At 42.2% G+C, this 115,343-nt stretch carries 110 protein-coding genes and 1 pseudogene (2 of these 111 running past the window's edge); 60 read left to right on the plus strand and 51 right to left on the minus strand.

The annotated features are described in order from the left end of the window. The 7 genes from PR766_RS10750 to PR766_RS10780 all read left to right on the plus strand — a co-directional run. On the plus strand, positions 1–1,596 hold the 3' portion of the coding sequence (locus PR766_RS10750; RefSeq protein ID WP_154635986.1) for a fimbria/pilus outer membrane usher protein. The gene continues 900 nt to the left of window position 1, outside the view; the window shows 1,596 of its 2,496 coding nt (coding positions 901–2,496); its start codon lies beyond the left edge, outside the window; its stop codon occupies positions 1,594–1,596. An 11-nt stretch (positions 1,597–1,607) separates the two neighbouring features. Then, on the plus strand, positions 1,608–2,588 hold the full coding sequence (locus tag PR766_RS10755; protein ID WP_154635985.1) for a fimbrial protein: 981 nt from the start codon (positions 1,608–1,610) through the stop codon (positions 2,586–2,588). Positions 2,589–2,597: 9 nt separating this feature from the next. Then, positions 2,598–3,104: a fimbrial protein gene (locus tag PR766_RS10760; protein ID WP_036959637.1), complete on the plus strand. Its 507-nt coding sequence runs from the start codon at positions 2,598–2,600 to the stop codon at positions 3,102–3,104. 10 nt (positions 3,105–3,114) lie between these two features. Then, positions 3,115–3,609 (plus strand): fimbrial protein, encoded by a 495-nt coding sequence (locus PR766_RS10765; protein WP_006663084.1) that lies wholly within the window; start codon positions 3,115–3,117, stop codon positions 3,607–3,609. Positions 3,610–3,867: 258 nt separating this feature from the next. Continuing rightward, a complete protein-coding gene (locus PR766_RS10770) occupies positions 3,868–4,152 on the plus strand; it encodes a helix-turn-helix domain-containing protein (protein ID WP_036959634.1) in 285 nt (94 codons plus the stop codon). Positions 4,153–4,331: 179 nt separating this feature from the next. After that, entirely contained in the window at positions 4,332–4,559 is a 228-nt protein-coding gene (locus PR766_RS10775; protein WP_006659639.1) for a helix-turn-helix domain-containing protein, read from the plus strand. A gap of 77 nt (positions 4,560–4,636) precedes the next feature. Beyond that, the gene (locus PR766_RS10780) at positions 4,637–4,924 is read left to right on the plus strand and encodes a helix-turn-helix domain-containing protein (protein ID WP_006659640.1); all 288 of its coding nucleotides are present in this window, start codon (positions 4,637–4,639) and stop codon (positions 4,922–4,924) included. Between the two features lie 67 nt (positions 4,925–4,991). Here PR766_RS10780 and PR766_RS10785 read toward each other — a convergent pair whose 3' ends face one another. Then, on the minus strand, positions 4,992–5,882 hold the full coding sequence (locus PR766_RS10785; protein WP_154635984.1) for a LysR family transcriptional regulator: 891 nt from the start codon (positions 5,880–5,882) through the stop codon (positions 4,992–4,994). Positions 5,883–6,034: 152 nt separating this feature from the next. Between PR766_RS10785 and ampC the strand changes: the two genes are divergently transcribed. Then, positions 6,035–7,177, plus strand: a complete 1,143-nt coding sequence (gene ampC, locus PR766_RS10790) for a class C beta-lactamase (protein WP_230086757.1) — start codon at positions 6,035–6,037, stop codon at positions 7,175–7,177. Between the two features lie 188 nt (positions 7,178–7,365). Here the strand turns inward: ampC and hemN are convergent, their stop codons facing one another. The 14 genes from hemN to greB all read right to left on the minus strand — a co-directional run bounded on the left by hemN (position 7,366) and on the right by greB (position 21,763). After that, the gene (gene hemN, locus PR766_RS10795; RefSeq protein WP_036959627.1) at positions 7,366–8,739 is read right to left on the minus strand and encodes an oxygen-independent coproporphyrinogen III oxidase; all 1,374 of its coding nucleotides are present in this window, start codon (positions 8,737–8,739) and stop codon (positions 7,366–7,368) included. A 214-nt stretch (positions 8,740–8,953) separates the two neighbouring features. After that, positions 8,954–9,472 (minus strand): Der GTPase-activating protein YihI, encoded by a 519-nt coding sequence (yihI, locus tag PR766_RS10800; RefSeq protein WP_006663090.1) that lies wholly within the window; start codon positions 9,470–9,472, stop codon positions 8,954–8,956. A gap of 390 nt (positions 9,473–9,862) precedes the next feature. Beyond that, positions 9,863–11,197 (minus strand): NCS2 family permease, encoded by a 1,335-nt coding sequence (locus tag PR766_RS10805; RefSeq protein ID WP_036966450.1) that lies wholly within the window; start codon positions 11,195–11,197, stop codon positions 9,863–9,865. A 226-nt stretch (positions 11,198–11,423) separates the two neighbouring features. Continuing rightward, positions 11,424–12,176, minus strand: coding sequence for an amino acid ABC transporter permease (locus PR766_RS10810; RefSeq protein ID WP_006659646.1), 753 nt, complete (start codon positions 12,174–12,176; stop codon positions 11,424–11,426). A 1-nt stretch (position 12,177) separates the two neighbouring features. Continuing rightward, entirely contained in the window at positions 12,178–12,930 is a 753-nt protein-coding gene (locus PR766_RS10815; RefSeq protein WP_006663091.1) for an amino acid ABC transporter permease, read from the minus strand. 74 nt (positions 12,931–13,004) lie between these two features. After that, entirely contained in the window at positions 13,005–13,844 is an 840-nt protein-coding gene (locus tag PR766_RS10820) for an ABC transporter substrate-binding protein (RefSeq protein ID WP_006663092.1), read from the minus strand. A gap of 240 nt (positions 13,845–14,084) precedes the next feature. Then, entirely contained in the window at positions 14,085–14,816 is a 732-nt protein-coding gene (gene phoU, locus PR766_RS10825) for a phosphate signaling complex protein PhoU (protein WP_006663093.1), read from the minus strand. Positions 14,817–14,829: 13 nt separating this feature from the next. Then, positions 14,830–15,606, minus strand: coding sequence for a phosphate ABC transporter ATP-binding protein PstB (gene pstB / locus PR766_RS10830; RefSeq protein ID WP_006659650.1), 777 nt, complete (start codon positions 15,604–15,606; stop codon positions 14,830–14,832). Between the two features lie 38 nt (positions 15,607–15,644). Next, complete coding sequence (pstA, locus tag PR766_RS10835; RefSeq protein WP_006663094.1) at positions 15,645–16,526, minus strand: phosphate ABC transporter permease PstA; 882 nt, start codon at positions 16,524–16,526, stop codon at positions 15,645–15,647. Position 16,527: 1 nt separating this feature from the next. After that, entirely contained in the window at positions 16,528–17,484 is a 957-nt protein-coding gene (gene pstC / locus PR766_RS10840) for a phosphate ABC transporter permease PstC (RefSeq protein WP_006663095.1), read from the minus strand. Positions 17,485–17,596: 112 nt separating this feature from the next. Continuing rightward, positions 17,597–18,640, minus strand: coding sequence for a phosphate ABC transporter substrate-binding protein PstS (pstS, locus tag PR766_RS10845; RefSeq protein WP_006663096.1), 1,044 nt, complete (start codon positions 18,638–18,640; stop codon positions 17,597–17,599). Between the two features lie 475 nt (positions 18,641–19,115). Continuing rightward, complete coding sequence (envZ, locus tag PR766_RS10850) at positions 19,116–20,447, minus strand: two-component system sensor histidine kinase EnvZ (RefSeq protein WP_006663097.1); 1,332 nt, start codon at positions 20,445–20,447, stop codon at positions 19,116–19,118. Beyond that, positions 20,444–21,163, minus strand: a complete 720-nt coding sequence (gene ompR, locus PR766_RS10855) for an osmolarity response regulator transcription factor OmpR (protein ID WP_006659655.1) — start codon at positions 21,161–21,163, stop codon at positions 20,444–20,446. Before ompR ends, envZ begins: the two co-directional genes overlap by 4 nt. A gap of 114 nt (positions 21,164–21,277) precedes the next feature. Next, a complete protein-coding gene (gene greB / locus PR766_RS10860) occupies positions 21,278–21,763 on the minus strand; it encodes a transcription elongation factor GreB (protein ID WP_154635983.1) in 486 nt (161 codons plus the stop codon). A gap of 163 nt (positions 21,764–21,926) precedes the next feature. Here greB and PR766_RS10865 point away from each other — a divergent pair, with 163 nt between their 5' ends. The 6 genes from PR766_RS10865 (at position 21,927) to PR766_RS10890 (ending at position 30,229) form a co-directional block, all read left to right on the plus strand. Beyond that, positions 21,927–24,257 carry a Tex family protein gene (locus PR766_RS10865; RefSeq protein WP_006663099.1) on the plus strand — a complete coding sequence of 777 codons (2,331 nt, stop codon included), beginning with the start codon at positions 21,927–21,929 and terminating at the stop codon, positions 24,255–24,257. 427 nt (positions 24,258–24,684) lie between these two features. Further along, positions 24,685–24,915 (plus strand): ferrous iron transporter A, encoded by a 231-nt coding sequence (gene feoA / locus PR766_RS10870; protein WP_006663100.1) that lies wholly within the window; start codon positions 24,685–24,687, stop codon positions 24,913–24,915. 59 nt (positions 24,916–24,974) lie between these two features. Next, positions 24,975–27,293, plus strand: coding sequence for a Fe(2+) transporter permease subunit FeoB (gene feoB, locus PR766_RS10875; protein WP_154635982.1), 2,319 nt, complete (start codon positions 24,975–24,977; stop codon positions 27,291–27,293). 10 nt (positions 27,294–27,303) lie between these two features. Beyond that, positions 27,304–27,537: a FeoC-like transcriptional regulator gene (locus PR766_RS10880; protein WP_006659659.1), complete on the plus strand. Its 234-nt coding sequence runs from the start codon at positions 27,304–27,306 to the stop codon at positions 27,535–27,537. A 165-nt stretch (positions 27,538–27,702) separates the two neighbouring features. Continuing rightward, positions 27,703–28,911, plus strand: coding sequence for a hypothetical protein (locus tag PR766_RS10885; RefSeq protein WP_036959621.1), 1,209 nt, complete (start codon positions 27,703–27,705; stop codon positions 28,909–28,911). A 190-nt stretch (positions 28,912–29,101) separates the two neighbouring features. Further along, entirely contained in the window at positions 29,102–30,229 is a 1,128-nt protein-coding gene (locus PR766_RS10890; RefSeq protein ID WP_036966444.1) for a hypothetical protein, read from the plus strand. A 46-nt stretch (positions 30,230–30,275) separates the two neighbouring features. On the opposite strand, the gene bioH is transcribed toward PR766_RS10890, so the two are convergent. Beyond that, positions 30,276–31,052, minus strand: coding sequence for a pimeloyl-ACP methyl ester esterase BioH (gene bioH / locus PR766_RS10895; RefSeq protein WP_006663104.1), 777 nt, complete (start codon positions 31,050–31,052; stop codon positions 30,276–30,278). Positions 31,053–31,107: 55 nt separating this feature from the next. On the opposite strand from bioH, the gene PR766_RS10900 reads away from it, so the two are divergent. The 8 genes from PR766_RS10900 (at position 31,108) to PR766_RS10935 (ending at position 38,164) form a co-directional block, all read left to right on the plus strand. Beyond that, complete coding sequence (locus PR766_RS10900; protein ID WP_230086756.1) at positions 31,108–31,518, plus strand: hypothetical protein; 411 nt, start codon at positions 31,108–31,110, stop codon at positions 31,516–31,518. After that, positions 31,509–31,793, plus strand: a complete 285-nt coding sequence (locus tag PR766_RS10905) for a phosphoribosyltransferase family protein (protein WP_230086755.1) — start codon at positions 31,509–31,511, stop codon at positions 31,791–31,793. The genes PR766_RS10900 and PR766_RS10905 overlap by 10 nt, the downstream gene beginning before the upstream one ends. A gap of 63 nt (positions 31,794–31,856) precedes the next feature. After that, positions 31,857–32,435, plus strand: coding sequence for a Fe-S biogenesis protein NfuA (nfuA, locus tag PR766_RS10910; RefSeq protein WP_006659664.1), 579 nt, complete (start codon positions 31,857–31,859; stop codon positions 32,433–32,435). Positions 32,436–32,517: 82 nt separating this feature from the next. Next, entirely contained in the window at positions 32,518–32,841 is a 324-nt protein-coding gene (glpE, locus tag PR766_RS10915; RefSeq protein ID WP_006663106.1) for a thiosulfate sulfurtransferase GlpE, read from the plus strand. Positions 32,842–32,857: 16 nt separating this feature from the next. Beyond that, on the plus strand, positions 32,858–33,703 hold the full coding sequence (glpG, locus tag PR766_RS10920; protein WP_006659666.1) for a rhomboid family intramembrane serine protease GlpG: 846 nt from the start codon (positions 32,858–32,860) through the stop codon (positions 33,701–33,703). Positions 33,704–33,730: 27 nt separating this feature from the next. Then, the gene (locus PR766_RS10925; RefSeq protein WP_006659667.1) at positions 33,731–34,489 is read left to right on the plus strand and encodes a DeoR/GlpR family transcriptional regulator; all 759 of its coding nucleotides are present in this window, start codon (positions 33,731–33,733) and stop codon (positions 34,487–34,489) included. A 257-nt stretch (positions 34,490–34,746) separates the two neighbouring features. After that, positions 34,747–36,249: a glycerol-3-phosphate dehydrogenase gene (gene glpD, locus PR766_RS10930; protein ID WP_036959615.1), complete on the plus strand. Its 1,503-nt coding sequence runs from the start codon at positions 34,747–34,749 to the stop codon at positions 36,247–36,249. Positions 36,250–36,580: 331 nt separating this feature from the next. After that, a complete protein-coding gene (locus PR766_RS10935; RefSeq protein ID WP_154635981.1) occupies positions 36,581–38,164 on the plus strand; it encodes an ATP-binding cassette domain-containing protein in 1,584 nt (527 codons plus the stop codon). A 30-nt stretch (positions 38,165–38,194) separates the two neighbouring features. Here PR766_RS10935 and PR766_RS10940 read toward each other — a convergent pair whose 3' ends face one another. The 3 genes from PR766_RS10940 to PR766_RS10950 are packed head-to-tail and all read right to left on the minus strand — an operon-like array spanning position 38,195 to position 39,630. Further along, positions 38,195–38,722: a DUF2569 family protein gene (locus tag PR766_RS10940; protein WP_006663109.1), complete on the minus strand. Its 528-nt coding sequence runs from the start codon at positions 38,720–38,722 to the stop codon at positions 38,195–38,197. A gap of 13 nt (positions 38,723–38,735) precedes the next feature. Further along, positions 38,736–39,095 carry a DUF488 domain-containing protein gene (locus tag PR766_RS10945; protein WP_006663110.1) on the minus strand — a complete coding sequence of 120 codons (360 nt, stop codon included), beginning with the start codon at positions 39,093–39,095 and terminating at the stop codon, positions 38,736–38,738. A gap of 31 nt (positions 39,096–39,126) precedes the next feature. Further along, the gene (locus PR766_RS10950; protein ID WP_006659672.1) at positions 39,127–39,630 is read right to left on the minus strand and encodes a DUF2569 domain-containing protein; all 504 of its coding nucleotides are present in this window, start codon (positions 39,628–39,630) and stop codon (positions 39,127–39,129) included. A 201-nt stretch (positions 39,631–39,831) separates the two neighbouring features. Between PR766_RS10950 and PR766_RS10955 the strand changes: the two genes are divergently transcribed. Beyond that, positions 39,832–40,734 (plus strand): DNA-3-methyladenine glycosylase family protein, encoded by a 903-nt coding sequence (locus PR766_RS10955; protein WP_154635980.1) that lies wholly within the window; start codon positions 39,832–39,834, stop codon positions 40,732–40,734. Between the two features lie 71 nt (positions 40,735–40,805). Here PR766_RS10955 and poxB read toward each other — a convergent pair whose 3' ends face one another. Together poxB and PR766_RS10965 are read right to left on the minus strand one after the other, a co-directional pair. Next, positions 40,806–42,530, minus strand: coding sequence for a ubiquinone-dependent pyruvate dehydrogenase (gene poxB / locus PR766_RS10960; RefSeq protein ID WP_036959612.1), 1,725 nt, complete (start codon positions 42,528–42,530; stop codon positions 40,806–40,808). 300 nt (positions 42,531–42,830) lie between these two features. Beyond that, the gene (locus PR766_RS10965) at positions 42,831–43,799 is read right to left on the minus strand and encodes a 3-oxoacyl-ACP synthase III family protein (protein ID WP_154635979.1); all 969 of its coding nucleotides are present in this window, start codon (positions 43,797–43,799) and stop codon (positions 42,831–42,833) included. A 368-nt stretch (positions 43,800–44,167) separates the two neighbouring features. Here PR766_RS10965 and proP point away from each other — a divergent pair, with 368 nt between their 5' ends. Both proP and phrB read left to right on the plus strand, forming a co-directional pair. Then, positions 44,168–45,670, plus strand: coding sequence for a glycine betaine/L-proline transporter ProP (gene proP, locus PR766_RS10970; protein WP_006659676.1), 1,503 nt, complete (start codon positions 44,168–44,170; stop codon positions 45,668–45,670). A gap of 25 nt (positions 45,671–45,695) precedes the next feature. Beyond that, positions 45,696–47,129: a deoxyribodipyrimidine photo-lyase gene (gene phrB / locus PR766_RS10975; RefSeq protein ID WP_154630958.1), complete on the plus strand. Its 1,434-nt coding sequence runs from the start codon at positions 45,696–45,698 to the stop codon at positions 47,127–47,129. Between the two features lie 59 nt (positions 47,130–47,188). Here phrB and PR766_RS10980 read toward each other — a convergent pair whose 3' ends face one another. After that, complete coding sequence (locus tag PR766_RS10980; RefSeq protein WP_154635978.1) at positions 47,189–48,265, minus strand: T6SS immunity protein Tli4 family protein; 1,077 nt, start codon at positions 48,263–48,265, stop codon at positions 47,189–47,191. Then, a complete protein-coding gene (locus PR766_RS10985; protein ID WP_230086754.1) occupies positions 48,265–49,839 on the minus strand; it encodes a lipase family alpha/beta hydrolase in 1,575 nt (524 codons plus the stop codon). The genes PR766_RS10980 and PR766_RS10985 overlap by 1 nt, the downstream gene beginning before the upstream one ends. 363 nt (positions 49,840–50,202) lie before the next feature. Between PR766_RS10985 and PR766_RS10990 the strand changes: the two genes are divergently transcribed. Next, positions 50,203–50,514, plus strand: coding sequence for a monooxygenase (locus PR766_RS10990; RefSeq protein WP_154635977.1), 312 nt, complete (start codon positions 50,203–50,205; stop codon positions 50,512–50,514). Between the two features lie 45 nt (positions 50,515–50,559). Here the strand turns inward: PR766_RS10990 and PR766_RS10995 are convergent, their stop codons facing one another. From PR766_RS10995 to paaZ, 3 genes are all read right to left on the minus strand, one after another. Next, entirely contained in the window at positions 50,560–50,853 is a 294-nt protein-coding gene (locus PR766_RS10995) for a type II toxin-antitoxin system RelE/ParE family toxin (RefSeq protein ID WP_006659681.1), read from the minus strand. Next, positions 50,846–51,088: a type II toxin-antitoxin system ParD family antitoxin gene (locus PR766_RS11000; protein WP_006663118.1), complete on the minus strand. Its 243-nt coding sequence runs from the start codon at positions 51,086–51,088 to the stop codon at positions 50,846–50,848. The genes PR766_RS10995 and PR766_RS11000 overlap by 8 nt, the downstream gene beginning before the upstream one ends. Positions 51,089–51,217: 129 nt before the next feature. Then, positions 51,218–53,278 carry a phenylacetic acid degradation bifunctional protein PaaZ gene (gene paaZ, locus PR766_RS11005; RefSeq protein ID WP_036959602.1) on the minus strand — a complete coding sequence of 687 codons (2,061 nt, stop codon included), beginning with the start codon at positions 53,276–53,278 and terminating at the stop codon, positions 51,218–51,220. 325 nt (positions 53,279–53,603) lie between these two features. Here paaZ and paaA point away from each other — a divergent pair, with 325 nt between their 5' ends. The 13 genes from paaA to paaY all read left to right on the plus strand — a co-directional run bounded on the left by paaA (position 53,604) and on the right by paaY (position 65,164). Next, positions 53,604–54,542, plus strand: coding sequence for a 1,2-phenylacetyl-CoA epoxidase subunit PaaA (gene paaA / locus PR766_RS11010; RefSeq protein ID WP_006663120.1), 939 nt, complete (start codon positions 53,604–53,606; stop codon positions 54,540–54,542). Between the two features lie 19 nt (positions 54,543–54,561). Then, complete coding sequence (paaB, locus tag PR766_RS11015; RefSeq protein ID WP_006663121.1) at positions 54,562–54,849, plus strand: 1,2-phenylacetyl-CoA epoxidase subunit PaaB; 288 nt, start codon at positions 54,562–54,564, stop codon at positions 54,847–54,849. Between the two features lie 10 nt (positions 54,850–54,859). Next, positions 54,860–55,618: a 1,2-phenylacetyl-CoA epoxidase subunit PaaC gene (gene paaC / locus PR766_RS11020; RefSeq protein ID WP_006663122.1), complete on the plus strand. Its 759-nt coding sequence runs from the start codon at positions 54,860–54,862 to the stop codon at positions 55,616–55,618. A gap of 5 nt (positions 55,619–55,623) precedes the next feature. Beyond that, positions 55,624–56,124: a 1,2-phenylacetyl-CoA epoxidase subunit PaaD gene (gene paaD / locus PR766_RS11025; protein WP_006659687.1), complete on the plus strand. Its 501-nt coding sequence runs from the start codon at positions 55,624–55,626 to the stop codon at positions 56,122–56,124. Between the two features lie 10 nt (positions 56,125–56,134). After that, positions 56,135–57,190: a 1,2-phenylacetyl-CoA epoxidase subunit PaaE gene (gene paaE, locus PR766_RS11030; RefSeq protein WP_154635976.1), complete on the plus strand. Its 1,056-nt coding sequence runs from the start codon at positions 56,135–56,137 to the stop codon at positions 57,188–57,190. Positions 57,191–57,199: 9 nt separating this feature from the next. Next, positions 57,200–57,973: a 2,3-dehydroadipyl-CoA hydratase PaaF gene (paaF, locus tag PR766_RS11035; RefSeq protein ID WP_154635975.1), complete on the plus strand. Its 774-nt coding sequence runs from the start codon at positions 57,200–57,202 to the stop codon at positions 57,971–57,973. 2 nt (positions 57,974–57,975) lie between these two features. Beyond that, positions 57,976–58,785 (plus strand): 2-(1,2-epoxy-1,2-dihydrophenyl)acetyl-CoA isomerase PaaG, encoded by an 810-nt coding sequence (gene paaG / locus PR766_RS11040; protein ID WP_154601631.1) that lies wholly within the window; start codon positions 57,976–57,978, stop codon positions 58,783–58,785. A 2-nt stretch (positions 58,786–58,787) separates the two neighbouring features. After that, positions 58,788–60,356 carry a 3-hydroxyacyl-CoA dehydrogenase gene (locus tag PR766_RS11045; RefSeq protein ID WP_154635974.1) on the plus strand — a complete coding sequence of 523 codons (1,569 nt, stop codon included), beginning with the start codon at positions 58,788–58,790 and terminating at the stop codon, positions 60,354–60,356. Then, positions 60,353–60,793 (plus strand): hydroxyphenylacetyl-CoA thioesterase PaaI, encoded by a 441-nt coding sequence (gene paaI, locus PR766_RS11050; protein WP_154635973.1) that lies wholly within the window; start codon positions 60,353–60,355, stop codon positions 60,791–60,793. Before PR766_RS11045 ends, paaI begins: the two co-directional genes overlap by 4 nt. Next, positions 60,790–61,992, plus strand: coding sequence for a 3-oxoadipyl-CoA thiolase (pcaF, locus tag PR766_RS11055; protein ID WP_006659693.1), 1,203 nt, complete (start codon positions 60,790–60,792; stop codon positions 61,990–61,992). Before paaI ends, pcaF begins: the two co-directional genes overlap by 4 nt. Positions 61,993–62,103: 111 nt before the next feature. Beyond that, on the plus strand, positions 62,104–63,453 hold the full coding sequence (gene paaK, locus PR766_RS11060; protein ID WP_006659694.1) for a phenylacetate--CoA ligase PaaK: 1,350 nt from the start codon (positions 62,104–62,106) through the stop codon (positions 63,451–63,453). Positions 63,454–63,606: 153 nt separating this feature from the next. Continuing rightward, positions 63,607–64,548 carry a phenylacetic acid degradation operon negative regulatory protein PaaX gene (paaX, locus tag PR766_RS11065; RefSeq protein ID WP_006663130.1) on the plus strand — a complete coding sequence of 314 codons (942 nt, stop codon included), beginning with the start codon at positions 63,607–63,609 and terminating at the stop codon, positions 64,546–64,548. A gap of 22 nt (positions 64,549–64,570) precedes the next feature. After that, positions 64,571–65,164, plus strand: a complete 594-nt coding sequence (paaY, locus tag PR766_RS11070; RefSeq protein WP_006659697.1) for a phenylacetic acid degradation protein PaaY — start codon at positions 64,571–64,573, stop codon at positions 65,162–65,164. 53 nt (positions 65,165–65,217) lie between these two features. On the opposite strand, the gene PR766_RS11075 is transcribed toward paaY, so the two are convergent. Together PR766_RS11075 and emrA are read right to left on the minus strand one after the other, a co-directional pair. Continuing rightward, positions 65,218–66,747, minus strand: coding sequence for a DHA2 family efflux MFS transporter permease subunit (locus PR766_RS11075; protein WP_154635972.1), 1,530 nt, complete (start codon positions 66,745–66,747; stop codon positions 65,218–65,220). Positions 66,748–66,751: 4 nt separating this feature from the next. Beyond that, entirely contained in the window at positions 66,752–67,924 is a 1,173-nt protein-coding gene (gene emrA, locus PR766_RS11080; RefSeq protein WP_006659699.1) for a multidrug efflux MFS transporter periplasmic adaptor subunit EmrA, read from the minus strand. A gap of 477 nt (positions 67,925–68,401) precedes the next feature. On the opposite strand from emrA, the gene PR766_RS11085 reads away from it, so the two are divergent. Together PR766_RS11085 and PR766_RS11090 are read left to right on the plus strand one after the other, a co-directional pair. Further along, a complete protein-coding gene (locus tag PR766_RS11085) occupies positions 68,402–70,453 on the plus strand; it encodes a TonB-dependent receptor domain-containing protein (RefSeq protein WP_006659700.1) in 2,052 nt (683 codons plus the stop codon). Between the two features lie 15 nt (positions 70,454–70,468). Beyond that, positions 70,469–71,389: an alpha/beta hydrolase gene (locus tag PR766_RS11090; RefSeq protein WP_154635971.1), complete on the plus strand. Its 921-nt coding sequence runs from the start codon at positions 70,469–70,471 to the stop codon at positions 71,387–71,389. Positions 71,390–71,445: 56 nt separating this feature from the next. Here PR766_RS11090 and PR766_RS11095 read toward each other — a convergent pair whose 3' ends face one another. The 19 genes from PR766_RS11095 to PR766_RS11185 all read right to left on the minus strand — a co-directional run bounded on the left by PR766_RS11095 (position 71,446) and on the right by PR766_RS11185 (position 91,559). Continuing rightward, a complete protein-coding gene (locus PR766_RS11095; protein WP_006663133.1) occupies positions 71,446–71,697 on the minus strand; it encodes an acyl carrier protein in 252 nt (83 codons plus the stop codon). A gap of 9 nt (positions 71,698–71,706) precedes the next feature. Next, positions 71,707–73,512, minus strand: coding sequence for a hypothetical protein (locus PR766_RS11100; protein ID WP_154635970.1), 1,806 nt, complete (start codon positions 73,510–73,512; stop codon positions 71,707–71,709). Between the two features lie 53 nt (positions 73,513–73,565). Next, positions 73,566–74,675, minus strand: coding sequence for an IpaD/SipD/SspD family type III secretion system needle tip protein (locus PR766_RS11105; protein WP_154601626.1), 1,110 nt, complete (start codon positions 74,673–74,675; stop codon positions 73,566–73,568). 6 nt (positions 74,676–74,681) lie between these two features. Then, on the minus strand, positions 74,682–75,995 hold the full coding sequence (locus PR766_RS11110; protein ID WP_154635969.1) for a type III secretion target, IpaC/SipC family protein: 1,314 nt from the start codon (positions 75,993–75,995) through the stop codon (positions 74,682–74,684). 18 nt (positions 75,996–76,013) lie between these two features. After that, positions 76,014–78,146, minus strand: a complete 2,133-nt coding sequence (gene sctE / locus PR766_RS11115) for a type III secretion system translocon subunit SctE (protein WP_154635968.1) — start codon at positions 78,144–78,146, stop codon at positions 76,014–76,016. 10 nt (positions 78,147–78,156) lie between these two features. Continuing rightward, the gene (gene sicA / locus PR766_RS11120; protein ID WP_154635967.1) at positions 78,157–78,675 is read right to left on the minus strand and encodes a type III secretion system translocator chaperone SicA; all 519 of its coding nucleotides are present in this window, start codon (positions 78,673–78,675) and stop codon (positions 78,157–78,159) included. A 128-nt stretch (positions 78,676–78,803) separates the two neighbouring features. After that, a complete protein-coding gene (locus tag PR766_RS11125) occupies positions 78,804–79,889 on the minus strand; it encodes an EscU/YscU/HrcU family type III secretion system export apparatus switch protein (RefSeq protein ID WP_036977796.1) in 1,086 nt (361 codons plus the stop codon). Between the two features lie 17 nt (positions 79,890–79,906). After that, complete coding sequence (gene sctT / locus PR766_RS11130) at positions 79,907–80,701, minus strand: type III secretion system export apparatus subunit SctT (RefSeq protein WP_006659709.1); 795 nt, start codon at positions 80,699–80,701, stop codon at positions 79,907–79,909. Then, the gene (sctS, locus tag PR766_RS11135; RefSeq protein ID WP_006663136.1) at positions 80,698–80,970 is read right to left on the minus strand and encodes a type III secretion system export apparatus subunit SctS; all 273 of its coding nucleotides are present in this window, start codon (positions 80,968–80,970) and stop codon (positions 80,698–80,700) included. Before sctS ends, sctT begins: the two co-directional genes overlap by 4 nt. Positions 80,971–80,986: 16 nt before the next feature. Next, positions 80,987–81,652, minus strand: a complete 666-nt coding sequence (locus tag PR766_RS11140; protein ID WP_006659711.1) for an EscR/YscR/HrcR family type III secretion system export apparatus protein — start codon at positions 81,650–81,652, stop codon at positions 80,987–80,989. 2 nt (positions 81,653–81,654) lie between these two features. After that, complete coding sequence (locus PR766_RS11145) at positions 81,655–82,584, minus strand: FliM/FliN family flagellar motor switch protein (protein WP_006663137.1); 930 nt, start codon at positions 82,582–82,584, stop codon at positions 81,655–81,657. Next, entirely contained in the window at positions 82,584–83,771 is a 1,188-nt protein-coding gene (locus tag PR766_RS11150; protein WP_154635966.1) for a SpaN/EivJ family type III secretion system needle length determinant, read from the minus strand. Before PR766_RS11150 ends, PR766_RS11145 begins: the two co-directional genes overlap by 1 nt. Continuing rightward, the gene (locus PR766_RS11155) at positions 83,743–84,198 is read right to left on the minus strand and encodes a hypothetical protein (RefSeq protein ID WP_006659714.1); all 456 of its coding nucleotides are present in this window, start codon (positions 84,196–84,198) and stop codon (positions 83,743–83,745) included. Before PR766_RS11155 ends, PR766_RS11150 begins: the two co-directional genes overlap by 29 nt. Continuing rightward, entirely contained in the window at positions 84,198–85,490 is a 1,293-nt protein-coding gene (gene sctN / locus PR766_RS11160; protein ID WP_006663139.1) for a type III secretion system ATPase SctN, read from the minus strand. The genes PR766_RS11155 and sctN overlap by 1 nt, the downstream gene beginning before the upstream one ends. A gap of 2 nt (positions 85,491–85,492) precedes the next feature. Then, complete coding sequence (locus tag PR766_RS11165; RefSeq protein WP_006659716.1) at positions 85,493–85,897, minus strand: type III secretion system protein; 405 nt, start codon at positions 85,895–85,897, stop codon at positions 85,493–85,495. A gap of 11 nt (positions 85,898–85,908) precedes the next feature. After that, positions 85,909–87,975 carry an EscV/YscV/HrcV family type III secretion system export apparatus protein gene (locus PR766_RS11170; protein ID WP_006659717.1) on the minus strand — a complete coding sequence of 689 codons (2,067 nt, stop codon included), beginning with the start codon at positions 87,973–87,975 and terminating at the stop codon, positions 85,909–85,911. Between the two features lie 23 nt (positions 87,976–87,998). Then, positions 87,999–89,096 (minus strand): type III secretion system gatekeeper subunit SctW, encoded by a 1,098-nt coding sequence (gene sctW / locus PR766_RS11175; protein WP_006659718.1) that lies wholly within the window; start codon positions 89,094–89,096, stop codon positions 87,999–88,001. Further along, entirely contained in the window at positions 89,087–90,790 is a 1,704-nt protein-coding gene (gene sctC, locus PR766_RS11180; protein WP_154635965.1) for a type III secretion system outer membrane ring subunit SctC, read from the minus strand. The genes sctW and sctC overlap by 10 nt, the downstream gene beginning before the upstream one ends. Beyond that, positions 90,780–91,559: an AraC family transcriptional regulator gene (locus tag PR766_RS11185; protein ID WP_006663141.1), complete on the minus strand. Its 780-nt coding sequence runs from the start codon at positions 91,557–91,559 to the stop codon at positions 90,780–90,782. Before PR766_RS11185 ends, sctC begins: the two co-directional genes overlap by 11 nt. Before the next feature lie 287 nt (positions 91,560–91,846). On the opposite strand from PR766_RS11185, the pseudogene PR766_RS11190 reads away from it, so the two are divergent. From PR766_RS11190 to PR766_RS11250, 13 genes and pseudogenes are all read left to right on the plus strand, one after another. After that, positions 91,847–92,970 (plus strand): annotated as a pseudogene (locus tag PR766_RS11190) (PrgH/EprH family type III secretion apparatus protein). Between the two features lie 13 nt (positions 92,971–92,983). Next, positions 92,984–93,295, plus strand: a complete 312-nt coding sequence (locus PR766_RS11195) for an EscF/YscF/HrpA family type III secretion system needle major subunit (RefSeq protein ID WP_154635964.1) — start codon at positions 92,984–92,986, stop codon at positions 93,293–93,295. Between the two features lie 55 nt (positions 93,296–93,350). Further along, positions 93,351–93,644: a type III secretion system inner rod subunit SctI gene (gene sctI / locus PR766_RS11200; RefSeq protein ID WP_006663144.1), complete on the plus strand. Its 294-nt coding sequence runs from the start codon at positions 93,351–93,353 to the stop codon at positions 93,642–93,644. 3 nt (positions 93,645–93,647) lie between these two features. Further along, positions 93,648–94,394: a type III secretion system inner membrane ring lipoprotein SctJ gene (gene sctJ / locus PR766_RS11205; RefSeq protein ID WP_154635963.1), complete on the plus strand. Its 747-nt coding sequence runs from the start codon at positions 93,648–93,650 to the stop codon at positions 94,392–94,394. Next, positions 94,378–94,929 carry a hypothetical protein gene (locus tag PR766_RS11210; protein WP_006663146.1) on the plus strand — a complete coding sequence of 184 codons (552 nt, stop codon included), beginning with the start codon at positions 94,378–94,380 and terminating at the stop codon, positions 94,927–94,929. Before sctJ ends, PR766_RS11210 begins: the two co-directional genes overlap by 17 nt. Further along, positions 94,907–95,551, plus strand: a complete 645-nt coding sequence (locus PR766_RS11215) for a hypothetical protein (RefSeq protein ID WP_006663147.1) — start codon at positions 94,907–94,909, stop codon at positions 95,549–95,551. The genes PR766_RS11210 and PR766_RS11215 overlap by 23 nt, the downstream gene beginning before the upstream one ends. Next, positions 95,541–96,023 carry a hypothetical protein gene (locus tag PR766_RS11220; RefSeq protein ID WP_036966389.1) on the plus strand — a complete coding sequence of 161 codons (483 nt, stop codon included), beginning with the start codon at positions 95,541–95,543 and terminating at the stop codon, positions 96,021–96,023. Before PR766_RS11215 ends, PR766_RS11220 begins: the two co-directional genes overlap by 11 nt. A gap of 339 nt (positions 96,024–96,362) precedes the next feature. Next, positions 96,363–96,791, plus strand: coding sequence for a winged helix-turn-helix domain-containing protein (locus PR766_RS11225; RefSeq protein ID WP_006663149.1), 429 nt, complete (start codon positions 96,363–96,365; stop codon positions 96,789–96,791). Positions 96,792–96,817: 26 nt separating this feature from the next. Then, positions 96,818–97,243, plus strand: a complete 426-nt coding sequence (locus PR766_RS11230) for a YbaY family lipoprotein (RefSeq protein ID WP_006663150.1) — start codon at positions 96,818–96,820, stop codon at positions 97,241–97,243. Between the two features lie 251 nt (positions 97,244–97,494). After that, entirely contained in the window at positions 97,495–99,228 is a 1,734-nt protein-coding gene (locus PR766_RS11235; RefSeq protein ID WP_154635962.1) for an inverse autotransporter beta domain-containing protein, read from the plus strand. An 870-nt stretch (positions 99,229–100,098) separates the two neighbouring features. Continuing rightward, positions 100,099–100,383 (plus strand): helix-turn-helix domain-containing protein, encoded by a 285-nt coding sequence (locus PR766_RS11240; RefSeq protein ID WP_006659732.1) that lies wholly within the window; start codon positions 100,099–100,101, stop codon positions 100,381–100,383. 228 nt (positions 100,384–100,611) lie between these two features. Then, positions 100,612–102,438 (plus strand): FUSC family protein, encoded by a 1,827-nt coding sequence (locus PR766_RS11245; RefSeq protein WP_154629657.1) that lies wholly within the window; start codon positions 100,612–100,614, stop codon positions 102,436–102,438. 406 nt (positions 102,439–102,844) lie between these two features. Continuing rightward, entirely contained in the window at positions 102,845–104,086 is a 1,242-nt protein-coding gene (locus tag PR766_RS11250) for a Zn-dependent hydrolase (protein WP_154635961.1), read from the plus strand. 82 nt (positions 104,087–104,168) lie between these two features. On the opposite strand, the gene PR766_RS11255 is transcribed toward PR766_RS11250, so the two are convergent. Beyond that, positions 104,169–105,434 carry an amidohydrolase gene (locus PR766_RS11255; protein WP_006659736.1) on the minus strand — a complete coding sequence of 422 codons (1,266 nt, stop codon included), beginning with the start codon at positions 105,432–105,434 and terminating at the stop codon, positions 104,169–104,171. A 15-nt stretch (positions 105,435–105,449) separates the two neighbouring features. Further along, complete coding sequence (gene dcuC / locus PR766_RS11260; RefSeq protein ID WP_006663154.1) at positions 105,450–106,724, minus strand: C4-dicarboxylate transporter DcuC; 1,275 nt, start codon at positions 106,722–106,724, stop codon at positions 105,450–105,452. A 797-nt stretch (positions 106,725–107,521) separates the two neighbouring features. Here dcuC and codB point away from each other — a divergent pair. The 6 genes from codB to PR766_RS11290 all read left to right on the plus strand — a co-directional run bounded on the left by codB (position 107,522) and on the right by PR766_RS11290 (position 113,975). Continuing rightward, positions 107,522–108,769 carry a cytosine permease gene (gene codB / locus PR766_RS11265; RefSeq protein WP_230086752.1) on the plus strand — a complete coding sequence of 416 codons (1,248 nt, stop codon included), beginning with the start codon at positions 107,522–107,524 and terminating at the stop codon, positions 108,767–108,769. Continuing rightward, positions 108,762–110,060, plus strand: a complete 1,299-nt coding sequence (locus PR766_RS11270) for a cytosine deaminase (protein WP_036966374.1) — start codon at positions 108,762–108,764, stop codon at positions 110,058–110,060. The genes codB and PR766_RS11270 overlap by 8 nt, the downstream gene beginning before the upstream one ends. 177 nt (positions 110,061–110,237) lie before the next feature. Beyond that, positions 110,238–110,909, plus strand: a complete 672-nt coding sequence (locus PR766_RS11275; protein WP_006659740.1) for a heavy metal response regulator transcription factor — start codon at positions 110,238–110,240, stop codon at positions 110,907–110,909. Further along, positions 110,906–112,270, plus strand: coding sequence for a heavy metal sensor histidine kinase (locus PR766_RS11280; RefSeq protein WP_006663157.1), 1,365 nt, complete (start codon positions 110,906–110,908; stop codon positions 112,268–112,270). Before PR766_RS11275 ends, PR766_RS11280 begins: the two co-directional genes overlap by 4 nt. An 89-nt stretch (positions 112,271–112,359) precedes the next feature. Further along, positions 112,360–113,367 carry a protein-methionine-sulfoxide reductase catalytic subunit MsrP gene (gene msrP, locus PR766_RS11285; protein ID WP_006663158.1) on the plus strand — a complete coding sequence of 336 codons (1,008 nt, stop codon included), beginning with the start codon at positions 112,360–112,362 and terminating at the stop codon, positions 113,365–113,367. Next, entirely contained in the window at positions 113,367–113,975 is a 609-nt protein-coding gene (locus tag PR766_RS11290) for a sulfite oxidase heme-binding subunit YedZ (RefSeq protein WP_154635959.1), read from the plus strand. The genes msrP and PR766_RS11290 overlap by 1 nt, the downstream gene beginning before the upstream one ends. A 37-nt stretch (positions 113,976–114,012) precedes the next feature. Here the strand turns inward: PR766_RS11290 and dmsD are convergent, their stop codons facing one another. Both dmsD and PR766_RS11300 read right to left on the minus strand, forming a co-directional pair. After that, positions 114,013–114,627, minus strand: coding sequence for a Tat proofreading chaperone DmsD (gene dmsD, locus PR766_RS11295; protein WP_154635958.1), 615 nt, complete (start codon positions 114,625–114,627; stop codon positions 114,013–114,015). A gap of 103 nt (positions 114,628–114,730) precedes the next feature. Further along, positions 114,731–115,343, minus strand: the 3' portion of a protein-coding gene (locus PR766_RS11300; RefSeq protein ID WP_006659745.1) for a DmsC/YnfH family molybdoenzyme membrane anchor subunit. The gene runs 245 nt beyond the window's last position; the window shows 613 of its 858 coding nt (coding positions 246–858); its start codon lies off the right edge, out of view — the gene reads right to left on this strand; its stop codon occupies positions 114,731–114,733.

The following is a 115,343-nucleotide window of genomic DNA, read 5'->3' on the forward strand; positions in this document are numbered from 1 at the left end:
CCTTTTGAAATTAACGATCTCTACCCAACAGGGGGAAGTGGAGACTTACACGTTACGATCAAAGAAGCCAACGGCAGCGAGCAGTATCAAATTATTCCGTATGCTTCTTTACCGGTTTTACAGCGTGAAGGCTATGTCTCTTACAGTGTGACGGGCGGGCAATACCGCAGCTATGATAGCAGTGTGGATAAAAAATCCTTCGCTCAATTTACATTGATCTACGGTTTACCGTGGGGGCTGACTGCCTTTGGCGGGAGTCAAGTAAGTGATAAGTATCAAGCTTATTCCGTTGGCGCAGGACAAAACTTAGGGCGATTTGGTGCGTTATCGATTGACGTCACCCACGCGAATTCCACCTTAAATAATGGCACCAGCGAAAGCGGGCAATCTTACCGCTTTCGTTATAACAAAAACCTGAATGACATCGGCACCAACATCGCGCTTGCGGGCTACCGTTATTCAACTCAAGGCTTTTACAGCCTGGCAGAAGTGTTTGACGGTTATCGAAAAAATGGTTTTAGCCCACTGTACGAACGCCGCCGCAACCGCGGGGAAATCACACTAAGCCAGAGCTTAGGAGATCGTTGGGGGTCGTTATCTGTCGGGTTCGTGAGTGAAGATTACTGGAACAGCGATCGCAAAACTCAGTCTACGACTATTGGCTATAACAATAGTTGGAACAATATCAGTTACGGGCTGAACTACAGTTACAACAAAAATACCAACCCGAACCAGAACAGTGGTGGACGTAATAATAAAGAGGATGATCATCAATTTGCCTTTACGGTCAGTGTGCCGTTTAGCGTGTTCGAAGACACCTTCTATTACAACTTTAACAGTACCAGCAGCAGCGCCAATGGCTCATCGGGCAGTATGGGGATTTCAGCCACTCAGCTAAATAACCGTTTGAATTGGAGCGCGCAGCAAAATTTCCCAACCCGAGATTCTGGCGCGTCCGGTAACTTGAATGGTAGCTATCGTGGGCAATACGGGGAAATTTCAGGGGGAACGGGCTACAGCACCAATAATTACACTCTGTATTACGGTGCGAGTGGCAGTGTGGTGGCGCATTCCGGAGGGGTCGTATTAGGTCAACAATTGGGTGAAACCGCTGCCTTAGTGGAGATTCCCGACGCCGCTAACATTCCAATATTGAACCAAACTGGCGTACAAACTAACGGGCAAGGCTACGCATTAGTCCCCTATGTCACGGCTTATCGCAGTAATGGGATCCAGATTGATACCAGTAAATTACCAAGTGATACCGAAGTGGAGTTAACGACCCAGAATGTCGCGCCAAGCCGTGGAGCCATTGCCAAAGCCAGCTTTAATGCCAATGTAGGGTATCGCGCTATCATGACCTTACATTTTAAAGATGGTAAACCCGTGCCTTTCGGCGCACAGGCGGTTTTTCCGAACAATAATCAGCTCAATGCTATGGTCGGTAATGATGGGGAAATTTATCTGTCGGGAATGCCAGAGAGTGGTTCATTTACGATTCAATATAACGATAAACAGCAGTGCCAAGTGACGTATAACTTAGCAGGCTTACCGAATTATATTGGCTTATATAAAACCACTGCGGTTTGCCAATAAGGAAAAATAAAATGAAAAAATTCATTATTCAATTCACATGTACTATAGGATGCTTATTTTTATATTCTGGCTACGGTTATTCTGCAGCCTGTGCTAAAAACGCTAATTTGAATAACCGAACTGAATATATTCCTGCTAGAACATATACTATTCAATATGATGATAGTAGCACCAAAGTTTTAGATACCATCAAATTAACTTATGGAACTGCACCTTTGCCTGTAACTGCGAATCCGAGTGGTTGCTACAATATTGGGCTACAATTACTCAACAGCCCACCAATAACAAATACAACGATATCTACTTCAATTTCAGGCATCACTTTCACTGCTGAAACTGCGGCATTAAAAGTAAGTCAACCAATTAGTGTTTGGCAAAATAGTGGTACATCACTCAATATTAATAGCCCTTCATGGGAAATTAAAGTACAAAAAACAGGCTATGTCCGGACTGGTGGAACTGTGAATGCTAGAACTATAGGAACACTACAAGGGCTTGGTAATGAAAATGGTGTCAATACACGCTGGAATTGGAATTTAACTACAGCAATACTTCCAGCAAATACAATGAAAATTATTGTGCTAAGTTGTTCACTAAAAAATAATCAAAACACTTATAATATTAATATGGGTGATTGGTATGATACTCAATTTAAAAATATTAATGATACACAAGGAACGGTTGACATTCCTATTTCATTAAGTTGCTTATCAGGTACCAATATTAAGGTTACCGTCACATCTGATAATATCGATAATGCAGCAAATGGACGATTAGGCTTAGTTGGTGCTAATAGTGCCAAGGGTATTGCAGTACAATTATTGAATAATTCAGGAAGCCCCATTACATTAAATCAGCAGTTTACCCAACAAGATGGCGTAACACAAGCAGATTATATTTTCGGGTGGAAAGCTCGCTATATTAAAACGGCCGCAACGGTCACACCAGGGACTGCAAATGCCAATGCCACTGTTAATATTCTTTATGAATAGGAATAGTTTATGAGAAATTTAATTATATTTATAATTAACCTCTGTATCCCATTAATAGCGAATGCAGGTGATACTGTCTATTTAAAGTTTACGGGAAATATAAAAGCAGCTACGTGTAATTTAACTGCTGGAAATAGTGTAGATATTGATCTAAATACATGGCCTGCAGACAGTTTTTACTCTGCTCAAAGTGGTACAGATTGGAAACGATTTACGCTCGAGTTAAAAGATTGCTCCTCGTTTATTAATAGCGTGAGATTAACATTTACAGGGACTGCGGACAGCACGGATATTACAAGCCTATACAAAAATAATGGGACAGCGACCAATATTGCCATCCAATTACAGAGTGGTGACGGCGCGACACCATTGGGGAATAGCAAAGTATTAACCATTCCGACCAACGGGCAGCCTTTGGTGAGCATTCCCCTACGTACACGGGCATTTTCCTCGCTCGGTAATGGTACCTCTGGCACCTTATCCGCCAATATTACTGCCACCATTACCTATTTATAAGGGGCTGACCATGAAAAGAATTTTATTCAGTTTACTTAGCTTGTTCGCCCTGCCAGCAATGGCGGAAAGCGTCAATATTTATGTGCACGGTAACGTAGTTACCATGCCCTGCAAAGTAGAAAATACCAGTTATAACGTGGAGCTTGGTAAGATAAATCGTTGGAATTATCGCAGCCCCGCTCAAAGCCCGTGGGTAGATTTTTCTATCAAATTAATTGATTGCCCAGTATCAACCAAAAATGCCAAATTCAGTATTAATGGCACAGCCGATGCTACAGACAATAACTATTTTGTGAATACTGGTAGCTCGACTGGCGGTTTACTCCATTTAGCGCAAAAGAGTAATAAAGCCACTATCAAGAATGGCAGTGTGCTAAATATCGTTATCAACAGCACCACAAAATCTGCTGAAATTCCATTATCTGCAAGGATGATTAGCCTTCAACCGATGTTCATGCCAGGGGACTTTAAAAGTCATTTAGAGTTTTCACTAAGTTATCCATAAAAGGTGATTGTAAATATATCATTCTAATAGCCTCGTGATATTTATATTTTATATCGGTTTTAAGTAAGGAATATCTAATGGCTAATTATATTTCTTGTTGAAAATCAAAATATATTAAAACGCTAGCAATGGTAACATCGGGAATGGAAAATATGAATATCACTGTAAACATTCGTTATAAATAGATAGGAGATGGATTATTTATTACATATTTTATGAAATAGAAATTCTATTAGACAGTGAAAAAAGGAGTAAATGATGCCAGAATACTATCCTATTTCCCGAATTATTGGTAAGAAGATTACGTATTACAGAAAAATGAATGGAATGTCTCTTTGTGACATTTCTAAAATGATTCATGTCAGTGAACAACAGCAATCCCGCTATGAACGCGGTGTTAATCGTATTAATTTAGATAGGCTTCAGCAGTATGCTAGGATATTTAGTATTGACTTAATCGATTTTTTTGATCTCAATGAACATGATACCGATAATATAAAGCAGAATATTGAAAAACAATCTAATAAAGATAATACTAAATAGTAATTTAAGCATAATCACCATTTATTGAGAAAAATTTTCATTTATTGATCTAACACTATAGTTTCTTAGAGTAATTAATGTTAAGTTGATAATCATATTGAGCTCATTATACTTCATTAGATCATCGAACTAAGATTGATTTGTTTTGAATTATTGCTTTATTCACAGGGATACTCAATATGTCTAAAAATTATCTCATATCTAAAATGATTGGTAGTAAGATCATTTATTATCGAAAAATGAATGGAGTCACATTACAGAAGCTTGCTGATACAATCGGCGTGAGTAAACAACAGCAGTCACGTTATGAAAGAGGAGTTAATAGAATTAATTTAGATAGATTAGCTCAATATGCAAACTATTTTGATATTGATCTTAACCGTCTTTTAGACATCAATGATAAATAAGTATTTTAATATCTTCTATTTATTTAATAATCATCGCTAAATAGCTCTCATAATAAATATACCTAGGAGTTAAAGATATGGAGAAAATAGTATCAAAAGCTGTCGGTTTAAAAATAAGAGCCCTTAGAGAGAGCCGCGGCATTAGTGGAAAAAAACTCAGTGAGTTAATGGGAATCAGCCAACAACACTTATCACGCTACGAAAATGGCGATGTGAATATTCATGTGGATACGCTCTACCATTTTTCACTTATTTTCTCAGTCGATCCTGCCTATTTCTTTGCGGAGTTTAATGAAAGAACGGGCAACCGCGAGGAGCAAGACAGTAAAAAAAGTTATTACGCCGCTGAGTCAGTGGTTGTTTAATGACTACTTTTCACAGCTCATTTTATTTTGCAATCGGTGCTTCAGAATTTAAGCACCGATTTATCATCTATAACCCATTCCCGTTATTGGATTCTTCCAGTAACCATTGCTGAAAAATCGCCATTGCTGGTGTCATTGGTTTGGATTTTAATCGACTCAGCCAATAACCGCCTAGAGTCACGGAAATATCAAACGGCTGCACCAAATTCCCTGCACTTAGCTCCTGTTCAAACATACAACTTGGCGCAATCGCGATACCCTCCATAAGTAATGCCGCTTCCACCATTAAACGGGAAGAATCGAAAACAGGACCTTTCACTCGCCACGGCTCTACATTGGCAGCTAAAAACCATTTATCCCATTCATCTTTTCGGTAGGAGCGCATTAATGGAAAGTTTTGCAAATCAATGGGATTCTTAAGTTTACGGGCAATTTTTTCAGCGCAAAGTACCGTATGTGGTGCTGAAAATAATGGGGTATTTTCGACTAATGGCCATAACCCTTCACCAAAGCGAATAGCAAAATCGGCTCCTTCCCCTGCGAGATTCACCACATTATTGTGCGTCATAATACGCAAATCGATATAGGGATAGCGTTCAGAAAAACGCGATAATCGTGGTAGCAGCCAACCGATCGCAAAGGTACCCACCACAGAAACATTCAGAACTTCATGATAATGGCCATCTTCGAATTGCTGCAATAATGATTCGATTTGGTCGAAAGATCGGCTAACCACAGGCAATAATGCCAAACCTTCATCTGTTAGCGCCAGCCCTCTTGGTAAACGAATAAATAGCTCCAAACCCAATTGCTCTTCCAGCGCACGAACTTGCTGGCTTACTGCGGCTTGAGTCACATTTAGCTCCATGCCCGCCCGCGTAAAGCTTAAGTGACGTGCTGATGCCTCAAAAGCTCTGAGTGCATTGAGGGGTAAACGGTAACGAGCGTTCTCAGCCATAAGATTTTCTTTTGCCTCATCGAAATTTATATCGTTTTAATTCATGCGAGAAAAGCCGCATACTCCGACCCCAGAATCACTTCACGTTTGGAGTGGTAATATTTTGCTTGCCACTCATCATAACTAAAACTTTTATTTTAATGGATATCTGTATGAAAAATCTTTTTCGTCACGGACGGCTGCTTGTCGCCGTCAGTTTGGCATTAACGTCATTATCTAGCGCGGCATTAACACAGTCTGACGTGGACAGTATTATTAAGCCGTTAATGAAACAGCAGCAAATTCCAGGCATGTCAGTGGCAATTTCCGTTGATGGAAAACACTTTATTTACCATTATGGAATCCAATCCAAGCAGACCAAAGTCCCTGTCACCGATAATACGCTGTATGAAATTGGCTCTTTATCAAAAACATTCACTGCAACACTAGCTTCCTATGCCCAAGGGCAAGGTAAGCTCGATTTTTCTCAGCCCGTGAGCCACTATTTGCCAGAATTAAAAAATACGGTATTTGATAAAGTGACAGTGATGAATTTAGCCACACATACTTCTGGCTTATCTCTCTTTGTTCCCAACACCGTGACGAATAGTGCTGAGTTAATCCAGTATTATCAACAATGGTCTCCAGAAAAACCGATTGGTGAATATCGTTCTTATTCCAATCTCGGAGTGGGTTTATTGGGAATGGTTACCGCAAAACAGCTGGGAACGACATTTTCGCAAGCGACAGATAACATGATGTTACCTGCTTTGGGGATGAAACATACCTATTTGCAGGTTCCTCAAGAGAAGCAACAGAATTATGCTCAAGGCTATAATAAGCAACATCAACCTGTCCGCGTAACCCCTGAGATCTTAGATAATGAAGCCTACGGTTTGAAATCGACAGCTAAGGATTTGATTCGTTTTCTCGATATCAATATGCAAGTTGTCGACGTGAAGAAATCTTGGCAGGAAGCGGTTGAAGATACCCATACGGGTGTGTATATGACGGATTCTTTTGTGCAAGATTTAATGTGGGAAAGTTATCCATGGCCAGTCTCATTGGCTCAATTACAACAAGGCAACCGTGATGATATGGCGCTTAAACCACAAAAAGTTGAAGCTATTCAACCACCACTGCCACCAGAGTCTGCTGCGTTCTATAACAAAACAGGCTCCACCAATGGGTTTGCAGCTTATGCAGCCTTTATTCCCGACGAAAAAATTGGCATCGTGCTGCTCTCTAACCAATGGTACCCAATCCCTGAGCGCATCAACGCAGCCTACCAGCTAATCGAAAAAGTGAAACACTAGCCCAGCGGAATATGCAGAATCTGGAATCTGGAATGTTTTAAATAACTATCTAATAAACATCCAATGTTCTAAATAATTCACGTTGTGGCTAGGCGTCAAACGAGGTTATCTCGGGGAGCATACAAAAGTATGTGACCCGAGTGACCGAGAGCAGACAACAAAGCCACGGCGTGAAGTATGACGAACATTTAGATGACGCGAGAAAATTGGTGTAATCTCATTTGACTTCTAAGATAAACATCAAAACACATACACACATTACGAATCAGCAATCGCCCGCGCGGCGTGACTTTTATCCCCGTTTCACTGACTTCCACCAGCCCATCTTCTGCCATTGGTTTGAGTAGTTCTAGGTCTTCTTTGAAATAGGTTTTGAAGTCAATTGGGTAGAGCGCTTCAATTTGCGCAAAGTTCAATTGGAAGTTGCAGATCAATGTTTTGATCACATCGCGGCGCAGACAGTCGTCATCTGTTAGCACTAATCCACGCCATAGGGCATGTCCTTTTTCTTCCACTTGCGCGTAGTAGGTTTTTAAATCTTTCTGATTTTGGGCGTAGTTATCGCCGAGCATACTGATCGCAGATACCCCTAATCCTAATAAATCGCAATCCCCTTGGGTGGTATAACCTTGGAAATTACGATGTAAAATTCCTTCTCGCTGTGCCACGGCAAGTTCATCTTCTGGGCGAGCAAAGTGATCCATCCCGATAAATTGATAACCGTCGGATGTCAGCGTTGCGATAGTATCTTGCAGAATATCCAGTTTTTGCTCCGCTGTTGGCAGGTCTTCATCTTTGATTTTACGCTGCGCCGCAAATAAATTCGGCAAATGCGCGTAGTTGAAAACACTTAAACGATCAGGCGCAAGCTCCGCCACTTTTTTCAATGTAAACGCGAAGCTTTCAGGGGTCTGTTTTGGTAAACCGTAAATCAGGTCGATACTTGTTGAAGTGAAGCCAGTCTCTTTCGCACGTTTAATTAGCGCAAAAATAAACTCTTCATCTTGCTCGCGGTTAACCAGAACTTGCACTTCTTTATTAAAGTCTTGGACACCCATGCTTAGACGGTTAAAGCCTTCACTGCGCAGATGGTCAATCATGTCGAGTTCGATTTCACGGGGATCGACTTCAATGGACATCTCCGCATCCGGCGCAAAATGAAAATGTTTTTTCAGCAAGCCCACTAAATGACTGACTTGAGCTTTATCTAAGTAAGTTGGTGTACCGCCGCCCCAGTGCATTTGAGTCACTGTACGATTTTTAAGTAACGCAGCACGCTGGATAATTTCTTTTTCAATGACTTCTAAATACTCATCCGCTTTGTGTTTTTGGCGAGTGACTAGCTTATTACAGCCGCAGAAATAACACAGTTTGTGGCAAAACGGGATATGCACATACAGAGACAAAGGACGGTCAGGATAACGTTGGGTTGCCTCAATAAAAGCCTGTTCATTGTAGTCTTGGTTAAACTCTAAGGCTGTTGGATAAGAGGTATAACGCGGACCTGAATAGTTATATTTTTGGATGAGAGAGAGATCCCAAACAATATTTTGCTCTGACATTGATATTCCTTAATTGACCACACGCTCGAAAGCATCACTATTAATTATATCTCTTTAGATTATTTTTTAGCTATTTATGTAAAGAGTGTATACCGCAAAGATTATAGCGATGTTAGAAAAAACAGATCTGATGCAACATCAAAGAAAAGGAAGATAGGTGAGAAATTGGACAATATTCCTCCCGTAAAGACAGGAGGAATAAACAGAGAGGCGATTATTTACTTTTTAAGATGCGCATAATGTCATCAAATTTCTCTTCTTCCTCTTCATCACCTTCTTCATCAGCATATTCGATACCAAGCATATTCATCAATTCGTCGATGCGATCTAAGCAGGTGTCGACATACTGTTGTTCTTGTGCCGTGACGGTTTCGCCATCTTCCAAGCGTGCCAGAATACTGTCTAAGCGATCATCACTTTCCAGCATTTCCAGCTCTTTTTCTGGCGTCAGTTTTTCTTTCGCCACTGGCTTCTCTTTCACCACTGGACGTGCAGTTGGTTTGTTATCTTCCACGATTAATGGGATCGGTTTTTTGCTGCCGATACGTGGATCAACCTGAGCATTTTGCCCATTTTTTTGACCTGTTGATGATCCGTCTTGGTTACGGCTACCAGACTTATGCCCGCGATGTTTTTTCTCGCGTTTACGCTCACGGCCTTCTGCGTTGAGCTCTTCTTTCGTCTTACGGTATTTTTTCTTCAGTTTTGCGGTCGGTTTTTTCGGTGAATTCATGGTTTGCTACCTTGATAAAATCAGTTTCTGCTGCGGAATCTAGCAGGATCCCTTAAGCAGCGAAAGCACTACTTTGCAATTTAGGTGAATTTTATCTCACTTTGCATTCGCAACAGTACTTTAATGATTATACCTTAAATAATTTGAGTTGCATGCAAGCAACAAAAAGGGTGAACCAGCTGAGGGGGGATTAATCTTCTAAATCGCTGTGCCTCCAGAGAACAGAGAATCATCTTGAGTAATATTCTAAATAATTCAAGTTACCTAAGCGTTCCAATGCTCTAAATAGTTTGTGCTGTAAGTTGCTAACCCTAGTCACATACTTGTGTATGCTCCTAGGGATTAGCAACTGAAGCCAACGCCGCTACAGCGCAAAATATGACGAGCATATTAGGCGTCGACGAGAACCATTTTTAGTAAGAACATCGCAGCAACTAAAATCACACACAGACCTAGGTCACGCCAGCGCCCTGTACCGATTTTCATCGCACAGTACGCAATAAAACCTAGCGCAATACCTTCTGTAATCGAGAAGCTAAATGGCATCATGACCGCAGTAATAAACGCCGGAACGGATTCCGTTAAGTCATCCCATTTCACGCGCGTTAAGCTTGAAGTCATCAGAACGCCAACATAAATGAGCGCTCCTGCCGTTGCATAGGCTGGAACCATACCCGCCAGCGGAGAGATAAACATGGTCAACAGGAATAACACACCGACGACAATCGCGGTTAAACCTGTACGACCGCCCACCGATACCCCTGAAGAGCTTTCGATGTAGGCTGTTACGGACGAAGTCCCCATTGCAGAACCTGCCACCGAACTTAAGCTATCCACATACAGTGCTTGTTTCATGCGAGGGAAAGTCCCACGCTCGTTGGTAATACCGGCTTTGTCTGTTACCCCAATCATGGTGCCCGAGGAGTCAAACAGGTTTACCAACATAAAGGCAAAGATAACCCCAGAAAGTGCCAGATCCAGTGAGCCAGCAAAGTCCACTTGACCAACAACACTGGTAATACTTGGCGGCATTGAGAAAATGCCCGTATATTTCACATCGCCCAGCGCCAAACCAATCAGCGTCGTGACGGCAATAGAAACTAACACCGCAGCATGAATATTACGCGCCGCTAAAATGGCAATAATGAAAAAGCCTAATGCCCCTAACCACACATTATGGTGAGTTAGGTTACCAATCGAGACTAAGGTATCTGGGTTTGCAACGATAATACCGGAGTTTTTCAGCCCCATCATGGCGATAAATAGACCGATACCGCTGGTGATCCCCACACGTAAACTCAGGGGAATATTGGCGATGATCCAGTAACGAATACGGAATAACGTCAGAATGAATAAGCCAACCGCCCCCCAGAATACTGCCCCCATAGCCACTTGCCATGAATAGCCCATCGCGCCAACAACCACAAAGGCAAAAAAGGCGTTCAGCCCCATCGCAGGTGCAACTGCAATTGGTAAGTTAGCCAGTAATCCCATCAAAATACTGCCAATCGCTGCGATTAAACAAGTTGTCACGAATACCGCTTTGATATCCATGCCAGCAACGGACAAAATTTGTGGGTTAACGAAAACGATATACACCATCGTCAGGAAGGTAGTGAATCCTGCAACGACCTCTGTTCTTGCGGTGGTGCCGTGTTCTTGTAATTTAAACACACGCTGGAACAGACCCTGCTGTTGCGAAGAGCCAGATGATTGATTAGTCATTAAAATGCGCCTTGTCGAAATGTCATGCCCTAGAGTGCCAATGGCGGCATGGTGGACACGAAAAAAAGTTTTTTTCGACTCATGGTACAACTAAACATCACAAAAGAAAACGATTGCGTTATTTAAAATAAATAGGGTTTCTTAACTGACTGATACTATAAATGAATATCGAGAAAACGATGGCGGCTATCACGCCGCCATTACAACATTGCGCTACGAGGGTGAATTAGGAAAGCGCGATCAATTTTTGGCGTCGCCAAAACAACCAACCGCGCTTTGCGGCTCTACTGCGCGGCGCACGTTTATCACTGAGTTTTTTCGCCACTTGGTTGGCAAGAATTTCCACTGACAGGCACATCACAAAGTAGATAAATGCCACAAACAGGAAGACTTCCAGCGGGTATATCATTTCACGGTTATTCACCTGTGTGGCTAAGAATGACAGCTCTGCCACCCCTACAATATACGCCAGAGAGGTATCTTTAATTAACGCAACCCATTGGTTAATAAAAGAAGGCACCATCATACGTAAGGCTTGAGGTAACACCACATTCCACAGTACTTGCCATCGGTTAAACCCGAGAGAAAGCCCTGCGTTCCATTGCCCTTGACCGATAGCTAAAATTCCCGCTTTCACGCCGTGCGCTAAATAGGCGGAGGTGATCAGCGCTAATGCGCACACCACCGCCGTCACGCCCGGAATTTCGGTTCCGAAAACGATCGGCAATAAGAAGTAGGTCCAAAAAATCAACATAATGACGGGAATGGCACGGAAAAAGCCTAAAACGGCGGCAAATAAATTCATCCAGAAACCACGTAGCATCGCCAGCGCAATACCGCCCAATGTGCCGAGGACAATAGACGCGGCACCAGCTAATACGCTCATAATTAGCGTTAGGGCGGCCCCTTCTAGGGGACCATCAGGGTAAGCCCCAAATAGCAAATATTGCCAGTTATCTGTAATGACTGAAAAATCCATCTTATACCCCCTGAGCCAACTGACGCTGTTGTCGCCACTGACCCCAGCCTTCCATAAACGCAATAATCACAATATAGAGCACAGTCGCTAAACCAAATGCTGCAAATGTTTGAAGTGACTGACTATCCACTTGGCGTGATACGTAAGAAAGCTCCGCGACCCCAATCGCCATTGTCAGCGAAGAGTTTTTTACAACGTTCATGTATTGCCCAAGTAATGGCGGTAACGCAATTTTCACCGCTTGCGGTAAAATGACTAAGCGCATGGACTGCCATGACGTTAAACCCAATGCAAGCGCCGCCTGTTTTTGCCCTTGGCGCACGCCTCGGATCCCAGAACGTACTTCTTCCGCAATAAACGGTACCGTGTATAAGGTTAAGCCCACAAAGCCCGCTAAAAACTCAAAAGATGGCCAGCCCAATGTCAGTCCAAAAATGTCGACTTCATGGGGGGTATTAAGCCATTCCATTGCAGCTGCAGGTAAAATTTCTCCTGATGCGAAATACCAAAAAAATAGCTGCACCAGTAGCGGCGTATTACGAAAAATCGAGATATAGACACTCACGAACCAGCGTAAAGGCGCTATTTGGCTATCTCTTGCTGAAGCGACAATGAAACCTAATAGCGTAGCTGCGATGATCGTACAAATTGATATCCAGACCGTCAGCAAAAAGCCATAGCCAAACCACTCAAGATATTGTGGGGCTAAGAGATGCGTAGACCAGAAGTCACCGCTGAAAAATTTGTCGAACATGTTCTGCCTCGCTATAACTGACAACCCCTGCAACATGGCAGGGGCGTTTACTCTCACTAAACGACATAACTAACTTAAGATTTAGGCTGCTCGCTCAGTGGGGCAAATTTGAATTCACCACGTGGTTGTGCCGCTTTGGTGTCTGGACCAAACCAACGGTTATAGATCTCGTTAGCTTTGCCTTCTTTTTCCAGTTTCAGTAATGTGGCATTCACATTTTCGATTAAACGAGTTTCCCCTTTACTCGCCCCTAACGCTTGATACTCTTTCGTTAAGCTAAACGGTGAAATTTCGAAATCAGCTTTTACTTTTTCTGGCAGATTACCTAATAAACCAACCAGTTTTGCATCATCTTGCGTGATTGCTTGTACGTTACCATTACGCAATGCAGCAAAGGCTTGCGGGGTATCATCGTAAGAAATCACTTTAGTATTCGGGAAGCGTTCACGCAGAGTCACTTCCTGCACAGTACCTTTGTCTGCTCCAATGCGCAGTGGGGCAATATCTTCAGGCGTTTTCAGCACGCCTTTACGAGCGATAAATTTTTGCCCTGTTGCAAAGTCAGGAATGGAGAAATCCACCTGTTTTGCGCGTTCGTCTGTAATTGTGAAGTTGGCACCAATCAGGTCAACTTTGCCGGATGTTAGCAGTGGAATGCGGTTAGCCGGGTTGGTTGGACGCAGTTCCAATTTCACCCCAAGATCATCCGCAATCGCTTGAGCAATATCGATATCATAGCCCGCGAGTTTTTTGGTTTGAGGGTCAATAAAACCGAATGGGGGGTTGCTGTCAAAAACTGAAATGCGGATCACTCCCGCTTGTTTAATATCATCTAATTTATCAGCGCTAGCGACATTCGCTGTCAGCGCCAGACCTGCAACTAAAAGTGCGGAAGTAAGAAAACGAGCTTTCATTGAATACCCCTAACGGTAAATTTGTGTAAATCGACCATCACAAGCTATCAACTATTTCTTAGCACTTGAAATAATATTAAATAATATATTTATATCAATTTGGAATATGCTAAGACATAAAAAAAGGGGTAAAAATCCATCGGAGCGACCCCTAAAATGTTGCAGATTAAGACTCTTATCGAGCAAGAAGAAAATGAAGAAGATGAACACTGAGGTGCGAACACCTCAGTGGTTTAACAATTACTCTTTGTTGCTGTCTTTCGAGCTAGTCAGCATTTTTTCAAGGCTATCCCCACCCACATGGCGGAAATCTTGCCCTTTCACATAATAGAAAATGAACTCACAGATGTTCTGGCAACGGTCACCGATACGTTCAATCGAACGAGCACAGAATAGAGCCGTTAAGACACTTGGAATGGTACGCGGGTCTTCCATCATATAAGTCATTAACTGACGGACAATCCCTTCGTACTCTTGGTCTACTTTTTCATCTTCACGATAGATACGGATAGCTTCTTCCAAGTCCATGCGAGCAAAAGCGTCCAACACATCATGCAGCATTTGTACTGTATGGCGACCTAATGATTCTAGGCTCACTAACAGTGGTTGATGCTGTTGAGAGAATTTTTCCAGTGCGGTTTGGCAGATTTTATCCGCAACGTCACCGATTCTTTCCAGTTCAGCAATCGTTTTTGAGATTGCCATAATCAAACGTAAGTCACTTGCCGTCGGCTGGCGCTTGGCAATGATCTTGACGCACTCTTCATCGATTGCCACTTCCATCATGTTAACCTTATGGTCGTTGGCAATCACTTCTCGCGCTAGGGCTTCATCCTGATTATGCATTGCAGTGATGGCCTTGGTGAGCTGTTCTTCCACCAGCCCTCCCATTGTCATCAATTCAGTATGGATATGTTCCAGTTCAGCATTGAACTGCCCTGATATATGTTTGTTGTGGTTCAGCGTATCCATCGTCGGCTCCATATCAACCGTAGCGGCCAGTAATATAATCTTCAGTTTGTTTCATTTCAGGGGTGGTGAACATCTTGTCAGTGTTATTAAATTCCACCAACTCACCTAAGTACATAAATGCAGTGTAATCAGAACAACGTGCAGCTTGTTGCATGTTATGGGTGACGATCACCACGGTATATTCTGATTTCAATTCGCTAATCAGTTCTTCAATGCGCCCCGTTGAAATTGGGTCCAACGCAGAACATGGCTCATCAAGTAACAGAACCTCTGGGCGAATAGCAATACCACGTGCAATACACAGACGCTGTTGCTGACCACCAGAGAGGCTATAGCCGCTTTGATGGAGTTTATCTTTAGTTTCATTCCATAACGCCGCTTTCGTCAATGCCCACTGCACACGCTCATCCATTTCTACGCGAGACAGTTTTTCGAACAGACGCACACCAAACGCGATATTGTCATAGATAGACATTGGGAATGGTGTTGGCTTTTGGAACACCATTCCGACTTTGGCACGTAATAACGCGATATCTTGTTTATCAGTCAGAATATTTTGACCATCCAGTAAAATTTCGCCTTCTGCGCGTTGCTCACCATATAACTCGTACATTTTGTTGAAAGTACGTAGCAGTGTGGATTTACCGCAACCAGATGGACCGATAAACGCAGTGACTTTGTTCTTTTCAATATCTAAAGAGATATTTTTCAGCGCATGAAACTTTCCATAGTAGAAGTTAAGGTCACGAACTTTAATTTTACTGTTTGTAATGTCGTTTGCATTAATCATGGTTACTTCTCTCTATCAATTCTTTTATTCGTCTGGGATTAGTGTTTTTTCTGTGCAAACACAACACGGGCAATGATATTAAGTAACAGGACACATAAGGTGATCAGAAGAACCCCTGCCCATGCTAATTCCTGCCATTCAGAGAACGGACTCATTGCAAATTTGAAGATAGTCACTGGTAAGTTAGCTATTGGCTCATTCATGTCAGTGCTCCAGAATTGATTGGACAATGAAGTGAACAGCAGTGGTGCGGTTTCCCCCGCAATACGTGCAATAGCCAGCAAAATACCGGTAATAATCCCAGATACAGATGCTTTTAATGTAATGGATAAAATCATTTTCCATTTTGGCGTGCCCAGTGCGTATGCTGCTTCGCGCAGGCTATCTGGCACTAATTTCAACATATTCTCGGTCGTGCGGATAACAATTGGAATTTGCAGTAATGCTAATGCAATGACCCCTGCCCAACCCGAGAAATGCTGCATTTGAGCAACCACGATGGTGTAAACGAACAGCCCGACCACAATAGAAGGAGCTGATAACAGAATGTCGTTAATAAAACGGGTCACCGAGGCTAACCATGATTTACGACCATATTCCGCTAAGTAGATACCCGCTAAAATCCCTAATGGTGTACCGATGACTGTCGCCCATAGGATTAATAATCCACTTCCCACAATGGCGTTAGCCAAACCACCACCTTCCGTATTGGGTGGCGGTGTCATTTCAGTAAACAGATTGAGGGACATGCCATCAATCCCTTTGGTGACTGTGGAGAATAAGATCCACACTAACCAGAACAAACCAAATGCCATGGTTAGCATGGAGACAAATAATGCCATTCTGTTGACTTGACGGCGCCATGCTTGGCGGCGTGCTCGTTCTTTTTGATTAACTACAACAGGTTGAGATATCGACATATTAACGTCCCTCATTCTTAGCAAGACGCATAACCATCAGTTTGGAAATTGCCAGAACGATGAAGGTAATCACAAACAGAATTAAACCAAGTTCCATCAATGCTGCCGTATGTAAACCGCTTTCTGCTTCTGCAAATTCGTTCGCCAGCGCAGAGGTAATACTGTTACCCGGCATAAACAGTGACAAGCTATCAAGTTGGTACGTGTTACCGATGACAAACGTCACCGCCATGGTCTCACCCAGTGCACGACCGAGCCCTAGCATCACCCCACCAATCACCCCATTTCGGGTATAAGGCAAAACGATGTTCCAAATCACCTCCCATGTCGTACAGCCGATTCCGTAGGCTGACTCTTTCATCATCACGGGAGTTTGTTCGAACACATCGCGCATCACGGAAGCGATGTAAGGAATAATCATAATGGCGAGGATAATCCCTGCCGCAAGAATACCAATACCAAAGGCTGGGCCTGAAAACAGTTCGCCGACAATTGGAATGCTCGACATCACGTTGCCCACAGGCTCTTGGAAGTATTCTGCAAATAATGGTGCGAAGACAAATAGCCCCCACATACCATAAACAATACTTGGGATTGCAGCGAGAAGCTCAATCGCAATACCTAACGGGCGTTTTAACCAATTAGGTGCTAACTCTGTTAAAAATAAGGCAATACCGAAGCTAACAGGTACTGCGATAATCAGAGCGATTAATGATGTCACAATGGTGCCGTAAATTGGCACTAATGCACCAAATTGTTCCGCTGGCGCATCCCACTCTTTGTTCCACAAAAACGAAAACCCGAATTTCTGCATACTTGGCCAAGATGCGAAAATCAGGGAAATAATAATACCACCCAACATGAGGAGAGTGATTAGCGCAGCTATTTTGACTAATGCACTAAAAATCACGTCGCCCGACTTACTAGGGGCTTTAAATGCCGTTATTTTTTCGGCCATGCGCTTTGTTCTCATTCCATGCCTACTTTACAGTAGGGCTTACGTTACTACGGTGAATAAGCAGGCGCTATTCCTCAGCACCCGCTTACCATTTTCCAACCCGAGGAAACACTTAGAACAGTGCTTTACCTTGGCTATCTTTCACTTCAGTTTTCCATGCTGCACGTACTGCGGTCACAACTTCTTGAGGTAACACAGCATAGTCCAATGCTTCCGCTTGCTGACCGCCTTTCTCGTAAGCCCAGTTGAAGAAATCAAGAACCGCTTTACCTTTTTCAGCATTCGCTTGTTGCTTGTGAACTAAGATGAATGTGGTTGAGGTAATAGGCCATGCATTAGCACCTTCACGGTTAGTCAGGTCTTGTGCAAATGTTTTAGACCAATCCACTTTTTTCGCTGCTGCGCTGAAGCTGTCACCTGTTGGTGAAACTGGCTGACCATCCGCAGAAACGAGCTTAGTATACGCAAGATTATTTTGTTTTGCGTAAGCATATTCTACATAACCGATAGAGCCTGGCAGACGTTGAACAAAGGCTGCCACGCCATCGTTACCTTTACCACCTACGCTGTTTTTCGGCCAGTTAACCGTTGATCCCGCACCCACTTCATCTTTCCAATTTGCGCTAACTTTTGCTAAGTAGCTAGTGAAGACGAAAGTCGTACCAGAACCATCAGAGCGACGAACTACCGCGATGTTTTGGTCTGGTAATTTTACGTTTGGATTCAGTTTTACGATGGCTGGGTCATTCCATTTTGTAATTTTACCTAAGTAGATATCGCCCAGAGTTTTACCATCAAGAACCAGCTGATTAGATTCGATGCCTTTAACGTTTACCGCTAAAACAACACCACCAATCACGGTTGGGAATTGGAATAAACCGTCTTCTTTGAGTTTGTCATCAGTCAATGGCGCATCTGATGCACCGAAATCAACTGTTTTTGCATTAATTTGTTTCACACCACCAGAAGAACCAATCCCCTGATAGTTAATTTTATTACCTGTTTCTTTCTGATAAGTGTCTGCCCACTTCGCATAAACAGGAGCAGGGAATGTCGCGCCAGCTCCGGTCAGGCTGGTAGCAGCAAAAGAAGACATTGCAGTCAGAGATAAAGTTGCTGCCATTACGCTTGCTAGTGTGGTACGCATCATTTTCATAATCCCTCCGGGGATGTAAGAAATAATCAAGTATTAAATTATTGGGTGTATGTCACGGTAGGGAAAATAGGACAATTGAGTTACGGCAATATGTCAAGTTTATGACAGTTTTATGACATTTGCGGATTTTATCGACAGGAAAAGAATAATAATGAGGGAGTAAAAACAACTAATTTATTATTTTTCAATTAATTAAATAGGATTAGCGAATATGACAGCCTAACGTTTGGAATATGACATTTTGTCATAAATGAAAAAATTTCTTTCTCTTTCTATCTTTCTATCTTTCTATCTTTCTATCTTTCTATCTTTCTATCTTTCTATCTTTCTATCTTTCTATCTACACAGTATATCTCTAAGTATTTCAGCTTGTAGGTAGGCGACAAGCAAAGATATCTCAGGGAGCATACATGAGTATGTGGCTAGGGTTAACGAGAGCAGCCAACAACGCTACAACGCGAAATACGACGAGATATCAGTCTTCGCGTTCTTTTAGGGGGAGAAGAGCCCGTATCGCAAACCCACCACGCTCACTTTTATGAATCTCAATATTTCCTTCGTGAGCATCAATAATTCGACGAATTATTGCGAGACCCAGCCCCGTGCCTTTGTTGCTGCGGGCTTTTTCGCCTTGAACAAATGGTTGGAATAGGCGTTGAATATCTTCTTCTTTGATGCCTGCGCCATCATCTTCCACTTGGAACCAAACGTAATCTTCATTCTTACCACTGCTGACTTTTATCCAGCCATTTCCGTAACGGTAAGCGTTCACTATCATGTTGGTAATCGCGCGCTTGATTGCTAGGTGGTTACCATTAAACATCACAGGACCTGGTACGAAATTGGTTTCAATTTCACCGATCACGTTAGTTTCAGCGACTACCGCCTCATTCAGAATGGCGTTAAGATCGCAGAATTCCATATCCATCTCTTGCCCTGTTTTCAGGTAAGACATGAACTGCCCGATAATGGCGTCACACTCTTCAATATCTTTATTAATAGATTCAGCGAGGTAACTGTCTTCTGGTCCCATCATTTCAGTGGCGAGACGAATTCGTGTAAGCGGTGTGCGAAGATCGTGGCTAACCCCCGCCATTAATACCGTTCGGTCATTTTCGAGTGATTTTATTCCCGCCGCCATATGGTTGAATGAGCGGATCGCCGCACGAACCTCTGTCGCACCTTTTTCTTGCATTGGCGGCATCACATGCCCCTTTCCTACCTCACCGGCATGATATTCCAGCTCCAATAATGGCTTATTTTGGTAGCGAATATAGAGCCAAACCCCTGCAAAGATGGTAAGGAAAACGGTCAGTGTATAACGGAAAACTTGAGAAAACTGATTTTGACCAATTTCGGTCAGTGGAACACGCACCCAGATATCTGGGGCTAGATAGGATGTTAACCATAATATCGGATACTCACGGCCTAGCTCTAAATGTACACTCGCCTTGCCACCTAAGTATTCCGACATATTTTCACTTAGAAAATCATACTCTTTCGCCCAATTTAGTCCTTCTTCCATCGCCGCTGAATGGGCGTAAAAGGTAATTCCAAGCTCATTGTAGATTTTCTTACGTAATGCGGGTGAAACTCGCACTGAGGTTCCATCTTGTAGAACCATTTTCTCTGTCATTAATGTCCGCACTTCATAAGCAAGCACTTTATTGAATTGCTGTAGACTTGGCATCACAACAAAATTCAATACCACCATATAGCTGGTCACAAGGCTTGCGAACAAGAGCGCAACAAATAAAAATAACGAGCGAGAAAATGTACTACGTCGAGAGAACCTCAGTCGCTTCATGCTTTACTTCCATCTGGAACGAATACGTACCCCAAGCCCCAAACAGTTTGAATGTAACGTGGGTGCGCAGGATCTTCTTCAATCATACGACGTAAACGTGAAATTTGAACGTCGATAGAACGCTCCATCGCACTGTATTCACGACCCCGAGCTAAACTCATCAGTTTGTCACGAGATAACGGTTCGCGAGGGTAAGACACTAATACTTTCAGTACCGCGAATTCACCACTGGTTAATGGCATGTTTTCTTCGCCTTGGAACATTTCACGCGTTCCGAGGTTCAGTTTGAATTTACCAAAAGTAATGACGGCATCATCTTGAGATGGCGCACCCGGTAATTCGTTCGCTTGGCGACGCAATACCGCGCGAATACGCGCTAGTAGTTCACGAGGATTAAATGGTTTAGGGATATAGTCATCCGCACCAATTTCTAAGCCCACAATACGGTCAACTTCTTCACCTTTCGCCGTCACCATAATGATTGGGATTGGGTTGTTTTGACTACGTAAACGACGACAAATTGATAAGCCATCTTCCCCAGGAAGCATTAAGTCCAATACGATTAAATGAATCGATTCCCGAGTGAGGAGCCTGTCCATTTGTTCAGCATTTGCTGCACTTCTTACCTGAAAACCCTGCTCGGTGAGGTAACGTTCAAGCAGAGCACGTAAACGCATATCATCATCGACGACGAGAACTTTATAACTTTCCTGCATTTATAGCCCCCAAAGTGTGGAATTTTAGAATTATTCTGCTGATGAACGTAACAAAAATAATATTCATACTACTAATTTACCATTAACATTCAGTTTAATGAATCATTTTACTCTTTAACTGATTATTGGTTTATAGCTAATTTCTAGAATAAAATAGGTAACTTTTCCGCCTGGAGTCGTGACCACCACTTCATCCTCAACCTGCTTGCCAATTAACGCACGGGCAACGGGAGAATCGATGGAAATCCACTGCTTAGCAGGGTCAAATTCATCAGCACCCACAATACGGAAAATTCTGATATTTTTGTTATCATCTTCAAGCTTAACCCAAGCGCCAAAAAAAACACGCCCCTCTTGGCGAGGGTCAGGTTCAACAATTCTAAGCTGATCCAATCTTTTGGATAAAAAACGAATACGCCGGTCTATTTCCCGTAGACGTTTTTTACCATAAATATATTCTGCATTTTCGGAGCGATCGCCTTGCGCCGCAGCTTCAGAGACGGATTGAGTTACAAGAGGGCGCTCTTCTTTCCAAAGATATTTCAATTCTTTGTCTAAGGCATCCCACCCTTCACGGGTAATTAACAGGCTCTTATTCATCACATTAAAGGTATATAAATCGGATAATTATAATATTTTATAAAATATAATCTGCGACTTGCCTACCACTAGACAAAAATTCTGTCTGGCAATTCTGTCTACCAGCAAGTATAACTGTGCAGTCTATTTTTCACTGTTCTTTGAGTAGGTATTTAAACACGACATGAATGAAACTCTAAGCCAAATTATTGCGGCCGAACTGCAAGCCCAACCAAAACAGGTGTTTTCAGCCATTACATTATTGGATGAAGGTAATACTGTCCCATTTATCGCCCGCTACCGTAAAGAGGTCACGGGGGGATTGGATGATACTCAGCTACGTCAGCTAGAGAGCCGTTTAGGGTATTTGAGAGAGTTAAACGACCGTAAGCAAACCATTCTAAAATCTATTGATGAACAAGGTAAACTTACCCCAGAACTCGCTTCTGCCATCAATACCACGCTGAATAAAACCGAACTCGAAGATCTCTACCTTCCTTACAAGCCAAAACGCCGCACTCGTGGACAAATCGCAATCGAAGCTGGCTTAGAACCACTAGCTGATACGCTATGGCACGATCCAAGCCAGTCACCTGACGAACTTGCCCAGAACTATGTGGATGCTGAGAAAGGCGTGGCTGACACCAAAGCTGCTCTCGATGGCGCTCGTTATATTTTAATGGAGCGTTTCGCCGAAGATGCCATCCTATTAGCGAAAGTTAGGGATTATATTTGGAAGAATGCCCACATCGTTTCTGTTGTGGCTGATGGGAAACAAACCGAAGGTGTGAAGTTTAGTGACTATTTTGATCACCATGAGCCTGTTGCTCACGTCCCTTCACACCGCGCATTAGCGATGTTCCGAGGACGCAATGAAGGTGTCTTACAGCTGTCTCTTAACTGTGATCCCCAGTTTGAAGAGCCGCCAAAAGAGAGCTACTGCGAAGAAATTATTACTCGTCACCTTGATGTGCGTTTAAACAATGCACCCGCTGACCAATGGCGTAAAGCCGTCATCAGCTGGACTTGGCGAGTCAAAGTGCTTCTGCACTTAGAAACCGAAATCATGAGTACTCTGCGTGAGAAAGCAGAAGAAGAAGCAATTAACGTATTTGCTCGTAACCTCAGTGACTTACTGATGGCAGCTCCCGCAGGTATGCGCGCCACTATGGGTCTCGATCCAGGTTTACGTACTGGCGTCAAAGTTGCCGTGGTTGATGCAACAGGTAAAGTCATGGCAACTGACACCATTTACCCGCATACAGGTCAAGCTGCCAAAGCCGCCACTATCGTTGCAGCATTGTGCCAGAAATACCAAGTCGAACTCGTGGCAATTGGTAATGGCACCGCCTCACGAGAAACTGAGCGTTTCTTCGCTGAGGTGCAAAAACAATACCCAGAAGTCACTGCGCAAAAAGTTATTGTCAGTGAAGCTGGCGCATCCGTTTATTCTGCTTCTGAGCTAGCAGCATTAGAGTTTCCTGACTTAGACGTATCCTTACGAGGCGCGGTTTCTATCGCTCGTCGCTTGCAAGACCCATTGGCTGAACTCGTGAAAATCGATCCGAAATCTATCGGTGTGGGTCAGTATCAACATGACGTGAGCCAAACACAGTTAGCACGTAAATTAGATGCCGTGGTTGAAGATTGTGTAAACTCTGTCGGCGTAGACCTTAATACGGCATCCGTCGCGCTCCTCACTCGCGTGGCTGGCTTGAGTAAAATGATTGCCCAAAATGTCGTCGATTGGCGTGATGCGAATGGTCAATTCAATGACAGAAAACAGTTACTCAAAGTCGCTCGTTTAGGTCCTAAAGCCTTTGAACAGTGTGCAGGGTTCTTGCGTATCACCAATGGTGATAACCCTCTGGATGCATCAACTGTTCACCCTGAAGCCTACCCAATTGTCGAAAAAATCCTTGAAGTCGTTCGCCAACCATTGAAAGAGATCATGGGCAATTCCCAAGTATTAAATAGCCTAAGCCCTCGAGAATTTACGACTGAGCAATTTGGGGTTCCTACCGTTACTGACATTATTAAAGAACTCGAAAAACCAGGTCGCGATCCGCGCCCTGAGTTTAAAACAGCGACCTTTGCTGAAGGCGTTGAAACCATGAATGACCTAACACCGGGTATGATCCTAGAAGGCGCAGTGACTAATGTCACTAACTTCGGTGCATTCGTCGATATTGGTGTTCATCAGGATGGGCTAGTCCATATTTCATCCCTATCCAACAGCTATGTTGAAGATCCTCACAAGGTGGTTAAAACAGGGGATATAGTGAAAGTGAAAGTGCTGGATGTGGATATTGCACGTAAGCGCATTGCGCTCACTATGCGCTTAGATGAGCAAGCTGGTGACGGTAATAGCGCGCCTCGTAGCGCTGCACCTGCACAGGATAGAAATACCCGTAAAGCGCCAGCACCAAGAGGCAATGCTCGCGGCAACAGCTCAAACGCGGGTAACAGTGCGATGGGTGATGCACTGGCTGCGGCTTTTGGTAAAAAGCGTTAACCCCTTCATGCCCTTACTATTTAGGTAAGGGCATTTATCACAACCTATTCAGTCAATAACGGAATACTTCTTCCAAATCTATTCTATTTATTAACTAAAAATAAATTAATTAATTCAATTTATTATCTGTATTCCGTCTTATTTAATGATGTTAATTAACAACATTAACACCTTTTTTTATTTTAAAAAAACTGCCAACTAAATCCCTTTTTGATCCATATCATTTAATCTTGCGGGAAAAAGAGGCTAAATATAACAAATGGTAGATGATTATGATTCTCATTGTTAATTAGATTTAATTTTATCTTCCATACTATTTCTTTTAAAGACGCACAAATTTATAATAATAATTATCAATATTATTCTTAATAACACCATCTATGATTTAACAGTTAAATCATAGAATAAACAGTAATTGGAAGGTACCATGTCCATACTTCCCCAATGCAGTTATAAAATACTTGGCTTTTCACCAGAGATAAGTCCAGCCTATCGCCAAAAATTACTCTCCCTTGGTCTACTTCCAGGCTCAGTATTTAAAGTGGTACGTTTAGCGCCGTTTGGTGACCCCGTACAAATAGAAACTCACCGCGTCAGCTTGGTATTACGCAAAAAAGATTTGGCATTGATTAACTTAGATGAAGTGCATACAAATTAATTATTCTTTGCATTTATTCCAATAAAGATTTTCATTTTTCACGACTGGCATACAACACTATGAAACCATTAACTATCGGCCTTATTGGTAACCCTAACGCAGGTAAAACAACCTTGTTTAACCAGTTAACAGGATCACGCCAGCGTGTCGGTAACTGGGCTGGCGTTACCGTTGAGCGTAAAGTTGGACGTTTCCAAACGCCTGAACACAAGATTGAACTTGTTGATTTACCGGGTACTTACTCACTCACAACCATTTCAGAGCAAACTTCACTTGATGAACAAATCGCCTGCTACTTTATTTTAAGTGGTGAAGCCGACATGTTGATCAACGTTGTCGATGCCTCAAACCTCGAGCGTAACTTATACCTAACATTACAGCTGGTCGAGCTCGGCGTTCCCTGCATCGTTGCGCTGAATATGCTGGATATCGCCGAAAGCCAACATATTGATATTGATGTTAAACAACTGGAAAAACAGCTGGGCTGCCCTGTTATCCCAATGGTTTCCACACGGGCTACGGGTCTCGAAAAACTCAAACAAGCTATTGATAGCCATCCACAAAATAGTCAACAAGCTCTAGTTCAATACCCGCCACAACTTTTACAAACCGTCGATACACTTTCTGAGCAAATCTCTGCTCAGCAATTTAGCCAACAACAGCGCCGTTGGTTAGCATTACAGATCTTGGAAGGCGATATTTATAGTCGTCAACGCGCTAACATCTCTGAGCAAGTGCTCGCTGAAACGCGCACCAAACTCAAAGAGACGTTACAAGAAGAACCAGAGTTATTAATTGCTGATGCGCGTTATCAATCTATCGCCACGATCTGTCATGCTGCGATTAATAACAGTGAAGCTGAACCGAATAAACTCACGCAGACCCTAGATAAATTTATCTTGAACCGCTGGCTGGGCGTACCTATCTTTTTATTTGTGATGTATCTGATGTTCGTCCTTGCTATCAATATTGGTGGTGCTTTGCAGCCGTTCTTTGAAGGGGCGTCAGAAGCTATTTTTATTCATGGTATCCAATGGATTGGTGCAACAGCAAACTTCCCAGAATGGTTGACTGTTTTCTTAGCTCAAGGCGTCGGTGGCGGTATCAACACCGTCCTGCCTCTCGTACCACAAATCGGTATGATGTACCTGTTTTTATCTATCTTAGAAGACTCCGGCTATATGGCTCGTGCGGCTTTTGTCATGGATAGATTAATGCAAGCCCTTGGTTTACCTGGCAAGTCTTTCGTTCCGCTGATTGTCGGATTCGGTTGTAACGTTCCTTCTATCATGGGTGCTAGAACGTTAGATGCACCTCGTGAACGCCTTATTACCGTCCTGATGGCGCCATTTATGTCCTGTGGTGCTCGCTTAGCCATCTTTGCTGTATTCGCAGCGGCTTTCTTTGGCAAAAATGGCGCGAGTGTCGTGTTCTCTCTGTACCTTCTTGGTATTGTCGTCGCAATCCTGACAGGCTTATTGCTCAAACACACCCTAATGCGTGGAGAAGCCTCACCCTTTGTGATGGAACTACCGGTCTACCACGTCCCTCATACCAAAACGTTACTCATTCAAACTTGGCAGCGTTTAAAGGGCTTTGTGGTTCGTGCAGGTAAGGTGATTGTCGTAGCAAGTATTTTTATCGGGGCACTTAACAGTTTCTCCTTATCTGGTAAGCCTGTTGATAATATTAATGACTCTGCGCTTGCCTCTGTCAGTAAAGTCATCACGCCAGTATTACAGCCAATCGGTGTACACAGTGACAACTGGCAGGCTACCGTTGGATTGATTACAGGTGCAATGGCAAAAGAAGTGGTCGTCGGTACATTAAATACGCTGTACACCGCGGAAGCGATTACCAATGAGCCTTTTGATGCAACATCTTTTGATCTACTCGATGAGTTAGAATCTGCTGTTGCAGATACTTGGGATAGCTTGAAAGAAACCTTCTCCATTAGCGCACTTTCCAATCCTATTGAAGCGAGTATGGGAGATGCTGAAATGGCTACAGGTTCGATGGGAACGATGGCCGCTAAATTTGGTACCGATATTGCCGCCTATAGCTACTTAATCTTTGTACTGTTATATGTACCTTGCGTGTCAGTAATGGGAGCTATCGCTCGAGAAACCAACAAAAGCTGGATGACTTTCTCGATTCTTTGGGGACTGAACGTTGCTTATAGCTTAGCTGCCTTGTTCTACCAAACCGCGACATTTAACGAGCATCCGCAAAGTAGTTTGATAACGATAAGTGCCGTTATCATATTTAATATTGTGTTGATTACGGTTCTACGTCGTGTGCGAAGTCGCGTTACCTTCAATATTAAATCAAAAACAGCACAGCAGTGTTCTGGTTGCTCTAACAATAGTTGTCACTAAGGAAAATACGATGGTCAGCTTGTTGCAAGTCCGAGATTTAATCGCTCTCTATGGGCAAGCTGACATCGCACTGCTCAGTTCTCAATTGAATGCACCTACAGCACTGGTCAATGCCATGGCGGAAAAACTGGTCAGTATGGGAAAAATTGAAAAAGTCGATATCAGTGCCTGTTTAACCGGGACCAGCTGTAAAGGATGCCCTGAGAGTAATGATTGCTCTCATTTTGTGTATAAAATTAAATAATACGTTTATTTTATGTCATATTTAAAAAGCTCTGACGAATTTTGATATCTTCCATAAAATTCCTAATCCTTTTTTTATTCCATCCTTTTTTAAAAGTATTTTTACTTTCACTATTTAGAATAAAGATTGCTCTTCATTAATCATTCTATTTAGAAAAGGATATATATGAGAAACCAATCTCTATCAGTTTTTAGCAATCCATTTGTTAACCCTTTTAAATCAAAGCAAGCTACACATTCTGTTTCACCTCAAGCGTCAACTCAGAAACATATTGAAGAACATTGTCTCTCGCGTAGTTTAACCAACATCTTTTTAATTAATGAAGCCAAAAATTTACCCATCAATTTTGTTGCTGAAAACCAAAGCTTATCGAGTTTACCCTCATATGATGAGGCCTGCTCTAGCCCATTACCGGGGTTGCCAACGTATAATGATTCGACCTATTTACCCACTTACCTAGAGCTAGAGTCCAATCCAATAGGCTCCGCTTACGACAAAACAAATAATTTATTACCTTCATACGATGAAACGCTTAATCAATTCTCTTCGTTAAAAAAAGAATCTCCTGCGTTCTTACAGACGATCACTAAAATCAAGGATCACTACTTATCGATTAAACATAACCAATATTTCTTTAAGATTAGCAAACCTGTAAAAGCTTATGGAAAAGAAGATGCAATAAAGTTGATCAATAAGCATCGTCTTTCAGAAGAAAAAAATAAACACATTCCTAACGACCAAAATGTTCCTTTTAAAAAATATAATAAACAGGTTCATGACCTTGCTATTAAATATTTTAAATATTTGAGTGATATAAACTATAAACAGACATTTAAAGATCAAGAAATTAATCAGTATCCTGCTTTGCAGAATTTATCTGCTGAATTTGCGGGTAAATTGCAAGCAACCCATAAAATTAGTCAAAAAACCACGAACCACCTACTGCAAGCGGCCCATGAAACTATCATCAATCAGGGGTATAAAGACCTTGCGCAACAAATGAAGCGTCACGGTTTAGTGACTGAAACACAGCAAGAAGAGATTTACCTACCTCAAATTGAGACGTTAAATAACCTGAAATCGACTCTTCAGCAACGTATTGCCAATGATAACTCTGCTATTTTCATGCAATTCATCCTGGGGCAAGAGTCCCGTGCAGCTAGCATTCAATCTGCTGCCGGCATGGATCAAAAGATATACAGGCTCGTCAATGGTGATCATAGCATTTCACAATTTAATACATTTGAACAATTTTTCAGTGCCCTAGAAAACATCATCTACACCAACAACATAAATAATGGTTTGTCGCCGGATCGCGTTGTATTCCAGCAATATCACCAGCAAGGTGGGGCTGTCAATATTCTTGATTCTTGATTCTTGATTCTGTCTCGATAATAGGTTGTGTTGTTTAAGCAACCTATTCATCTCTATCCTTATCCACAAATTCAAAGTTTCTCCTATTTATCATTCCCACAATATTTTTAAGACTCTCTTTGCTCAACAATTCATCATAATGCCCCCTTACTTCACCTGAATATTCGCGCTAATCGTAAGGAGCATCTCTATGTTAATGTCCTCAATACCATTCCAACAAAATACATTAATACATGATACGAATAGTCAAAAAGTTATAAAAAATTATTATTCTAATAATCAGAAGCTTATTGAGTCTGCAACCCATTCACTCTCTAGAGGATTAACCAGCGTTTTTTTAATCAATGAAGTCAAGAATGCAGGGGCTACCTTTATGAATTTACTAATGAAAGCCCAGACTCTCTCTCATGTAACCCAGCAAGCAAATGCTCAGTTATCACAAGATGAATATACTGATAATAAAATTTTTATTAAGAAGGTTTTCCGTGAATGCCTTACTGAAGTGCTTCAATTCCAAGATTTTTATACTCCGCTAAAGTTTTATAAACAGTATGCTGAATTGAGTAGTGACATTGACTTACAAGGAAGTAAAAATGTGCTCAAAAAAATCTCTGAACACCAGCAACAAGAAGAGAAAAATCCTCGTATAAGTACACATAACACTTATCATTTTAAGCATTACAATCAACAAGTTCATGAACTAGCAAAACATTACTACCAAGGGATTAGTGATGGCATATATAAATACACAAATGAAAGTGATAAATTCCGCAACGATAATGAATTTAAAGCCTTAGAAAATGATTTTACTGATCATACCAAACTTAAAGCACTCGTCGAGCAGCCAACTAACGAGCTAGTAAACCGCTTTCTTACCGCTGCGCACGCTGAAAAGTGTAACCAAGAATTTGGTAATTTTGATCATTTATTAGGGATGCAAGGTTTAATTCCGAATCCTACTGAAAATAGCACCCATTTACCTCAGCAAAAAACACTCCCTCAGCTGAAAGCTGATTTGCAGCAATATAGTACTCCCGCAGAAGCATCCTCTACTTATTTACAGCTGTTATTTTCAGATGACACATTAGCCGTCAGCATTCAGCCAAATTCTTCAGGTTCACGCATGAGTTATAAGATTTTCGATCCCAATAAAAACCTTCAGCAATTCGATGACTTCGCTGGATTCATGCAAGAATTAGCCACTAAAATTGCACAATATAACCATAAAAATAACCAGCCCAGTGGCTTGGTCTATGTGAAAAAATTTCACCCGCAAGTCAATGATGACACCTTAGTGGGGTCTTATCTATCTGTGTAAATTACACTGTCTTTTTCATCCAGAAAACAATTACATAAGTGATTTATTACTTATCTAATTGTGTGAAAAACTCGATTAAGTATTCTGAAAATTCATCAGGATGAGAAACAAATGGTGCATGAGCACAATGGCGCATCACAATGGATGATGAATGGGGATAAAGCGCATCTAATTTAGAGACAATTTTACGCGGAACTAAACCGTCTAAATAACCGTAAATACGTAGGAAAGGAACGGTTAAATGAGTCAGCTCTTCACGTAAATCCTCGGTACGCAAAGATTCTAATCCCATATTTAATACTTCAACCGTTGGCATCGGTAACGCTAGCACAACCGATTTAAGCGTACGAGCATCTTCGCGAGCGCTTTCTGTCCCTAATGTCTGTAGTGCTAAAAAACGCTCAACAGTACGTTGAAAATTCTCAGAAAGCATCTTCTCAAAATTAAGTAATACCTCAGGCTTAATACCCTGCCATTCCTCATGAGCCCCAAAACAAGGAGATGACGCCACGGTAATTAGCGCTTTTACTTCATCAGAGTGATCAAGCGCAATACGACTTGCCACTAATCCGCCCAAAGACCACCCTAGCCAAATTGCATTTTTAGGCGCTTGCTCCCATAAAATATCTGCCATTGACTGAACTGACATTGGCGAAAAATCTCGACTACGACCATAACCAGGCAAATCAACTAAATGGATGCGAAATTGCGAAGCGACTCGCGGAATAATGGTTTGCCAAACCTCTGCGTTCAATCCCCATCCGTGCAGTAACACAATATCTTGTTTTCCTTCACCAACCGTCTGCCAATATAGCGTCGCCATGATTACACTCTCTTTCCTGTCAATTTCATTATCATTTTTCATCTAGGATCTGCCTATGCTAGCAATGGAAGGGGTCTGTTGGCTATGCCAGCAGGAATTAAAAGTTCCTCGGCAAGGAATATGCAGTTTTTGTACGAAAAACTTACCGCCAATGCCACGAGTTTGCCCACAATGTGCTCTAACCAGTGAATATATTGACGCTTCTTGTGGACGCTGTTTGCTTCAACCGCCACCTTGGCAAAAGCTGATCACCGTCTCACCGTATCGCGCCCCATTACGCCAGCTTATCCATCAATACAAATTCCACCGTCAGCCTCAACTCGCTGTAGCACTGACCCGCCTATTCCTCATCCACTGGTTAAATGGGTATCGCCAACAAAAATGGAAAAAACCAGATATGTTGATAACCATTCCCCCCCCCATCCACGGCGCTGCTGGCGTAGAGGGTTTGACCACATGGCACTAATGGGTAGTAATTTAGCCACATGGTTAAATATTGCCTATTCGCAAAATTCATTGCGCCGCTCTCGTGATACACTGGCGCAAGTTTCATTAACACGTAAACAGCGCCGCAATAATCTTAAAAAAGCGTTTGCCCTTGAAACTTCGGTTTCAGGTCTACACATAGCTATTATTGATGATGTGATTACAACTGGCGCCACCATGCATGCTGCTGCTCAATTGTTGATTTGTGCGGGAGCGCATACTGTTGACGCGTGGTCACTCTGTCGCACCTTGTAGGAAGGGTGTAAATGGGCGTATTATAACCAACTAAAGCAGTCAACTATTATTGAGCAAGAGATTATGATTAATATTACTGAAGCAGCACAGACTCACTTCGCCAAGTTATTGGAAAGCCAAGAGTCAGGAACCCAAATTCGAGTATTTGTCATTAACCCAGGTACACCAACCGCAGAGTGTGGTGTTTCTTATTGCCCTCCAGGTGCCGTAGAAGCAACTGATAAAGAGCTGAAGTTTGAAAAGCTCTCTGCTTATGTTGATGAAATTAGTGCACCGTTCCTAGAAGATGCAGAGATTGATTTCGTTACTGATCAACTAGGTTCGCAATTAACCTTAAAAGCACCTAACGCAAAAATGCGTAAAGTGTCTGATGATGCACCACTCATTGAACGTGTTGAATACGTTTTACAGTCACAGATTAACCCACAGTTAGCCAGCCATGGTGGTCGTGTATCATTAATGGAAATCACCGAAGAAGGATTTGCTATCCTACAATTCGGTGGCGGCTGTAACGGTTGTTCTATGGTTGACGTAACACTGAAAGAAGGTATTGAAAAAGAGCTGCTGAAAATGTTCGAAGGTGAATTAAAAGGTGTTAAAGACCTGACTGAGCACCAACGCGGCGAGCACTCTTTCTACTAAGACTTTCGACTTATTTTCAGGGCATCCACGGTATATCCGTGGGTGCTTTTTCATGATATTCCCCCTAATTTTCCGGTATTTTATGGACCATTTTGAGACACTAACACCTGAACAAGCTTACCAACACTGGTTAGATGGCACCGCCATTCTTGTCGATGTTCGCGATCCCCAAAGTTTTCGTGCTGGTCATGCAACAGGTGCTTACCACTTAACCAACGAATCGCTTCACCCATTCTTAGAAAAAACAGATTACGAACAGACCATTATGGTAATGTGCTACCACGGTCACAGCAGCCAAGGCGCTGCACAATATTTAATTAATCTCGGTTTTGAATCTGTATACAGTATTAATGGCGGATTTGAAGCATGGTCACGGGAATACCCCCAAGCCATTACGGCGCTCTAAACGAGACAACGTATTTATGATCCACATTATCTCTTTTGAAAATCCACGGATGGCTCAAGCGTTTGTTGACTATATGGCAGGACAAAATATCCAACTACAAGTCCATCCTTCCAACGACCAACAACATTATGAATTATGGCTCAACGACGAGCAGCATACTGAACAGGTACGCCAAGAACTCGAAGCCTTTTTACGCAATCCAAATGATCCTCGTTATCTTGAAGCAAGCTGGCAAACGGGGCGTACTGATGCTCAATTTCAGTATCGAAACTACCTGACATTTGGCTATTTAAAACAGCAATCGGGTCCTTTAACCATTGCCGTTATTTTGCTCTCCATAGCCGTTTATTTGTGGGTCACCCTGACAGATCCCCGTGAAGTTCTATACTATTTAGGTTGGCCTATTGGCGATCAGCAAAGTGAACTATGGCGCTGGATCAGCCCCGCTTTTGTTCATTTTTCTATTTCGCATATTGGTTTCAACCTTGCGCTCTGGTGGTTTCTTGCTGGGCAAGTTGAGAAAAAAATGGGAACAGGAAAACTGTTCACTATTTTATTAGTCTCCGCATTATTCAGTAACTGGGGTCAATCCCTCTTCAGTGAGAATAACTTTGGTGGTTTATCGGGTGTCGTTTATGCGCTGGTTAGCTATGTTTGGGTGACTGGCGAACGCCGCCCAGAAATCGGTATCGGCATCCCTCGTGGGCTCATGATATTCTCGATTATCTGGCTATTCTTCGGTTACTTTGACCTCTTAGGTATGGACATTGCTAATGCCGCACATACTTCAGGGTTAATTATCGGATTATTGATGGGAATATGGGATAATAGGCTTAGTTTTAAACACCAAGGTTCCAAATAGAACATTTTATAATTAGAGGCTAATGCTGTGAAACAAACCCAGAGACATGATGCAATTGTTGAGCTTGTGCGTCTTCAGGGATATGTCAGTACTGAAGAACTTGTCGAGCAGTTTGAGGTTAGCCCTCAAACTATCCGCCGAGACCTCAATGAGCTTGCTGAACAGAATAAGATCCTACGACACCATGGTGGCGCAGCCTTGCCTTCAAGTTCCGTCAATACCGCCTATAATGACCGCAAAACGATGTGGTCTGAAGAAAAAGCGCGTATTGCCCAGCGCGTGGCAAGCCAAATTCCTGACGGCGCCACCTTGTTTATTGATATCGGTACCACCCCTGAAGCCGTCGCCCACGCATTGGTTAACCATAAAAACCTACGCGTCGTCACGAATAACCTAAACGTGGCAACCTTACTGATGGCAAAAGAGGACTTTCGTTTGATCTTAGCAGGGGGAGAAGTGCGCTCCCGTGATGGCGGTATTGTCGGCGAAGCAACCCTCGATTTTATCTCTCAGTTCAGACTGGACTACGGTATTCTAGGGATCAGCGGGATTGATATGGACGGCTCACTGCTGGAGTTTGATTATCATGAAGTGCGCACCAAACGCGCAATTATTGAAAACTCCCGTCATGTTATGTTGGTCACCGATCATTCTAAGTTTGGTCGTAATGCGATGGTAAATTTAGGTAACATGAACTTAATCAATACGTTATTTACCACTCAATCTCCTCCAGCTAGCATTCTGAAAGTTATCGAACAACATAACGTTCAATTAGAACTCTGCTAAAGCACGATTTGTGACTTCCAATGATGGTAGCCAGCCTGCCATCATCTCTTCTTTTTTCCTTTCTTTTCATCCTCTTGTCATCACCTTGTCATATTACCAACTTATTAAACAGATTAAATTTATACACAAAATGTTATTAGCATCACGCGGTTGTTATTTTTATGGATTACAGGTTGGCATACGTACAAAATTTGATTACAATCAAATGAGCGAAAACGAACATTATAGAAAATGGTTCGAACATCTCAGGGGGATGCATGGAAACGAAAGACTTGATTGTAATTGGCGGCGGAATCAACGGCGCTGGTATTGCGGCAGATGCCGCGGGGCGTGGATTATCTGTACTGCTGCTTGAATCTCAAGACTTAGCGAGTGCAACTTCATCTGCAAGTTCGAAACTGATCCACGGTGGATTACGTTACCTCGAACATTATGAGTTTAGACTCGTTAGTGAAGCGCTTGCTGAGCGTGAAGTCTTGTTACGACTGGCGCCACACATCGCATTCCCAATGCGCTTCCGTCTACCGCACCAACCACATTTACGCCCAGCTTGGATGATCCGTATTGGTCTGTTCCTATATGATCATTTAGGCAAACGCGTTAGCCTACCAAGTAGCAAAAGTTTAAAGTTCAACCAAAATTCTGTGCTTAAACCAGAATTAACCAAAGGTTTCGAATACTCAGATTGCTGGGTTGATGATGCGCGTTTGGTGGTATTGAACGCTCAAGAAGTGGTACGTAAAAACGGTGAAGTTCGCACTCGCACCAAAGTGACCCGCGCATATCGCGAAAATGGTCTATGGATTGTTGAAGCGCAAGACTTACGTACTGGCGAAACGCATACTTGGAAAGCCAAAGGACTGGTCAACGCAACGGGTCCTTGGGTAAAAGAGTTCTTCGATGACGGCTTAAAACTGAAATCCCCTTATGGTATTCGTCTGATCAAAGGCAGCCATATTGTGGTTCCACGCGCCCACGATGAACCGCAAGCGTACATTTTACAAAACGAAGATAACCGAATTGTCTTCGTGATCCCTTGGATGGATGAGTTCTCCATTATCGGTACCACCGATGTTGAGTACAAAGGGGATCCAAAAGATGTAAAAATTGACGAAAACGAAGTCAATTATCTGCTGAAAGTGTATAACGACCACTTCAAAAAACAGCTGACCAAACAAGATATTGTGTGGGATTACTCCGGTGTTCGCCCTCTGTGTGATGACGAATCAGATTCTCCACAAGCAATCACTCGTGACTACACTTTAGATATTCACGATGAAGATGGTAAAGCCCCATTACTGTCAGTATTTGGTGGTAAATTAACCACTTATCGTAAACTGGCTGAAGCCGCTGTGGGTAAATTAGCGACATATTATCCACATGCGACAGGTCCTTGGACCAAAAATGGTCAATTACCCGGTGGTGACATCGAAGGTTGCGACCGTGATGGTTATGCACGAGTATTAACTCAACATTACCCTTGGCTTCCGGAAGGTCTAGCACTGCGTTACGCAAGAACATACGGCAGCAACAGTAAGCTGATTTTAGCAGGCGCAAACTCACTGTCAGATTTAGGCGAAGCTTTCGGTGCAAACGTCTATGAAGCTGAATTACGTTACTTAGTCGAAAATGAGTGGGTTGTAGAATTAGACGATGCGATTTGGCGTCGTACCAAATTGGGCATGTGGCTGAACGACGCTGAAAAACAGCGCATTGCACAATGGCTGGCAGAGCACACTAAAGTGGCTGTGACCGCATAATCTCGCAAGAGATACGCAGTAAGATAGAATCGTAAAAAACTCGTTGTTGTACCAAAAGCGCCTATCTGTGCCCACAGACTGGCGCTTTTACCTTCTGCTCTCCTGCAACTTATTCGCCTTGCTTCCGTCTCATAATTCTGTTTATAATTCATTCGCAATTTTGCCCCTTTCTAAAGTGAGTCTTTCCGACGATGAACTAAGTCCTGCCAGAAAATATCTACGATGCCTTATTGAAGGTCATTATTTTCTGTTCTTGGCAGACACAAGTTCTCATTTTTTCCTTTGCGAAAGCTAGTATTCCGTTGTCTGCCCTCTCTATTTGGAGGTCTCTATGACAATGCCCAACGCAACACTCGCTTGTCACTTTTCGCAATTAACCATTGAATTTCACCAGTCGGCTCTCTTTCCACCGCTAACCGGTAGCTTGTTTCGTCAAAAAAATGCGCTAATCGGTCCCAATGGTCGGGGAAAATCTGTGTTGATGCGGTTACTTGTCTCACAGTTAACACCAACTCATGGAAAAATTGATTGGCATATGCCAATTATCCATGTGGATCAACTCAACCGCTTAACAGGCGATACCATTGCTCAATCGCTCGGAATTGATGCACTTTGGCAAGCCTTTTCGCGCATTGAACAGGGAAATGGCACAGCCATGGATTTTGATCTGACGGAAGATAACTGGCACCTTCCTACCACATGGAAAATGTTATTAGAATCTGCGCAGTTAATGACATCCATGGATACCCCTATCGAGCAACTAAGCGGCGGAGAAAGGACACGGTTGGCTCTGTGCCGTGCCTTTTTACATCCTGACCACTTCCTTCTATTGGATGAACCTGATAACCATCTAGACCAAGAAGGACGTCGATGGCTAAGCGATAAACTTGACCAACATAAAGCGGGCTGCTTAGTCATCAGTCATAACCGTCAGTTGCTCGAAGAGATGGACGCTATGTTTGAACTGACCGATAAAGGTTTAGTGGGATACGGTGGAAATTACACACTCTATGACGCACAAAAAACTTTTGCTATCAATGCCATCGAGGCAGAAGGTGAACAACTGGATAAACAAATCCGCCAAGAGAAAAAGCAACAACAAGCGACTTTACAAAAAGCGGCGCAGCGGCGAAAACAGGGCGAAAATATCCGCTATGGTGGCTCACAATCACTATTATTACTCGATATGCAAAAAAATCGCGCAGAGAAAAGACAATCCAACGTCGCAGAGCGCCATCAGCGGGTATTAGGAGAATTGCAACATCAGCGGCAGCAAAATCAAGATAAAGTGACTCATATTCAGCCTCAGAAAATGGTGCTAAATTACCAAAGTGAAAGTGGAAAAATACGTATTTTTGTTTCTCAACTAAAGCTCCCTTATGGGCATACTTCGCCTCTCTCTTTTACCGCATACAGCGGCGAGCATTGGCATATCCAAGGGCGTAACGGCTCAGGAAAATCAACGTTATTGAAAGTGTTAGCCGCTAAACAGCAGGCTCTATCGGGGGAGTATCGCATTAGTGGTGCCACCTGCTATTTAGACCAGCATTTGAATCTTTTGAATAAATTTTTACCCGTTGCTGAAGCGCTTTATCAGTATCAACCCGCAATTTCCATCGAACAGTGGCGCACACAGTTAGGTATGTTACGTATTCGTGGGGATAAATCTTTGCAGCCATTGAATCAATTAAGTGGCGGAGAGCAACTCAAAACAACGATTCTTGCCCTCACTCATAGCCCTCATCCGCCCGCGGTTTTACTATTGGATGAGCCAGACAATCACTTAGATTTAGATTCAAAACAACTATTAGAAGCGTTATTGCGGGATTATCAAGGGACATTATTACTGGTTTCCCATGATGACGCTTTCGTGGAGCAGTGCAATATTACCCATTGCCTACAACTCGATCATTAACGGTACGGGCTGTTTTCCACAGCCCAACGCTTAGCGTATGAAGGTATTTTTAACGCGGACTGACACCAAGAAATAGGGGATCCAAATCAAGCAATAGAAACTACCATTAAAGAGGCTCGTAATGTAGCTAAAGTCAATTTCAAGACCGAACGCAACCGGAAAAACAATCCGCGTGATGCCTAGAACGACCACATACAATATCATCGTAATGATAAATAACCACTTCGCCATCAATTTCCGTTTAAAGGCGGCGAACAATGAACCCATCATAAGCGCGATAATCACCACAAAACTGAGCTGTACTGTATAAAATGTTGAAGCAAACCCAGCCATATAAAAATCGGATGTTGGAGTGGTTGCCAATGACCAAGCGCCCTGAACTTGAATAACATCATTCACCATTATCTTGATCAGATTACCCAGCATATACAACTGACCAAGCAGAGGTAAAATCAGCCAACCCCCTATCCCTTGGAGGTCTTTTTTATGTTCATTTTGCGCCTGTGCTGGCACTTGAGGCACCAATACTGGCTGGGTCGATGATGCATTCACATCCATAGTGACAACCTTTTTATTCTTTAAGTTCTTTGAGTTTTTCTTCAAGAAATTCTTTCAGTACCATGGCCTGATTATGTTGCGTATCTTTGGCGCTATATAACAGTGTGATATTGCCTTGTTGCGCTTTCTCTAGCAGATTATGCCATTCATCATTTTGCCGAAGCTCTTGCTGATATTGCGTTACAAACTGCGCAAACTGATCAGTATGTTGATGAAACCATTTGCGCAATTCATTGGAAGGCGCGACGGTTTTATCCCATTCATCACACTGTAAATCAACTTTTTTAATGCCGCGGGGCCACAGCCTATCCACTAAGATGCGATAACCGTCTTGGGGGCTACAAGGATCATAAACTCGTTTACAGTAAATCATCAGCATGCTCCATTTATTTGCAGTTCACTCACTAATTAACAAACGTATTGCGAACGCGCACAGAAACAAAGAAGTAAGGTACCCAGACTAAACAACCAAATACGCCTCTTAGGACTTCCCGTATATCAGAACTGTCCATTTCGAGATCTAAAAATTGATTGGCGAGCACTAAATCAGCAATAATCACTGCCAATGAAAAAATTTGGAAAAAGGCATACACCTTAATAATCAATTTTTTCTTCGTAAAAAAGAGATAACAAAGATACAGCACTGTGCCATAAATAATGGCATTACCAACGACTTCAAAGTACATCAATTCTTTAAATAACGGCACAAAGTTAGCAGACTCAGGTAACGTTAATTCACTCCAGTATTCAATCACATCTAGATTATGATTCCAGAGGATAAAGGGCATAAACAGTGCCGAAAAAATCACCCCAATAAACGGGAGGATCAGCCACCCACCTATCCCTTTTAGTTCAGGTTCAGATTTAGGCTTTGGCGTCGATACCTCATTATGATCATCTGCTTGCATCTTCACATCCTTGATTTAATTTTTGCAGTTAATCTGCCTGAGCAATAATTTGCTGAATTTTTATGGGCAGGCTAAATTAGCTCATGATTATCTGAATCGCTATTTTGCTAAGCTAACATACTATAACGGTTAAAAATGTAGCGACTGACGTTTTTTGTCAAAATTTAACCAAAAATGGGCATAAATCAGAAGAAGACGACTATGGTTCCAGCGCAACCCGTGACTATTTCACTGCCACTTTATTACCGTATTGATGATTTTTTTGCCTTTCATTTACGGGATCCGCAAAATATTGCCGAGATTGTTGAAAAAAACACCTTACGCAAAGGAATTATTTGGCAGGGACACGCGGCGCAAATTCGCCTGTCTATTGACGATAAGCAAGCCACATTACAGCTTGATGTCGATAGCGCAGAAACGCCTCCCACCCCAAACGAACTGCATCATTTAGCCATTCACCTACTGGGATTGAATCAACCCATTGAACAGTTTGAAGAGCAATACCTTACCCATCCAATACTTGGCAAGCTGATAGCGCCACAACGGGGCGTACGCGTGTATCAATCAGCGACTACGTTTGAAGCCTTAGTCTGGGCGATTATCGGTCAACAAATCAGCGTCCTTGCTGCGATTGCGATTCGCCGACGTTTTATTCAAGCTGTGGGTCAACAACATTCATCGGGTATTTGGTGCTTTCCTACCGCTGAATCCGTCATGAATGTTGACGATGAAATGTTACGACAATCTGGATTTTCTCTTGACAAAATCATCGCATTACGTGGTCTGTGTGACGCCATTCAAGCAGGAAAACTAGATTTAGAGAGTGCCGTCACACCGGATAACGTCAATGACGTGACGGCACAGTTACTGGCAATTAAAGGTATTGGACCTTGGACTGTGAGCTATGGGCTACTTCGCGGATTTAATTATCTTGATGGCTCACTGCATGGTGATGTTGCCGTGCGCCGCAATTTACAAACATTGTTAACTCAAGATACACAACCTTCAGCAAAAGAGACCCAAGAATGGTTAACTCAATTTACCCCATGGCGAGCACTCGTTGCCGCACATCTTTGGCGTAGCCAATCTGCTGCGGGTTATTAAACAAAAACCCCAATCCGGCACTCCGGATTGGGGTTCTGAGATAAAGCGATTCAATTAGCTCACAACAATGATTAACGTAACCAGTTAGTTTTCACTAATTGCACAACTTCATCACCACGCCCACTCATGATCGCCTTCAGCATATACAGACTAAAGCCTTTAGCTTCTTGCGCTTCAATTTCTGGCGGCATAGACAGTTCTTGCTTCGCGGTCAATACATCCACGACTACCGGACCGTCATGGGCGAAAGCCTCTTTTAATGCGCTATCCAAATCTTCACTTTTCTCAACACGAATACCTTTAATACCTGCTGCATTAGCAATCGCGGCAAAGTTTGGATTCTGTAAATCGGTGCCTGCCGTCATAAAGCCAGCCACTTTCATCTCCATCGCAACAAAGCCCAAGACTCCGTTGTTATGAATAATAATTTTCACTGGCAATTTCATTTGTGATAGTGAAATAAAATCCCCCATCAGCATACTGAAACCACCATCACCACACATCGCAACAACTTGGCGATTTTTATCAACCGCTTGCGCACCTATTGCTTGTGGCATCGCGTTTGCCATCGAACCGTGGTTAAACGAACCAATCAAGCGACGTTTACCGTTCATCTTCAGGTAACGAGCAGCCCACACGGTTGGCGTTCCTACATCACACGTAAAGATAGCATCATCGTTTGCCAGCTCACTTAGCTTCGTTGCTAAGTATTGCGGGTGGATTAGCCCTTCATGACCAGGTTTTGCTAAATCATCTAACCCTTTACGTGCTTCCGCATAATGTTTCAACGCGCCATCTAAATGCTTACGATTCTGTTTTGCCGTCAAATGTGGCTGTAATGCGGTTAATGTTGCTTTAATGTCTCCGATTAACCCCATATCAATATGGCAATGGGAGCCCAAACTTCCCGCATTCAGGTCAATTTGAATGATTTTTGCATCAGTTGGGTAAAATGGACGGTATGGAAATTGGGTACCCAGTAGCACAACCGTATCTGCATTCATCATCGCGTGATAACCCGATGAGAATCCAATTAAACCAGTCATTCCCACGCTGTTTGGGTTGTCCCACTCAATGTGCTCTTTTCCACGTAAGGCGTGCACCACAGGTGCATTTAATGTTTCAGCCAGTTTCACGACTTCATCATGAGCGCCCGCACAGCCATTACCGCAGAATAAGGTAATATTTTCAGATTGATTCAGTGCTTCTGCGAGTTTCTCAATTTCAGAGCGCTGAGGCATGATCAAAGGAGCTTGTGGCTGATACCACTCTTCTTTTGCCGATTCTGGTGCATCTTTCAGGGCGATATCCCCCGGAATAACAACAACGGAAACGCCTTTATTCAGGATCGCTTTACGCATTGCAATACCCAGAACTTGTTGAATTTGTTCAGGGTTAGTCACCATTTCACAATAATGGCTGCATTCACGGAACAGCTCAGTTGGGTGAGTTTCTTGGAAATAATTACTGCCAATTTCACTAGAAGGAATATGAGCCGCAATCGCTAAAACTGGTACACGGTTACGATGACAATCATACAATCCATTGATTAAATGCATATTTCCTGGTCCACAAGAACCTGCGCATACCGCTAAGTTACCCGTTAGCTGCGCTTCTGCACCCGCTGCGAATGCCGCCACTTCTTCATGACGGGTCCCTAACCACTCAATTGCCCCTTGTTTACGCAAGCTATCCGTTAAACCGTTTAATGAGTCCCCCGTCACTCCCCAGATGCGCTTAACACCTGCGTTATCCAGTACTTTCGCAATATATGATGCAATACTCTGTTTTTTCATAATGGCACTCTTTTTAAGTCGGATTAAATTCAGTTTATTCTTGTTAACCACGACATATTTAACAAGCGATGCTGCTCTTAAAATACTTCCCGTAATATTCTTTCGATTCTAACTAAATCAATTCACCATTCCTACCGATGCGATGCATTCAAAAACAGAACAAGATATTCCTCCGCGAATATCGAAAGAAGAATGAGATAACAGGACAAATTTAAGGTCGTAAAAAGAGGGTTAGTTTCAGTTATGAACATCCCACCAAAATCCCGTTTATTTTGCGCACATCGAAAATCATATATCTCTTTATATTTTCCAAAGAACGATTCCGAATTGATAACCTGCACCTAACGTCCAAAATAAGACAATATCTTCATCACGGAGTAAATTCTTTTTCTGGTGGCAATAATAAGCAATGAATGGACTGGTTGCCCCCGTATAACCATATTCATCCGCAATATACTCTATTTTTTCATTAGGAATATTTAATGTTTCTGCCAATTTTTCAATATTGCTTTTCATTACCTGAGAAAAGAAAAAACAACTTATATCATCAATAGTTAATCCATTATTTTTTAATAATTTGTCAATATGATGAATAACATGAGGTAAACACTCTTTTGTTGTAAATTTACCCCAGTAAATTTTCTCATCTTGCATATTTTGGCTTTGTGAAAAACCATTCTTAGGAAAGCGGGTCTCCCGGCAAAAATTCGAATCCGTATAATAAAAGCTATCCATCAAACCAGAGTTTGTCCCGTTTTGTACTTTTTCTAATGTCATCGCAACTGCTGCATCTCCAAAGAGAATCGATGGAAATAGCTCATTTTGATTACACAGATTTGAAAGATGGTCCGAGGCAACAATAAGGGCTTTTTTAGCTGTTTTTTTCATCTTTAGCATGATTGCCGCCTGCTCTAACGCCATTAGCATTCCGAGGCAATTACCGTTAATATCAATACATACACACTCATTTTTTAAGGCTAAATGATGATGTAAATAGAGGGCATTAAGTGGTGACAAATATTCCATCGTCGTTGAGGCAAATATCAAAATATCGATATCTTTATCACTCATAGGGGCTAATGCATTAATTGACATCGTCAGCACATTTTCATCAGGCTGGCTCGTGATATATCGCTGCCTCTGCCCAAAGTCATTCAATAATTCCGGTAAATTTTTTACATTTGGATACTTATCAAAATAATATTGGTTGTTCCTAATATTTTCAGGATGGTAGATATGAATAGATGAAATTTTTATTGCCTCATTCATTGCATTTCCCTTATCTGTATTAGTTTACCCCATGGTATAACCCACCGATTAATAAAAAACAATCAACACAAACCACCGAATTTTACATTTTGTCGATATTATTGTATTATTGAATGATATTTGACTATCTAAAGGTGATATTTTTGCTTTATTTTAAAAACACAATAACTCAATATTTCCCTATCAATACACTTCGTTATAAAAATTTGATATAGCTTACTCAACAAGCTTATTAATCAATAAATTTCCATTCAATTAGTTTAGATACTGCATTTAATTATCCATGCTAATTTTTATTATTTGCAGACTGTCCGAGCAAATCGGATCGGGAAACCCACATCTTACAATTCAAATAAGAGGATGGTTCCATGAAGATCAGAAAGAAAAAAGAAAAACCATTAAATATCAACGATATTACGATCATTGATGACGGGAAATTGAAAAAAGCAATCACAGCGGCTTCGCTGGGTAATGCGATGGAATGGTTCGACTTCGGTGTGTACGGCTTCTTAGCCTATGTACTGGGTCAAGTCTTCTTCCCGGACGCATCACCGAGCGTTCAGATGATTGCGGCATTAGCCACCTTTTCCGTACCTTTCTTAGTTAGACCCCTTGGTGGCGTTGTTTTCGGTATTCTCGGGGATAAATACGGTCGACAAAAAGTATTGTCCATGACCATTATTATTATGGCAATCAGTACCTTCTGTATCGGTCTGATCCCCTCATACGAGAAAATTGGTATCTGGGCGCCTATCTTATTACTGCTCGCTAAACTGGCTCAAGGTTTCTCTGTTGGGGGCGAATATTCGGGTGCAGCCATCTTTGTTGCTGAATACTCCCCTGACCGCAAACGTGGCTTTATGGGCAGCTGGTTAGACTTCGGTTCCATTGCTGGTTTTGTGATGGGTGCGGGTGTCGTGGTGTTAATTTCAAGCCTTGTTGGTGAAGCTAACTTCCACGATTGGGGTTGGAGAATCCCATTCTTCTTAGCGTTACCGCTGGGTATTATCGGTCTCTATTTACGTCATTCATTGGAAGAAACCCCTGCGTTCCAACAGCACATTGAAAGTTTAGAACAGCAAGACAAGGCCAATATCCAAAATCCACCGAAAGTTTCTTTCCGTGAGGTAGCGTCTAAGTATTGGAAAAGTTTGATGATTTGTGTCGGTTTAGTGATCGCCACCAACGTGACGTACTATATGCTGCTCACCTATATGCCAAGCTACTTGTCCCATAACCTGAATTACTCAACCGATCACGGCGTGTTGATTATTATTGCGATTATGATTGGTATGTTATTTGTTCAGCCAATCATTGGATTAACCAGCGATAAAATCGGTCGTCGACCTTTTGTTATCATCGGTAGCGTAGGGCTGATTGTATTCGCTTATCCCGCATTTATGCTGATTAACAGCGGCTCCGTTGGCTTAATCTTTGTGGGTTTATTAGTGCTTGCTGTATTACTCAACTGTTTTACTGGGGTGATGGCTTCGATTTTACCGGCAATTTTCCCTACTCATATTCGTTATAGTGCATTGGCCATCGCCTTTAATATTTCGGTCTTAATCGCAGGTGCAACACCGACTGCCGCCGCATGGCTAGTTGAAGCGACTAATGACTTGTATATGCCAGCCTATTATCTGATAGTGATCGCATTAATTGGTCTATATACCGGTATTAGAATGCCAGAAACCGCGAATAAACCATTACGTGGTGCCACACCTGCCGCTTCAGACAGAGCGGAAGCCAAAGAAATTTTAAGCGAGCATTTTGACAATATCGAACAGAAAGTTGAAGATATCGAACAACAAATTGCCGAGCTGGAAAAACAGCGTCAATCGTTAATCAACCAGCACCCAAAATTAGATTAATCCTTAAAAAACAGCGAGGAAAGCGATGTCGGTTTGTCACTTAGTTTGGTTTCGCAACGATCTACGAGTTACCGACAATAAAGCGCTTACCTTCGCTTGTGAGGATCCTACTGCCACTGTGATCGGCGTCTATATTGCGACGCCAGAACAGTGGGCAGCTCATAATGTATCACCAAGGCAAATTGCCTTTTTGCATCAAAACCTTGTCGAGCTACAACACACTTTAGCAAAACGAGGTATTCCCCTGATTTGCCATACCACAGCGACCTTTGCGGATTCCGTGAAATGGTTGCTGAATTTTGCCCAACAGCAAAATGCCACAGGATTATATTTCAATCACCAATACGAGTTAAATGAGCGTTTGCGGGATGAACAGTTACGCCAGCAAGCGCAGCATCTGAATATTTTCACCTATGATGATGCCCTATTACTTCCGCCGGGTTCAGTGACGACGCAAAAAGGGGATATGTATCAAGTCTATACCCCATTTCGCCGCGCCTTTTTGAGCCAATTGATGATGAGTGATTTCTGCTCATTTCCCGCCCCTAAACCACGGGGAGCGGCATTAGCCGTTGAAAATACACATCCACTTTTTGTTCACCAATCTGTTGAAATTTCACCGCAATTTACCGCTGGAGAACACGCTGCATTAGCGAAATTACGACAATTTTGCAGCGAGCGCGTACAAGATTACCAACGCGACCGAGATATTCCCGCCATTGATGGTACTAGCCAATTATCCCCCTATTTAGCGCTTGGGGTGCTTTCGCCTCGCCAATGTGTGAATCGCTTATTAGCAGAGAACCCGCAGGTTTTTGACTCACAAGAAAGTGGTGGTTTTAGCTGGCTGAATGAATTAATTTGGCGAGAATTTTACAGCCATCTATTGGTCGCATTTCCGCGTCTTTGTCGCCATCAACCGTTTATTGAATGGACGCAGCATATTCAATGGAATCCCGATGAAACAGCCTTAACCGCATGGAAAAACGGGCAAACGGGCTACCCCATTGTGGATGCCGCCATGCGCCAACTCAACCAAACGGGCTGGATGCATAATCGACTACGGATGATTGTAGCGAGTTTTTTAGTCAAAGATTTGCTGGTCGACTGGCGCAAAGGCGAACACTACTTTATGAGCCAGTTAATCGATGGCACTTTGGCGGCGAACAATGGCGGCTGGCAGTGGTCAGCTTCAACGGGTGTTGATGCCTCGCCGTGGTTCCGTATTTTTAATCCAACCACCCAAGGGAAAAAATTCGACCCACAAGGGACGTTTATCCGCGAGTGGCTGCCCGAACTTCGCGATGTCCCCGAGAAATTTATTCACGAACCCCATACATGGGCAGAATCTCACCAAGTCTCTCTGAATTATCCAACCCCGATTGTTGACCATAAACAGGCACGATTGATGACGTTGGAAGCATTTGAGGCAGGGAAGCGAAAGAGCATAAAAAAATGAGTTCATCATTTACTAAAATGCCATTCACTCCTACATCTTAATGTGGTTAATTAAAAACCTTAATACGCGTTCGAACGAAGTTTAAATGACTGTAAAACCCGATCCCAAATTTCAACCATTTGATCATCCGCATAATGAACAACCTTACTGGTCGAATGCATCAATATACTCACAGAAGGGTGTAAATAACCGATGTTTTTTTCATTCGCATAATATTGAAAATAATAAAATTTATCGGATTGATTATCATAACGAGGGTCTCGACCTAAAGTTAACCACTCTTCACCCGCCACGTTATTAAACTGTACGTTTCCTTTTCGTAATGTTTTACCCCCATATTGAGAGAGAACAGATTTAATTTCATCCGCCCTATCCAACATACTTTCTTTTTCACTTTCTATCGTATTATCCATATCGACAGCCCAATAGAATTGCGGATTTTCAAACACCATGGAAATTTCTTCTTGATGCGATTTTCCATCATCCTGAATAAAACCATAAGGAATACAGATCCCTTTATCCGTCGGAATTTCATTCTTTGGACGACCATGTAAACGAGAGATTAATGATTGCATGGCTGCTAGTTTTTGAGGCTTATCGGTAAATGGTTTATTTTCTTCCTTATATTCTAATTGTTCATCTACATATTTTGATTTGGAAACATCTTCAAATTTTGAAGTTATAATAAAAGCAACATTATCAATGTATACGTTAGCCTCTAAAACACGAAGTACATCTGGATATTGGTACGCCTCATTCCTTTCAAAAATAACGCCATTATCCAATCTAATAATATCTTTCAAAAACGGTCCATCAGAATCATCACTTACGCGATGTTTTTTCAACTCTTCTTCACGCAGATCAACACGTTGTTTAAACGAAGGGGGATAAATAAACTGACTTTCAATCGTCATATCATCAATTTTAATAATGGAAGAAAGATTTTGTGTTAAAGATTTAGGATAATTAAAGGTATAACGCCCTAAACAATAGGTCGGTGCATCATCAAATAGAGTATTAATCACAGTAGAATCCTTTTCATTAAGTGAAGTTGAATACGTTTTATTAGGTACAGAGCAAGCCGCTAAACTCGCCAATAAGACCAAACCGGAAATACTCACCAATCCTTTTTTCATTAGGGTTTCACCTCATCCGTTTGCAAGATACGACACAGGGAACGCAAGGTAAATTTAATGGCGGGTGAGACATCCCCTGTTTTTTCATACGAATCAAACTCCGCATCCCCTTTTAGAGGCGCAAACTGATAAGCGTTCTGATGGTCAACATTCATTTCTAAAATTTCTTTAAACAGGTCTTTTCTATCTAAATTGATAGAATATTTAGGCACTGTACCGTCACCGCATCCCCCTTCATAATCCATTGAGGGCGTATTCTTCCACTTATCACTGGACTTGAGTAAAGTATACTTGCGCTTTTCTCCATAGTCGTCTGTCGCTCGGCTATCGTCAGACTCCCATAACCACGAGGTTTTATCCCGTAATTTCCACGTCACGGTCTCATCGGAACGGCGAGAATCTTTCGAGTCATTTTCATCAAAATACGCTCCATAAAATTGGTAAGTATTTTTATGATAGGCTCCGTCCATTTTTGTGATAAATGGTTCAACATCATCAATCATAATCTTTTCATATTTTTTAAAATTACCATCAATAACACTCTGTTCCTTGTCTAAAATATCAGGCTCATACATCTGCCACCATGCTTTTTCCTTGAGGTAAATTTCGTTAAACGGGTCACCCTTTTTAGGTAGCAATAAATCAGTCACGCCATCAGAACTACCTTTTTCAATTCGCAGCCACGGCTGACCATGATTATATTTCGGAGAAGGTAAGAGTTGCAGAGGTGCTGGAGATTGCGCTAATACCGACATGAGACGCGTTGCACTCATTCCCAGCACTAACCCCATCGGCATGGAGTGCTCCCCAATTTTCATCATTTTGTAGGCAGTTGGCGAACCTAAGTCCGGCATCACACCATGCACAATCCCCAGTATTTTATCTTTGTAGGGCGTTTCTAATAATTCGGAAGCGTAACGAGATACCAAGCCCCCCATCGAATGGGTCACTAGAATGACTTTTTCATGCCCTTCTTCAAAGGCGAGTCCATGCCCAATTCCTCCATTCTGTTTAGGGCGGTATAAATTTAAGACCTCATCAATGTATTTGCCGAGCTCTTGTGCAGACTGAGCGTTGTCTTGTAGCCAGTTATAACCAAAAGCATGAAGTGGAAGCAGCAAATTACGGTATTTTCCCGCTTCACGAAATGAAAGGGGGTTGGTATCCACTGGCGTGAGGGGTCGATCTAAAATGAACTTGAACGTTGATTCTTGAGAAAAATAGGCCTCGGCTTCATCTGCCGTCGCGCATCCCTGACCTTTCGCTTTATTGTAATACTGTTCCCAAACCAGTAATTCTTTCTGTAACTTGTCGAGTGGGTCTGCATACGAAAACTGCAATACACTTCCCCATCCTCTTTTCTGTCTTGAATTGGCAAAGTAAGTAGACTCGTTGTCATTTTTATCAACATCCTGAGTAGGGTCAGTTTCAGTTGTTTCAGGATCGAGTAATTTTTTCCTTTTATTTCCAGAGGTAAAAAGCCAACCGAGCGCATCCCAAGCCATACCACCTGTACTTTTTCGAATACGCCAGATTGATTTTTTATCTTTTTTACTTCGTAAGTTAGATCCCATAATGCCAGGTAAAAAAATAACCGGAACCACTTTAGTTGAAGGGAGATAACAATGCGCTTTGGCATTTTCAGATTAGTGTTTTAGCTGTAAGTCTTTCCAAACAGCACATTTGTTGTCATCAAATTCAGCGAAACAATGCTGAATATTTTCGCTTTGTTCATCCTGACTCATAAGACATCCTTAAAATTTAGGTTATGTAACGGAGCATAACTCAAATAATAAGGAACAACATTAGGAAAATGGGATAAATGCCTCGATTAACGTAATGAAACAAAGTTCATTCCCCCAACCCCCAATTTGATCAATCCTAAATAAAAATTACTGGTTATGATAACCAGACAACAACAATAGGAGGCAATAATAATGCAGGTGATTTTACAGGTTGATTTCCCATACCAAGGTCCATGGGGTGACGAGATGGCGGCGGCAATGGAAGGATTAGCGCAATCCATTAACCAAGAACTGGGGTTCATTTGGAAGATTTGGACTGAAAACCAACAGACCCAACGGGCGGGGGGCATTTACTTATTTGCTAACCAAGCCGATGCACAAGCGTATCTCGAAATGCACAGCGCACGACTCAAATCCTTTGGTGTACCTGAAGTCAGCGGGCAAATTTTTAGTGTGAATACCGCACTCAGCCAGCTGAACCAAGCGCAATTTATTCAAAAATAGTTTCAATAGAGAGGGCATTTTTGCCCTCTCTTATCCCGTTAAAATTTACTCAGCAAAATCGAATCCATCGACATCCACAGATTGATGAATAACGCGGGCAATAAAAATAAATGGGGTTTGGGGCATGTAATAAATGGAATGTTTTTTAAACTCAAATCGCCTCATCCCTTCACATACCCAATGGCACTCTTTGCCTATCCATGGTGAGTTTGCCAGTAACTCAAACGTTTTTTTTAATTCATTGTGGTATTTTTTCGCCTGATTAACACCAAACTGCCGTATTGTGTAACGAGCAATTTGATAAATATCCTCTTCCGCAACTTGGGAAAGTTTATACATTTAAATCCTTTTCTGCTCTGGCAAAAATGTCATCCATACTGCTTTCACTCTCAGGTGAATTCAGTCCATCCAATACCATTTTTCTTACATATTCAAGCCGTTGCTCTCTCTCTTCCATCATACGTAATGCGTCCCTTATCACTTCTGATGTATTGCCATAGCGACCAGACTGGATCATATCACCAATAAAACGGTTGAAGTGCTCCCCCAATGTCACACTTGTCACTCTCGCCATAAATTCACCTACCATCGAATGGTATTACTCAGTCATACAACTATAGCAATGAATTTCTGTTGCTTCCAGCCAGTGAAAACTGAGAGGGCATTTTTGCCCTCTCTTATGACTCAGCCCTCTCCCACAGCATCAAAAATCCCCGTGGCGGCGCTCCACCAGCGTTAAAATACTGTATAGCGCCACGATATCATTATGCTGATTAAACACTTGGACATCCCACTCGATAACCCCATTAGGCTTATCTTCGGCTTTTTTCTGGGCTTTTTTGATCTTTTTCTTGCATGTTAAGCGCACTTGGATGGTATCGCCAATTTTTACTGGCTCGATAAAACGCAAGTTTTCCATCCCGTAGTTAGCGATAACAGGACCTACTCCTGCATCCACAAACAGCCCCGCCGCCGCTGATACCACAAAATAGCCGTGAGCAATGCGCTCGCCAAACATCGACTGCTCAGCGCCGAGTTTATCCACATGCACATAGAAATTATCCCCACTGAGACAGGCAAAATTCACAATATCCGCCTCAGTCACCGTGCGTCTCGCGGTCAGTAGCGTATCGCCAATCACTAACTCTTCGAAATATTTACGGAACGGATGCACCACATCGGCAATAGCTTCAGCGCCGCGCATCCACTGCTTGCTAATCGCGGTCAACATAGATGGGCTGCCTTGAATCGCAGTGCGTTGCATATAATGTTTTACTGCTCGTAAACCGCCCAGCTCTTCACCTCCCCCAGCCCGACCAGGTCCACCGTGAACCAACATAGGCAAAGGCGAGCCATGCCCCGTAGACTCCGTTGATGCCGCCTCATTCAAAATCAGCATACGACCATGTACACGCGCTGCTGCACGGATCACCGTCTGTGCCACTTGGCTATCTGCCGTAATCAATGAGCCCACTAAGCTCCCACCACCGAGCGCTGCCAATTGCACCGCTTGCTCTAACCCGTCATAGCTCATTAATGTCGCCACGGGACCAAACGCCTCGGTTTCGTGTACTGCTTGATGCACAAATGGCTCAGCACAATACAGCAATGTCGGTGGGAAAAACGCCCCTTTCTCGCTATCGCCCCCCACCACCTGCATATTAGCAAAGCTACCACCGCACAGTCGTTCACAGCCATTGGCGAGCAGATAATTGACTTTGTCCTGTACATCTTGGCGCTGTTCAAGGTTAATCAATGCCCCCATTCGAACCCCTTCGGCAGCAGGGTCACCCACCGCGACATTCGAGATGCGTTTTAGGAGGGCATTTTTCACATTTTCCAACTGAGTTTTAGGGACGATAATTCGGCGAATTGCAGTACATTTTTGCCCTGCCTTTGTCGTCATTTCATTAACCACTTCTTTGATAAACAGTGCAAATTCAGGTTGTTCAGGCTGAACGTCTGAACCTAAAATGGCACAGTTTAGTGAATCCGCTTCCATGGTAAAAGACACAGACTTTTGGTTGATTCGTGGGTGAGATTTGAGTTTCTGCCCAGTACTCGCCGACCCCGTAAAAGTCACCACATCTTCGAAATCTAAGTGGTTAAACATATCCCCAACGCCGCCACAAATTAATTGAATCGCCCCTTCAGGAACCAATCCACTCTCAAGTATCAATGCCACCATTGCTTGAGTCACTTGTGCAGAAGCTGTGGCAGGTTTGATGATGGCAGGCATCCCCGCTAACCACGTTGGCGCCAATTTTTCTAACATACCCCAGCACGGAAAGTTGAACGCATTGATGTGCAAAGCCACGCCACGGCGCGACGTTAAAATATGGCGTGCGACAAACTGCCCTTGCTTGGACAGCGGAATCATCTCATCTTCCGACCACACCGTATCATCTGGCAGTTCGCGGCTCGCCAGCCCTGCATAGGAAAATAGCGTGCCAATCCCCCCTTCAATATCCACCCAACTGTCTGATTTTGTTGCGCCTGTCTGAGCAGAGATAGCATATAACTCATCTTTATGAGCAAGTAAGTATCTGGCAACGGCTTTCAGCATCTCTCCACGCTGTTGGAATGTCAGATTCGCAAGCGCCTTCCCCCCCACGTCACGCCCATATTGTAGGCTTTGCGCTAAAGGTAATTCCTCAGTTGTCACTGCATAGAGGGCTTCATTGGTTAACGCATGAAAAATCTTACGCCCTTCCCCAGCGCCAGTTGCCCACTTCCCCATGATGTAACTTGTTAAATGTTGCATATTCCATCTCCAGAAAACGACAATAAACCATATCAATATGTTAAATATGTATCATATAAACAATCATAGATGCCAATTTAAATTTAACAAATAAAACACAAATAGACTTAATCCTAGGTATTATCAGCGGAATCAAGGAAAAATAGACCATTACATCAAGTTGATTTAATTGAATATAATTTAATTACTTGTGAGGTAACTCGCAAAAACCCTACAAACATCATTGATCTTATTGTTAACTATTCCTAGCATTAATGTTAAATAAATGTGTTCCATATTTTTTAATTAAAAATGTTTTTGTGAATCACTTTAATGGTGGATAACAATGAGCAAGCAAAATCAAATCCTCTTCGATGCCAAAATCGAAGCCGATATCGCCATCGAGCCCAAAGATTGGATGCCCGATGCATACAGACAAAACCTCATTCGCCAGATTGGACAGCACGCCCACTCGGAAGTCATTGGCATGCTACCGGAAGCCAACTGGCTCACTCGCGCGCCAACCTTGCGTCGTAAGACCGTTCTACTGGCAAAAATTCAAGATGAAGCGGGACATGGTTTATACCTCTACAGTGCCGCAGAAACCTTAGGATGCTCCCGCCAAGACATCTACCAAAAGATGCTGGATGAAAAAATGAAATACTCCTCCATTTTCAACTATCCCACCCTTAGCTGGGCTGATATCGGTGTGATTGGTTGGTTAGTTGATGGTGCAGCAATCGTCAACCAAGTGGCACTCTGCCGAGCCTCTTATGGACCTTATGCCCGTGCGATGGTGAAGATTTGCAAAGAAGAGAGTTTTCACCAACGCCAAGGTTATGAAGCTGTCATGGCACTAGCAGAAGGTACTCACGAGCAAAAAGTCATGCTGCAAGATGCAATCAACCGATTTTGGTGGCCCGTATTAATGATGTTTGGTCCCAACGATTCAGATTCCACTCATAGTGCGCAAAGCATGGCATGGAAAATCAAACGCTTTAGTAACGATGAGCTCCGCCAAAAATTTGTGGATAACACCGTGCCACAGGTGGAAGCCCTCGGCATGACCATCCCTGACCCTGATTTGCATTGGGATGACGCACTCGGTCACTACCGGTTTGGTGAGATTGACTGGGAAGAGTTCTACCAAGTGCTGAAAGGTCAAGGGATCTGTAACCAAGAACGCCTTGATGCTAAGCGCAAAGGTTGGGAAGACGGAGCATGGGTACGAGAAGGTGCGATGGCACACAGCCAAAAGCAGACAGCTATCAAATCCGCCGCCTAGCCGCTAAAAGGAAAACACCATGAATAATCAAGATTGGCCACTGTATGAAGTATTTGTACGCAGCAAACAAGGTCTCGCTCATCGTCATGTCGGTAGCCTACACGCTACAGACGATCAAATGGCGCTAGAGAATGCCCGTGATGTTTACACCCGCCGCAGTGAAGGTTGCTCCATTTGGGTCGTCAAAGCTGCCCATTTGGTCGCATCTCAACCTGATGAAAAAGATCAATTTTTTGACCCTGCGGATAACAAGGTTTACCGCCACCCGACCTTTTACACCATCCCTGATGGCATCAAAAACATGTAAGGAGCTTGAAATGACCGAAAAACAGCAGCTCCACCATTATGTTTTACGCCTCGGAGACACTCCACTGATTCTGGCACAGCGCCTGTGCGAGTGGTGTGGTCATGCACCTGAAATCGAAATTGACCTTGCGCTGTCCAACATCGGCTTAGATTTACTGGGGCAAGCGCGCAATTTCCTCAGCTATGCCGCGGAACTCAAAGGTGCTGGTAATAACGAAGATACGCTTGCCTATCTACGCGATGAACGTGAATTCAGTAACTTGCTGTTAGTTGAACAACCTAACGACGGTTTCAATGATACCCTCGTGCGCCAATTTTTTATCGATGCTTATCATGTGCCTCTGTATCGCGCACTCACCCAAAGTAGCGATCCACAGCTGGCCGCTATTGCTGAAAAATCACTCAAAGAAGCGTTGTACCACTTGCGCTTTAGCCGCGGCTGGATGATTCGTTTAGGGGATGGCACCCCATTGAGCCAACAGAAAATACAGCAATCCGTCGATCGCTTGTGGCGCTTTACGGGCGAGCTGTTTCATGCCGATGACATTGAAATCACCTTAAGTGATGCAGGTATCGCCGTCGATCCCCGTGCACTGCAAGACATTTGGCTAAATACCGTGAATGAAACCTTTGAAGCCGCCACTCTCAGCCTACCTGAGCAAGCTGCTTATCGATTAGGTGGCAAACAAGGCAGCCACACTGAGCACCTCGGTTTAATTCTCACGCAGCTGCAATTTGTCCAACGTGCCTACCCTCATAGCCAGTGGTGACAATCATGGAACAGAGAATGCAACTTCAATCTCCCGATATTCATCAGATCTGGCAGCAGCTTCAGCAGATCCCTGATCCTGAATTGCCTGCTCTGTCTATTACTGATCTTGGCATGGTTCGCCATGTGATACCCACCGAGCAAGGCTGGCAAGTCGGGTTTACCCCAACCTACTCTGGCTGCCCTGCTACCGAATTTTTAATCAATGAAATCAAAGAGGTTCTTGATAACGCAGGTTTCCAGCATGTGAATGTTGACGTGATTTTAACACCAGCATGGACCACGGACTGGATGAGTCAAGATGCGAAAAGGCGCTTACGCGAATTTGGGATTGCTCCTCCGCAAGGTGTTGCTTGTGAACACCCTGAGCATACCGACACGATTTGCTGCCCTCGTTGCAACAGCGAACAGACAGAAAAGATTAGCGAGTTCGGCTCCACCGCTTGCAAAGCACTGTATCGCTGCAATGAATGCTTAGAACCGTTTGATTACTTTAAATGTATTTAAGGGCACACTCATGACTGTCTTTCACCGTTTAAGTATTGCCGCTATTGACCGTGACACGCCAAATACCGTGGCGGTCACTTTTCATATTCCTGAACTATTGCGGGAGCAATACCGTTATCGCCCTGGTCAGCATTTAACGTTAAAAGCCGCGATTAATGGTGAGAACCTCCGCCGCTGTTATTCTATTTGCAGTGCACCTGATGAAAATGAACTCAAAATTGGTGTTAAAGCTATCTATGAAGGCCGGTTTTCTAACTTTATCAACCAACAACTGAATGTTGGCGATAGCTTAGAGGTGATGGTTCCTCAAGGGCAATTTGGGTATCAACCAGATAGCCAGCAAAATGGGGACTATTTAGCGGTTGCCGCTGGCTCTGGCATTACTCCGCTGTTATCGATTATCAAAGCCACTTTACAAACCGAGACAGACAGCCACTTTGTGCTGATTTACGGTAATCGCACTAGCCGCTCGGTCATGTTTAAAGAAGCCATAGCGGATTTAAAAAACCGCTTTGCCACCCGCTTTCAAGTGCTGTACCTATTCAGCCAAGAGCCACAAGAAAGTGCATTGCTCAGTGGGCGTATTGATGCTCAGCAGCTCACTGCATTGGGAAAATCCCTACTCAACTTTAACCAATTCAACCGCGCTTTTATTTGTGGTCCTGAATCCATGATGGATGAAGTACAAACCACGCTCGTTCACCACGGTATGGCGCAAGAACGTGTACATACCGAACGTTTTAACACCACAGGGGCAAAATTTAAGCCCAGCGTCGTCACCAGCGAAAGCCGCCAAGTTACCCTCCAGTTAGATGGACGTATCTTAAACATCGATATGGATGGGCAAGATGACAGCATCCTTGATGCCGCATTACGCCAAGGTGCCGACCTACCTTATGCCTGCAAAGGCGGTGTTTGCGCAACCTGTAAATGCAAACTGCGCTCAGGTGAGGTGGAAATGGGTGTGAATTACAGCCTCGAACCCGACCAAATTGCCGCAGGTTATATCCTCAGTTGCCAGTCATGGCCTAAGGGGGATGGTGTGGTTTTGGACTTTGATGTGTAAGGGCGCACCATGGAAAATAACTGGATTTTATCGCAACAACATCACCGCGTTTTGACACTGACGATTAATCGCCCCGATGTGCGCAATGCACTGAGTACACCGTGCCTTGAGTTACTGGTTAAACATCTTGAACATGCGCAAATCGATGACAATATCGGCGCTATCGTCATCACGGGCAACCCGCGTTTCTTTGCAGCAGGGGCTGATCTTAAAGAACTTCAGCAGCAAACCGTTGCCAGCGCTATCACGGATAAACGCCCACAAGTTTGGCGTCGCTTTGCGCAAATTACGAAGCCGATTATTTGTGCCGCCAACGGCTACGCGTTAGGCGCGGGGTTCGAATTGCTGCTTGCCAGCGACATCATTATTGCGGGGGAATCCGCACGTTTTGGTCTGCCTGAAATTACCCTTGGGCTCATCCCCGGAGCCGGCGGAACCCAGCGTCTTATCCGCGCAGTGGGTAAGTCCCTCGCCATGCAAATGGTACTGACGGGAGAAACCATTAGTGTTCAACAAGCGCAACAAGCCGGACTCATCAGCGAAGTGTGTGTGGACGCTCTCACTCTCGAACGTGCTCAAACCATCGCCAAACGCATTGCAGGGCATGCGCCTTTAGCCGTAAACGCCGCCAAAGCTGCGCTAGTGAGCGCTCAAGAATCTCACCTGACCGAAGGCTTAAAACTGGAGCGCCAATACTTTGTCAGCCTTGCGGGTACTGACGATCGCCAAGAGGGGATCGCCGCCTTTTTCGAAAAACGATCCCCGCAATTTACAGGACGCTAATCATGATAAATGACACCACTCTCACCGAAGAGATGATCCTTACCTCACTGCAAGATGGCGTATTAACGATTACGTTGAATCGCCCTGAGCGCCTCAATAGCTTTAACGACGAGATGCATCGACAATTGAGCGCAGCGATTAAAATCGCCGAACAAGACGAAAGCGTCCGTTGCTTAGTGATCACCGGAGCGGGTCGCGGTTTCTGCGCGGGGCAAGATCTTAACGATCGCAATGTCGCCGTCGGATCCGAAGCCCCTGATCTGGGCTTTTCCGTCGAAACTTACTACAACCCGCTGATCCGCCGTTTAACATCATTACCGAAACCCATTATTTGTGCTGTTAACGGTGTTGCTGCGGGTGCAGGTGCCGCCATTGCCCTTGCAGGGGATATTGTCATCGCCGCAAAAAATGCCAGTTTTATTCAATCATTCTGCCGGCTTGGGTTAGTGCCAGACTCGGGTGGAAGCTGGTTCCTGCCGCAACTTGTGGGTCGTGCTCGTGCCATGGGAATGGCAATGCTGGGAGACAAAATTAGCGCCGAACAAGCACTACAATGGGGCATGATTTGGCAAGTCACTGACCATGATCAGCTTGCTGCTACCGTCAATAATCTCGCCAAACACCTTGCAATTCAGCCAACTTATGGATTGGGGTTAATCAAGAAAGCCATTCATAGCGCAGCCACCAATACCCTCGATCAGCAACTGGATTTAGAGCGTGATTTACAGCGTTTAGGTGGTCGTAGCCACGATTACCGTGAGGGCGTAGATGCATTCTTAAACAAACGCGAACCGACGTTCCAAGGGAAATAGCCATGACGGTACCTTCAAGTTTATCCCTACAAAACGTTGCCGTTATTGGTGCAGGCACCATGGGGATTGGCATTGCGCAAGTTGCCGCAAATGCGGGTCTACACGTGCAACTTTTCGATATGAATGCTCAGGTATTGCAGCAATCTGTTACCGCACTCACAGTGCGCTTACGCAAACGGGTTGAACAAGGAAAAGCGGATGCAAAAAGCACAGAAGAAACCTTGAGTCGCCTCCATGTGGTTGACAATCTTGCTGCGCTAACATCTGCTGACTTAGTGATTGAAGCCGTGGCAGAAAAATTGTCAGTCAAGCAGGCTATCTTTAGTGAACTTGAAGGCATTTGCCGCGAAAACACTATTTTTGCAAGCAATACATCATCTTTATCGATTACCGCCATCGCCAGTGTACTTAAGCGCCCTGAGCGCATGGCTGGCTTGCATTTTTTTAACCCTGCGCCTGTGATGAAACTGGTTGAAGTGATCAGAGGGTTAGATACTGCCGAAAATGTCATTGAATGCCTAAAAAAGCTGACGCTTGCGTTTAATAAGATCCCCGTTATTTGTCGCTCAACACCGGGGTTTATTGTGAATCGTGTGGCAAGACCCTTCTATGCGGAAACATTGCGAGCGTTGGAGGAGCAAGTCGGTACACCCGCTACATTAGACAGTGTTATTCGTGATGCAGGGGGCTTTTCAATGGGACCTTTGCAACTGACTGATTTAATCGGGCATGACGTCAATTATGCGGTGACAGAATCCGTGTTTCAGGCATTTGGCTATGACCCGCGCTTTCAGACTTCCTTTGCGCAATTAGCACTGGTACAAGCGGGTTATTTAGGGCGTAAATCGGGTCGCGGGTTTTATCCTTATTCTTCCGATAATCATGATGATCATAATAAATCGTCATCTGAGATTGAAGTGGCTCCTACTGTCGTACTGTCACACCCGCTTAACGTGAAAGCCTTCGGAAATTGGCAAATATTTCCTGAACTTAAGCAACTTTTGCAGCGAAACGGGATCAGCATCGAAGAAGCTGAACAAAAAACACGCCAACCTCCATCACTGGTTGTTAATGACGTTATTATTATGTTAACAAATGGTGAACTTACATCCACACTTGCGCAAAAGCTTAAGCAACCCGTCGTGCAATTTGACTTATCCGCCAACTATATTGCGGCAACCACGATAGCTATCAGTTGCGCGACACAAAATAGCCACCAGCAAAACCAAGATGCCATTGCCTTTTTTCAATCCATTGGTAAGCGCGTCATTGTGCTGCCAGATTACCCAGCACTCTTAACCTTACGCACCGTTGCAATGCTCTGCAATGAAGCGCTGGATGTGGTGAACAAAGGGATCGCTAGCGCCCAAGATAGCGATTTGGCGATGCGCTTTGGGGTTAACTACCCAAAAGGTCCTTTAGCATGGGGAGCGCAAATTGGTTGGGCGCATATTTTGCAAACGCTTGAGCATTTAGCCCATTTCTATGGCGATGGGCGCTATCGCCCTAATCCATTACTGCGCCAGCTCGCTGCCGGTTTTCAGTCATTATCATTGGAGGCATTACCATGAATTCACTGCCTAACATCACCCTCGCTCAGCAAGTTGCTCATGCTATGTACCGTGATGACACGTGTGCTAAAGCGATGGGAATGGTGATTGAAGAAGTCGCCGATGGCTATGCGCAACTCACCATGGTAGTCACGCACAATATGCTCAACGGACATAAAACCTGCCATGGCGGACAGTTATTCAGTCTAGCGGATACGGCTTTTGCTTACGCGTGTAATAGTCAAGGTTATGCCGCCGTTGCCTCTATGTGTTCCATCGATTTTTTATGTCCCGGTTTTGAAGGGGACACCCTCACCGCTATCGCCAAAATGCAACACCAAGGCAAACGTAGCGGACTATATGAAGTGGAGATCATCAATCAAGATGGCAAACCACTTGCGCTGTTTCAAGGTCGTTCCCACCGTCTAGGTCACCGTTTAGTTGGAGAAGCATCATGAATGACGCCTACATTTGCGATGGTATTCGCACCCCGATTGGTCGCTATGGTGGCGCTTTATCTTCTTTGCGTCCCGATGACCTCTCCGCCATTACGCTCAAAGCACTGATGGTACGTAACCCACAATTGGACTGGAGCCTAACCGATGACATTATCCTCGGATGCGCCAACCAAGCGGGTGAAGATAATCGCAATGTTGCACGAATGGCAGGTTTACTTTCCGGCTTACCCATTTCTGTTTCAGGCACCACGATCAACCGTCTATGCGGTTCAGGCTTAGATGCCATCGCCCTTGCCGCACGTAGCATCAAAGCAGGTGAATCTGGCTTGATGATCGCAGGCGGTGTGGAGTCGATGAGCCGCGCCCCATTTGTCATGGGAAAACAAGACGCGGCGTTTTCTCGCCAAGCCCAAATGTTTGATACCACAATTGGCTGGCGGTTTATCAATCCGCTGATGGAGCAACAATTCTCCACCGACTCGATGCCTGAAACTGCTGAAAACGTCGCTCAGACCTACAATATCAGCCGAGAAGACCAAGATGCATTTGCGCTGCGCAGTCAGCAACGTACCGAAGTCGCGCGTCTCAACGGTGTGTTTGCCGAAGAAATTGTGCCAGTCACCGTGAAGCAGCGCAAAGCCGAGCAACAGGTTACGGAAGACGAACATCCACGCCCTGAAACCACGCCCGAGCAGCTACAAAAACTGAAAACACCCTTTCGTGAAAATGGCAGTGTCACCGCAGGTAACGCCTCTGGCGTCAATGATGGCGCAGCTGCGCTGATCATCGCCTCAGAAAATGTCGCTAAGCAGCAAGGATTAACACCACGCGCACGCGTGATAGCAACCGCAACCTGTGGTGTCGAACCGCGTTTAATGGGGATTGGTCCCCTACCTGCCACCCAAAAAGTATTGAAAATGGCAGGACTGACTATCGAACAAATGGATGTGATTGAGCTAAACGAAGCCTTTGCCGCTCAAGCACTCGCTGTTTTACGGGGTTTAGGTCTTCCTGATGATGCACCGCAGGTAAACCCTAATGGGGGCGCTATCTCCTTGGGTCATCCACTCGGTATGAGTGGGTCTCGCTTGGTGATTTCCGCCATGAATGAGCTGCACCGTAAGCAAGGTCGCTACGGGTTATGCACGATGTGCATCGGTGTGGGTCAAGGCATTGCAATGATTATTGAACGTGTCTGAATAACAAGAAAACCGCCGAGTTACCCTACACCTGCTCAGGCGGATAACAGACCTTTTGAACGGCATTTGTCACCTAAGTGCAGATAGCAATAATAATAAGGATTGGCAATTATGAGCATGACACAACATAACCGTCTTGATACAACAAAAAGTCTCGATCCAAGAGAAAATATCGACCCGATCGAGTTTGCTTCTCGCGATGAGATCGAGGCACTGCAATTCTCGCGAATGAAGTGGACACTCACTCACGCATACGAAAATGTGCCAATGTACCGCAAAAAATTCGATGCCGCGGGCGTACACCCTGACGATTTTAAACAGCTTAGTGATATCGAAAAATTTCCCTATACCACTAAGCAAGATTTACGTGAAAACTACCCATTCGACACCTTTGCTGTGCCAATGGACCAAATTACCCGCATTCACGCCTCTTCCGGGACGACGGGTCGCCCAACCGTAGTGGGTTATACCCAGCAAGATATTGATAATTGGGCAGACTTAATTGCACGTAGCCTACGATCTGCTGGCGCTACCCGAGGTGACAAAGTCCACGTTGCTTATGGCTATGGATTATTCACAGGCGGATTAGGGGCGCACTATGGCGCAGAACGCCTTGGTGCGGCGGTTATTCCGATGTCTGGCGGTCAAACCGAGAAACAAGCACAATTAATTGTCGATTTTAAACCTGACATCATCATGGTTACCCCATCTTACTGCCTCAGTATCATTGATGAACTTGAGAAAATCATGGGTGGAGATGCTAGTAAGTGCTCACTAAGGATCGGGGTCTTTGGTGCGGAACCTTGGACCGAATCACTGAGAGCCGAAATTGAAACGCGCTTAGGAATCAAAGCGTTAGATATTTATGGTTTATCTGAAGTCATGGGACCTGGCGTTGCCATGGAATGCGCAGACTCAAGTGAAAGCGGTCCTACCATCTGGGAAGACCATTTTTACCCTGAAATTATCTGCCCTAATACCCTAAAAACCCTCGGTGATGGAGAGCATGGTGAGTTAGTGTTCACTACCCTGACAAAAGAAGCCATGCCAGTGATCCGCTACCGAACCCGCGACCTTACCCACCTAAAAGCAGGAGAAAATCGCCAGATGCGCAGCATCGGTAAAATCACAGGTCGCTCCGATGACATGATGATTATCCGGGGCGTTAACGTATTCCCTTCACAAATTGAAGAGCAAATCATGCAATTCAAAGAGTTATCACCACACTACCAATTGGAAATAGGTCGCAAAGGCAATATGGATAACCTCTCTGTTCGCGTCGAGTTAAAACACCCTGATCAACTCACATTCGACGAACGTTGTAATATCTGCCATAACCTCAAACACCGCATCAAATCCATGGTAGGGATCAGTACCCGTGTCAGTATCGTCAATTGTGGTGATATTCCCCGCTCGCAGGGCAAAGCTCAACGAGTGATTGATACACGAATTGCCATTTAATTTTAAAGGATTAGGCATATTCATCAAGAATGCGCCTAATCCCTGGTTTCCCTACTGTACTCACACTCTTTAGCGTGAAAACAAGACAACCCTCTCGTTTTTGTCTAAGATTTGCAAAGTATCTGATACATAAATTTTAGGGATAAGCCCATAATGGAAACCAAACTCACCCAGTTTATACAGCATGCTATCGGCAACCAATCGATCAGCGGAACCTCGCTGATCAGCTCTTTATATGGTGACGCCCTACACCATCGGGGTGGCGAAGTCTGGCTCGGCAGCTTAACCAAATTGCTTGAACCTATGGGTTTTTCTGACCGCTTTGTTCGTACTTCGGTCTTCCGTTTGCAAAAGGAAGGCTGGCTAGATGTTGAAAAAATGGGACGTCGCAGCTACTACCGCATATCAGAGCGTGGGCAAAACCGCTTCCGTCGAGCTGAGAACAAAATCTACCTCAGCGAACAACCTGAGTGGGATGGAAAATGGGATTTACTGTTGTTGGATAGTGCCGATAAAGACGAAAAAATCCGTCTTAAAAAAGAATTTAGCTGGTTAGGCTTTGGGCAATTTAACAGTGGATTAATGGCTGCACCGAGTCGAACACAAAGCGATATTCCTGCCTTATTGGGAGAACTGAACGCCGCTGAACACGTGATTTACTTCCGAGCAGATTATCCGTTTAACCGCTCAGAAAAGAACTTAAAAGGGTTGGTTTTTAATGCGTGGTCACTCCCCGATATTTCAGAGCATTATCACCAATTTATCGACTTGTTCCGCCCAGTGGCACTCTTGCTAAAAGAGCATGCTGAACACGTTATTTCCCCAGAATTATGTTTCCAACTACGCTTATTACTGATCCATTTTTATCGACGCGTCGTATTGAAAGACCCATTGCTCCCAGATGAGTTACTACCAACTCAGTGGGAAGGGCACATTGCGCGCCACTTATGTACCAATATCTACCAACGTATCGACCAAGGTGCTACTCAATACGTCACCGAGATGTGTGAAACCACCGTGGGCGAGCTGCCACAACCGTCTAGCGCCTATTACCGCCGTTTTGGCGGTATTATTCGGGATCTGGTCGCCGCATAATCACTTTGCTAGAGGAGCCACAATGCCATTTTATCAAATTGATGGAATTACCCCTGTTGTCAGTCCAGAAAGCTTTGTCCATCCCACCGCTGTAATCATCGGTGATGTGATCATTGGTAAACGAGTTTATATTGGACCCAATGCCAGTCTGCGTGGGGATTTTGGACGCTTGATCATTAAAGATGGAGCGAATGTGCAGGATAACTGTGTGATGCATGGTTTTCCGCAATTCGATACCATCATCGAAGAAGATGGGCACATTGGTCACGGTGCTATTTTGCATGGCTGCCATATCAAACGTAATGCGCTCGTCGGCATGAACAGTGTCATCATGGATGGTGCAGTTGTTGGCGAAAATTCGATTGTTGGGGCTTGCGCATTTATCAAAGCCGATGCGCAATTTCCTGATAACAGTTTAATTGTGGGTACACCAGCCAAAGTGCTGCGCAATCTTTCAGAGCAAGAAATTGAATGGAAAAGTAAAGGCACACTGGATTACCAAGCGTTAGTTACCCGCTGCCTAAATACTTTCCAAGAAGTGACACCACTTGCGGAAGAAGAGCCGAACCGTCCAAAACTGGTATTTGACGATATCATTCCAAAATCCAGATTGTAAAACTATTCCGTAAAAGATAGGGCGCGTGCCAACAACTCGCGCGCCCTATCCTGTTAGTATTTATTCGCTTTGCTGCCAAAAGGCGGCTTAGCAAACCACACCGTCACAATCAGTGCGATAAACACCCAGCCACATAGCCAAAAAATTTCGTTCGCGGCAATAATCAGCCCTTGGCTGGTGATCTGCTGGGCAATAAAACCAGATGTTTGCTCCGTCGTCATACCATGAGCCGCCATGCTTTGGTACATATCAAGAGACTCTGGATTATAATCAGTAATAAATTCAGTTAATTGGCTATGATGTACGGATTCTCGATCGCTCCACATTGTGGTGGTAATTGATGTGCCGATAGAGCCTGCCAAGGTACGGAAAAAGTTTGCCAAACTGGACGCCGATGCTAATTTTTCTGGAGGCAGCCCTGACAAGGTCAACGTGGTGAGCGGCATAAAGAAACAGGCGACTGCCATGCCCTGCACTAATTGCGGCCATACGACTGCGGTAAAATCCATGGCGGGTTCAAAGGTGTACGCTCGCCAGAAGAAACAAATGGCATAGAACACAAAACTGAAGGTAACTATCCACCGAATGTCTAAAAAGTCAGATAGTTTTGCCACAGGCGCCGAGAATAAAACAGGTAAAAGACCAATTGGAGCCAGTGCTAACCCAGCCCACGTCGCTGTATAGCCATACACTTCCTGCAATAACTGAGGTAATAAGACAATCGCCCCAAAATACGCCATATACGCCAAACTGACTGAAATCGTGCCGATAGTAAAATTACGAGATTTAAACAGTGCTAATTCAACAATCGGGTTCTTGTCCGTTAGCTCCCAAATGACTAAGAAAATTAAGGCAATCGCAGAAATTACCGCCAAAATGATAATTTCATTGGATGCTAACCAACCCAGCTCTTTTCCTTTATCCAGAAGCACTTGCAAACAACCTACACCAACGGATAACAGTGCCAAACCAATCACATTAAATGGCACTTTGATCACCTTGGACTCCATTCCTTTAAGAACGATCGCACCCACAATGATCACGAAGATCCCTAGCGGGATATTCATAAAGAAGATCCAACTCCAATGGAAATTATCACTAATATATCCACCGAAAATAGGACCAAAAACAGGCGCTAAGATAATCGTCATCGACCAAAATGCCAGTGCCATATTTTGCATTTTAGGTGGGTAGCAGCGCATGATTAAGCTCTGCGAGAGTGGAATAACCGGTCCCGCCACCGCGCCCTGTAAGACGCGATATAAAATCAGCATACCAAGGCTGTCAGAGAAACCACACAGCAAAGAAAAGAGCGTGAACAGTGCCGTCGCCCATAGGAAGACTCTTATCTCACCAAACCGTTTAGCAAGAAAACCCGAAATCGCGATAGAAATCGCATTCGACACCCCAAATGAGGTGATCACCCAGGTTCCTTGAGAGACCGACACTCCCAAGTTTCCTGCAATGGTTGGAATGGCGACGTTTGCAATCGTCGAATCGAGCACTTGCATAAATGTCGCCAGAGATAGGGCAATCGTCGCCCAGACTAATTTGGCGCCTTTTAGCGGTTGAATATCGGCCATGGGGCTAATCCGCGTTATCGCTAATAATGGTGTTGATGACTTGGTCTACGTCATTCAACTTCAGTACAAGCACATCGCTTTCAAACGCTGGCGTGGTACGTTGAACTTCTGACAACACAGGACCATTTTGGTCTTTAATATCAATGGTCACGTTCATTGATAAGCCAATACGTAGTGGGTACTTCGCCACTTGCTCAGGGTCAAGTTCGACACGCACGGGCAAACGTTGCACCACTTTAATCCAGTTTCCTGTCGCATTTTGCGCTGGTAGCAATGAAAACGCACTTCCCGTTCCCATATCCAACCCGACCACCGTACCTTTATAGCTCACATTGCTACCATAAAAATCACTGTTGATGGTAACAGGCTGACCGATACGCACATTTTCGAGCTGGGTCTCTTTAAAGTTGGCATCGACCCACACTGGCTGAACAGGCACAATTGCCATTAACGAACTTTGCGAACTAACTTGTGAACCCACCTGTACATTGCGGCGAGAAACATATCCCGTCATGGGGCTTTTTATTTCTGTCCGCTGCAAGTTGATCCATGCGCTACGCACACTGTCTGCGGCTTGTTGTACTGCTGGCTGATTTTTCAATGCGGTGTTACGCAACAACGCGCGGTTTGCATTATATTGTTGAATTGAAATATCCAATGCGGCTTGCGCCAATTGCACCGCTTCTTGCGAATGCTGCAAATCTTCTTTTGAAATGGTACCACTGCGCCCTAATGCAGCACGGCGTTGATAATCTTTTTGCGCTTGCGCAAGCGAGACACGATTTTGTTGGATCTGGGCTTGGTATTGGTCGCCATTAATATACAGCTCCTTGGTTTTGCGCACCGTTGAAGCTAAGTCATGTTTCGCCTGCTCATATGCCAGTTGTGCATTGGTTTTATCCAACACCACCAACACATCACCCGCTTTTACCAAATCGGTATTTTCAAAGTTTACCTGTGTGACATTTCCCGTGGTTTGCGCAACGATAGGAATTTGTAAGCCCGACACATAAGCATCGTCGGTATATTCTTGGAAACGCAGTACCAAGAACCAATAGACACCATAAGCAACAAATAATAGAACGATGATAATCGTAGCAATGATCATCCATAGCGTTCTTTTATTTTCTTTATTCGTTTTCTGATGCTCTTCAATTGAATTTGTCGGTTGTTCCATAATAACTCTCAAGGAAAATAAACTTAATTTTAGCAATAATCCTATCTTTACGAAGTCACCGTAATAATGCAATAGCCAACGGTTTTATATTAACTAAATATCGATTTTAATTTTTAATTTCTGTTTTAAATCAATCTTTAATTGATTCTTTAATTCGAAAAATCAATGCCAGTCAAAAAAAGAAGTAATTATTAAATCATTATTGGAGCAATACTCTAAATAAGATAATCAATGTTGATTAAATAATTGCTGATATTTGTCCATGACATGAACGATTGATAGCGCATCACTTTTATAACTCTATTTTCGCCCCTTCGCACCGCGTTTCACCACCATCCCTTCGTGCACAAAAATGTTAACCGCGATCAAACTTTGCCCAAAAATTAGCACGCTAATTATTTATTTTCGATCCATATCGGTGATAGTATTCGCAAGCATTATGATTATCATTATCATTTGGTTTCGCTAGGGAAAAATATGAAAAAGCACTATCACTACTCTTTACTTGCTGCTGGTGTTTGCGCAGCAATTGCTTCATTTAGCGCCACAGCAGAAGAAAATTCAGACAAAATGATTGTCACGGCATCGGGTTATTCCCAGCAATTGCGTGATGCCCCTGCCAGTGTGACCGTCATTACCGCCGAACAGTTACAAAACAAACCCGTCCGCGACTTAGCCGATGCAGTCAAGGATGTGGAAGGCGTGAGTGTGGTCGGCAGCGCCAACAAACAAGACATTAATATTCGCGGATTATCCGGTGAATACACCCTGATTCTGGTGGATGGTCGCCGCCAAAATAGCCGCGAATCTCGCCCAAATGGGAGCGGTGGTTTTGAAGCGGGCTTTATGCCACCAGTTGAAGCTATCGAGCGTATCGAAGTGATCCGTGGACCTATGTCCTCACTGTATGGATCTGATGCCATGGGTGGCGTCATTAATATCATCACCAAAAAAGTGACGAATGAGTGGCACGGCAGTGTCACTACAGGGGCAATTATTCAGGAAAACAGCGAAAGCGGTGATTCCATGGATGGTAACTTCTATCTTTCTGGTCCGCTGATTAAAGATAAATTAGGTCTACAACTGTATGGCGGTGGCGATTACCGCAAAGAAGATAAAATTCCGGATGGTCATGATAAGAAAGATAATAAAAGCCTGACGGCAAAATTAACTTTCACGCCAATGGAAAACCAAACCTTCTTATTTGAAGCGGGTAGAACAACCCAAGAACGCTATGCTGAACCCGGTAAATCCCTCGCTGAATACTCCATGTTTAATGGTGTAAAACGCGATAATACCAAATCAGAAACTCACAATAACCGTAATCATATGGCGCTGACGTACAAAGGCGACTGGGATGTGATTCAAACAGAAGTGAGTGTGTACCAAGAACAGACCAAACGCAAAACGAAAGCAGAAACCAAAGACGCGAAAACAGGGTTGTATAATTACGCTTATGAGGCTCGCGTACCTGAAATCACGAATACCGTCGTGGATGGTAAAGTAGTCGCTTTCCTACCAGACAATATTTTGACGGCAGGTACCCAATACCAGCATGCGAAGCTGAAAGATACCTCAGCGACAGGCGCAAAAACCACTGAAAATGTCTCTCTGACTGCAGATCAGTACGCACTGTTTTTAGAAGATGAGTTTACTGCCACTGAAAATCTGATTTTAACCGGTGGTATCCGTTTAGATCATCATGAATTCTATGGTGACCACTGGAACCCACGCGGTTATGCCATTTACCATCTAACTGATGAAATCACCATCAAGGGTGGGGTATCTCAAGCCTTCCGCGCACCCACTCTGCGTGAAATTAGTCCGAACTACAAAACATCGACAGAAAAAGGCAAAGGAATCATTTACGGTAACGACAATCTGAAACCGGAAAAAAGCTTCAACCAAGAAATTGGTATCGCCTATGACCATGAATCTGGTTTCAATGCGAGCGTCATGTTCTTCAATACCGATTTCAAAAATAAACTCACCAGCTACTACACTGGCGACAAAGACCCTGTAACAGGTTTAAACCTGTATACCTATGACAACGTGGGTGAAGCGAATATTAAAGGGGTTGAAGTGGCAGCAGGCATCCCATTTGCCGAAGATTGGAACCTGAGCTTGAACTACACCTACACCGATTCCGAACGTAAAAGTAATGATGAAAAGCTAACGAGTGGAGAATCACTCAAAGGCTATCCATTGGATAAAACGCCAAAACACTTAGCCAATGCCAAACTGGATTGGCAATATAGTCCTGATCTCAACCTGTACACTCGTGCGCATTACGAAGGTGAACAAGTTTGGGCAGCACAACGTAATGGCTCTTCCGTTCCTCGTTATCGTAAAGGCTACACCACGATGGACGTAGGCGCGACGTATCAGCTGCTGAAAAATACCAAGCTGAACTTTGCTGTCTTAAACATCGCTAACGAGAAAGGCTCTAAAATTGATGCCGAAAATGGTGGAAACTGGGATGTTGAAGACGGTCGCCGTTACTGGGCGAATGTCAACGTGACATTCTAATCCCTGAGAGCGGGTATGACGCAAACAGCCGATTACCCGCCGATTCTTTTTCGTTCGATGGCAATCCCAATGATAAAAAAACTGTTTATGGCGAGCCTATTGATGTGTATCGCAAACAATACTTGGGCACGTCCCAGCCCCAATATTCCCGAATTTGATGCGCGCGTGGCTGAGGTTTATACCGTACAGCACCATGATATGCGCAATGGTCAGCGTGAATTGCGTATCTATAGTGCCGTTCCTAAAGACGTTTCAGGAAAACGTCCTGTGCTCTTTATGCTTGATGGTAATGGGCTCTACCCATTAGCGGTAAACCAAGCGGCTCAACAATTTGCCCGCGATAAATTGCCGATTATTATTGGTATTGGCTACCCCAACCCTGAAGCGTTCCCGAAAAAAGAACGGACATACGACTACACGCCAAAAGTCGCTGGAGAAGCCTTTCAAGATGGTGGTGGTGCAGAATCGCTTTATCAGTTTCTCACCTTCACTGTTCGCCCATGGGCTGAACAACAGTTTCCGATTGATACCCAACGAGAAACCCTATTTGGACACTCATTTGGCGGTCTCTTTACGTTAATGGTTTACCAAAATCACCCAACCGATTTTCAGCATTTTGTTTCTGCTAGCCCATCATTATGGTGGGGAGAGGGAGAAATGGTGGATTTGGACAAATTGACGCGTTCATCAACAGCATCACCCATTGCCATCACGCTTGGAGAGCTAGAAGAAACACCGGATTTAAGCCGTTTAACCGATGAACAAAAACAGAATTATCAAACCCGTAAAAGTTGGATTTCCCCTCGGGAAGTGTGTGAGGCAATCAGCAGCCATCAGCGATCTTGCGAGTTTACTTTATTTGCCGGAAAAGCCCATGGCAGCGTCATTCCCGATGCCATCCATAAAGCTTTAGACCTTACAGTGGCTCAACCATAAAAAATAGGTTTCCTGCATGATGTGCAAGAAACCTATTGGCAATATAAAAAACCATCTCAAGCGGTGGCGTTAATAAGATAATCAACAATATCTTGTAAACGCCGCCATTTCATCCACACTTCATCCCGTAATGGCTGCTCAGTATACTCTTCGATAGCGGCTATCAATTCCAATAGCTCTAAAGAATCGATATGTACATCGCGAATGAGCTCATCGTCCATTGAGTACGTTTGGTTAATACCGGAATATTCACGTATCTTCTTGAGATGAGTTTCTAACCAGTGCTGTGCTGTGTCCTGCGTTGTCATTGCGTTACCTTACGAGAAGTGTTTTCCATTGTCGTCATACTTCTCTTTGGCGACTTGGTCACGGGTTAGCGCCCCCATTTCCGTTAAAGTCACAGGTTTGCTGGTTTTTGCGTCCGCTAATTGCCATGTTTTTTTACGCTGTCCAGTGAGCTCATCTGTCACTTCAACAGCTTCAAATCGATTAGCAAACACCGTATTTTGAGTCAAACTGTCTGTCTCTGTTGTCTGTTGATAGCGCTCTTGCGCCGATTGATCTCGTGTTAATGCCCCACGCTCGCTTAACATCACTGAGCTTGTCCCTGCATTTTCTGAAAGCCAAGAACTCCGTGTATTTCCTGTCACAGAGTCCACCGCTAAAACGCGTGAATATTTATTGGGTGATACCTCTGTGTGAAGTTTTTCAGCCATCAACACAGGCTGGCTTGTGAGCTCATTTTCATCCACTAGCTTCCAAGAACTACGCGTATTTCCCGTTACAGGATCGATATCTAATACTTTCGTATACCGATTCGCAAAAGATCCGATTGGCAGCTTTTCGGTCTCGACAGGCTGGCGGCTCAAGGTCGCTTTTTCATCAATCCTTGGTTGCTCAATTTTAGGCTCATCAACCGTTCGTTGTGGATAATCAACTGTAGGAATTTCGGGTTGTTTTGCGGTATAACCTGATTTTTCTACTCCCGTTGGTGGCATTAACTTCACGTTCATCACAGATTTAAGTGACGTAGGTAATAACGGTGTTTCCTCTTTATTATCATTGTTCGACTGAACAGAATTGATGTGGGTGTTTTCTGCCGGTGATGTATAGTAATTGTTTGTAATATAAGTATTATACATGTTTTCATTATGGCTAGTATTACTTGGCAATAATGGTGCAGTCGGCGTTAATAGCTCGGGTGAGGATGGTGCAAAACGCGGTTTAACTCCATCAACCTCATCATCGGTAACCGGCGTTTTTTCCGGAGACAAAGCAGGTGAGGAAGCTAAGTCCATGTGAACAGTCAACGGTCGGATTATTTCAATTTTCTCTTCTAACGCTAAAAACAAGTTATGAATTTGACACGCTTTATCTACAAACGATTTACGTGTATGTTTCTGATACTCTTGAATAGCAGCATTCGCCCTCATATCACAGCCATGGCTGAGGGAGCTCACTAGAAAATCGCTGACAGGATGGAGAGCAACCTCATCCTTGCTAAAATAATGACCAAGCGTTTCCTTAATTGCGGGGTCGACATACCTTTGTTGGTAACGCTGCCCCAATATTTGCAACTGATCTTTTCCTAACGTCGAAATAGCAGATTCAATTAACTTATCAAACAGTTTTTCTTCATGGCTTAATAAATGTTTTGCTTGCGTATTTTTTTCACCCATTTTATTCAATTTCTGAATCAAATTAGCCGCTGCATCCAGCAAGCCAGTTTCTTGGCTCAATTCTTCGGGTTTTAAAAGTGCTAAGATAATTAAATGATTCTCTGGTCGATAATTAATTTCTTGCTGGGCTAAATTTCCACTCGCCCCTGCGCATAATACAGAGTTAATCATCTCTTTCGTAATCTCAGGATGAGACTGCGTTAATATCTGATGAATATCTTCAGATTGCTGAATATGATTACGCTGATGTAATGTATTACGATTTCCAGAGATGGAAATTTGATTATTTATTTCTTGATTCACAGGTGAAATACTTTCGCTACCAGCAGAGTGTACCGATGCAATTTGTGAGGCAATTGAATCAGTTTTGGTCGTCTGCATGGGCGTTAATTGCGCATTTGAAAAACGCCGATTTTCAGCTACAGGGCTTCCATTAATAGGCATAACAACTCCTCATAATTACTTATGATAAAATTTATAATTTTTATTCGCTTAAATCAGATATTGATTAGGCTCATATTGTTTTGATTTAAGTCTTTTATTAATTGAATTAATAACTGAACTAACGTTTCGAAATGGCTATTATCTTGACGGAATGTTTCTAATAATCGCGATACACTGCTATTCACTGTATTTTTCTGTGCATCCATCGCTGTTTGTAAGCTTTGGAATGATTGAGACACCATATCGCTTCCGTCCCAGTCAACCGGTGCATTTCTGATACTTAAGTAAATTTCCCTGATTGCTTTGAAGTCTGGATAAACATGTATTTCTTTTCCAATTTTTTTAACCACAAAACCTTGCCCAGATAATTTTTTATTCCAAAAATTAAATTCAGTATCGATGTCTGAACCAGCTTTAATTGTATATAACTGTGGGGTTCTCTTTCCATATTCGCTGGAATCTAGAGTACTAAGATACTCCCTCATACTACCTTTACTGCTGGTATTGTTATCCGTTGTATTTTTCTTGCCGAGATCTTGCCCCCACATTTCACAATATTCAGCTAATAATTCACTTTCAGAATATGAAGATGTCTCGTAAAAAGAGTAATAGTCACCATATGACATCCCTGAATATTTTGATACGACTTTGTCAAAATCCATCAGAAACGCTTTGGGTTTGAATTTTATTTTTCCGTCACTACCAGAGCTAATATTCGCGCTCAACTTACTTAATGCAGTATTGATGTCTTGCATATATTGTGTCGAGGCTTTAACTATTTCACCGTATTTTTTCTGATAATCTTCGTGAATTTCGCCAATTAAATCTTTCGTTGCCGCAATATGACTTCGACCATCCTCAAAAGGTTGGGAAGCTCGCTTATACCCATCAGATGAGTATTTCATCGCCATCATTACTGAGCGGTATTGCTCTTTAATTTTATCAAGATTATCCGAAATAGACTCTTCACGAAATGGAACATCAGTGGCTGGCGCCCCCAATTGTAATGCGAGCTGAGCACCTTTTTGATAAACATCTAAAGATGAATCCAATGCCAAACTTTCCCCCATAATGGGCGAATGATTCTGAACATTTGTGCTTTCTGTTACTGGCACTTTTACTGAAACAACCTGATTTGAATGTACATATGGGGTAATATTCATCGCAAATTAGCCTTTCACCACACTTTGGAAGGTGCGTAATTGGCTCTCACGGATTTCACGCAAAGATTCCATCATCTGTTTCACATAATCTTTGAGCTGATCAATCAGCTTATCTTTGTCCCCAACGATCATTCTTGCCGTGTCCGCGACAGATTGCTGCGTCATTTTGTTCGCTTCTTCTGATTTTACATTCACCTGATTCGCTGACGTCACCATTTGACCTGCATTATCTGACATGCGGGAACCTTGTTCAGCAATTCCTATCTGAGTACGCGTTTTATTCATAATGCGCTCATGCTCATCGCGCTCTGCTAATCCTAATTTATTGGTGCGCTGAGCCGCTTCAGCACCACGCTGATTTGCCAACGCTTGCTGTGCAGGCGTTGCTTGGTCGGCCAACTCCACTTTTACGCCGTTTTTAGTCTTTAACTCAAGTGAATGATTTTTCGGGGATGACAGTGAATTCGTATTAAGTTCATTTAAACGATCCGCCGCCGAGCCATTTTGGTTGGCTTTGACTAAATTGTTTTTAATTGACTGAGTCTGTTTATGCAGTCCTCGCGCTTGAAAAGCCGTTCCTGCCGCGGTAATCGCTAAAGAGGTGAAAAAGCCCGTCAGCGCGCCATTGAACATCTCCTTACCTTCTTTAATCGTCGAGTCTGCAGCTACTTCAATCATCTTAGCGTTCAGCATCAAGAACTCTGCACTAATTCTACGCTCTGAAATGTTCAGCTCAGCAACCACTTTACGAACAATCTTAAGTAATTCCAGCATGATATCACTGCTGATAATACCAACAAATTGCTGTTCTTTTGCCCCTTCTACTGATTTAGCTGATTTCTTATCAGTCTCAATCATGCCTGAATTTTGTGGCACTCTATCAAAGAAGCTACTGCCTATCATGACTTGAATGGCAAGAGCAATTTGTTTGTAATCACCTTCATCAAGTTGCTGATTATTTGATAACACTTGATTAAGTGTTTTACTTTCTGCCGCAAAGACTTTCTCTACAGCTTGTTGCGTTTGTTCCGGTGTTACTCGAATAAAACCATATAAGTCATTTAATAGCGTATTTTTTTCCACAGACCCCAATTCGGATAATGCAACTTGCATTTGCGTTGCAGACATCATGGATGTAGGAACAGATAATGCAGGCTTTTCAATAGAATTTTCAGCGAAATTAGCGGAAATATCATGTAATTTAACGTCCTGACGTACTCCATTTGTTGTAGAAGAAGGCGTTTTAGATATCAGCGCAAACTCACTGCCATTCGGTTGAATCTGTGCAGGTAAATTTAATGATTGAGTGATAGTCGTCATATAAAAATTCTCCAAAATTTAAGCGAAGCGCGCCGTTTTCAGCATATCGACTTTATTGTTATTTGATTGATGAAGTGAAGTCATCATGCCATTGAACATGTCATCCAACTGGTGATAACTTTTTGACAAGGATTTGATTAACTCCTCAAGTAATGCCGTTAGGGCTTGAATAGTCTCATCATTCAACATCATGCCCGCCAACATCTCTTTCATATCACGCATCTGAGCTGTAGCTTCTAGGCGTAAGCCTCCGGAAGTTGCCGCATTTGCAACAGAAAGACCCGCGCCAGTTCCTTTCATCCCGACTTCTAAACGTGCCATTCTTACGCTTTGCGCTTTTCCTGAAAAAGCCGCTTTTTCTACTGTCTTACCAATGTCTTTGACATCATCAAGCTTGTCAGCAACCTTAGCGACTTTGGCAGAATCACCAACCTTCACCATTTGCCCACCCAAAGACACATAATCAGAGGATTTAGCGACATTTTGAACATCGTCGAATTTATCAGCTAATTTAGAGAATTTGGTCAGTTTCACCATTTCATCACTACTATCTGCCACAGAATGACCCACTTTTGAGCCTTTCGTTGCTATATTCCCCAATGCATTTGTTAAACTTTTTGGCATCGCTTTAATCGCGCTTTTCAACAATGCCCCAGCATTTTTTACAAGAATTTTCGCGACGTTTTTAACGGTATTGGCGATATTTTTGACAAAAGAGGACATAGAAAGCAAAGAGATAGCTAAAAAAGCAACAGCGGCTAGTACCATCCCCACGATGCTACCAATTTTCTTCGCTTCTGCTTCCGGCACACCAAAAGTGATCAACATGTCAGTGACTGCGTTAGAGATTTCAGTTGCTAACATTTGCATCAAGCTTCCCTGACCGGTCTCTTCCAGTACAATGTCGGCAATAGACATCGCAATACCAATCGCTGCAACCGCAAGCGTCAGAGGCGCAGCAGCACCGAATGTTGCTACCGTCGCGATTACCGATACCGCAAGCATCACATAACTAAAAATTTTACTGGCACAAGAGGCAGCCTTGTTAGCATCTGCCGCTTTACGCTCAGCCTCTGCTGCTTCTTTCGCCTTTTTATCTGAATCTTTACGAGAGGCTTCATTGATTTTCATCATCACCTCTTCTTGCTCTTTCATATTGCGAAGCGAATCTTCATTCATCGCTTTTTTTAATTGAGCCGTTAACATCGTCAAGAGCGATAATGTGTTTTCCCACTTATCACCTTCAACTTCGAGAGAGCGAGGGGCAGAATCAATAAATTGATTAAGTTTTTGACGATCAGCATCTGCGGCCGCTGTAATATCAGAAGCTTGATCTAGTAATGTCTCTAATGAGGTTTGTAGCTGATTCACTTCCAACTGCAATGCATCACCTTGATGAATCAGAGTATTTTCACCTGCAACTAACTCATGCTGTTGCTGAGTTAACACATCTATTTGCATCGCTAAATGGGTAATATTCGCTTCTAACGTGGCAACTTGCTGATGTACAGCTTCTGTGTGAGGTTTTGGTTGTGCATCAACTTGAGCCAACAACATTTTTTCAGTTGATAGTTGCTTTTCTAAATGCGTCAATTGCCCATGATTAGCCTGTAATTTTATTTTTTGATTCTGGTGCTGGGCTGCAACTGTCGATAATTGGGATTTCGCCGAGGATAAATTATCTTTACTGATATTCACTTGATGAGTGAATTCACTTAATTGTTTCGTCGAAGAGGAAAACGTATCAAGTAACGTCTTCCCTTGTTCACGCAAAGCTTCGGTCTCAAAATTAAGAAACTGAATACGATTACTCAATTCATTCAAGTTACCTTCATGCAACAATTGACGTAATGATGCAAAAGATTCAATCAGTAATGCATTACCATTAAAGCCTTTCATTTGTGCAGTTTCTGGTGATGATTTCATTGCCATCATTTTGGGTTTTAACAACTTTGGAAGGCTTTCACTGCGTTGATTCTTTAGTTGTTCATTAGATGCTAGCTCACCACATGCCGCTTCTAATGCCAGCACGGCTTTAACACTTTCATCCGCCAAGCCAAGGGGGTTTGCCCCCTGTAAAAACTTGTGAATATTATTAATTCGCTCGCTGATCGATGCACTAGAAGCATTTGACGTTACAACTTGGCTCATGTTGTTTCCTTTATTCAGTATTTGAGTCTGCAGAAGCAGGCTCAACTTGCTCAAGGTTTTTCTTTAAGGCTGTTAAATACGCTTCCGATTTTTTCTGTAAATCGATATCGGTGCTATTTTCAACCACACTTTCAAAACAATGGATGGCAGCACTGCTTTTTTTCAGCATCAAATTACATTGCCCTGCATGGAACAAGGGACGGTAATCATTTTTCGCCAATACAAATGCAAGCGCGTATAATTCTGTTGCTTTCTCATAACGTTTCGTTAGTTGGTATACGGCGGCCAGACCCATCACGTAGTCTGTATTGTAGAAATCGTAAATACTTAAGAATCGAAAGAATGTTTCCACTTCATCTAATTTTCCTTGCTGATAAAATTCATAGGCATAAGCATAAATACCATCCATAGTTGCCTGTGGAATACCATGAATATCTTTATATGTTGCACCATCCATAAGCGCTGTTGTAATTCCGTCTAGTAATGTTTCCATTTCAATTTGTGTATTTTCTGTTTCAGTATGATTCATATTTTCACCTCGTTTATCATGCGTGACATATGATGCAGACCGCTACCTTGCATCATAATTAATCAAATCATTCATTTCTTATAAAAAACGATTTAATATGCAAATAATTAATTTACAGTGTAATAATTCTATGAATGAGAGTGGGATGGAATAAGCTTTTCCAATACTTCATCCACATCAATTCCTAATTTTTCTAATTCAATACGGATTAACCACGTCACTATTTGCATTACGTCCTGTAATCCTTGTTCATCAATAAAACTATCCTTTTTATAATTCCGCCATATTTGGCGGGCTAATATAATATCTCTCACTACAGGTATATTTTGTTCTTCCGCATATTTAATTACTGCTTTCGCTTGTAACCCCCGAGTCTTAAACATTAAGAACGGTAATGGTGAAATATTCGCATCGTAATAAATCAACATGGCAATATGTGTCGGATTCGCCATCACAAATGTTGAATTTTGAATACTTGACTTAACTTCTTCTGACAAAATTTCTTGGTGCAAACCTTTGCGAGCACTTTTAAGATGCGGATCCCCTTCATTATCCTTATGCTCTTTCTTGACCTCTTGTTTTTCCATTTTTAGGTTTTTAATAAACAAGAAAAATTCAGCTATCGCATCCACTAATACAATAATGACAGCAACAGCCAAAAAAACAAAAACAAATATAATACAAAGGGTTACCCATTGCGTTGTCATACCATTAATTGTCGTTCGATATAACATAAAAATTTCGTGTCGCCATACAATAAAAAACGTTGTAGCTGAGACACTAAATACCAATAAATACAGAATGGCTTTAATTAATTCCTTTAAAGAATTCAATGAGAATATTTTTTTAAATCCCGCGATTGGGTTTAACTTTGTAAAATCTAACTTTACTGCTTCCGTTGCCAATCTAAATCGACTTTGTAATAAAGAAATAATGGTACCAGACAAAAAACAAGCGATTAAAATCGGTAAAACAATGCTCATAAATATTTTTAAAAATTGCCACAGCAAGTCATCAATATAAATATCATTGGGGTTTAATAATATCTTCTTCATTAAACCGCCAAGGTTATACAAGCTGGACATACCATCAACAACAAATGCACCAGTGACTAATACAATTGCTGCAATCGAGTCTTTACTTTTATAACTTTGTCCTTTTTTAGCGGAATCTTTTATTTTTTTGTCGGTAGGCTTTTCTGTTTTTTCAGCCATGCAAACCCCTACCTTAATTAAGGAGAAAGAAATATTTCATGTAACGGTGATAACGAAATCATATTAACCAAGATATCTGGAACTTCATTTTGAAAATAAAGTAAAAATACAATAAACGCGATAATCGATTTAATCGCTAGCGATAATGAAAACGCATTCAATTGTGGACAAAATCGAGAATATAATCCCAATGCAACTTCAGAAATAAATAGAGTGACAATAATGGGTGCTGTTAAAATCACACCGTTAACAATCGCTTTATTTAACCACTCACCTAAAGGCAAACTCTTGAATGACGTAAATCCATGGGCAAATGGCAATAGCTGGTAACTTTGAGCAAATACATTTGCCAGTTGATACATGCCACCTTGTGCAAGGAAAACCATACAAACAATATAGCTAATAAAAACGGCTAATTCCGAGGCTTCGCTACCACTTGCTGGGTCCACAATACTACTAATTGTTTCCCCTCGTTGAGTATCAATCAATTCACCAATAACATTAGCAATCATAAAAGGCAGACCTAAAATGAATGCTAATACCAACCCAATGCATACCTCATACAGAAAGACCTCACTGATGTTCATTTCACCCCAATTAATTTCATTGGTCGAAAGATAAGGCCACATTCCTAATGCTAAATACGCCACGACACAGTTCTTAATAATCCCGCCATTGAGCAACTTATTGCTCAGGAAAGGTAAGAAAAACATCACCGGAGCGATTCGCAACCAAGCAAATGCAATTTTAATTAACCCCTGCTGGAACGTGAAATACATGGAGGACACTAATCCAAGCATCTCCTGGTTCATCCAAATAATCCTATTGCAGGTAATGCTGTAGCCATCACTTCAAGGGTGTAATTCATCACTTTATCGGCAAGCCAACCTGAAATCATAAATAGTGACCCAAATACCGCTAATAGTTTGATTCCAAATGGTAAAGTTTGTTCCTGAAGCTGAGTCACTGTCTGTAAAAGCCCCACTAATAACCCAACGACCGTCGCGACGGTGACAGGAATAGCCGACAGTATCACGATCAACAGCATCGCTTTGTTACTGACATAAATGATTGAATCCATCTTCTATTCCTCTAGGTCAATGCTGCGCAAGTTCGAAATACTGCATCACTAATCCTTTAGAAATCAGCGACCAACCATCAATTGCTACAAACAAAATCAATTTCACAGGAACGGAAATAGTCACAGGGCTCATCATCATCATACCGAGTGCCAGTAAGATACTCGAAATGACTAAATCGATAACCACAAAAGGCAAATAGATATAAAAACCGATTTCAAAAGCCGATTTAATTTCACTTAATGCATAAGCAGGTAACAATGAAAATAGCGTAGGCTCAGCCTGTTCTTCTTGAACTTCTATTTCCGTTTTACCTTGCTGGACGGACTCAAAAAAGGTGACCAACTGAGGGTCTGAATATTTCATTAAGTAACTTTTATACCGCCCTAAACCGTTATCTACAAAGTTATCAACCGATTCAACATTGCTAAAATCAACACTTTCATGACGCATATACTGATTCACGTCTTGCAAGACAGGCATCATCACAAAGATAGACAGTAACAAAGCGATACCATTCAGTGCCATTGTAGAAGGTACTTGCTGCACCCCCATTGCATTACGCACCATAATCAATACAATCGATATTTTTAAGTAACAGGTTCCTGCTGCAATAATAAACGGCAGTAATGTCGATAATGCGATAATAGCTAATAAAGGGATTTCATTTGGAACCGTTGGCATGCTTATAACCTTTTATCCCCTAAGCTCACCAATCTTTTGATTTCTAAGCCCAATTCATCGCTATCGCCAATATAAGTTAGCTCACCTTCAGCAATCAGCTGCTTATTCGCATACACCTTAACTTCACGCTCTTTATTTTCCCCAATGGAATAGACTGTCCCTGGTTGAAGCGTATCGAGTTCACCCACTGTGATATCTGAATGACCCAGTACAAACGTTAATTTCACAGTAAGATCATGCAAATGAAACGGACGAACCGTCTCATCAACAAACTCCTCTTCCATTGCAGAGTCTATTTGCTCATCTTCTGCTACCACTAACTGTTCAATCATAAAAATGCCTTCTTGTTGTTTCTTAAAATGAGCAACCAAACACCCCGCTACAGACATATGAAGCTGTAAATTTTGAATTCGCAGTACGTCTCGTAATGCGATAGATTGCAATGTTTTTCCACTGATGTGGCTATAACCTAGGATCCAATCCGCTTGTAATTTGAGCGTATCAGATAGGCCATTAATCGGTTTTATTTCCTTCAATCCACTTATCGGCTCCGCTAATAGCACAATGCCAAGCGCTTTTTCTTTGACCGTTAGCCATGGTTGTTGAGGCTGTTCATCATCAATAATTTCGACATGGTGACAACGGAATTGCTCGGAGAAAAACGCATTTCCTGTATTTTCATAAGTAAAAACTTTGCATAAGCTCTTGGCATCTAACAGATCCCAAGCATAATGAGCCAACTTAGGCCAACGGTGACGACACCAATCCTCCGCGTTCACCAACACTTGAATTTGCTGCTTTTCGCTATTCAACGTAATTTGGAAATAGCGCTCTCCCACTTGAGGGATATGGGGAGCTAAATCCTGTTGGAAACGTTGCTGCCACTCGCCAATTTGTTTTTCACGATGGCTAATACGACGAATATTCAGCATTAAAACTCCTCGTCTTGTTGTTTATTCTGCTGTTGCTGTTGACGATGCTGACCTTCACGCTCTTCACGCTTAATCACCATTTTCTGCTCACCAGTAAACAAATGTCGATTGTCTTCCAAAGCCTGTTGAACTTCATGACTATAGGTAGAAGCAACCATGTTTTCATGACTTGCGTGAGCTAAAGAAAATGAGACTGATGGCATATTTTGCCATTGGCTAAAGGTGTAACTTAGTGTGCGTTCAGGTGCCACGTTCAATGTTTCACTTGCCATCATTGTTGCTACAAGCTCTGCTGTCAGCTTTGGCGATGTCTGAGGAGACGGCACTTGCGAACTTACCGCAGATCTTACAACCGATTCTGATTTCATTTGCGCTAGGATACTTTTAGTTATATCCATCTCATCAGATTGAACTAATTCCGATTTTTTAATATTAAAATTTTGTACATCAGAAAATTTTTGCATTTCCAGAGATTCATTTGATGCTAGCTCTAGCTTTCCTGTATTTATTTCTCGTGTGTTCTTATTTGCCTGTACATCCTTATAGGGGCCAGCAGCACTCTGCGTTTGCGTAATTACCTCAGATTCTGTTGAGACCTTTGCCTCAGAGGATAAATTTAATGCACTATCGTGTTGAGATGATTTCAATGTTGTCATCTCCGTCAATTCAGCCGACTGCACTAATGAAATCTCCTTCCATTGAGATTGGTGGTCACTCATCGAATGGTTTGACAAAAAGCGAACAATTTTCTGTTCCATTGTTTTCGTGTTAAAAACGGGTGCCACGGATACAGCTGCAATATGGGTAGGTACATTTCCCAGTGGTATATTCTCTTCTTGTACCTTTTGCCCATTAATCAGTTCACCCGCCGTCTGATTCGCCGAATGACTTTTTACCTCAGCCACAATTCCAGAGGATAAGAACGCCACTTTTGTATCAACGTAAACATTTTGAACTTGCGCTGAAACATTCAGCAAAACAGGAATAGCTAGCTCCTCAGCCGGTTTTTTTTGCTTTTTCTGATTATTGTTTCTTTGGGTCAGTGTTTTTTGCAAAATTTCCTGAGCGGTTTTTTTCACGGAATGCTGCTGACTATATTTTTGATGATTAAAGCCGAATGATGAACTTTTCGCTTCCATTACGGAATTAAACGTACTGTCACTTGGCAGTGATTTGATTGTCGACATGAACAAACAGCTCCTCGATTTCATTCTGTTGCTGGAGCTCTAATTTTAACCACCGAGCCCTACGTTGTTGTTTGAGATATTTTTGGAATTTCTCGCACTTATTACGCAAAATGAGCATCCGTTCTATCATTTGCTGCTTCAATAAATGGTACTTCGATAATTCAGCGTCTAAATTTTCTATCTGATATTCAAATTGGGCTACTTCTGCTAAAACCACGGCTTTTTGTCGTTGACGCTCCCAAAAATCCATTTGTGTTAACTCTTCAGATTTTTCATAGACACTCACCTGAGTGACCAAGATGGCGATACGTTGGCGAATATCCTGATGCTGCTGCTGTAACTGTAAAATGGCGTTGTGTAATTTATTTTGATCTAATTGCACCCTTTCAAGGCGTTTCTCAGTCAATGCTAATAATGAGCTAATCATCAGGATGCCAAACGACCTAAGTGGGTTAACATTCCATCAAAATCTTCTGACTCATCCATGCTTTGCTGTAAAAACTGATTGATATTCGATTGCTTATCTAAGGCTCGGTCATTCTCCTGACTTTCACCTCGTTGATATTCCCCTAGCTCGAGATACAACTGAATCTGTTCTAGGCGAGATAAATTTTCGCGCACATCTACGGCAAACTGACGATGCTCTGGCGTTGTCACCTTTTGAAAAACTCGGCTAATACTGTGTAAGATATCAATCGCAGGGTAATGCCCACGCCCCGCTAATTTATGGCTAAGGTAAATATGTCCATCAAGAATAGAACGAATTTCATCACCAATCGGATCCGCCTCGTCCTCGCTTTCTAACAATACGGTGTAAAATGCCGTGATTGCCCCCTGTTTTACACGCCCAGGGCGCTCAAGTAACAACGGTAATTGCTCGAAAACAGAAGCTGGATAGCCTCTCCGCGCAGGTAGCTCTCCCGTCGCGAGCGCCACATCGCGTAACGCCCTTGCGTAACGAGTCATTGAGTCGACATATAACAAAACATGACGCCCAAGATCGCGAAAGTATTCCGCCATCGCGGTCGCCAATAGCGCTGCATTACAACGCTCAATGGGCGGACTGTCGGAAGTGGCATAGACTAAAATAGTTTTATCTGCATGAGGCGACTGCTTAAGTTCCTCAATAAATTCAATTACTTCTCGACCACGCTCACCAATCAATGCCACAATATGAATATCACCATGGGCATGGTTAATCAGCATGTTCATCAGAGAGGTTTTTCCGCTCCCCGCCGCCGCAAAAATACCCATTCGCTGCCCTAACCCACAGGTTAATAACCCATCAATGGCGCGAATGCCCGTGACCATCGGTTCATTGATGGGACGACGCATATTCACATTCACTGGCGGATTATCAATACGCTGTAATTTGGTTTTTAATTGGGTCACTTCGCTAGGCTTCTGGCTTAATGGACCTTCTAACTCTCCGGACGCATTAAAAATATTACCTGCTAAATGCTCACCCATTTGAAACACAAACGGATACCCACTAGGTCGAATAACGACTTCACGGGTTAAGCCTTGCGCACGACCAATTAAGCTCAGAACCGTTAACCCTTCTTTAAAACCAATCACTTGCGCTTTGGCGATAATATTAGGCTGTGCTAACGACTGCTCAATAAAGCAGATTTCACCGATGAATACCCCATCTAGCGGGGCTTCAATCAAGCATCCATGAATGCGCACAGGATGTGCGCACGAGTCAAATAGCTTCATAATTACGATAATTGAGTCCGTAATTCATTTGCACGTTCAAAAAACTCTTCGAACGAGTCTGCAAATAACTGCATGTTATCTAGCGATGTTGTTTTTAATACCGCCGAAAGCACTAAGTTATCCTCAGCTAAACTTAATGCGGGCTGCCCCACATAAAAATTACGCGGTGGATACTCCAGCATATTTTTTAATAATGCCGCACTGGATGAATCTAAGCGGCTATGGTTACACTCATCTAAACTGCACCAAATAATTAAATCATCCGTAGATAAATCAATATTAATTGCCGGAGCATCACTCATTTCTAATTGAATATTCGAATGGCAATCTAACTGTGAATTCACTAAATCACCACGCCCCATTGAATTCAGAAATGCATTTAATTGTTCAACAAAACGGTATTTCATTCTCGCGTTCCTTATATAGTTTTAATGACGTTTACCCTGACCATTTCAGAGACTTCATTAAATGAAAGCACCTCAAGTTCAGGGAAACGACCTTCCAAGATTTTTTTCACAAATCGGCGGATATCCACGGGAACCAATACATTGACATCCCTCGCAGATAAGTAACTGTTTTCTAATGCCACTTCAGCAGCTTGAATAAGCTCGTTGCTTTTTTCAGGTTCTAAATGCAGGTAAACTCCACCTGATGATTGACGAATACCTTGGCGGATGGTGTCTTCCAGCTCAGCATTAACCATTAATACATTCAGACGCCCTTCCACTGAAAAACGCGAAGAGATATAGCGCGCCATGGAACTTCGAATGTGCTCCACCAACATCATGCTGTCTTTTTCTTTAGGTACCCATTGCACTAAGGTTTCGATGATCAATTTCATGTTGCGCACTGAGATTTTTTCCATCAATAACCGCTGGAAAACCTCCGTCACTTTCTGCACCGTGGCATGGCGATAGCATTCTTTCAGTAATTCAGGGTATTTTCTTTCAAGATCATCCAGTAAATTTTTAGTTTCTTGAATCCCAAAGAACTCATTAATGTGTCGGAGTAATAGCGTACTAACACAATCAATCATTTCGGTAATGTCATCTCGTACCAATAAGCCAAGTTGCTCTACATTTTCAAGATATTGGTTATCGAACCATGTATTAACAAAGCCATACTCATCGGTATATTTGGTCAGCTCTAACCCAAGATATTCCAGTTCATCATTTGCCGTCAGTAAGCGATGACCATGGAAATAGACATCATATTCGCCCGCTTTCACTTCATTAATCAGCACAACAATTTTGTTTTCAGGTACGATGGGGGAATAGTTAATCGCGATATCAGGAATGCGATATCCATAACGAATAAATACATCCTTTTTCATACGTGATAAGAAATTATTCTCTTCCAAATGCTGCTTATACTCTTGATTAACAGAAATAATGACGGGTAAGGTTTCAGGAATATATTCATCATCAAAATCATCATTTGCGCGTTGAGTTTCCCCTTCCGTTGCTTCTGTTTGCAGATTTTCTTGCCCTGATTGCTGGTCTTTTCGTTGAGCTTTGCGTTTTTTGAAATAACGTGTCGCAAATAACCCCATCAGCAGCGCGGCAAGGAAGAGGAAAATTGGTGTTGGGAACCCGGGAAGAAAGCCCATAAATAGCACAATCAGCGCCGTGATTAAGATCGTAAAATCATTGTCAAAAAGTTCGGAGACAATGTTTTCACCTAAATTTTTGTCGTTTCCACCGACTCGGGTCACGATAAAACCCGCACTGATAGAAATAAGCAGAGCAGGAATTTGTGCGACCAGCCCATCCCCGATCGTTAACAAAGTAAATGTGTTTAATGCGGTTGAAATATCCATGCCTTGCTGGGCTGTACCCACTGAAATGCCGCCAATCAAATTGACGAAAATGATCACGATACCCGCAATCGCATCTCCTTTAATAAACTTCATCGCACCATCAAAAGAACCAAATAATTGACTTTCTTTTTCCAGCTCACCACGCTTAATTTTCACGGTGGCTTCATCAATCACACCGGCGCGTAAATCTGCATCAATGCTCATTTGCTTTCCGGGCATGGCATCCAATGAAAATCGAGCTGCCACTTCCGCAATACGCTCTGAACCCTTTGTGATAACAATAAATTGCACAATGGTCACAATGGCAAAAACCACCATCCCAACAACCAAATTATCTTGAATAACAAATTCGCCGAAAGTATCGATAATATCGCCAGCATCTGCTTCTAATAAAATAAGGCGGCTGGTACTAATCGACAGTGCCAATCTAAATAACGTGCTAATAAGTAAAATAGAAGGAAATGATTGGAAGTTAAGCACTCGAGTAATATAAAACGAGCTCATAAAGATCAGCACAGAAATCATAATATTCAATGCAATCAAGAAATCGACCAATACGGTGGGTAATGGAATAATCAGCATCGCAATAACCATTACCATGATGACTAATACCATCAATTCAGGGCGATTACGGATCTGTAATAAAAATCCGGTGAAGTTTTTCATGAAATCGTTTATTTCCTATTAAATCATGGCTGTCTGCGCAAACGCTGTTCTTGCACTAACAGTTGAGCCATCTGTTTTTTTAATTGATCGAGTAATTCATCCCGCGCTTCCAATGAGTGAAAGACCGCTACAGGTATGATTGAAAATGCAATAATTAACAGCTGAACAAAGCGAGCACGTAAATCCGTCGTCATGATTTTTAATTGCTCATCAATAAAACTAATCAGTTTTTCGTTAAAACTCTCTTGGCTACGAATACCGCAAGTAAACAATTGGCTTAGCACTTTTTCTAAATGGCTCTGCTGTAATTCGACACTCTGGCGAAATAGACCTGATTGGAAAAATTGCTGACTAAATACTCGGTCTAAAGATTGCAATTCACGCAATCGACCAATTCGAGTAAAGAAACTCCCAAACTCACTGATATTAAGATCCCCTAAAGGGAGTGCTTGTAAATCACACGCGAGAGCACGCGCTAAATAACGCATCATGTTTTCACGCTGGGTCATTTCCATCTCTTCAACCCACTGTTCATATAGATAAACAACAGGACCGTCGTAACCAATAAACTCACGGTAGAGTGCTCTTAGATTTCCCGCGTTTTCACGTAAAGTTTGCGCAAATGCTTTTGCAATTAAGGCGATATTGACACCAGCTTGCGCAGCTCGCTGAGTATCCTCCGTAAGGAGCAATCGCTCTAACTCTTGTAAAGCCTCTATCTGTTCTTGCTTAAGTTTCTTTCGGTTAATCAGTGCAGCTAATACCATTAATAAATCACTGGGATCCGTGAAATACTGCAATAGAAATGCACGTAATTGCTGCGGAGTCATCATCTGGCGATTTAAAATCCCCTCAATGTGCAACACTTTTTCATCCGCATTATTTTCTAGGATGCGCTCTGCAAACTGCATCCACTCTTCATCCTGTCCTTGCTTTGAACCACTGCGACGAACGTGGCTCGCTGCAAGCATCGCCATGGAGGCATATTCGCTTGAGCTATCAATAACACCCGCACCACGGGCAACTTCATCGGAATCATCACGACTTTTTGCTGCTGCTCGGCTCTTGTCTTGCGTATTGAGCAGCATGCGATTGCCATAATTCAGTGGCGTTATTGCCATGAATCCCTCATATATTGCTGTAAGAACTCTACCGTGCCGTGAAGCTGGCTATTTTTTTGAGTAATGAGCGTTTTATCCGAGAATTGTCGTCCATCCCAAACCTCGTTTTCATCCAATAAACGCGGCTGGATAAGAAATAAGCGCACCATTTTTTGTTGGTTTGTTGAGGAATGACGAAACAGCCCGCCAACCCAAGGAATATCCCCAAGAAGTGGGATTTTACTTTCGTTATCAATATATTGGTCGCGTGTATAGCCACCGATTAACAAACTGCTATCTTTCGCAATACGTGCAACAGTATTGATGCTGGTTCGGTTAACAGAGGGCAACCCTTCGACGTTTGACGTTTTTCCGCTGCTATCTCGGCTTTCAGCACCATCTTCAATATTGACTTCCATCTCAACGCTTTGCCCACCAGAGATGCGAGGCATAACGCTGATCATCGTGCCGTAAGTGACCTGCTCAAGCGTCGCAATACGTTCACCTTGTAATTTGGCGTAGAAACTGGTGTTGTTATCAAATAATGCAGGCACATTTTCTTGAGTTAATAGAACTGGGCGCGAAACAATTTGGCTATTACCATTTTTGCTAAGCGCATCAATTTGAACTAAAAATTTACTGCTATCCGGTAATGTACTGCGGTTGAACGAAATAGACCCACCGCCCGCTTTAAAGGAACCGACCTCCCAATTCACACCTAAGTTATCCAACTCTGAGCGAGTGATATCAATGATCCACAAAGAGAGTTCCACTTGGCGGCGACGATTATCTAAATTTTTAACTAAATCTCGCACATAACGAATTTGGCTTTGGCTACCTTTTACAATCAAGCTATTGCTATCAGGATGGGCAACTAACGAAAATGCACTGTTCGATGCATTACCACGCTTCACGATGAGTTGACGATTTTCGACAGGACTACCACCGCCAATCGGTGTATCCATCAATGCATCAATGTCATCACCCGATGTATTGAGCTTGATAGGTTCAACATTCAGCGCTTCTTCAACGCTACCGCCCCCATTTTTAAACAAATCACTAATCACCGTTAGCATGCCGGGAACAGTGACGGATTGTCCTCTTAAAGAATAAGTACGATCAGTCACAGAAGCGTGTTTCAACGGAATAACGGCGACATTACCACTGCGTTTTTCTTCACTTTGGCTCTGTTCTCCAAGATATAATGCGGCGCCTTTAATCAACTCCACATAGAGCGGGGGACCCGAAACAAATAACATCGTATCGCCACCTTGAGAACGGACAGGGAAGCGAGCGTCATAAATGCCATTTCGTTGAATATAACTCAGTACCTGTTGGCTACTGACTTTCTGAGTTGGAATAATTAAGCTACGCATTTCACTGTTGTCGTAGACATAAATACCCGCACCATCGTCATACCACACCAACGCGATACGGCGCGTTAACGCTTTAAACATTTCATCCGCATTACCCAGATTAAAATTTCCCGTCACTTTCTTTTGAGAGGCTAATTTACTTAAAATAATGGGTTTATTAATACGCTCAGCAACAGCCTCAAAGACTTTTCCTACCGCAATATTATTAGCGACAAATGTATCGAGACTTCTTTCCTGTGTAACAGGTTCAGCAATCAACATCTCTGATTGCGCTGTATTGATATTTACACTCAGTAAAAACAGCGAAATAGCAACCGCTGTAAATTTTTTACTGTTCATATAACATTGCTCCAAGGTGCCTTATTTCTGATGGGGTAAGACCCAACTCTTTTTTTAAATCATTAGTAAAATGAGAGGCAGAGCAATAACCAGCTTCTAGCCCTACATCTAGAATGGAATGTTCACTTTCAATTAATTGCAAAATAGCCGCACCCATACGCACGCCCATAATTTTGCGCTTAGCTGTTTTATTAAAGTTTTCTCGATACAGTTGCCTGAAATAAGAAGCGGAAATACCATAGCGATCGCATAACTGATTTATATTGGCATTTTTATCTTGCTGAGCGGCTGAAATTAAAAAACGCATCATTCCATATGCTTCATAACGCCTTAATACATCACACCACTCTTCAAATAATGGTTGCTTTTTAATAATCATATCGATAACAACATTCTTTATTAAATTCGGTGATGATATTTCATCATCAAATAAAATAAATTCACCTAAATGACTATTGTCATTATTTTTTTGCGCTTTTTTTGCAAGAAAGGATTGTCCCATTGCAGTATCAATAATAGCGAGAGTTTCAACCAGTTCTGATAATCCCAGGGTATAAATATCCCATTGACTTTCATCTTCTGTTATTAGCTCATCATATTTGCAGATAAATATAACGGGTTTATCTACCTTAATATTTAATTTTGTATACAGAGATTTATAAAAAAGCGTCGCTGTATTTTTCTTTGGTATTGACAAGACCAATGTGTCTTGTAAAGAAAAGCAACTATTCCCACCCTCTAATAATTTAGCAATATCTTCATTCGACATTATAAATCAGTCCTATTCATTTGGCTTTTACTGAATCTAGAGTCAATGATCAAAACAAAAAAAACAAATGAATAGTCCGGAATAGATCGGAACACCTTACCAATATATAAAGTGTGAATGAATAAGATAAATTCAGCTGACTATTTCATCTATTTATATTTAACTACTGTCATTGAGTGGTGAATAACTCACCATTTTTATTAATTGAGATTGTCTTTATGATAGAACCAAAACTCCACACATGTATAATTAAAATTATTAGTGGACCAATGAGCGGTCAAGAACTAATGATTAATATTGATAAAAACATCATTATCACTGATAGAAACATTAGTTATAAAACAGAAATAGATGAAAATGGGTTTACTACGTATTATATTCCAAGTGAAAAGGAAAAGTGTGAATTTTCTATTCTTTCTGATCAAGAATCAAACAATGGACTTACAATTCATCTTACCCAAGAAAATAGTACACAGGTGTTTCCAATAACATTTCAAGACATATTATTGATTGATAGATTTCCATTTATCATCAAGAAACTAAATGATGAATGGAAGACGCATCATGCAGTCCGTGATCCCAATGAAATCCCAGTGATACACCCAGAGAACCATTCGGATTATATTAAAAGATATAAGGTTACTTTTAATAAAAAATGGTTAATACTTATTTTGTTATTTTTAACCATTATTTTATCAATAACCTTTGCATTCCAAATTAATCCAAAAAATGATGCTGAAAAACGTATTCAAAGTATTGATAATATATTGAAAGGTAGTCAACATCCAATTATATACACGCAAGGAAAAAATGGGAAAACACTTATTTTAGTTAGAACACAACGAGATGCAGACTGGAGCCAACAAATATTATTAAAAAAAATCATCCAGAAAATTATACGATCTTAAAGATAAAAAAACTTGAAGAAGAGATTGAAGAAAAACTGATAGACACTGTTCCTAACTTACTAAAGGTTGATATTGAAAATCCTTGCCAGCCAATTATTAGAGTGATTAAAAGTCCATTACCGAATAGCAATGAAAAAAATATTAATCAACTACTTTCAACATATTTTCATTGTTATAAGCAAAGTAAAATAGTAGAAACACCCTTTAACGAACTTATTAAAAAATCAGAACTAGGTTTAGCTGAAAGTAACGTTAAGTGGCAAAAAATAACCAAAGATAACAAAGTTATCTTTGTTATAAGAGATAGTTTAAATGATAAACAAACTCTCTCTTTAATTAGCTTCACAAATTCATTTAGTCAAAAGTGGGGAACTAAGCAAATTCAATTTTCCGTCTCCCTTGCCAATAATGAACTTGCTGGAAAATCGTTTATCACCCATACCAATGGTATTACTCTACTAGGGAATAATCATTGGTTGTTTAACTCAAACCAACCTAATTAGTAAGGCAATAAATATGGCAACTCCAGGTATTAGTAATGCAGAGGGCAATTGGGATGCATCTGCATTAGAACAAGCATCTACCACAGCAACAGATAACAAATGGGGCATGATGTATCGCAGCTCCGCTGGTATTAGCGAAAGAACTAAGACTATCGCTGATGAATTAAAGTCTATGATTGACAACCCCAATCTGGAAGTCGATAACCCGTTCGTTCTGGGTAAAATCACAGCTTTAAGCGGCAACTATAATATGGCACGTCAATTACAAAGTAACGTAATGAAGTCCATTAAAGATGCGGCACAAGCCATTATACGTAACGTTTAATTTTAATTTGAGCATCATATATCTTGATGCTCTTTATTATTTATAGGAAATATCTATGCTACCTATTTCATCAATAAGTCCTATTGCAACCGTGGTTGATACTGTTTCTCCTGTTTCAGTCTCATCTTTAGAAGAAACCGTTAAAAAACTATTTTCTGATTATGCAGCCAATGCAAGCACAGAAAAACAAAATATTATCGAAAAATCGAAGAATATTGATCCGAGTAATGCCGTACAAGTCCTAAATTTACAGGACCAAGTGGGTCAATACACGTTAGCCTTAAACATGATCAGTACGATTACACATAAAGTAACATCAAGTATTGATACTGTCATAAAAGCACAATAAACCATGAACATATTAAAAAAATTTTTATTGATTGGCTTTATTGGTTTATTGCTTGGTTGTGATAATCAATTATTACTGAGCAATCTCAGCCAACGCCAAAGTAATGAAGTTCTCGCAATTTTACAAGAACATGGTGTTGGTGCTAACCGTAAACAAGATTCCAAAAATGGAGACTCAATACGAGTAGCGCCCAATGATTTTGTCATTGCCGTTGACTTACTGCGCCAATATAACTTGCCATCGAAAGAGCCAGTGGAAATCATTGATGCCTTTCCTGGAGACTCTCTGGTCGCATCACCACAAGCAGAGCGTACACGACTCCTTTCACTCATTGAGCAGCGTCTTGAACAATCATTGCTGACTATCCCTAATGTCGTGAATGCCCGCGTACATGTAAGTTATCCTATTTCTGGCAATGGTCCGGTGAAACAAGCACAAAAAGTCTCGAGCTTAGTCACCTATTCTGGAAATGAAGACCCTAAGGTCATGATTAATAAGATAAAACTATTTCTAAATAATAGTTTTGTCGACACAACCTATGACAATGTTTCTGTCGTGATAGTTAGCCGTCCTCCTTTACTCTACCAAACCAAAAATGGTCCAACACCTGCATTTAACCCTGTCATTGCATCCGCTTTAGTCACAGCGTTAATTGGTTTGTTAATCGCACTCGGCTTGTATCTGTATCAACGCAATAATAAACAGCGCGAAGAAGAAACGGAGAAATCAAGCCATGCCCCTGTTGAGTAAACTACTCGTTGAGCAAAAAAATATTTTCTTAGCACCAGGAGAGTATTTTCACTCTGAGTTTATCGGTACGCACTATCATCAATTACCCCCACTGTTACAAAAACAGCAGAATTCTCAGCTTATTGAGCAATATCAGTTGGGGTTACCGAATGAAAATACGCCTATTTTGCCGAAGATCTTGGCAGATAATTGGTCACGAATACCCACCATCGCATGGGGCTTAGGTGTTATTCAACATGCATCTCCACTCCCTTGGTGGGGCGAGTTAACTCAATATCATCAATTACATAAACAATTTACTCATCCGTTATGGCAGAGCCAAATACGCCAGATTGAGACCCCCCAACAGTTACTTGCATTGGGTGCAGAGCAACTTTTAACGTGTTTAAACACATTCAGCCATTGCTATGCCACACGCGCGAAATACATGTTTAGTCGCAGCACACAGAAGGTAATGAATCATTCCGTCCGTGCCTTGCTACCTTGGAATATTATCGAAGAAACTTGCCATTATGTCAGAGAACACACAGCCTAATATCCAGCAAACCATCATTGAAGATGTGTTAATTAAACACCATGCTTTGAATTCTAACCGATATGCGCAATCTGTCGTTAAACACGCTCAACACAAAGCAAAAGATCATATCCAACATGCACAACAATCCGAGGAAACCCTTTATACCACTGCATATCAACACGGTTACCAAGATGGGTTGCAACAACTGTTGCAGGATTTTATTGCCGTATTAGAAGCAAGTGAAAAGCAATATCAATACACCGTCAGCAAAACTGAAGAACGCTTAACGAAAGTGCTAACACACTTATTTGCAGATTTGCGTTTGCAAGAAATCATTGCGGAATACTTTATACAGTTACAACCTGAAACTGCCAAGACACAATTGCACTTACCTACAGAGTTACAGACTACATTAGGAAAAAAAATTAATGGTATCAAGACATTAAACAGCCAAAACAATCATATTTCTCTAGAAGTTGGCAATAAAATCACTCATTTTTCACCCGATGTTGCCGCCAAAAATATACAACCACAAATCCTATCGATTTCGGCTCGTTGTCAAATACAACAGCAGCACAAGGAAGCTTATAGTCGCTTGATTCAGCAACTATCAATCTCAAGGAAGCATAATGAAAATTAATCCAAACTCACTAAATCTTTTATCAACACCGCGTACTTATGAAACTCCACCAGTAAGTACATCTGATCTACATACAAGAATGAATACCCGCAGGAAACCTAATCACATCATGAAAGACATACAAAATTACCACGAAAAAAACATACCTCACATTTCAGAGAATGCAGAAGAAAAATTAAACCTATTTATTCAAGAATTTACTAATCAAGATAGTCAAAAATCACAATTTCTTCTTGTGTTTAAAACCATGATTAATTTAAACCGTAAAGACAAAGAATCATTCATTGCAAACGTCGCACAGACATTAAAATCTTCATCTGAAGCCTCCCCGTCTTTATATAAAGATTTTACTAAATCACTTCAACGTTATATGGCAATAACATTCATGAATGCCCCATTTAAAGAGCAATTAAACAAAAATATGACGAATTTTAATATTGAAGGTGATGATGAGGATATAAATGAATTATAGCATATATAAACTGAATGATTAATTTCTCCTTCATTCTTATTCATATCATATCCCCCCCCTTCCGACGAATAACTATAAGCCTAGGTTATGTTTTTTATAATCTATGCTTTTTCATATTATCTTTTTCAAAAAATATAAAAAAACAAATTTGAAATTGATATATACAATCACTGGTAGTAGTTTAAATTTACATCACCAAAACACATTGTTTGATTTAAAAAAATGCTTTAATTTTTCATCTATCCGATACCTACTGTTTTTTTATATTGAACACTATTTTACTGGCAGTTACGATGTCTATATTTAATTCTGAATTGAACTATATTTGTGGGAAATATTATGAATAACATGGAATACAATAAAATAGAGCCAATGATGCTTTTATGCGGTCAAGTCGTGTATGACCCACTAAAAAGAACATTATCTCGTGGAAAAAGAACAGTAAATTTATCAGAAAATGAATCCTGCCTTTTAAAACTTTTACTATTAAAAACCAATAGTAAACGCGAAGTAATGCATGAGATTTGGGAAAAACGCGGAACCATTGTGACCGAAAGCAGTTATTACAAGCTTGTTAGACAGTTACGCCAATCCTTCAAAAAAGTAGAATTAGATGAAAACTTGATAATGACACTACCAAGGATTGGTGTTTTATACACAGGCGAAAAATCAGAAATGCCAATTTTATCAAGGTCTAATGAACAAAAAAACATGTACTCATATGTTCGTTGTTTCTTCCAAAAAGTATTTAATCGCTCGTTTCAATAAGATAGCCTTACCATAGAAGATTAATCATGCCAAAAATTGTTATATCAAAAAATATTCTACATTCTCTATTTATATTGACCTGCTGCTTATTTCTATTTGCATGCAATAACCCCATAAACAAAAAAGAAAATACATTTAATATTCAGGGTGACATCTATAGCCAATCTCACGATATTCCAGGAGAAGCATTAGTCACACTCTCTGTTACAGAGATAAATGGGAATAGTTATTCAGAAAAAAGTCATTACGATTATACGATGACTACACGTAAACCAAGCCGCACTGTGAATTTTTCAATTAACCTACCTGAAAAAATCTCAGCCAAAAATCGTTACTTTGGTTTAAGTATACGTATTGAAAAAAATGGTGAATTATTAATGATGAGTAATCAGATTACGCCACTAAATAAAGATTCATCAGATAGATTATCACTGCGTGTCAATAGCCTTTAAACCAACATTATAAAACCTTATTAAATTAGAACACCTAGCAGGAATTCGATTAATTCTTTTTATTTCCAAACTATTCAATAAAAAATGGAATAAATAGCAAATATAATCATCTTGAATAAATCAGAGCGGTGCCTTCTCCCCATTTAATTCGATGCATCAATTTAACATTCGAATTAAATGGGTCATCGTGATTCTTTTCAACAAACACCTCTGAATTCTATTATGCCAATCTTATTTATTGGAGTTATTTCATGTATTACAGGTCAAGGAATTTAATTCCTCGTCGTTTAAAATTCACTGCATGGATAAACATAGCGATACAAATTAGCTTCCCACTCGTGTCGATCTTCATCCCAATGGTAGCAAGTGCCTTTACTGAAGATAGAAATAAGCATCAGAAGCCATTATCGCAGAATAATAAATATTTTTTCTTTAAAGAAACGCAAGCCTATACCTTACAAATTGGTGAGACAACAAGAAGCATTGCTGAAAAATACCATATAAACCTACAGCAACTCCAACAGCTCAATCAATTTAGAACGTTTGCTTATTCTTTTGAGAATATAAAACCGGGCACTGAAATTGATATTCCCACTTCACCTTTATCACCACGTGAACAGGAGAACCTACGACCTATAGTGGCACCTGAAGCATCCACTGAAAACCAACTTATTTTGGCACAGTTTGTCTCAAAGACAGGGCAATTTTTCACAACTAAACCCACAAATGAAAAGACCAAAGCCTTTGCGCGTGAACTCGTCACAACTACAGCAAGTAGCTACCTACAAGATTGGTTTAATCATTTTGGAAGTTCACAGATTAAACTCGAAGCAGATAAAAAGTTCTCATTAAAAAACTCACAAATTGACTTACTGCTTCCACTTTACGAAACAGAAAATAATTTATTGTTCACCCAAACAAGCTTGCACCGTAAAGAAGGACGTATCGAAACCAACCTTGGATTAGGGACTCGTTGGTATGGTGAAAACCAGATGATCGGTGGAAATAGTTTTTTTGACTATGATATCTCTCGTAAACACTCCCGTTTAGGGTTAGGTGTCGAGTACCGCCGTGACTTTTTAAAACTTTCCGCTAACAGCTACCACCGATTAAGTGGCTGGCGTAATTCCCGCGATTTAGCCGATTATTCCACTCGCCCTGCTAATGGTTGGGATCTTCGAGCTGAAGGCTGGCTACCCATTTATCCACATATTGGGGGTAAACTGACATATGAACAGTTTTATGGAGAAGAAGCCGCTCTATTTGGTATTAAAAATCGCCAAAATAACCCTTATTCAATTACAGCTGGCATTAATTATACCCCAATTCCATTGATCACATTGAATGGAGAACATCGTCAAGGTAAGGCGAGTAAGCAAGATTCGCGTATTGGTTTAAAGCTGAGCTACCAATTTGGAAAATCGTTCAAACAACACTTAGATCCTGATGCAGTCGGAGAATTCCGCTCGTTAATGGGCAATCGTTATGACTTTGTCAGTCGCAACAACCATATCTTGTTAGATTACAAAAAAAACGACACTATTTATCTCAACATGAACGCATCCATAACAGGTATTTCAGGGGAAAAAATCCCCCTGAAATATACCATTAATAGTCAATATGGTTTTAACCGCATCAATTGGCATGCCGATAACCTCGTTGCTGCTGGCGGTCAAGTTATTGATGAAAAAAACGGTGCGTATAGCATTATTCTCCCGACCTATAAATCCGGAGGAAAAGTACAAAACCGCTATACCATAAACGCTGTTGCGGTTGATTCGAAAGGTAATATTTCTCCAAATGCTATATTACAAGTACAAGTTACACAACCTACTATTTTTTCTGCTAATAGCCCTCTTACACCTACAATCAATTTAGTTACGAACGGTACACCAGCTTTTACAGGCATAAAAGATAACAAACCAGCGAGCAAGCTGTTAAAAAGGGCAGACCCATATATACATAACAACCACCACAAGATTTGAAGAAACACACTCTTTTCATTTTTACCCTAGAAAATTGTAATACCGATATAGTGCTCATAAATTATTAGTGATTTTTAGATATACCTATAAGTCATAATATGAGTTTAGTCACATCTATATAATGGTTTTCAAATCAAAAAATGTAATGAAAAATCCTTTACTACTAAAGTAGCATACTGCTTAGTAACAATTTGACTTAAAAGGACTGATGGTCATTTTTAATGCCAATCATCATAAAAAGCACTCAATTATCTTTTTCATTTTGAGTGCTAAAATAACTATCACGCTAGAAACAAAAAAATACAACTCATGAATAAGGATATTATGACTTTCATCGTAACACTATTACTTGGCATATTTGAAAGAACAACAAAAAATCGATCAAATAATGATCCTCCTAGTTTGACTCATTAGTGGAATAAACTTATAGCATGAAAGAAACAAACCAAATTAAGGGTAATTAAATATAAAAACCCAATATTGTTAATATTTTATTTCCTGTTTTTTTGGCATCAAATATCGAAATATGGCAAATTTCCAACACATCATGCCGATCAAAAACAATACATTAAAATTTACATTTGTTCTAACATTACGTAAATTCAAATTCAAATCATTGAAAATGATAACTTAATTTTAAGATTAAATATTTAAGAAAAATAATAATAGGTATGTGGATATTTAAAACGTCATTTTGAGACTAATTGAAAACAATTATAAGTATAGTATATCATTCAGTGAGTGGCACTTGATGGTCACTATATATTTAACCAAAAATGAAAAAACACAGATTATATTAAATGTCATTTATAGAATCTGAGAACCCACATTGATTGTTATCTCAACAATATAATTTAATAGAGAATATTTATGAATAGAAAATTTCCTGTAGCTTATGCCGTTGGACAAAAAATAAAATCATTAAGAAAATCTCAAGGTTATACTGTATTCCAGTTAGCAAGAGAGTGTAATATCAGCGAACAACAGCTATTTCGTTATGAACGTGGTGTTAATCGAATTGATATAGATTGCTTAGCAAGAGTAACAAAAATATTAGATGTTAATATCAGTGATATATTTTGTGATATATTCCAAGACAATCAAGATATTAAATATGAAAATAAAAACCAAGAATCCGTTGAGTCTTACGCATAGATCGCGTAATTATCATTCAATATTTACACCAACGATTTCTTGATTTGAAAAAGTTACTCTATATATGATGCATCCATATAAAAAGTAAAAGCCTATTCTAAGGCTTTTACTTTTTATTTCATTTCAAATTCTGCCATTACAATATAGACGCTGTTAGACCTCTATTTGCGATTTTCCTTCACAAGCACTACCCTATACACTGTTTTACTCATCCATCTGCGAAAAACCATGTCACAACCAACCACATTCATGCAACGGCTCGGATTTGATTCTGACCGTTTACGTTTTGCTATGATTACTGCCTGCGCATCGATTTTAGCGCTATTTATTGCTGAATATGCCGGACTTGCTCATCCTCAATGGGCCGCAATGACCGTTTGGGCATCCGCACAACCATGGCGAGAAAACCTATTAGAAAAAAGTTGGTGGCGTTTTGCCGGCACCGTCAGTGGTGTACTGGCTGGCGTGATGCTTATTCAACTTCATCAGATCAGCCCTTTATTGTTTGTGATCAGTTTAGCTGGATGGCTAGGTGCATGCAGTGGAATCGGTCAATTACAAAAAGGCTTTGTGGCCTATGGGACATTCTTGGCTGGATATTCCGCGGTTATGGTGAGCATGCTCAGTGTCCACGCGACTAACAATCTTTTCTTTGTTGCTTGGGATCGATTTTGGACCATATTAGTCGGGGTGTTATGCGCTATTGTGTTTAATTTTCTGTTTACACCTAAACGCGAACAAACCGCAATCATCGCTTTAAAACAGAAAATTGATACTCAGTTTTACACTATTTTGCATCGTTCGTTATACAAAAAAGAACCTATTGCTAAGCACGAAATTGACACACTTTGGCAGCAAATGACGACCTATGATGAACAGCTTGAGGCAAACCGTATTGGCTGGCGTTATCACCGTAAACAAGTCGCAAAAGCACGCCAGCAATTATTTTTCCAAAGTCAAATTCTGCTGCAATTAGAACATGTTAAAAATATCGCTGCTTTCCCATTCCCCAAAATACAACCCACTGAACAACAATGGAAACATATTCTTTCCGTGTGTCCTAATGGCGTATTAAAGAATCTCCTGATCCCTCTGTTTTATGTCTCAAAAGGGGTGTCTATCAAAGCACATTACCGCGTCGATAAATTGAAATTACACCATGACCGAATTTCGGCTTGGCAAGCCTTCGCCCGTGCTTTTGTCACCATTGCCACCGTTGGTTTTTTGTGGCTAGTGACCCAATGGCAAGCACTTGCCTATCTGACATTAGGGTTATCAGTCATGATAGCGTTGTTTGCTTCTCTCGATTATCCCGCTAAGTTCATGAAAAATATATTTACAGGACAGTCTCTTGGCGCAATTGCTGCCTTAATTTGTACGTGGTGTTTATGGCCATTTGCATCATCTTCATGGCAAATGAGCATCTTTATTGTCCCCGTGATCATTAGTGGTATTTTTGTTTTTGCCCACAGTAAACTGATTTTAATCGCCTTTGATTACATCATGGTCTCTTTGATCTTACTGCAACCGAGTTATCCTTTTACCTTGAGTTTTCCTGAAAGCCTCGGTAATGCCATCGCTATTGTTTGTGGACCACTAGTCGCAATGGGCGCTTTTTATTGGATTTACCCAACCAACCCCAAAAAACGTTACCAAAACCTAATTTTACTTAGTGAACAACAATTTAAACTTGGACTTAATAAAATTATTACCGGACAGAAACCCTCTACATCTCAAATGAGCCATCGCCTATTTAGTGGGTTAATATTAGCTCGAAAAAATGACGCTTCATTTGAGAAAACCCTACAATTCTTCGCTATCCGACATGGAATTTGGCTCAATTTGATGCAAGTTTATAAACAATTTTCTGCTTGTGAATCGCATAAACGAGCCCTAAAAGGACTCGTGTTACATTTACAACGTCCACACCCTGATGCTGTAAAAATTCATCGATTCACACAAAGGCTACGACGCAAAGCAAAAAATAGCGGTGAGTTATGTCTTCTGCTCGATAAAGTTCAGTTATATCTCCATAATTTAAACGCTAACAATTAAAGAAAAAAAATAACAATTAATGAAGGTATGAAAAAAATAAAATAAACGATCAATCTAGATTAATTATTTAAAATAAATATCTTATTTAATTTAAAATCACCCAATATAAGTGCTATATACAATAAAAAATTACGGTGTAATTTAAAATTTTTTTTAATTTCACGCGAAATTATCGGCATATTCAAAAAACGTAAAATTTGTTTAATTTTCGTTTAAAATCAGCATATTGATAAAAATCATACAATACCCATATTCCTGCTTTTCTATTTGACTTCATGACCTTTCATTTGCCATAGTAATTATTCAATATAAATATTTATATATTTCAACATTCCTTATTTTTATTCACTTTTTATTTTCACCAAAATAAAACATATCTGATTACTATTTTATAACAGAGGTTTTCATGACTAGGGAATTATTTTCTACTAATGAAATGAAAGTATTATTTGAAAAATTAGCATCCTTTACTTCTTATCCTGAAAATAAAGGCGTCACACGTTTAGCTTATACGCCAATAGACCAATCTGCACATCAATACATGATAGATATCATGCAAAAAGCAGGCTTTATCGTACGCCAAGATGCAGTCGGTAATATCTTTTGCCGATTGCCGGGAAAAAATCCCGATTTACCCGCCGTTGGAACAGGTTCCCATCTCGATACCGTACCCAATGGCGGTGCATATGACGGCACCCTTGGTGTTGTTGCTGGATTTTATGCACTCATGCAATTTCAGCCGCAACAATTATCCCGATCCCTTGAGCTCGTGATTTTTAGAGCAGAAGAATCCAGTCGATTTGGTTTTTCATGTATTGGTAGCAAAGTGTTACTTGGAAAAGTCGACCGTGAAAAATGGTCACTCAATCGCGATGACGATGGACGTAATTTTTTCGACGTACTTGATAGCCTTGGCTACCCAAGCCAAGATATTGAACAGTGCCAATTAACCGATGATACCTATTCTGCGTTTATTGAGATGCACATTGAGCAAGGTCGACGTCTTGAGCTAGCAGGAAAACCCGTAGGAATTGTTAACGGTATTGCCGCCCCCACCCGATTCCAAGTGCAAGTGACGGGGCATGCCGACCATTCCGGAGCAACCCCCATGTACCAGCGCCATGATGCTTTAGTGGCGAGTGCGGCTATCATCAGTGATCTCAACCGCGCTGCATGCCGAGAAGCCGTCTGGGGAACTGTCGGCACGATTGGAAAACTCAATGTTTATCCAAACTCCATGAATGTGATCCCCGGAGAAGTGAATTTCTTAGTCGATATCCGCGGTATTGAGTCAGAAAGTATTGCTCGTGTTGCCAATCACTTGAAAAATTCCATTAAAAAGTCTGAACAAGACAACGATGTTTCCATTCAACTTCGTGAAATTTCTGCCGAAGCTCCAGTGAAATTAGATAGCAATATTTGTCACCTAATTGAGCAACTCTGTATTGAACACAACATCGACTATATGGCCATGCTAAGCGGTGCAGGGCATGACTCCATGAACCTCGCCCAACGATTTCCGACCGCAATGATTTTTACACCATCAAAAGAAGGCATAAGCCATCATCCCGATGAATTCACCGACTTCGACGATATTATCGTTGCCGCCAATCTATTGAAAGACACGCTATATGCCTTAGCGAAATAAAAAAAGCCGCTGGGATATTCCTTTCCCAGCGGCTTTTCTCTATCACTTAACTACCTAGCACTTAAATACCTATCAATTTAAATTACATTAAGGACACTAAACATCCGGTATACAGCTGATAGGCTGTTAACATCTGTTTCTCATCAAAATCAAAGTTAGCTTGGTGATGCCCCGCGGTTCTGTCCGCACCCACAACGAAATACAGTGATTTACCACCATGGCGCTGAACACGCTTAGCCAAAATTGTCGCATCTTCACTGCCACCAAATGGTCGAGTTGCAACCGCTGTTAATTCAGCATGTTGTCCCACCACACTTGCCAGAGTATCAATCAGTTCTTGGTCATTGGTTAAATCCACCGCTTCCCCCATCACTTCACTTTCCATTTCTAATTGGAAGCTATGTGCGGAGCCTTCAGCCATGCGAATGGCATTTTCGCTCATAAAGCGGTTAATTTCTTCGTTTTCCCCACGCACTTCTACCTGCATTTGGGCATACGATGGCGTGACATTACGCCCTTCCCCTGCATTCAACACCCCAACATTAATGCGTGACATGCCTTTACCGTGTCGTGAGATGCCTAGCATTTGCGTTGTTGCATGACAGGCGCCCGCTAATGCATTACGACCTAATTCAGGTTCAGCTCCCGCATGGGAAGGTGCTCCTTTGAAACGAAAATCCAACTTAGTGGTGCACAAGAAATGGGTAGGGTTAATCACAATTTCACCGCTATTGGCGATAAATCCCAGGTGAGCCCCTAAGAAGTAATCAACATCATCCACGATCCCACTTTCAGCCATCGCTCTTGCACCACGAACCCCTTCTTCAGCAGGTTGGAATAACAATTTTACCTTGCCAGATAAGCTGGCTTTATTTGCCACTAGCCAATGGGCAACAGCTAGACCAATTGCAATGTGTCCATCATGACCACAGGCATGCATCTCACCAGGGTGGCAAGAACTAAAATTATCATTTTTTGGGCGATGAGTTTCTTGGGTACTCTCCGTCACCCCAACACAGTCAATATCGAAGCGTAGTGCAATTGTCGGACCGGCTTTACCACTATCAAAAATAGCAACGCATCCCGTTAGTTCCTGCATTTCAGCTAACAGATCTTCATTCACTTGGTGTTTTCTTGCAACCGCTAAACCTTTCTCAACCACGTTTTGTTGGCGTCCAAAAGCGTATTCAGGATTAATCACCTGTGGACCCACTTTCACGTCTAAACCTAAGCCACGCAGTTCTTCAACAATTTTCGCGGTCGTTAAAAATTCAGACCAACCAATCTCTGGATATTGATGGAATTCACGACGCCATTCGGTCAATTTTTCTAATGTGATGTTCGACATGTTATCTCCTTACAATTAAAGCATGATGAGCGCAATAAAGATCACCCCAACAATCATGCCGGGCGCAGTACGCTTAACAATTTCCATCGGGTTAACATTGGCTAAACCCGCACAAACGATAGCTGCACCCGCTAACGGTGACATGGTTCTACCCAAGGCGCCAGAAATTGCAGATGCCATTCCCAAATCAGGAATTTCGTAACCAAATTGCTGAGCAAACGGCGTGACAGTTTCATTGAAAGCAAATGCCGCTGCATCGCCTGAGCCCGTAATAATCCCCATTAAGAATGGACCCAAAGTCCCTCCCCAACGTGCAAATTCAGGAGAATGGATCAGAAAACCAATAAAAGAATCAATTAAACCAGATGCTTTTAAGCCCGCAGAGAATACTGCAGCTGCAATGATAATCCCGAGGACATCCCCATAAGCATTCCCCATTCCTTTAAAGAACTCTTTCGTGATCGTAGAAGGGTTAGTGCGGGTAATCACTAATGCATAAATAGCCCCGATCACCATCGCTGCGGGTACGCTGATTTGATAAGCTTTCAATGCATCCATGAACGGAAGAATCAATAAAATCAACGGAATAAAAGGTGCTGTTGCATACAGGTAATTTGGCTGCTCTGCCGGCGTATTTGGCTCAGTTCCCGCAGCGCCATTCACCTCTACCACGGCTTTCATGTTGTACTCTTTTTTCACCAACGCGACGACCGCTAACGAAACAGCTGCGATACCCCCCACCGATAAACTGTATGGTCCATGGCGAGCAATTAAGTCAACAATACTCATATTCGACATTTGTGCCACAAATGGGTTATGAGACAAACCTGGACTCAACATAGAACCGATAGTACCGCACAGCACGGCACCGCCAGCAATAGCAGGATGAATACGTGCAGCAATCAACAATGGAATTAATGTTGCACCTACCGCAGCGGCACACCCTGCCGCAGAAGGAATTGCAATATTAATGAAGAAGGTCAATACAACGGCGGCGGGGATCAAGAAAAAACCTAATCGTGTTAAAACCTTAGATAACACAAGCACTAAGTGTTTATCACACTTGGTATATTTCATGACATAGGCAAAACCCATACTGGAACAAATGGCTTGAATCAGAGGGGCTGAAACCATACGCTCACTAAATGCATTTAAGGCATCCATTGGCACAAGGCTGACAATACACAGCACCAGCCCCGCAGCAATTAACACCATTCGGGTTTCATATTTTTTTATTAAAAGATAAATTGTAACAACAATAATTAATGCCGCGATAATTTGTATTATCATGACTGCACCTCTTTTATCCCTGGATAAATAGATAAGAAAAACAAAATGAAGAGTAATTTTTAATTGGTGATTCATTGTGAGCTTTAATGGCTTTATTTAATTGAGGGATATCAATTTTAATTCCCTATTTTAAAATTAACCGTCATTTTGTGATCCACACAATGTTTATCATAAAAAAATCCACCAAAAATTAAAAATATCCTTTAAAAACATAGCTATGAATAACGCAAAGTAAACATTAAGTTTCGTTAAAATAACGATAAAATTAACGTCTTTATCATTTTTTTAAAATTAGAACGATTTTTTCAAACTTCATTTATTTAATATAAAACCATTAATTTTAGTAAATAATAAAAATTATATATTTGACTATTAAATTGGATTTAAATCATTCCTTACAAAGATATTGAAGTAATAAATCCCACATAACAAATTAAAAGAGTAGTTATAAATAAATATAAAAACCAACTTGCCTATAATATTTGTTTGCGTAAATATAAATAAAAATAGCAATGTATTAAAATCCACATGATCGGAAGTCTTTTATTTTTATTTTACGCTTATTTTATTGTATTGAGAGTCATTTTCATTTCGTCCTTGCTTTGTCATTTTATTCATTCACTCGATTTATTATCGCTTCATCCCCCACCCACCAACCATGCTCACTAGAGTAAAAAATGCGCAAAAACACCATTCATTAATTCTTTTTAAGCATGTATGAAATCGTTTGCTTTTTATTTTTACGGCTATAAACTGCGTCGGATTTTTTGGCTAGAGAAAAGCAACAGGAGGTCATTGTGTCCGGCGATAAAAATTATAGTCATGAGCCAGTACCCATATCCGCGCGAAAAGGCGGGCTCGCATTAACCTTTGTAATGCTGGGTTTAACGTTCTTTTCCGCCAGCATGTGGACCGGAGGCGCTCTCGGTACCGGTCTTAGTTTCAACGATTTCTTCCTCGCAGTTCTCATTGGTAATCTTATTCTTGGTGTCTACACCGCCTTTCTTGGTTTCATTGGTTCAAAAACCGGCTTAACAACCCACCTTCTTGCTCGTTATTCATTTGGTATCCGCGGCTCTTGGCTCCCTTCATTCTTACTTGGCGGTACACAGGTCGGCTGGTTCGGCGTTGGTGTTGCTATGTTTGCCATTCCCGTCGGTAAAGCTACAGGCTGGGATATCAACTTACTGATTGGTATTTCCGGTATTTTGATGACCATCACCGTGTTCTTCGGAATCTCGGCATTAACCGTTCTGTCAATTGTTGCTGTTCCTGCTATTGCTATCTTAGGTAGCTACTCTGTGTATCTTGCCGTCACCGATGTCGGTGGCTTAAGCGCACTGCAAACCGTTAAACCTGCCCAACCTATCGATTTTAACCTTGCGCTCGCCATGGTGGTCGGTTCGTTTGTCAGCGCCGGAACGTTAACCGCCGACTTCGTTCGCTTCGGGCGCAAACCAAAGATCGCGGTACTGGTTGCCATTGTGGCGTTCTTCTTGGGTAACTCACTCATGTTTATCTTTGGTGCTGCGGGTGCCGCTTCCCTCGGTATGGCAGACATCTCTGATGTGATGATCGCGCAAGGGCTGCTCATTCCTGCGATTATTGTGCTTGGTTTAAACATTTGGACCACCAATGACAATGCGCTATACGCTTCCGGTTTGGGCTTCGCAAACATCACGGGTTTATCCAGTAAAACATTATCCATTATCAACGGCTTAGTGGGCACACTCTGCGCACTGTGGCTGTATAACAACTTTGTCAGCTGGCTGACCTTTTTATCCTCAGCCATTCCACCGATTGGTGGCATTATCATTGCGGATTACTTAATGTATCGTCATCGTTATGCCACTTTTGACATGAGCAAAATGCGCGATGTGAATATCAGTGCGTTAATCGCTGTTGCTGCGGGCGTTGCCGCAGGACATTGGTTACCGGGGATTGTCCCTGTGAACGCTGTGCTTGGCGGTGCTATCTGCTACGCCATCCTAAATCCACTATTGAATCGCGTGCGCGCCACTAATTCGGAGATGACCCGTGCTTAATCAACACATTCAACATATCCACAATGTCCGTTTGCCTGAACGTGAAGGTCTGTGGCGAATCGATATTGAAAATCAGCAAATCAAAGCTATCGTTCCTCAGCCCGCAGGTGAAGTATTAGCCAACAGCCTAGACGGCGAAGGCGGCTTAGCTATTCCACCGTTTGTTGAGCCACACATCCATTTGGATACGACCCAAACCGCTGGGCAGCCAAATTGGAACCAATCGGGTACGCTGTTTGAAGGAATTGAACGTTGGGCTGAGCGCAAAGCGATGCTGACCCATGACGATGTGAAAGAGCGCGCTTGGCAAACTCTAAAATGGCAAATTGCTAACGGTATCCAACATGTTCGTACCCACGTTGACGTTTCCGATGCCACTTTAACGGCACTGAAAGCCATGCTGGAAGTGAAAAAAGAAGTTGCGCCGTGGGTGGATATGCAAATCGTTGCCTTCCCACAAGAAGGGATCATGTCCTATCCAAACGGCGAAGAGCTATTAGAAGAAGCATTACGCTTAGGCGCCGATGTTGTCGGCGCCATTCCGCACTTTGAATTCACTCGTGAATATGGCGTGGAATCACTGCATAAAACCTTCGCTCTGGCACAGAAATACGACCGTTTAATCGATGTTCATTGTGATGAAATTGATGATGAACAGTCACGCTTTGTTGAAACCGTTGCCGCTCTCGCTCACCGTGAAAATATGGGCTCACGCGTCACCGCTAGCCATACCACAGCCATGCACTCATACAATGGGGCTTATGCATCCCGTTTATTCCGTCTGCTGAAAATGTCTGGCATTAACTTTGTCGCCAACCCATTAGTGAATATTCACTTACAAGGTCGTTTCGATACCTATCCAAAACGTCGTGGGATCACCCGTGTCAAAGAGATGCTCTCTGCCAATATTAATGTCTGCTTCGGTCATGACGATGTATTCGACCCGTGGTATCCACTGGGTACAGCCAATATGCTGCAAGTGCTGCACATGGGACTGCATGTTTGCCAATTGATGGGTTATGGTCAGATTAACGATGGTCTCAAACTGATTACTGAGCACAGTGCAAAAACACTGAACTTACAAAACTACGGTATCAATGAAGGGAAACGTGCCAGCCTACTGATCCTGCCTGCTGAAAACGGTTTTGATGCAGTTCGTCGCCAAGTGCCTGTACGTTACTCCATCCGTGATGGTCGCGTTATCGCCACCACACAGCCTACCGTCACCCAGATTCAACTCGACGACGTCGAAACCATCCGTTACGGCTATCAGCCACATAGCGGAAACTAAGTTTTATCCCCCAACACGGGGCTTATTGAGCCTGCAATCAATGAGAACCCCGTGTTGTTTCTTCCTATTGGTCTTTCACATCGCATCTTAGGACTAAATTCCTAGCCATTTCTTTAACGTTAAAATTTCTTTAAGATGAAATAAAATTAAGTCAAATAATGTCATTGTTAGGTTGCCATGAGAATACTATTAATTGAAGATCACCTAAAAACGCAAGGTTGGGTCAAAAATGGTTTAGAAGAAGCCGGATTTCTTGTGGATGTCGCTGATGATGGTCGCGATGGACTCTATTTTGCCTTAGAAAACAATTATCAATTAGTGATCCTCGACATCATGCTGCCGGGTATGAATGGCTGGGAGATTTTAAAGATCCTACGCACAGCTAAAAATATTCCGGTCATTTGTCTCACGGCTCGAGATGCTGTTGATGACCGGATTAAAGGTTTAGAGCTCGGCGCCAATGACTATCTTGTTAAACCGTTTTCATTTTCTGAATTATTAGCACGGGTTAAAAACCAATTAAAAGTTAACCAGCCCGTCTCAACCACCATGACCATTGCAGATCTCAAAATTGACTTAACTCGCCATGAGGTTGAGCGTGGTGGACAAAAAATTATCCTAACCCGACAAGAGTTTTCCTTATTACTGTTTTTTGTCCTACATTGCGATGAAATTTTACCGAGAACTTTAATTGCTAGCGAAGTCTGGGGGATCGATTTTGACAGTGATACCAATATCATCGATGTCGCCATCCGTCGATTGAGAAAGAAAATTGATGATGAGTTTGAAATTAAGCTTATCGAAACCATCCGCGGGATGGGGTATCGCTTAAATAGGCCAATAGAATGAAAAAGAAGTCACTTCGCTTTAAACTTATTTCTCTGTTTATCATTTTGATGGTTGCTAATGCCGGTGTAGTGACATGGATTTTGTATCATTCACTCAAAAATGAATTATCTGAGCAAGATAACAATTTATTGGTTAACCGTGCGGAACAGCTTGCCAAACTCATCGCAGGTGGCATTGATATCAAAACGCTTCCCATGTATTTCCAAAGTATGATGGACATGCGCCAAGACTTGATTCAAATTTCTGATACAACAGGGCATATACTGGTCACCACCAATCGAGAATTACTGGATACGCAACCGCTTCAGTTAGTCAATCTTGAACAACTCAATATCAATGCCATCAACCATTGGCAAACCGCTCAAGGTATCCCCATTTCCGCAGTTTATTTCGCGATGAATTCCCCAATAGGGCCGCTCCATGTGGTGCTTGGTAAAGTCTCCGTCGACCGCAGCGGCGTATTGACCCAGTACCTCACCCAAAGCTTACTTATTTCTGCCTTATCGATTTTGCTAATGGGTCTGCTCAGTTTATGGCTCTTGAAAAAAGGCTTATCCGATATTCAGGCATTGAGCCAGATCACGATCAAAACGGATGTTCATGCGTTGAATGATCCGATCGATATTGATCAGCTACCACAGGAGTTGAAAGTGCTGGGCGAGTCAATGAACACCATGCGCCAACAGCTAAAACACGATTTTGTTAAGCTCACTCAATTTGCCGATGACTTGGCGCATGAGCTGAGAACCCCCATCAATGCTATTCGGGTGCAAAATGAAATTACACTCCAGCGCTCACGTAGTGTTAGTGAATATGAAATGATGATTGTCAGTAATATTGAGGAGCTCGATAAACTGGCGAAAATGATCCAAAGTTCCTTGTTTATTGCCCGTGCTGAAAATAAAAACATTACCTTAAATCGAGAGAGTCTTTCTCTATATTCAATCGTTAACGATGTTTATGAGCTCTTTTCCGCGTATGCGGAAGAGAAACAAATTGAGCTCTATTGCGAGCCTTCATCCATAACGATTGATGCTGATCCTGTATTACTCAGCCGAGTTTTTGTGAATATCGTATCCAACGCGATTAAGTATTCGCACTCAGGCACCCGCGTTGTTACCCAAATTATTGCCCTGCCGCAACAACGGGAAATTAACATTACCAACCAAGGCGAACCGCTACAAAATAGTAATGAGATTTTCACCCGTTTTTGGCGCGGAGATAATGCCAGAACCACGGAGGGAACTGGGCTGGGGCTGGCGATTGTCAAAGCCATTGTTGAACTGCATGGCGGCTCAGTTAGCTTTGAACACCATGCAGGTACCAGCACTATTACGCTAAAGTTTCCTACAATTAAGTAAGATGACAAATTTGTCATCTTACTGTCAGCCACTTTTATCGCGCTTTCGGTATAACTGATTTCATTCCTCTTTTTGCTATGGAGCGCATGATGAAAAAGTTACCTAAAATTCCCGCCACTCACATCACGGATGAATCTGTCTTTTTTATGAAACGCCGACAGTTGCTTAAAGCCTTAGGCGTTGGGGCTGCGGGTTTAACCATTGCGACGAATGCAAATGCGGGGCTCTTTTCATGGTTTAATGATGACACCCCAGCAGCTCCTACGGTGCCAAGAAAAGTGCTGACATTTACTCAGCCTACCGAATTTCAGTCATCCTTAACGCTCACCCCTGAAGATAAAGTGACGGGTTATAATAACTTTTATGAATTTGGGCTGGGTAAATCTGATCCTGCCGAGAATGCCCATACTTTAGTCACAGATGAGTGGACGGTAACCATTGATGGCGAAGTGAATCGCCCCCTCACTCTTAATTTAGATGACATCAATACTAAGTTCCCCTTAGAGGAGCGTATCTATCGTATGCGCTGCGTTGAGGCTTGGTCGATGGTCATCCCCTGGATTGGCTTTCCTCTAGCAAAATTATTGGCGTTAGTCGAACCCACCAGTAAGGCCAAATATGTGGCGTTTGAAACCCGCTATGCCCCCGAACAAATGCCAGGACAAAAAAGCCGCTATGTTGGCGGAGGCTTAGACTACCCTTATGTTGAAGGATTGCGCTTAGACGAAGCCATGAATCCACTGACTCTACTTGCTACTGGCGTTTATGGGAAAACATTACCCAACCAAAACGGTGCGCCGATCCGGTTGGTCGTCCCGTGGAAATATGGCTTCAAGGGGATTAAATCCATTGTCAAAATTCGCCTTACTGAGCAAATGCCGGATACCACATGGAACCTATCCGCCCCGAGTGAATATGGCTTTTTTGCCAACGTGAATCCAGATGTTGATCACCCTCGTTGGTCACAAGCGACCGAGCGTTTTATTGGTGCAGGAGGCTTAGGTCAAGTCACCCGCCAGCCTACATTGCTGTTTAATGGATATGGCGACCAAGTGGCAAGCTTATATCAAGGAATGGATTTGCGGAGATACTATTGATGCCCCAAGACAGTAGGCTAATCGTTGCATTAACCAAAGGGAGCTTTCATCTGATTGCACTGCTCCCTTTGGCATGGCTGATTTTTTTAATCGACGCTCAACGACTTGGCGCTGATCCTGCTAAAGATATTCAACATTTTACGGGAATAGCCGCTTTACGTTTGCTGCTCATTATCGTGCTAATTCCACTGGCTGCGAGGTTATTGCGATTTACTGCCCTGTTTCAAGCGCGAAAATTACTGGGATTATGGTGTTTTTTCTGGGCTGTACTGCATTTAACTAGTTATCTATTATTGGAGATTGGCATCAATAATTTGGCGTTATTTTTCGATGAGATTTTTTCGCGGATCTATTTAGTGATTGGCGCCACTGCTTGGCTATGCTTATTTTTAATGGCGGTGAGTTCGTTCAACCGCATACGAATGAGCCTCGGCGTATGGTGGAAAAGAATTCACATGCTGCTTTATCCAACGCTATTACTCGCACTTTGCCACTATGCTTTATCATTAAAAACCCTAACGCCTGAGCCATTTATCTATTTAGGGTTAGTGGGTAGTGCGTTCGCTTACCGTATTTGGATCCAACAAAAACAGCAGATCAAACCTTAGGATAAGTTGGCGACCGCCAAGATCGCTAACCAATTCATCAGCGATAAAAAATCAGCTTTTTATCTGCTTCAATATTCATCGAATCTTGCCAAGCCACCAGCGTTAAGTGAGCAAGCTTGCTCAGCCCAACATAAAATGGAGAATTGCCTTTTTCCTGCATTTTCTCTAAATAGAGCAAGCCCCATGGCAAAATATGTTTCCCCAGTAATTCGGCGAGTTTTTCGGGTTGATGCTCTGCCACCCAAGCCACCATCATCATCAGTAAGCCAAAATGGTCTTCGGGTTCATTCTGAGTGAGATGAATATCAATTTGATTTGCTTGCATCCATTCGCGCAGTTGTAAGGTTGATTCCCCGAAAAGTACATTTTCTTTATCTAACCAGACCGAACCCCAAGGTGGCGAAGGGAGTGCGTAAGGACCGATAAAAAGGCGTTGGTATGCTTCATCCAGTGTTTCGTCATCACGTTGAACCACTGCCATTTCTGTCGCTATTGCCTGTTTTTGCTCTTCAGACCCATAATGCCAGTCTGACACCCACTCACCTGATGCCAGTAATTCGATAATGTCAGGCACCTGATCAGGAGAATAATAGAATGCCGCACCAAGGATCCGAGCTGTAACGGAAATATCATTTAAAGCGAGTTCGTTCATGGTGTGTAATCCACTGTTTATTTATTGTTTGGCTTATTATTAATAAAAAATTATAAATAAAAAGGCTTAGCAAAACATTTTGCTAAGCCTCATACAGACAGACTTAATTAACTGCCATACCAACGGTCATGTGCAGACCATAGAACACACCGCGTCCGATAATCTCACCTGCCAGTACGAACAAAGTCCCTATGCCTAAATTAGCAACAGAGGGATTACGTCTCGCAATTAACGGCATGACCCAGCAACCCAAGCCCATCGCAATGGCGACAATCTTAATATCCATTAAGAAACCGTAGTCAGGGACTAAATCCGTTGCTTTTTGGACTGCAGTTTCAATGCTCGCCAAATCAAACCCTTGAGAAATTGCCACTGCTGCACTCACCAACAACGCCACTGCACTCAATGCAGGAAGACGGCGAATACATTGTAGGTCAAACCCAGCCACGCGCAGCAGCAATGCCGCAAGGATTGGTCCACCCAAGAATGCCGTTAACACGAAGTTGATCATGGTGTAGCTGTTATTCCACGTTGGTACCGTTGGGATTTGGTACACACGAGAGGTCGCGACCACAAAAATAGCCGCTAATACCGCCACTACCACTAGCCACAGTTTGCCTAATGTCGCAGGCATTTTGTTTAACACAGCCAACAACCAATACAAGCCTCCAAAGGCAAAGAAGATTGCACCACTGGCAATTTCATTACTCAATGAA

It is taken from the genome of Providencia sp. PROV208 (genome assembly GCF_028479465.1).
Classification (GTDB): domain Bacteria; phylum Pseudomonadota; class Gammaproteobacteria; order Enterobacterales; family Enterobacteriaceae; genus Providencia; species Providencia alcalifaciens.

What these genes read in the sequence shown, in the direction of transcription:
- PR766_RS10820 (WP_006663092.1), bottom strand. Translation starts at nt 13,844, where the DNA reads ATGAAAGCTCGTTTTCTTACTTCCGCACTTTTAGTTGCAGGTCTGGCG.
- PR766_RS10785 (WP_154635984.1), bottom strand. Translation starts at nt 5,882, where the DNA reads ATGGCTGAGAACGCTCGTTACCGTTTACCCCTCAATGCACTCAGAGCT.
- PR766_RS10940 (WP_006663109.1), bottom strand. Translation starts at nt 38,722, where the DNA reads ATGGATGTGAATGCATCATCGACCCAGCCAGTATTGGTGCCTCAAGTG.
- msrP (WP_006663158.1), top strand. Translation starts at nt 112,360, where the DNA reads ATGAAAAAGTTACCTAAAATTCCCGCCACTCACATCACGGATGAATCT.
- feoA (WP_006663100.1), top strand. Translation starts at nt 24,685, where the DNA reads ATGTCCATACTTCCCCAATGCAGTTATAAAATACTTGGCTTTTCACCA.
- phoU (WP_006663093.1), bottom strand. Translation starts at nt 14,816, where the DNA reads ATGGATACGCTGAACCACAACAAACATATATCAGGGCAGTTCAATGCT.
- PR766_RS11245 (WP_154629657.1), top strand. Translation starts at nt 100,612, where the DNA reads ATGTCACAACCAACCACATTCATGCAACGGCTCGGATTTGATTCTGAC.
- paaY (WP_006659697.1), top strand. Translation starts at nt 64,571, where the DNA reads ATGCCATTTTATCAAATTGATGGAATTACCCCTGTTGTCAGTCCAGAA.
- PR766_RS11155 (WP_006659714.1), bottom strand. Translation starts at nt 84,198, where the DNA reads ATGATTAGCTCATTATTAGCATTGACTGAGAAACGCCTTGAAAGGGTG.
- PR766_RS11105 (WP_154601626.1), bottom strand. Translation starts at nt 74,675, where the DNA reads ATGAATATTACCCCATATGTACATTCAAATCAGGTTGTTTCAGTAAAA.
- paaC (WP_006663122.1), top strand. Translation starts at nt 54,860, where the DNA reads ATGACCGAAAAACAGCAGCTCCACCATTATGTTTTACGCCTCGGAGAC.
- PR766_RS11230 (WP_006663150.1), top strand. Translation starts at nt 96,818, where the DNA reads ATGCCAAAAATTGTTATATCAAAAAATATTCTACATTCTCTATTTATA.
- PR766_RS11195 (WP_154635964.1), top strand. Translation starts at nt 92,984, where the DNA reads ATGGCAACTCCAGGTATTAGTAATGCAGAGGGCAATTGGGATGCATCT.
- PR766_RS11235 (WP_154635962.1), top strand. Translation starts at nt 97,495, where the DNA reads ATGTATTACAGGTCAAGGAATTTAATTCCTCGTCGTTTAAAATTCACT.
- PR766_RS11000 (WP_006663118.1), bottom strand. Translation starts at nt 51,088, where the DNA reads ATGGCGAGAGTGACAAGTGTGACATTGGGGGAGCACTTCAACCGTTTT.
- PR766_RS10945 (WP_006663110.1), bottom strand. Translation starts at nt 39,095, where the DNA reads ATGATTTACTGTAAACGAGTTTATGATCCTTGTAGCCCCCAAGACGGT.
- paaI (WP_154635973.1), top strand. Translation starts at nt 60,353, where the DNA reads ATGAATTCACTGCCTAACATCACCCTCGCTCAGCAAGTTGCTCATGCT.
- PR766_RS11170 (WP_006659717.1), bottom strand. Translation starts at nt 87,975, where the DNA reads ATGAAAAACTTCACCGGATTTTTATTACAGATCCGTAATCGCCCTGAA.
- PR766_RS11075 (WP_154635972.1), bottom strand. Translation starts at nt 66,747, where the DNA reads ATGGCCGATATTCAACCGCTAAAAGGCGCCAAATTAGTCTGGGCGACG.
- PR766_RS10965 (WP_154635979.1), bottom strand. Translation starts at nt 43,799, where the DNA reads ATGAATGAGGCAATAAAAATTTCATCTATTCATATCTACCATCCTGAA.
- PR766_RS11280 (WP_006663157.1), top strand. Translation starts at nt 110,906, where the DNA reads ATGAAAAAGAAGTCACTTCGCTTTAAACTTATTTCTCTGTTTATCATT.
- PR766_RS11220 (WP_036966389.1), top strand. Translation starts at nt 95,541, where the DNA reads ATGAAAATTAATCCAAACTCACTAAATCTTTTATCAACACCGCGTACT.
- poxB (WP_036959612.1), bottom strand. Translation starts at nt 42,530, where the DNA reads ATGAAAAAACAGAGTATTGCATCATATATTGCGAAAGTACTGGATAAC.
- PR766_RS11090 (WP_154635971.1), top strand. Translation starts at nt 70,469, where the DNA reads ATGACGCAAACAGCCGATTACCCGCCGATTCTTTTTCGTTCGATGGCA.
- paaB (WP_006663121.1), top strand. Translation starts at nt 54,562, where the DNA reads ATGAATAATCAAGATTGGCCACTGTATGAAGTATTTGTACGCAGCAAA.
- phrB (WP_154630958.1), top strand. Translation starts at nt 45,696, where the DNA reads ATGTCGGTTTGTCACTTAGTTTGGTTTCGCAACGATCTACGAGTTACC.
- PR766_RS10810 (WP_006659646.1), bottom strand. Translation starts at nt 12,176, where the DNA reads ATGGATTTTTCAGTCATTACAGATAACTGGCAATATTTGCTATTTGGG.
- PR766_RS11095 (WP_006663133.1), bottom strand. Translation starts at nt 71,697, where the DNA reads ATGACAACGCAGGACACAGCACAGCACTGGTTAGAAACTCATCTCAAG.
- pstB (WP_006659650.1), bottom strand. Translation starts at nt 15,606, where the DNA reads ATGATTAATGCAAACGACATTACAAACAGTAAAATTAAAGTTCGTGAC.
- sctE (WP_154635968.1), bottom strand. Translation starts at nt 78,146, where the DNA reads ATGAGCCAAGTTGTAACGTCAAATGCTTCTAGTGCATCGATCAGCGAG.
- proP (WP_006659676.1), top strand. Translation starts at nt 44,168, where the DNA reads ATGAAGATCAGAAAGAAAAAAGAAAAACCATTAAATATCAACGATATT.
- PR766_RS10780 (WP_006659640.1), top strand. Translation starts at nt 4,637, where the DNA reads ATGGAGAAAATAGTATCAAAAGCTGTCGGTTTAAAAATAAGAGCCCTT.
- PR766_RS10955 (WP_154635980.1), top strand. Translation starts at nt 39,832, where the DNA reads ATGGTTCCAGCGCAACCCGTGACTATTTCACTGCCACTTTATTACCGT.
- sctI (WP_006663144.1), top strand. Translation starts at nt 93,351, where the DNA reads ATGCTACCTATTTCATCAATAAGTCCTATTGCAACCGTGGTTGATACT.
- PR766_RS11255 (WP_006659736.1), bottom strand. Translation starts at nt 105,434, where the DNA reads ATGTCGAACATCACATTAGAAAAATTGACCGAATGGCGTCGTGAATTC.
- PR766_RS10805 (WP_036966450.1), bottom strand. Translation starts at nt 11,197, where the DNA reads ATGACTAATCAATCATCTGGCTCTTCGCAACAGCAGGGTCTGTTCCAG.
- PR766_RS11225 (WP_006663149.1), top strand. Translation starts at nt 96,363, where the DNA reads ATGAATAACATGGAATACAATAAAATAGAGCCAATGATGCTTTTATGC.
- glpE (WP_006663106.1), top strand. Translation starts at nt 32,518, where the DNA reads ATGGACCATTTTGAGACACTAACACCTGAACAAGCTTACCAACACTGG.
- sicA (WP_154635967.1), bottom strand. Translation starts at nt 78,675, where the DNA reads ATGAATCATACTGAAACAGAAAATACACAAATTGAAATGGAAACATTA.
- PR766_RS10900 (WP_230086756.1), top strand. Translation starts at nt 31,108, where the DNA reads ATGCTAGCAATGGAAGGGGTCTGTTGGCTATGCCAGCAGGAATTAAAA.
- sctJ (WP_154635963.1), top strand. Translation starts at nt 93,648, where the DNA reads ATGAACATATTAAAAAAATTTTTATTGATTGGCTTTATTGGTTTATTG.
- sctT (WP_006659709.1), bottom strand. Translation starts at nt 80,701, where the DNA reads ATGAACCAGGAGATGCTTGGATTAGTGTCCTCCATGTATTTCACGTTC.
- sctW (WP_006659718.1), bottom strand. Translation starts at nt 89,096, where the DNA reads ATGGCAATAACGCCACTGAATTATGGCAATCGCATGCTGCTCAATACG.
- PR766_RS10935 (WP_154635981.1), top strand. Translation starts at nt 36,581, where the DNA reads ATGACAATGCCCAACGCAACACTCGCTTGTCACTTTTCGCAATTAACC.
- hemN (WP_036959627.1), bottom strand. Translation starts at nt 8,739, where the DNA reads ATGTCAGAGCAAAATATTGTTTGGGATCTCTCTCTCATCCAAAAATAT.
- PR766_RS11150 (WP_154635966.1), bottom strand. Translation starts at nt 83,771, where the DNA reads ATGTCGACAATCAAATCACTGCCAAGTGACAGTACGTTTAATTCCGTA.
- PR766_RS10985 (WP_230086754.1), bottom strand. Translation starts at nt 49,839, where the DNA reads ATGGGATCTAACTTACGAAGTAAAAAAGATAAAAAATCAATCTGGCGT.
- paaK (WP_006659694.1), top strand. Translation starts at nt 62,104, where the DNA reads ATGAGCATGACACAACATAACCGTCTTGATACAACAAAAAGTCTCGAT.
- paaA (WP_006663120.1), top strand. Translation starts at nt 53,604, where the DNA reads ATGAGCAAGCAAAATCAAATCCTCTTCGATGCCAAAATCGAAGCCGAT.
- PR766_RS10865 (WP_006663099.1), top strand. Translation starts at nt 21,927, where the DNA reads ATGAATGAAACTCTAAGCCAAATTATTGCGGCCGAACTGCAAGCCCAA.
- PR766_RS10885 (WP_036959621.1), top strand. Translation starts at nt 27,703, where the DNA reads ATGAGAAACCAATCTCTATCAGTTTTTAGCAATCCATTTGTTAACCCT.
- PR766_RS10890 (WP_036966444.1), top strand. Translation starts at nt 29,102, where the DNA reads ATGTTAATGTCCTCAATACCATTCCAACAAAATACATTAATACATGAT.
- sctC (WP_154635965.1), bottom strand. Translation starts at nt 90,790, where the DNA reads ATGAACAGTAAAAAATTTACAGCGGTTGCTATTTCGCTGTTTTTACTG.
- PR766_RS10990 (WP_154635977.1), top strand. Translation starts at nt 50,203, where the DNA reads ATGCAGGTGATTTTACAGGTTGATTTCCCATACCAAGGTCCATGGGGT.
- feoB (WP_154635982.1), top strand. Translation starts at nt 24,975, where the DNA reads ATGAAACCATTAACTATCGGCCTTATTGGTAACCCTAACGCAGGTAAA.
- dmsD (WP_154635958.1), bottom strand. Translation starts at nt 114,627, where the DNA reads ATGAACGAACTCGCTTTAAATGATATTTCCGTTACAGCTCGGATCCTT.
- PR766_RS10760 (WP_036959637.1), top strand. Translation starts at nt 2,598, where the DNA reads ATGAGAAATTTAATTATATTTATAATTAACCTCTGTATCCCATTAATA.
- PR766_RS11165 (WP_006659716.1), bottom strand. Translation starts at nt 85,897, where the DNA reads ATGAAATACCGTTTTGTTGAACAATTAAATGCATTTCTGAATTCAATG.
- PR766_RS10950 (WP_006659672.1), bottom strand. Translation starts at nt 39,630, where the DNA reads ATGCAAGCAGATGATCATAATGAGGTATCGACGCCAAAGCCTAAATCT.
- sctS (WP_006663136.1), bottom strand. Translation starts at nt 80,970, where the DNA reads ATGGATTCAATCATTTATGTCAGTAACAAAGCGATGCTGTTGATCGTG.
- PR766_RS11185 (WP_006663141.1), bottom strand. Translation starts at nt 91,559, where the DNA reads ATGTCGAATGAAGATATTGCTAAATTATTAGAGGGTGGGAATAGTTGC.
- PR766_RS11110 (WP_154635969.1), bottom strand. Translation starts at nt 75,995, where the DNA reads ATGACGACTATCACTCAATCATTAAATTTACCTGCACAGATTCAACCG.
- dcuC (WP_006663154.1), bottom strand. Translation starts at nt 106,724, where the DNA reads ATGATAATACAAATTATCGCGGCATTAATTATTGTTGTTACAATTTAT.
- paaD (WP_006659687.1), top strand. Translation starts at nt 55,624, where the DNA reads ATGGAACAGAGAATGCAACTTCAATCTCCCGATATTCATCAGATCTGG.
- emrA (WP_006659699.1), bottom strand. Translation starts at nt 67,924, where the DNA reads ATGGAACAACCGACAAATTCAATTGAAGAGCATCAGAAAACGAATAAA.
- PR766_RS11250 (WP_154635961.1), top strand. Translation starts at nt 102,845, where the DNA reads ATGACTAGGGAATTATTTTCTACTAATGAAATGAAAGTATTATTTGAA.
- PR766_RS11275 (WP_006659740.1), top strand. Translation starts at nt 110,238, where the DNA reads ATGAGAATACTATTAATTGAAGATCACCTAAAAACGCAAGGTTGGGTC.
- PR766_RS11240 (WP_006659732.1), top strand. Translation starts at nt 100,099, where the DNA reads ATGAATAGAAAATTTCCTGTAGCTTATGCCGTTGGACAAAAAATAAAA.
- envZ (WP_006663097.1), bottom strand. Translation starts at nt 20,447, where the DNA reads ATGAAGCGACTGAGGTTCTCTCGACGTAGTACATTTTCTCGCTCGTTA.
- glpG (WP_006659666.1), top strand. Translation starts at nt 32,858, where the DNA reads ATGATCCACATTATCTCTTTTGAAAATCCACGGATGGCTCAAGCGTTT.
- PR766_RS11140 (WP_006659711.1), bottom strand. Translation starts at nt 81,652, where the DNA reads ATGCCAACGGTTCCAAATGAAATCCCTTTATTAGCTATTATCGCATTA.
- PR766_RS10775 (WP_006659639.1), top strand. Translation starts at nt 4,332, where the DNA reads ATGTCTAAAAATTATCTCATATCTAAAATGATTGGTAGTAAGATCATT.
- pstS (WP_006663096.1), bottom strand. Translation starts at nt 18,640, where the DNA reads ATGAAAATGATGCGTACCACACTAGCAAGCGTAATGGCAGCAACTTTA.
- PR766_RS10980 (WP_154635978.1), bottom strand. Translation starts at nt 48,265, where the DNA reads ATGAAAAAAGGATTGGTGAGTATTTCCGGTTTGGTCTTATTGGCGAGT.
- paaZ (WP_036959602.1), bottom strand. Translation starts at nt 53,278, where the DNA reads ATGCAACATTTAACAAGTTACATCATGGGGAAGTGGGCAACTGGCGCT.
- pstC (WP_006663095.1), bottom strand. Translation starts at nt 17,484, where the DNA reads ATGGCCGAAAAAATAACGGCATTTAAAGCCCCTAGTAAGTCGGGCGAC.
- pcaF (WP_006659693.1), top strand. Translation starts at nt 60,790, where the DNA reads ATGAATGACGCCTACATTTGCGATGGTATTCGCACCCCGATTGGTCGC.
- paaE (WP_154635976.1), top strand. Translation starts at nt 56,135, where the DNA reads ATGACTGTCTTTCACCGTTTAAGTATTGCCGCTATTGACCGTGACACG.
- ampC (WP_230086757.1), top strand. Translation starts at nt 6,035, where the DNA reads ATGAAAAATCTTTTTCGTCACGGACGGCTGCTTGTCGCCGTCAGTTTG.
- PR766_RS11210 (WP_006663146.1), top strand. Translation starts at nt 94,378, where the DNA reads ATGCCCCTGTTGAGTAAACTACTCGTTGAGCAAAAAAATATTTTCTTA.
- PR766_RS10765 (WP_006663084.1), top strand. Translation starts at nt 3,115, where the DNA reads ATGAAAAGAATTTTATTCAGTTTACTTAGCTTGTTCGCCCTGCCAGCA.
- PR766_RS11045 (WP_154635974.1), top strand. Translation starts at nt 58,788, where the DNA reads ATGACGGTACCTTCAAGTTTATCCCTACAAAACGTTGCCGTTATTGGT.
- sctN (WP_006663139.1), bottom strand. Translation starts at nt 85,490, where the DNA reads ATGAAGCTATTTGACTCGTGCGCACATCCTGTGCGCATTCATGGATGC.
- greB (WP_154635983.1), bottom strand. Translation starts at nt 21,763, where the DNA reads ATGAATAAGAGCCTGTTAATTACCCGTGAAGGGTGGGATGCCTTAGAC.
- PR766_RS11290 (WP_154635959.1), top strand. Translation starts at nt 113,367, where the DNA reads ATGCCCCAAGACAGTAGGCTAATCGTTGCATTAACCAAAGGGAGCTTT.
- PR766_RS10995 (WP_006659681.1), bottom strand. Translation starts at nt 50,853, where the DNA reads ATGTATAAACTTTCCCAAGTTGCGGAAGAGGATATTTATCAAATTGCT.
- PR766_RS10905 (WP_230086755.1), top strand. Translation starts at nt 31,509, where the DNA reads ATGGCACTAATGGGTAGTAATTTAGCCACATGGTTAAATATTGCCTAT.
- PR766_RS10815 (WP_006663091.1), bottom strand. Translation starts at nt 12,930, where the DNA reads ATGTTCGACAAATTTTTCAGCGGTGACTTCTGGTCTACGCATCTCTTA.
- paaG (WP_154601631.1), top strand. Translation starts at nt 57,976, where the DNA reads ATGATAAATGACACCACTCTCACCGAAGAGATGATCCTTACCTCACTG.
- PR766_RS10880 (WP_006659659.1), top strand. Translation starts at nt 27,304, where the DNA reads ATGGTCAGCTTGTTGCAAGTCCGAGATTTAATCGCTCTCTATGGGCAA.
- paaF (WP_154635975.1), top strand. Translation starts at nt 57,200, where the DNA reads ATGGAAAATAACTGGATTTTATCGCAACAACATCACCGCGTTTTGACA.
- nfuA (WP_006659664.1), top strand. Translation starts at nt 31,857, where the DNA reads ATGATTAATATTACTGAAGCAGCACAGACTCACTTCGCCAAGTTATTG.
- PR766_RS11215 (WP_006663147.1), top strand. Translation starts at nt 94,907, where the DNA reads ATGTCAGAGAACACACAGCCTAATATCCAGCAAACCATCATTGAAGAT.
- glpD (WP_036959615.1), top strand. Translation starts at nt 34,747, where the DNA reads ATGGAAACGAAAGACTTGATTGTAATTGGCGGCGGAATCAACGGCGCT.
- PR766_RS11125 (WP_036977796.1), bottom strand. Translation starts at nt 79,889, where the DNA reads ATGGCTGAAAAAACAGAAAAGCCTACCGACAAAAAAATAAAAGATTCC.
- bioH (WP_006663104.1), bottom strand. Translation starts at nt 31,052, where the DNA reads ATGGCGACGCTATATTGGCAGACGGTTGGTGAAGGAAAACAAGATATT.
- ompR (WP_006659655.1), bottom strand. Translation starts at nt 21,163, where the DNA reads ATGCAGGAAAGTTATAAAGTTCTCGTCGTCGATGATGATATGCGTTTA.
- paaX (WP_006663130.1), top strand. Translation starts at nt 63,607, where the DNA reads ATGGAAACCAAACTCACCCAGTTTATACAGCATGCTATCGGCAACCAA.
- yihI (WP_006663090.1), bottom strand. Translation starts at nt 9,472, where the DNA reads ATGAATTCACCGAAAAAACCGACCGCAAAACTGAAGAAAAAATACCGT.
- PR766_RS11085 (WP_006659700.1), top strand. Translation starts at nt 68,402, where the DNA reads ATGAAAAAGCACTATCACTACTCTTTACTTGCTGCTGGTGTTTGCGCA.
- PR766_RS11145 (WP_006663137.1), bottom strand. Translation starts at nt 82,584, where the DNA reads ATGCTGAATATTCGTCGTATTAGCCATCGTGAAAAACAAATTGGCGAG.
- PR766_RS10770 (WP_036959634.1), top strand. Translation starts at nt 3,868, where the DNA reads ATGCCAGAATACTATCCTATTTCCCGAATTATTGGTAAGAAGATTACG.
- PR766_RS11100 (WP_154635970.1), bottom strand. Translation starts at nt 73,512, where the DNA reads ATGCCTATTAATGGAAGCCCTGTAGCTGAAAATCGGCGTTTTTCAAAT.
- PR766_RS10755 (WP_154635985.1), top strand. Translation starts at nt 1,608, where the DNA reads ATGAAAAAATTCATTATTCAATTCACATGTACTATAGGATGCTTATTT.
- pstA (WP_006663094.1), bottom strand. Translation starts at nt 16,526, where the DNA reads ATGTCGATATCTCAACCTGTTGTAGTTAATCAAAAAGAACGAGCACGC.